The sequence below is a fragment of the Pseudarthrobacter sp. NIBRBAC000502770 genome (genome assembly GCF_006517815.1).
Lineage (GTDB): Bacteria > Actinomycetota > Actinomycetes > Actinomycetales > Micrococcaceae > Arthrobacter > Arthrobacter niigatensis.
Genome location: NZ_CP041198.1, coordinates 2676354 through 2788072, shown reverse-complemented (window position 1 = coordinate 2788072; position 111719 = coordinate 2676354). Strand labels below are relative to the sequence as shown.

Annotated in this window: 113 protein-coding genes and 1 tRNA gene (2 of these 114 cut by a window edge); 73 read left to right on the top strand and 41 right to left on the bottom strand. The window is 67.1% G+C overall.

The genetic code is table 11. The features are described from left to right. Together NIBR502770_RS13420 and NIBR502770_RS13415 are read right to left on the bottom strand one after the other, a co-directional pair. On the bottom strand, positions 1-493 hold the beginning of the coding sequence (locus NIBR502770_RS13420) for a DUF1648 domain-containing protein (RefSeq protein WP_141182233.1). Its footprint begins 590 nt before the window's first position; the window shows 493 of its 1083 coding nt (coding positions 1-493); the start codon lies at positions 491-493; its stop codon lies beyond the left edge, outside the window. Beyond that, positions 490-888, bottom strand: coding sequence for a GntR family transcriptional regulator (locus NIBR502770_RS13415; RefSeq protein WP_210418866.1), 399 nt, complete (start codon positions 886-888; stop codon positions 490-492). The genes NIBR502770_RS13420 and NIBR502770_RS13415 overlap by 4 nt, the downstream gene beginning before the upstream one ends. Positions 889-1497: 609 nt before the next feature. Between NIBR502770_RS13415 and NIBR502770_RS13410 the strand changes: the two genes are divergently transcribed. Next, complete coding sequence (locus NIBR502770_RS13410) at positions 1498-2445, top strand: glycoside hydrolase family 16 protein (protein ID WP_246857272.1); 948 nt, start codon at positions 1498-1500, stop codon at positions 2443-2445. Between the two features lie 51 nt (positions 2446-2496). On the opposite strand, the gene NIBR502770_RS13405 is transcribed toward NIBR502770_RS13410, so the two are convergent. Together NIBR502770_RS13405 and NIBR502770_RS13400 are read right to left on the bottom strand one after the other, a co-directional pair. Continuing rightward, positions 2497-3771 (bottom strand): RNA polymerase sigma factor, encoded by a 1275-nt coding sequence (locus NIBR502770_RS13405; RefSeq protein ID WP_141182232.1) that lies wholly within the window; start codon positions 3769-3771, stop codon positions 2497-2499. Next, complete coding sequence (locus NIBR502770_RS13400) at positions 3771-4133, bottom strand: YciI family protein (RefSeq protein ID WP_246857271.1); 363 nt, start codon at positions 4131-4133, stop codon at positions 3771-3773. Before NIBR502770_RS13400 ends, NIBR502770_RS13405 begins: the two co-directional genes overlap by 1 nt. A 158-nt stretch (positions 4134-4291) precedes the next feature. Between NIBR502770_RS13400 and NIBR502770_RS13395 the strand changes: the two genes are divergently transcribed. Next, entirely contained in the window at positions 4292-5743 is a 1452-nt protein-coding gene (locus tag NIBR502770_RS13395; RefSeq protein ID WP_141182231.1) for an FAD-dependent monooxygenase, read from the top strand. Between the two features lie 327 nt (positions 5744-6070). On the opposite strand, the gene NIBR502770_RS13390 is transcribed toward NIBR502770_RS13395, so the two are convergent. After that, positions 6071-6808 (bottom strand): GAF and ANTAR domain-containing protein, encoded by a 738-nt coding sequence (locus NIBR502770_RS13390; protein WP_141182230.1) that lies wholly within the window; start codon positions 6806-6808, stop codon positions 6071-6073. A 105-nt stretch (positions 6809-6913) separates the two neighbouring features. Between NIBR502770_RS13390 and NIBR502770_RS13385 the strand changes: the two genes are divergently transcribed. Next, positions 6914-8119, top strand: a complete 1206-nt coding sequence (locus NIBR502770_RS13385) for an acyltransferase (protein ID WP_246857270.1) — start codon at positions 6914-6916, stop codon at positions 8117-8119. 32 nt (positions 8120-8151) lie between these two features. Here NIBR502770_RS13385 and NIBR502770_RS13380 read toward each other — a convergent pair whose 3' ends face one another. The 3 genes from NIBR502770_RS13380 to NIBR502770_RS13370 all read right to left on the bottom strand — a co-directional run bounded on the left by NIBR502770_RS13380 (position 8152) and on the right by NIBR502770_RS13370 (position 10878). Further along, positions 8152-8859: a cation transporter gene (locus NIBR502770_RS13380; RefSeq protein WP_141183423.1), complete on the bottom strand. Its 708-nt coding sequence runs from the start codon at positions 8857-8859 to the stop codon at positions 8152-8154. 38 nt (positions 8860-8897) lie between these two features. After that, complete coding sequence (locus tag NIBR502770_RS13375) at positions 8898-9224, bottom strand: helix-turn-helix transcriptional regulator (protein ID WP_141182229.1); 327 nt, start codon at positions 9222-9224, stop codon at positions 8898-8900. 115 nt (positions 9225-9339) lie between these two features. Further along, positions 9340-10878 carry an LCP family protein gene (locus NIBR502770_RS13370; RefSeq protein ID WP_141182228.1) on the bottom strand — a complete coding sequence of 513 codons (1539 nt, stop codon included), beginning with the start codon at positions 10876-10878 and terminating at the stop codon, positions 9340-9342. Between the two features lie 200 nt (positions 10879-11078). Here NIBR502770_RS13370 and ftsW point away from each other — a divergent pair, with 200 nt between their 5' ends. Together ftsW and NIBR502770_RS13360 are read left to right on the top strand one after the other, a co-directional pair. Further along, on the top strand, positions 11079-12386 hold the full coding sequence (ftsW, locus tag NIBR502770_RS13365) for a putative lipid II flippase FtsW (protein ID WP_141182227.1): 1308 nt from the start codon (positions 11079-11081) through the stop codon (positions 12384-12386). After that, positions 12370-13656, top strand: coding sequence for an MFS transporter (locus tag NIBR502770_RS13360; RefSeq protein WP_246857269.1), 1287 nt, complete (start codon positions 12370-12372; stop codon positions 13654-13656). Before ftsW ends, NIBR502770_RS13360 begins: the two co-directional genes overlap by 17 nt. Here the strand turns inward: NIBR502770_RS13360 and NIBR502770_RS21210 are convergent. Together NIBR502770_RS21210 and NIBR502770_RS13355 are read right to left on the bottom strand one after the other, a co-directional pair. Beyond that, positions 13653-13799: a hypothetical protein gene (locus NIBR502770_RS21210; RefSeq protein WP_168223169.1), complete on the bottom strand. Its 147-nt coding sequence runs from the start codon at positions 13797-13799 to the stop codon at positions 13653-13655. The two genes, NIBR502770_RS13360 and NIBR502770_RS21210, sit on opposite strands and share 4 nt — an antisense overlap. A gap of 297 nt (positions 13800-14096) precedes the next feature. After that, on the bottom strand, positions 14097-14849 hold the full coding sequence (locus tag NIBR502770_RS13355) for an ANTAR domain-containing protein (RefSeq protein ID WP_141182226.1): 753 nt from the start codon (positions 14847-14849) through the stop codon (positions 14097-14099). Between the two features lie 223 nt (positions 14850-15072). On the opposite strand from NIBR502770_RS13355, the gene NIBR502770_RS13350 reads away from it, so the two are divergent. Both NIBR502770_RS13350 and NIBR502770_RS21540 read left to right on the top strand, forming a co-directional pair. Continuing rightward, positions 15073-15591: a MarR family winged helix-turn-helix transcriptional regulator gene (locus NIBR502770_RS13350; protein WP_141159613.1), complete on the top strand. Its 519-nt coding sequence runs from the start codon at positions 15073-15075 to the stop codon at positions 15589-15591. A gap of 63 nt (positions 15592-15654) precedes the next feature. Beyond that, positions 15655-16149 (top strand): hypothetical protein, encoded by a 495-nt coding sequence (locus NIBR502770_RS21540; protein WP_246857268.1) that lies wholly within the window; start codon positions 15655-15657, stop codon positions 16147-16149. A gap of 152 nt (positions 16150-16301) precedes the next feature. Here NIBR502770_RS21540 and NIBR502770_RS13340 read toward each other — a convergent pair whose 3' ends face one another. Beyond that, a complete protein-coding gene (locus NIBR502770_RS13340; protein ID WP_141182225.1) occupies positions 16302-16625 on the bottom strand; it encodes a hypothetical protein in 324 nt (107 codons plus the stop codon). 204 nt (positions 16626-16829) lie between these two features. Between NIBR502770_RS13340 and trxB the strand changes: the two genes are divergently transcribed. Further along, positions 16830-17807, top strand: a complete 978-nt coding sequence (trxB, locus tag NIBR502770_RS13335) for a thioredoxin-disulfide reductase (protein ID WP_141159615.1) — start codon at positions 16830-16832, stop codon at positions 17805-17807. 48 nt (positions 17808-17855) lie between these two features. On the opposite strand, the gene NIBR502770_RS13330 is transcribed toward trxB, so the two are convergent. Beyond that, entirely contained in the window at positions 17856-18197 is a 342-nt protein-coding gene (locus NIBR502770_RS13330; protein WP_141159616.1) for a hypothetical protein, read from the bottom strand. Positions 18198-18274: 77 nt separating this feature from the next. Here NIBR502770_RS13330 and NIBR502770_RS13325 point away from each other — a divergent pair, with 77 nt between their 5' ends. The 4 genes from NIBR502770_RS13325 to NIBR502770_RS13310 all read left to right on the top strand — a co-directional run bounded on the left by NIBR502770_RS13325 (position 18275) and on the right by NIBR502770_RS13310 (position 21634). Next, the gene (locus NIBR502770_RS13325; RefSeq protein ID WP_246857267.1) at positions 18275-18820 is read left to right on the top strand and encodes a PAS and ANTAR domain-containing protein; all 546 of its coding nucleotides are present in this window, start codon (positions 18275-18277) and stop codon (positions 18818-18820) included. A 244-nt stretch (positions 18821-19064) separates the two neighbouring features. Then, on the top strand, positions 19065-19496 hold the full coding sequence (locus NIBR502770_RS13320; protein ID WP_141182224.1) for a hypothetical protein: 432 nt from the start codon (positions 19065-19067) through the stop codon (positions 19494-19496). Positions 19497-19595: 99 nt separating this feature from the next. Further along, the gene (locus NIBR502770_RS13315) at positions 19596-20813 is read left to right on the top strand and encodes an MFS transporter (RefSeq protein WP_141159618.1); all 1218 of its coding nucleotides are present in this window, start codon (positions 19596-19598) and stop codon (positions 20811-20813) included. A gap of 119 nt (positions 20814-20932) precedes the next feature. Continuing rightward, positions 20933-21634: a triacylglycerol lipase gene (locus tag NIBR502770_RS13310; protein WP_141182223.1), complete on the top strand. Its 702-nt coding sequence runs from the start codon at positions 20933-20935 to the stop codon at positions 21632-21634. Here the strand turns inward: NIBR502770_RS13310 and NIBR502770_RS13305 are convergent. Beyond that, on the bottom strand, positions 21603-22733 hold the full coding sequence (locus NIBR502770_RS13305; protein WP_141182222.1) for an NAD(P)/FAD-dependent oxidoreductase: 1131 nt from the start codon (positions 22731-22733) through the stop codon (positions 21603-21605). The two genes, NIBR502770_RS13310 and NIBR502770_RS13305, sit on opposite strands and share 32 nt — an antisense overlap. 128 nt (positions 22734-22861) lie before the next feature. Between NIBR502770_RS13305 and NIBR502770_RS13300 the strand changes: the two genes are divergently transcribed. Beyond that, complete coding sequence (locus NIBR502770_RS13300; RefSeq protein ID WP_141182221.1) at positions 22862-23539, top strand: TetR/AcrR family transcriptional regulator; 678 nt, start codon at positions 22862-22864, stop codon at positions 23537-23539. Here the strand turns inward: NIBR502770_RS13300 and NIBR502770_RS13295 are convergent. Continuing rightward, positions 23536-23898, bottom strand: coding sequence for a cytoplasmic protein (locus NIBR502770_RS13295; RefSeq protein ID WP_210418865.1), 363 nt, complete (start codon positions 23896-23898; stop codon positions 23536-23538). The two genes, NIBR502770_RS13300 and NIBR502770_RS13295, sit on opposite strands and share 4 nt — an antisense overlap. Positions 23899-23966: 68 nt before the next feature. Here NIBR502770_RS13295 and NIBR502770_RS13290 point away from each other — a divergent pair, with 68 nt between their 5' ends. The 8 genes from NIBR502770_RS13290 to NIBR502770_RS13255 all read left to right on the top strand — a co-directional run bounded on the left by NIBR502770_RS13290 (position 23967) and on the right by NIBR502770_RS13255 (position 29109). Beyond that, positions 23967-24572 carry a TetR/AcrR family transcriptional regulator gene (locus NIBR502770_RS13290; protein ID WP_210418864.1) on the top strand — a complete coding sequence of 202 codons (606 nt, stop codon included), beginning with the start codon at positions 23967-23969 and terminating at the stop codon, positions 24570-24572. 193 nt (positions 24573-24765) lie between these two features. Beyond that, positions 24766-25308, top strand: coding sequence for an alternate-type signal peptide domain-containing protein (locus NIBR502770_RS13285; RefSeq protein WP_141182219.1), 543 nt, complete (start codon positions 24766-24768; stop codon positions 25306-25308). 72 nt (positions 25309-25380) lie between these two features. Next, positions 25381-25992 (top strand): hypothetical protein, encoded by a 612-nt coding sequence (locus NIBR502770_RS13280; RefSeq protein ID WP_141182218.1) that lies wholly within the window; start codon positions 25381-25383, stop codon positions 25990-25992. Then, on the top strand, positions 25982-26611 hold the full coding sequence (locus tag NIBR502770_RS13275) for a signal peptidase I (protein WP_141182217.1): 630 nt from the start codon (positions 25982-25984) through the stop codon (positions 26609-26611). The genes NIBR502770_RS13280 and NIBR502770_RS13275 overlap by 11 nt, the downstream gene beginning before the upstream one ends. Beyond that, entirely contained in the window at positions 26612-27100 is a 489-nt protein-coding gene (locus NIBR502770_RS13270; protein ID WP_141182216.1) for a hypothetical protein, read from the top strand. Positions 27101-27377: 277 nt separating this feature from the next. Continuing rightward, positions 27378-27752, top strand: a complete 375-nt coding sequence (locus NIBR502770_RS13265; RefSeq protein ID WP_141159627.1) for a VOC family protein — start codon at positions 27378-27380, stop codon at positions 27750-27752. A 310-nt stretch (positions 27753-28062) separates the two neighbouring features. Next, entirely contained in the window at positions 28063-28752 is a 690-nt protein-coding gene (locus NIBR502770_RS13260; RefSeq protein WP_141182215.1) for an acetyltransferase, read from the top strand. Between the two features lie 51 nt (positions 28753-28803). Next, positions 28804-29109 (top strand): hypothetical protein, encoded by a 306-nt coding sequence (locus NIBR502770_RS13255; RefSeq protein WP_141159629.1) that lies wholly within the window; start codon positions 28804-28806, stop codon positions 29107-29109. Between the two features lie 4 nt (positions 29110-29113). Here the strand turns inward: NIBR502770_RS13255 and NIBR502770_RS13250 are convergent, their stop codons facing one another. Both NIBR502770_RS13250 and NIBR502770_RS13245 read right to left on the bottom strand, forming a co-directional pair. Further along, positions 29114-30019: a phosphatase PAP2 family protein gene (locus tag NIBR502770_RS13250; RefSeq protein ID WP_141182214.1), complete on the bottom strand. Its 906-nt coding sequence runs from the start codon at positions 30017-30019 to the stop codon at positions 29114-29116. 36 nt (positions 30020-30055) lie between these two features. Beyond that, positions 30056-31240, bottom strand: coding sequence for an MFS transporter (locus tag NIBR502770_RS13245; RefSeq protein WP_141182213.1), 1185 nt, complete (start codon positions 31238-31240; stop codon positions 30056-30058). A gap of 53 nt (positions 31241-31293) precedes the next feature. On the opposite strand from NIBR502770_RS13245, the gene NIBR502770_RS13240 reads away from it, so the two are divergent. From NIBR502770_RS13240 to NIBR502770_RS13215, 6 genes are all read left to right on the top strand, one after another. Then, the gene (locus NIBR502770_RS13240; RefSeq protein WP_141182212.1) at positions 31294-32283 is read left to right on the top strand and encodes an ABC transporter ATP-binding protein; all 990 of its coding nucleotides are present in this window, start codon (positions 31294-31296) and stop codon (positions 32281-32283) included. Between the two features lies 1 nt (position 32284). Then, on the top strand, positions 32285-33907 hold the full coding sequence (locus tag NIBR502770_RS13235; protein ID WP_246857266.1) for an ABC transporter permease: 1623 nt from the start codon (positions 32285-32287) through the stop codon (positions 33905-33907). Beyond that, positions 33904-34431, top strand: coding sequence for a GbsR/MarR family transcriptional regulator (locus tag NIBR502770_RS13230; RefSeq protein WP_246857265.1), 528 nt, complete (start codon positions 33904-33906; stop codon positions 34429-34431). The genes NIBR502770_RS13235 and NIBR502770_RS13230 overlap by 4 nt, the downstream gene beginning before the upstream one ends. Further along, positions 34428-35444 (top strand): magnesium/cobalt transporter CorA, encoded by a 1017-nt coding sequence (gene corA, locus NIBR502770_RS13225; protein ID WP_141159633.1) that lies wholly within the window; start codon positions 34428-34430, stop codon positions 35442-35444. Before NIBR502770_RS13230 ends, corA begins: the two co-directional genes overlap by 4 nt. 31 nt (positions 35445-35475) lie before the next feature. Beyond that, positions 35476-36516: an o-succinylbenzoate synthase gene (locus NIBR502770_RS13220; protein WP_141182211.1), complete on the top strand. Its 1041-nt coding sequence runs from the start codon at positions 35476-35478 to the stop codon at positions 36514-36516. Positions 36517-36674: 158 nt separating this feature from the next. Continuing rightward, complete coding sequence (locus NIBR502770_RS13215) at positions 36675-36917, top strand: hypothetical protein (protein ID WP_018768635.1); 243 nt, start codon at positions 36675-36677, stop codon at positions 36915-36917. 34 nt (positions 36918-36951) lie between these two features. Here NIBR502770_RS13215 and NIBR502770_RS13210 read toward each other — a convergent pair whose 3' ends face one another. Beyond that, positions 36952-38124, bottom strand: a complete 1173-nt coding sequence (locus NIBR502770_RS13210) for a serine hydrolase (RefSeq protein WP_141182210.1) — start codon at positions 38122-38124, stop codon at positions 36952-36954. A gap of 304 nt (positions 38125-38428) precedes the next feature. Here NIBR502770_RS13210 and NIBR502770_RS13205 point away from each other — a divergent pair, with 304 nt between their 5' ends. The 5 genes from NIBR502770_RS13205 to NIBR502770_RS13185 all read left to right on the top strand — a co-directional run bounded on the left by NIBR502770_RS13205 (position 38429) and on the right by NIBR502770_RS13185 (position 45486). Beyond that, positions 38429-40495 carry a PhoX family phosphatase gene (locus NIBR502770_RS13205; RefSeq protein WP_141182209.1) on the top strand — a complete coding sequence of 689 codons (2067 nt, stop codon included), beginning with the start codon at positions 38429-38431 and terminating at the stop codon, positions 40493-40495. A 233-nt stretch (positions 40496-40728) separates the two neighbouring features. Beyond that, positions 40729-42150 (top strand): extracellular solute-binding protein, encoded by a 1422-nt coding sequence (locus NIBR502770_RS13200; RefSeq protein ID WP_141182208.1) that lies wholly within the window; start codon positions 40729-40731, stop codon positions 42148-42150. After that, positions 42147-43148 carry a carbohydrate ABC transporter permease gene (locus tag NIBR502770_RS13195; protein WP_141159638.1) on the top strand — a complete coding sequence of 334 codons (1002 nt, stop codon included), beginning with the start codon at positions 42147-42149 and terminating at the stop codon, positions 43146-43148. The genes NIBR502770_RS13200 and NIBR502770_RS13195 overlap by 4 nt, the downstream gene beginning before the upstream one ends. A gap of 8 nt (positions 43149-43156) precedes the next feature. Beyond that, positions 43157-44059 (top strand): carbohydrate ABC transporter permease, encoded by a 903-nt coding sequence (locus NIBR502770_RS13190; protein WP_141182207.1) that lies wholly within the window; start codon positions 43157-43159, stop codon positions 44057-44059. A 32-nt stretch (positions 44060-44091) separates the two neighbouring features. Then, the gene (locus NIBR502770_RS13185) at positions 44092-45486 is read left to right on the top strand and encodes a glycoside hydrolase family 32 protein (protein WP_141182206.1); all 1395 of its coding nucleotides are present in this window, start codon (positions 44092-44094) and stop codon (positions 45484-45486) included. A 42-nt stretch (positions 45487-45528) separates the two neighbouring features. On the opposite strand, the gene NIBR502770_RS13180 is transcribed toward NIBR502770_RS13185, so the two are convergent. After that, on the bottom strand, positions 45529-46617 hold the full coding sequence (locus NIBR502770_RS13180) for a LacI family DNA-binding transcriptional regulator (protein WP_141182205.1): 1089 nt from the start codon (positions 46615-46617) through the stop codon (positions 45529-45531). 281 nt (positions 46618-46898) lie between these two features. Between NIBR502770_RS13180 and menD the strand changes: the two genes are divergently transcribed. Further along, a complete protein-coding gene (gene menD / locus NIBR502770_RS13175; protein WP_168223231.1) occupies positions 46899-48650 on the top strand; it encodes a 2-succinyl-5-enolpyruvyl-6-hydroxy-3-cyclohexene-1-carboxylic-acid synthase in 1752 nt (583 codons plus the stop codon). A gap of 99 nt (positions 48651-48749) precedes the next feature. Here the strand turns inward: menD and NIBR502770_RS13170 are convergent, their stop codons facing one another. From NIBR502770_RS13170 to NIBR502770_RS13155, 4 genes are all read right to left on the bottom strand, one after another. Continuing rightward, positions 48750-49526, bottom strand: coding sequence for an amino acid ABC transporter ATP-binding protein (locus NIBR502770_RS13170; protein ID WP_141182203.1), 777 nt, complete (start codon positions 49524-49526; stop codon positions 48750-48752). After that, a complete protein-coding gene (locus tag NIBR502770_RS13165) occupies positions 49523-50482 on the bottom strand; it encodes an amino acid ABC transporter permease (RefSeq protein WP_141159644.1) in 960 nt (319 codons plus the stop codon). The genes NIBR502770_RS13170 and NIBR502770_RS13165 overlap by 4 nt, the downstream gene beginning before the upstream one ends. 35 nt (positions 50483-50517) lie before the next feature. Continuing rightward, on the bottom strand, positions 50518-51471 hold the full coding sequence (locus NIBR502770_RS13160; protein WP_141182202.1) for an ABC transporter substrate-binding protein: 954 nt from the start codon (positions 51469-51471) through the stop codon (positions 50518-50520). Positions 51472-51659: 188 nt separating this feature from the next. Further along, complete coding sequence (locus NIBR502770_RS13155; RefSeq protein WP_141182201.1) at positions 51660-53060, bottom strand: isochorismate synthase MenF; 1401 nt, start codon at positions 53058-53060, stop codon at positions 51660-51662. A 114-nt stretch (positions 53061-53174) separates the two neighbouring features. Between NIBR502770_RS13155 and NIBR502770_RS13150 the strand changes: the two genes are divergently transcribed. The 4 genes from NIBR502770_RS13150 (at position 53175) to NIBR502770_RS21205 (ending at position 57623) form a co-directional block, all read left to right on the top strand. Beyond that, positions 53175-53951, top strand: a complete 777-nt coding sequence (locus tag NIBR502770_RS13150; protein ID WP_246839898.1) for a demethylmenaquinone methyltransferase — start codon at positions 53175-53177, stop codon at positions 53949-53951. Positions 53952-53954: 3 nt separating this feature from the next. After that, positions 53955-55286, top strand: a complete 1332-nt coding sequence (locus NIBR502770_RS13145) for a geranylgeranyl reductase family protein (RefSeq protein ID WP_141182200.1) — start codon at positions 53955-53957, stop codon at positions 55284-55286. Further along, positions 55283-56383, top strand: a complete 1101-nt coding sequence (locus tag NIBR502770_RS13140; RefSeq protein WP_141159649.1) for a polyprenyl synthetase family protein — start codon at positions 55283-55285, stop codon at positions 56381-56383. The genes NIBR502770_RS13145 and NIBR502770_RS13140 overlap by 4 nt, the downstream gene beginning before the upstream one ends. Positions 56384-57230: 847 nt before the next feature. Continuing rightward, positions 57231-57623, top strand: a complete 393-nt coding sequence (locus tag NIBR502770_RS21205) for an endonuclease domain-containing protein (protein ID WP_168223168.1) — start codon at positions 57231-57233, stop codon at positions 57621-57623. A 120-nt stretch (positions 57624-57743) separates the two neighbouring features. On the opposite strand, the gene NIBR502770_RS13130 is transcribed toward NIBR502770_RS21205, so the two are convergent. Beyond that, the gene (locus NIBR502770_RS13130) at positions 57744-58172 is read right to left on the bottom strand and encodes a hypothetical protein (protein ID WP_141159651.1); all 429 of its coding nucleotides are present in this window, start codon (positions 58170-58172) and stop codon (positions 57744-57746) included. Between the two features lie 51 nt (positions 58173-58223). Then, positions 58224-58877, bottom strand: a complete 654-nt coding sequence (locus NIBR502770_RS13125) for a trimeric intracellular cation channel family protein (protein ID WP_141182198.1) — start codon at positions 58875-58877, stop codon at positions 58224-58226. Between the two features lie 60 nt (positions 58878-58937). On the opposite strand from NIBR502770_RS13125, the gene NIBR502770_RS13120 reads away from it, so the two are divergent. The 5 genes from NIBR502770_RS13120 to NIBR502770_RS13100 are packed head-to-tail and all read left to right on the top strand — an operon-like array spanning position 58938 to position 64682. Then, positions 58938-59795 (top strand): sirohydrochlorin chelatase, encoded by an 858-nt coding sequence (locus tag NIBR502770_RS13120; protein WP_141182197.1) that lies wholly within the window; start codon positions 58938-58940, stop codon positions 59793-59795. Between the two features lie 54 nt (positions 59796-59849). Beyond that, complete coding sequence (locus NIBR502770_RS13115) at positions 59850-61595, top strand: nitrite/sulfite reductase (protein WP_141182196.1); 1746 nt, start codon at positions 59850-59852, stop codon at positions 61593-61595. After that, on the top strand, positions 61595-62323 hold the full coding sequence (locus NIBR502770_RS13110; protein WP_141182195.1) for a phosphoadenylyl-sulfate reductase: 729 nt from the start codon (positions 61595-61597) through the stop codon (positions 62321-62323). Before NIBR502770_RS13115 ends, NIBR502770_RS13110 begins: the two co-directional genes overlap by 1 nt. Next, complete coding sequence (cysD, locus tag NIBR502770_RS13105; RefSeq protein ID WP_141182194.1) at positions 62320-63264, top strand: sulfate adenylyltransferase subunit CysD; 945 nt, start codon at positions 62320-62322, stop codon at positions 63262-63264. Before NIBR502770_RS13110 ends, cysD begins: the two co-directional genes overlap by 4 nt. After that, on the top strand, positions 63264-64682 hold the full coding sequence (locus NIBR502770_RS13100) for a sulfate adenylyltransferase subunit 1 (RefSeq protein ID WP_141182193.1): 1419 nt from the start codon (positions 63264-63266) through the stop codon (positions 64680-64682). The genes cysD and NIBR502770_RS13100 overlap by 1 nt, the downstream gene beginning before the upstream one ends. 78 nt (positions 64683-64760) lie before the next feature. On the opposite strand, the gene NIBR502770_RS13095 is transcribed toward NIBR502770_RS13100, so the two are convergent. After that, positions 64761-65210 carry an SRPBCC family protein gene (locus tag NIBR502770_RS13095; protein ID WP_141182192.1) on the bottom strand — a complete coding sequence of 150 codons (450 nt, stop codon included), beginning with the start codon at positions 65208-65210 and terminating at the stop codon, positions 64761-64763. 70 nt (positions 65211-65280) lie between these two features. On the opposite strand from NIBR502770_RS13095, the gene NIBR502770_RS13090 reads away from it, so the two are divergent. From NIBR502770_RS13090 to NIBR502770_RS13060, 7 genes are all read left to right on the top strand, one after another. After that, a complete protein-coding gene (locus NIBR502770_RS13090) occupies positions 65281-66447 on the top strand; it encodes an RtcB family protein (RefSeq protein ID WP_141182191.1) in 1167 nt (388 codons plus the stop codon). Positions 66448-66577: 130 nt separating this feature from the next. Further along, positions 66578-67705, top strand: coding sequence for an ABC transporter substrate-binding protein (locus NIBR502770_RS13085; RefSeq protein WP_141183419.1), 1128 nt, complete (start codon positions 66578-66580; stop codon positions 67703-67705). A 26-nt stretch (positions 67706-67731) separates the two neighbouring features. Further along, entirely contained in the window at positions 67732-68457 is a 726-nt protein-coding gene (locus NIBR502770_RS13080) for an ABC transporter ATP-binding protein (RefSeq protein WP_141182190.1), read from the top strand. Next, positions 68447-69403, top strand: a complete 957-nt coding sequence (locus tag NIBR502770_RS13075; RefSeq protein ID WP_141182189.1) for an ABC transporter permease — start codon at positions 68447-68449, stop codon at positions 69401-69403. The genes NIBR502770_RS13080 and NIBR502770_RS13075 overlap by 11 nt, the downstream gene beginning before the upstream one ends. A gap of 308 nt (positions 69404-69711) precedes the next feature. Further along, positions 69712-69870: a hypothetical protein gene (locus NIBR502770_RS21880; RefSeq protein ID WP_371416462.1), complete on the top strand. Its 159-nt coding sequence runs from the start codon at positions 69712-69714 to the stop codon at positions 69868-69870. Positions 69871-69928: 58 nt separating this feature from the next. After that, positions 69929-71191, top strand: coding sequence for a uroporphyrinogen-III C-methyltransferase (gene cobA / locus NIBR502770_RS13065; RefSeq protein ID WP_141182188.1), 1263 nt, complete (start codon positions 69929-69931; stop codon positions 71189-71191). Positions 71192-71278: 87 nt separating this feature from the next. After that, positions 71279-72745: an FAD-dependent oxidoreductase gene (locus NIBR502770_RS13060; RefSeq protein WP_141182187.1), complete on the top strand. Its 1467-nt coding sequence runs from the start codon at positions 71279-71281 to the stop codon at positions 72743-72745. 72 nt (positions 72746-72817) lie between these two features. On the opposite strand, the gene NIBR502770_RS21535 is transcribed toward NIBR502770_RS13060, so the two are convergent. Genes NIBR502770_RS21535 through NIBR502770_RS13040 form a run of 3 tightly spaced genes read right to left on the bottom strand, consistent with a single transcriptional unit; the run spans position 72818 to position 75188 of the window. Beyond that, positions 72818-74038 carry an SRPBCC domain-containing protein gene (locus NIBR502770_RS21535; RefSeq protein WP_246857264.1) on the bottom strand — a complete coding sequence of 407 codons (1221 nt, stop codon included), beginning with the start codon at positions 74036-74038 and terminating at the stop codon, positions 72818-72820. A 28-nt stretch (positions 74039-74066) separates the two neighbouring features. Beyond that, a complete protein-coding gene (locus NIBR502770_RS13045; RefSeq protein ID WP_141182186.1) occupies positions 74067-74894 on the bottom strand; it encodes a DUF1206 domain-containing protein in 828 nt (275 codons plus the stop codon). Positions 74895-74897: 3 nt separating this feature from the next. After that, the gene (locus tag NIBR502770_RS13040; RefSeq protein ID WP_141182185.1) at positions 74898-75188 is read right to left on the bottom strand and encodes a hypothetical protein; all 291 of its coding nucleotides are present in this window, start codon (positions 75186-75188) and stop codon (positions 74898-74900) included. A 150-nt stretch (positions 75189-75338) separates the two neighbouring features. On the opposite strand from NIBR502770_RS13040, the gene NIBR502770_RS13035 reads away from it, so the two are divergent. Then, entirely contained in the window at positions 75339-75878 is a 540-nt protein-coding gene (locus NIBR502770_RS13035; protein ID WP_141182184.1) for a hypothetical protein, read from the top strand. Positions 75879-75947: 69 nt separating this feature from the next. Here NIBR502770_RS13035 and NIBR502770_RS13030 read toward each other — a convergent pair whose 3' ends face one another. After that, positions 75948-76628: a FadR/GntR family transcriptional regulator gene (locus NIBR502770_RS13030; protein ID WP_141159666.1), complete on the bottom strand. Its 681-nt coding sequence runs from the start codon at positions 76626-76628 to the stop codon at positions 75948-75950. 4 nt (positions 76629-76632) lie between these two features. Continuing rightward, positions 76633-77901 (bottom strand): CynX/NimT family MFS transporter, encoded by a 1269-nt coding sequence (locus NIBR502770_RS13025; RefSeq protein ID WP_141159667.1) that lies wholly within the window; start codon positions 77899-77901, stop codon positions 76633-76635. Between the two features lie 135 nt (positions 77902-78036). Here NIBR502770_RS13025 and NIBR502770_RS13020 point away from each other — a divergent pair, with 135 nt between their 5' ends. Further along, complete coding sequence (locus NIBR502770_RS13020) at positions 78037-79626, top strand: CYTH and CHAD domain-containing protein (protein ID WP_141182183.1); 1590 nt, start codon at positions 78037-78039, stop codon at positions 79624-79626. A gap of 13 nt (positions 79627-79639) precedes the next feature. Here NIBR502770_RS13020 and NIBR502770_RS13015 read toward each other — a convergent pair whose 3' ends face one another. Beyond that, positions 79640-81076 (bottom strand): PucR family transcriptional regulator, encoded by a 1437-nt coding sequence (locus NIBR502770_RS13015; RefSeq protein WP_141159669.1) that lies wholly within the window; start codon positions 81074-81076, stop codon positions 79640-79642. A 168-nt stretch (positions 81077-81244) separates the two neighbouring features. Between NIBR502770_RS13015 and NIBR502770_RS13010 the strand changes: the two genes are divergently transcribed. Then, entirely contained in the window at positions 81245-82675 is a 1431-nt protein-coding gene (locus NIBR502770_RS13010) for an aminobutyraldehyde dehydrogenase (RefSeq protein ID WP_141159670.1), read from the top strand. Between the two features lie 29 nt (positions 82676-82704). Further along, positions 82705-84075, top strand: coding sequence for a 4-aminobutyrate--2-oxoglutarate transaminase (gabT, locus tag NIBR502770_RS13005; protein ID WP_141182182.1), 1371 nt, complete (start codon positions 82705-82707; stop codon positions 84073-84075). 76 nt (positions 84076-84151) lie between these two features. Here the strand turns inward: gabT and rarD are convergent, their stop codons facing one another. After that, positions 84152-85156: an EamA family transporter RarD gene (gene rarD, locus NIBR502770_RS13000; RefSeq protein WP_141182181.1), complete on the bottom strand. Its 1005-nt coding sequence runs from the start codon at positions 85154-85156 to the stop codon at positions 84152-84154. 119 nt (positions 85157-85275) lie between these two features. Between rarD and NIBR502770_RS12995 the strand changes: the two genes are divergently transcribed. The 9 genes from NIBR502770_RS12995 (at position 85276) to NIBR502770_RS12955 (ending at position 96041) form a co-directional block, all read left to right on the top strand. After that, positions 85276-86271: a DNA topoisomerase IB gene (locus tag NIBR502770_RS12995; RefSeq protein ID WP_141159673.1), complete on the top strand. Its 996-nt coding sequence runs from the start codon at positions 85276-85278 to the stop codon at positions 86269-86271. Between the two features lie 45 nt (positions 86272-86316). Continuing rightward, positions 86317-87777, top strand: coding sequence for an FAD-dependent oxidoreductase (locus tag NIBR502770_RS12990; RefSeq protein ID WP_371416461.1), 1461 nt, complete (start codon positions 86317-86319; stop codon positions 87775-87777). 40 nt (positions 87778-87817) lie between these two features. Continuing rightward, a complete protein-coding gene (locus NIBR502770_RS12985) occupies positions 87818-88429 on the top strand; it encodes a TetR/AcrR family transcriptional regulator (protein WP_141182179.1) in 612 nt (203 codons plus the stop codon). Beyond that, positions 88429-89703 carry a glycosyltransferase gene (locus NIBR502770_RS12980; RefSeq protein WP_141182178.1) on the top strand — a complete coding sequence of 425 codons (1275 nt, stop codon included), beginning with the start codon at positions 88429-88431 and terminating at the stop codon, positions 89701-89703. The genes NIBR502770_RS12985 and NIBR502770_RS12980 overlap by 1 nt, the downstream gene beginning before the upstream one ends. A gap of 81 nt (positions 89704-89784) precedes the next feature. Further along, positions 89785-91125, top strand: a complete 1341-nt coding sequence (locus tag NIBR502770_RS12975; RefSeq protein WP_141182177.1) for a GAF domain-containing protein — start codon at positions 89785-89787, stop codon at positions 91123-91125. Positions 91126-91296: 171 nt separating this feature from the next. After that, positions 91297-92820, top strand: coding sequence for an aldehyde dehydrogenase family protein (locus tag NIBR502770_RS12970; RefSeq protein ID WP_141182176.1), 1524 nt, complete (start codon positions 91297-91299; stop codon positions 92818-92820). Between the two features lie 48 nt (positions 92821-92868). After that, on the top strand, positions 92869-93891 hold the full coding sequence (adhP, locus tag NIBR502770_RS12965) for an alcohol dehydrogenase AdhP (RefSeq protein WP_210418863.1): 1023 nt from the start codon (positions 92869-92871) through the stop codon (positions 93889-93891). Continuing rightward, complete coding sequence (locus NIBR502770_RS12960) at positions 93891-94298, top strand: DUF779 domain-containing protein (RefSeq protein ID WP_141182175.1); 408 nt, start codon at positions 93891-93893, stop codon at positions 94296-94298. The genes adhP and NIBR502770_RS12960 overlap by 1 nt, the downstream gene beginning before the upstream one ends. A 174-nt stretch (positions 94299-94472) precedes the next feature. Next, the gene (locus NIBR502770_RS12955; protein WP_141182174.1) at positions 94473-96041 is read left to right on the top strand and encodes an APC family permease; all 1569 of its coding nucleotides are present in this window, start codon (positions 94473-94475) and stop codon (positions 96039-96041) included. A gap of 116 nt (positions 96042-96157) precedes the next feature. Here the strand turns inward: NIBR502770_RS12955 and NIBR502770_RS12950 are convergent, their stop codons facing one another. From NIBR502770_RS12950 to NIBR502770_RS12940, 3 genes are all read right to left on the bottom strand, one after another. After that, positions 96158-96793, bottom strand: coding sequence for a DUF2461 domain-containing protein (locus NIBR502770_RS12950; RefSeq protein WP_141182173.1), 636 nt, complete (start codon positions 96791-96793; stop codon positions 96158-96160). 134 nt (positions 96794-96927) lie between these two features. Continuing rightward, entirely contained in the window at positions 96928-98424 is a 1497-nt protein-coding gene (locus NIBR502770_RS12945; RefSeq protein WP_141182172.1) for a catalase, read from the bottom strand. Positions 98425-98431: 7 nt separating this feature from the next. Further along, positions 98432-98917: a Fur family transcriptional regulator gene (locus NIBR502770_RS12940; RefSeq protein WP_141182171.1), complete on the bottom strand. Its 486-nt coding sequence runs from the start codon at positions 98915-98917 to the stop codon at positions 98432-98434. 80 nt (positions 98918-98997) lie between these two features. Between NIBR502770_RS12940 and NIBR502770_RS12935 the strand changes: the two genes are divergently transcribed. Further along, on the top strand, positions 98998-100269 hold the full coding sequence (locus NIBR502770_RS12935; protein ID WP_141182170.1) for an MFS transporter: 1272 nt from the start codon (positions 98998-99000) through the stop codon (positions 100267-100269). Between the two features lie 28 nt (positions 100270-100297). Beyond that, positions 100298-101164, top strand: coding sequence for a zinc metalloprotease HtpX (gene htpX / locus NIBR502770_RS12930; RefSeq protein WP_141182169.1), 867 nt, complete (start codon positions 100298-100300; stop codon positions 101162-101164). 166 nt (positions 101165-101330) lie between these two features. On the opposite strand, the gene NIBR502770_RS12925 is transcribed toward htpX, so the two are convergent. After that, complete coding sequence (locus tag NIBR502770_RS12925) at positions 101331-101822, bottom strand: YajQ family cyclic di-GMP-binding protein (RefSeq protein WP_141159686.1); 492 nt, start codon at positions 101820-101822, stop codon at positions 101331-101333. 183 nt (positions 101823-102005) lie between these two features. Between NIBR502770_RS12925 and NIBR502770_RS12920 the strand changes: the two genes are divergently transcribed. The 3 genes from NIBR502770_RS12920 (at position 102006) to NIBR502770_RS12910 (ending at position 103118) form a co-directional block, all read left to right on the top strand. After that, positions 102006-102257 (top strand): hypothetical protein, encoded by a 252-nt coding sequence (locus NIBR502770_RS12920; RefSeq protein WP_141159687.1) that lies wholly within the window; start codon positions 102006-102008, stop codon positions 102255-102257. Between the two features lie 165 nt (positions 102258-102422). Beyond that, positions 102423-102504 (top strand) — tRNA-Tyr (locus tag NIBR502770_RS12915). A 188-nt stretch (positions 102505-102692) separates the two neighbouring features. Further along, the gene (locus NIBR502770_RS12910; RefSeq protein WP_141159688.1) at positions 102693-103118 is read left to right on the top strand and encodes a CBS domain-containing protein; all 426 of its coding nucleotides are present in this window, start codon (positions 102693-102695) and stop codon (positions 103116-103118) included. A gap of 74 nt (positions 103119-103192) precedes the next feature. Here the strand turns inward: NIBR502770_RS12910 and NIBR502770_RS12905 are convergent, their stop codons facing one another. Beyond that, positions 103193-104200, bottom strand: coding sequence for a LysM domain-containing protein (locus tag NIBR502770_RS12905; RefSeq protein WP_141182168.1), 1008 nt, complete (start codon positions 104198-104200; stop codon positions 103193-103195). 387 nt (positions 104201-104587) lie between these two features. Here NIBR502770_RS12905 and NIBR502770_RS12900 point away from each other — a divergent pair, with 387 nt between their 5' ends. Then, the gene (locus NIBR502770_RS12900; protein ID WP_141182167.1) at positions 104588-105142 is read left to right on the top strand and encodes an acyl-CoA thioesterase; all 555 of its coding nucleotides are present in this window, start codon (positions 104588-104590) and stop codon (positions 105140-105142) included. A gap of 93 nt (positions 105143-105235) precedes the next feature. Continuing rightward, a complete protein-coding gene (locus tag NIBR502770_RS12895) occupies positions 105236-105670 on the top strand; it encodes a co-chaperone YbbN (protein ID WP_141159691.1) in 435 nt (144 codons plus the stop codon). A 64-nt stretch (positions 105671-105734) separates the two neighbouring features. On the opposite strand, the gene NIBR502770_RS12890 is transcribed toward NIBR502770_RS12895, so the two are convergent. Continuing rightward, the gene (locus NIBR502770_RS12890; RefSeq protein ID WP_141182166.1) at positions 105735-106013 is read right to left on the bottom strand and encodes a putative quinol monooxygenase; all 279 of its coding nucleotides are present in this window, start codon (positions 106011-106013) and stop codon (positions 105735-105737) included. Between the two features lie 93 nt (positions 106014-106106). Between NIBR502770_RS12890 and NIBR502770_RS12885 the strand changes: the two genes are divergently transcribed. Next, positions 106107-107783, top strand: a complete 1677-nt coding sequence (locus NIBR502770_RS12885) for an AMP-binding protein (RefSeq protein ID WP_141182165.1) — start codon at positions 106107-106109, stop codon at positions 107781-107783. Here the strand turns inward: NIBR502770_RS12885 and NIBR502770_RS12880 are convergent. Next, positions 107780-108364, bottom strand: coding sequence for a hypothetical protein (locus tag NIBR502770_RS12880; protein ID WP_141182164.1), 585 nt, complete (start codon positions 108362-108364; stop codon positions 107780-107782). The two genes, NIBR502770_RS12885 and NIBR502770_RS12880, sit on opposite strands and share 4 nt — an antisense overlap. A 143-nt stretch (positions 108365-108507) precedes the next feature. After that, positions 108508-109494: a DNA-3-methyladenine glycosylase gene (locus NIBR502770_RS12875; protein WP_141182163.1), complete on the bottom strand. Its 987-nt coding sequence runs from the start codon at positions 109492-109494 to the stop codon at positions 108508-108510. A gap of 154 nt (positions 109495-109648) precedes the next feature. Between NIBR502770_RS12875 and NIBR502770_RS12870 the strand changes: the two genes are divergently transcribed. Both NIBR502770_RS12870 and NIBR502770_RS12865 read left to right on the top strand, forming a co-directional pair. After that, a complete protein-coding gene (locus NIBR502770_RS12870) occupies positions 109649-110044 on the top strand; it encodes a VOC family protein (RefSeq protein WP_141182162.1) in 396 nt (131 codons plus the stop codon). Between the two features lie 33 nt (positions 110045-110077). Then, positions 110078-110455 (top strand): DUF1304 family protein, encoded by a 378-nt coding sequence (locus NIBR502770_RS12865; protein WP_141182161.1) that lies wholly within the window; start codon positions 110078-110080, stop codon positions 110453-110455. A 13-nt stretch (positions 110456-110468) separates the two neighbouring features. On the opposite strand, the gene NIBR502770_RS12860 is transcribed toward NIBR502770_RS12865, so the two are convergent. After that, a complete protein-coding gene (locus tag NIBR502770_RS12860; protein WP_141183417.1) occupies positions 110469-111653 on the bottom strand; it encodes an SLC13 family permease in 1185 nt (394 codons plus the stop codon). Positions 111654-111715: 62 nt separating this feature from the next. Here NIBR502770_RS12860 and NIBR502770_RS12855 point away from each other — a divergent pair, with 62 nt between their 5' ends. Next, on the top strand, positions 111716-111719 hold the start of the coding sequence (locus NIBR502770_RS12855) for a cystathionine beta-synthase (protein WP_141159698.1). 1382 nt of this gene lie beyond the right edge of the window; only the first 4 of its 1386 coding nucleotides appear in the window; the start codon lies at positions 111716-111718; the stop codon falls past the right edge of the window.

Genomic DNA, 111719 nt, shown 5'->3' with positions numbered 1-111719 from the left:
CTGCGAGGTTCTGCGGCATGGACGGGTACATCATGATTCCGATAACCGCCGTGGCGAGGGTGACGGCCACGGCGGGCGCCAGCCAGAGCCAGGGAAACCGTGGGGGATTGGTCCGCAGCTCGGTGTCCACCGCTATGCCCTGGTGCAGGCCCTGGAACCAGCCGCCGGCAAGTTTCGCCGCGCGGATCTCCTGGTGGGCCAGGAAGAAGCAGCCATACCAGGTACCCACCAGCACCAGCACCGACAACGGCAGCAGCAACGGCTGCCCGGTCACCGCGACGCTGGCCACGCCGGCCACCGCGACGATGCCCCCGCAGAGCAGGACCCGCCGCCGGTACAGGCGCGACTGCGCCGCAACCACCGGATCGGCAGCATACTGGGCGGGGATCCGGACCCCGAAGGGAACAGTGCCGCTGGTGACCGACGGAAGTACCAGTGCCAGCAGCAGAACCAGGCCCAACAACACCAGGCCCAAAATCACGGAAATAATCATGGCGTGCCCTCCTGCTTTGTGGCGCCAAATGAATCGAGCAGTGTCCGGCAGGCCCTGAGTACCTCATCTGCGGGAAGTCCACGGGCAACGGCCTCGGCCAGGAGGGTCCTGGCCCGGGCGGTCCAGTCAGCCGGGAGCTGGTCCGTCGCCGGCGCGGTCACCACCGCACCAGTGCCGCGGCTAAGGCGGATCAAGCCTTCCTGCCGGAGGAGATCGTAGGCCTTGTTGACAGTATGGAAGTTGATGCCGAAATCGGCGGCGAGCGTGCGGGTGGGCGGCAGCGCGCTCCCGTCCGTCAAAGATCCGTGGGCGATTGCCTCCACGATCTGGTCACGGATTTGCTGGTAGATCGGGACGTCGGCACCCAAGTCCACGCTGAGGATCAATGCGCCCACCTCCAAACCTTTGTTCTATTAGTTATAGAACAAAGGTGAGATCGACGCTAGGGCCACTGGTCCGCTCTGGGCCCGCCCCCGCCGTCGGGCGTTCAAATTTTTTCCAAGTGGGGTCTTTACGCCCTGGCCGCACGTTATTAAAGTGGGTCGGGTCATAGTCCGGATGGGCGCCTGGGCGTCGGGGAAGGGGGATTGCGCATCACCGCTGACCGATACCAGAAGACAAGTGACCACTACGTTCATGGCCCCTCCTAGGAGGGGCCTTCCCTTTGCCCGCGGATTCTAACCGCGCGGCCGTCCGCCGCAGTCGATCGGGCCAAAAACAGGTACCCCTGCCGTGCGGCCCGAGCCAGTTGCCGGAAACCTGAGTACAAGGTACTCATGACCGGCCGCCGGGACCGTTCGTAGGATGGACCGGACTAGGGGACGGGGTACCACGCATGGTTATCCCCGTCATCTCGGGATCCAGGGGGAGGACAGCAATGCAGACACCCGTTGCGGAGCCGATCGCCGCCTGGATTACCCAGCGGTAGAATCCAATAACTCTGACTGGACGGAGGCAGGCCATTGGCGACTTTTGCGCATCACGCCCGCAGTCTTGTCCTTGTCATGGTCATCGCTTTGACGGCCGTTGCCTGCGGGGACCTCAACGTTCCTGCCGGCCCAGGGCCCGGGCCGGGGTCCGGCGCCTCCGACCCCGCGGATCCATCGACGACTGGTGCGCCATCGCCCTCCGCCGCTCCCGAGGTTTCCCACGACGTAGAGCCTCCGGTTGCGTCCGGCGCCCCCCGGTTCGCAGACCCTTCTGCTGCTTCAGAGGCCATGCCCACCGCCGATCTTCCCGGCTGGAAACAGGTTTTCGCGGAGGACTTCACCGATGGAGATGTTGGTCTCGGGACATTTCCCGGGCCCATCTACGCCCCACGCTGGAGTGCGAACTACGCGGACGGAACACCGGACACCGCCGCCCAGCAGCAGCCCAAGGACGCGAGGACCTCGGGGTACTTCCCGTCGAAGGTACTGAGTGTCCACGACGGCGTCCTGGACATGTTCCTCCACTCGGAAGACGGCGTGGCAATGGGTGCTGCGCCGTCACCCAAACTCGACGGCGCCAGCCAGCGGCCCTACAACAGCCTGGTGTACGGGCGGTACTCCGTTCGCTTCAAAGCCGATGTCTTGCCGGGCTTCAAGTTGGCGTGGCTGCTTTGGCCGGACAGCAAGCAGTGGCCCCAGGACGGAGAGATCGACTTCCCGGAAGGGGACCTGTCAAAGGTCATCTACGCTGCAGTTCACGGTGTGGAAGCCGGTGAACACCGAAGCGACGTCTTCCGGCCCAATCAGCCATACGGGGACTGGCACATCGCCACGACGGAGTGGCGCGCCGATGGCATCGAATTCTTCCTTGACGGAAAATCGCTGGGCGTCTCCACAAGGTTTGTCCCGACCAAGCCGATGCACTACATCCTGCAGACCGAGTCCTGCTCCCCGAACTGTCCACTGCCCGAAACCAACGGGCATGTGCTGGTGGACTGGGTGTCCATCTGGGAAAGGACGTAGCGGCGCGGGCCGCGCAGATGCGTTACAGGTAAAGCCCCTGGTGGAGGAGCTTTACCTTTGCCCTGGCAGTCCCTTGGCAAGTCCGGCAAGGCGGCTGCGAAGGAACTGCTGTTCCACCTGATTGCCGGCCAGGATCAGGGCCTCGTCAAACGCCACCTGCGCTTCCCCTGCGCGGCCAAGCCTGACCAGGAAATCGCCGCGGGCGGCCGCAAGATAGGGGTACCGGGCGAGCTGCGGTTCGGCTCCCAATGCATCCAGTTCCGCCAAACCTTCTGTCGGGCCAGCGGCGAAGCCAAGGGCGATGGCGCGGTTGAGCCGGACCACCGGGGAGGGCCACCTTTCCATCAGCAGGTCATACAGTCCCAGTATCTCGTCCCAGTCGGTGTCCGCCCAGGAGCCGCTTTCGTCGTGGACGGCGGCGATGGCGGCCATGAGCGCGAAGCGGCCCGGTGGCCGTGCAGCCAGTGCTTCCCGCAGCAGCGCCAGCCCTTCCTCGATCGCCTGCCGGTCCCACTTGGACCGGTCCTGGTTTTCGAGCAGGACAATGGCCCGGTGTCCGTCCAGCCGGGCGCCGGTGCGGGCTTCGGTGAGCAGGACCAGGGCCAGGAGGCCGGCAACATCGGTATTGCCGGGGAGCAGGACGTGCAGCATCCTGGCCAGCTCGAGCCCCCGTTCGGCGAGGTCGCGGCGCATTAAGTCCGCTCCCGACGGAGACGTGTGCCCGGTGGTGTACACCAGGTAGACCACCGCCAGCACCCCGTCCAGCCGCTCACCCAGCTCCGATGCCGCGGGCACCCGGTACGGGATGTTCGCAGCCGCGATCTTCTTCTTGACCCTTGTGATGCGGGCAGCCATGGTGGCTTCCGGGACCAGGAACGCCCGCGCCACCTCGGCAGTGGACAGCCCGCAGAGCAGCCGCAGAGTCATTGCCACCCGGGTCTCGAACGCCAGGGCCGGGTGGCAGCAGGTGAAAATCAGCCGGAGCCTGTCATCGGGAATGCCACCTTCGTCGATTCCTGTCTCCTCGGCGCCGCCGCTCTCCCCGGGGACAAGAAGCTTGGGCAGCGCCCGCTCTGCCGTGGCGGCGCGGCGGCGAAGGTCCAGGGCCCGGCGTCGGGCCGTAACCGTCAGCCATGCCCCCGGGTTCTGCGGGATTCCGTTGCCGCCCCAGGTTGCCAGCGCCTTGGCGTAGGCGTCCTGCACAGCTTCCTCGGCGGCGTCGATGTCTTCGGCAACCCGTACCGTGGCCGCCAGCACGAACGCCCACTCCCGGCGGTGCGCATCCGCAACGGCGGCAGCAACCTCTGCGCTGGCGGCCTGCGGCATCAGTTTGCCACCCGCACCGGCCAGACCTCGACCCCCACTCCGGCGGGTACCTCCCGAGCGATCTCCAGGGCCTCATCGAGGTCTGCTGCCTCGATCATGTAATAGCCGCCCAAGGTTTCCTTTGACTCAACGAACGGGCCATCAGTGACTGTAATGCCGCCTGAGCCGTCCCGCCGCAGCGACGTGGCCGTGGAGGATGGGTGCAGGGCCGCTCCGCCGAGCAGCGAGGAGCCGCGCCGCTGCTGGAACTCCTGGTAGCTGGCGCTGATGGATTCGCCGTCGGCCTGCCTGGCCACTGCCTCGTCCTGGTAGATGAGGATCAGGTATTTGGACATGTCGTGCTCCCGTTCTGTTGTGGTCAAGGGCTCCATTGGAGAAGCTCCTACCCATACGACGCACGGCGGAAGCGGAAATCGACAACAGTCTCCTTCCATTTCCAAAGTACCCCGTTATGGGGGCCTTGCCGCAAGGCCCCGGGGGTGCCGCATACTGGCGGTCGGAAACGTGGACAGGGGGCAACATGCACGAGGTAGTGATTGTGGGGTGCGGGCCCACGGGGCTGATGCTGGCGGGGGAACTGCGGCTGGCGGGGGTGGACGCAGTGGTGCTGGAGCGGCGCGCGTCCCAGGAACTGGCCGGTTCCCGCGGCGGGGGCATCCATTCGCGCACCATCGAACTGCTGGACCAGCGCGGCATTGCGGACCGGTTCCTCGCCGCGGGCAAGACGGTCCAGACTGCATCCTTCGGCAATACACAGCTGGATTTGGGCGGCCTGCCCACCCGCCACCCGTACACGCTGGCGCTGTTCCAGAACCACATTGAGCAGCTGCTGCTCGACTGGGTGCAGGGTCTGGGCGTGGAGATCCGGCGCGGCGTTGAGGTCACCGGAGTTTCGGCGGACGACGACGGCGCAGAGGTCCAGCTGGCCGGTAGTGGGCCCGTGCGGGGCCGCTACGTTGTGGGCACCGACGGCGGGCGCAGCGTGGTGCGGCGGTCCGCCGGCATTCCCATGGTGGGCCCGGACGCTACCCGGAGCAGCCTGATCGCCGAGGTGAAGGTGGCAGGGGAACCGGGCCAGCAGGGGAAGGTGGATGCGCGCGGCATCCACGGGCTGTACCCGATGGGCGGCGGCATGGTCCGGGTGGTGGTCACCGAAGCCTCCCTCGGGCCGGCCGCCGAGCCCACCCTGGCAGACCTGCGGGAGGCACTGTCAGAGGTCTTCGGCACCGATTTCGGCGTGCACAGCCCCACCTGGCTTTCACGCTTCACCGACGCCACCCGGCAGGCGGGGGCGTACCGGAAGGGCAGGGTGCTGCTGGCCGGGGATGCCGCCCATGTCCACTCACCGACGGGCGGGCTCGGCATCGGCCTGGGGCTGCAGGACGCGGTAAACCTCGGCTGGAAACTGGGGCAGGTGGTGCGCGGCGTCTCCAGCGAGGATCTGTTGGACACGTACCACGCGGAGCGGCACCCGGCGGGGGAGCGGGCCCTCAAGTACACCATGGCACAGTCCCTCTTCCAGAAGGCCGATCCCCGGCAGGAAGCCCTGCGGGACCTACTCGGCGAGGTGCTTAGCGTCGATGGCGCCGGCAGGCCCATCGCGGCGCTTATCACCGGACTCGACGTCGCCTACCACCCAGGCCCGGGCCACCCGCTCCTGGGCCGCCGCATGCCGGACCTGGACCTGGCCACCGCGGCCGGGCCCGCCACCGTGTATTCGCTGCTGCACAGTGCCCGGCCCCTGCTGCTGGAAGTCGCCGGCCCGGCGCTGGAGCCCGGCTCCTGGGCCGGGCGTGTGGTGCACACCCGCGCAACGTACGACGCCGCGTGGCAGCTTCCCGTCCTGGGGGCCGTTGCTGCGCCCACGGCAGTCCTGGTCCGGCCCGACGGCTACGTCGCGTGGGTGGGGCAGGGCTCAGCGGACGGGCTCACCGAGGCCCTGCCCAAGTGGTTCGGCCCGGCAGGCCCGTGAGGACCCAAAGTCCGTCCCGCGCCACGGATGCATTAATTGGGGGAAATTGAGCAAAATCTGCGGGAACACCCTCTATTGCCGGCAGGCACGGTTTGTTAGGCTGAGGTCCGGGTCAGGCAGGTGGCCTCAGTGTTGCCGCCTAGGGAAACCCTTTCTATCGCCGCCCGCCATTCGGTGCGGGATCGAGAAAACCATTCTTGGGCAAGCAACCGTCCGCGAAGCTGACGCGGATGTGGCCCAGGGTATCCATTTTTCGGGGGTGGGCCACATCCCGTCGTTCATTCCGGGGGCCAGCAGCGTGGCTGGCTCCCGGGCATCCTGCAACCTTCAGTCGTCGAAGTGCGCCTTGACGGACACTGGGCCGGAAAAGCCGCTGACCAGTGCTTCTGCAATCTCGTTGAGCTTCCGATTCCGGGTGCTTGACGCGCTGCGGAGAAGCTCGAAAGCCTGGTCTTTTCTGCAATTGTTTTGGGCCATGATGATTCCGCAGGCAACGTCTATGACCGTCCTCGTGTCCATCGCCGCCTTCAAATTTTCGGCGCGCTGGTCTGCCGAGGCGATCCGCACCGCGAGCCGCAGCGCCTTGCCCGCCATCTCGCCGAACCTCATGGCGTCGGCCACGGCCGGTTCATCGAAGAGCCCGCTGACGGGAGCGAAGAAGTCCAGGACCGCGCCGCCGTCGTCCTCCAGCTTCATCGGGATACCCAGGGAACTGGCGACGCCCGCGGCTGAAAGGGCCTTGCCGTATTCGGGCCACCGCTGGTCCACCGATACGTCTCCCAGCAGGACCGGAACGCCGGTGTCCAGGGCCTCGATGCAAGGCCCGTCTCCCAGTGATTGTTCAATCCGGTCCAGCACAACCGCCCGGCCGCTGCTGCCGCCGATGGTGACCGTGCGCTTGCGGCGGTGGAGCGTTACCGCGCACTCGATGGGCTGTCCCGTGCTTTTGGTCATGGTGGCTGCCGCAAACCCGGTGAGATCGTCGAGCACGGATTTGATGTCCTCCATGCCGGCGATGAGGTCCACGAGCTCTTCCAGGTCTTCTGCCTTGTCCTGTTCCACCATGTCTTCAATGTAGGAGGGGCGGCCAGCCCCCACAAGGGCCCCGCTCCCAGCTTCCGCCCAGCCGCGGGTCAGCGCAGTTATGGAAACGTTATATATGCTTGCTTAGTGGTTTTGAGGTCAAGCAGCGTAAATCTGTCAGTATCAGCCGGACCGGCAGCACCCCCCGCGGGGCTCCTGGCCGGGCGCAAGCATGCCCTGGATGGGCTCCGGATCATCGCCGTGGCCGGTGTCTTCTTCTTCCACACGGCCACCGACTCAATGCCGGGCGGATCCGTCGGCGTGGACGTGTTCTTCACCCTCAGCGGCTTTGTGATTACACTCCTGATCATGAAGGAGTGGATCGCCACCGGACGGCTGCACCTTGGCATCTTCTACGCCAAGCGCCTGGCGCGGCTTTGGCCCGCGCTCCTGGCGCTCTGCGCAGTGATTGTCACCGCGGGCCTTCTGTTCCCCGCCTCCGGCTGGGGCGGCCAGGCGGGATTCGTCCTTCCCGCCGCCGCCTATGTGATGAACCTGGCCCAGTTCGGCGTGTTCGGCGACTCCATTGCCGGCGAAACCCTGGGTCCCACCTGGACCCTCGCCGTCGAGGAACAGTTCTACCTGGTGTGGCCGCTGCTCCTGCTGGGGATGCTCCGGTTTTGGAAAGTCCGCACAGCAGCCTTCGCCACCATGGGCATGGCTGCCGCTTTCGTGCTGAACCGCTTCCTGCTGGTCAATGCCGGCCAGCCCCTGGACCGAATCTACAACGGACCGGACACCCGGGCCGACGAACTGCTGATCGGCTGCGCCCTTGCCCTGCTGTTCACCGCGGTCCGAGAGGGCTCCAGGTTGCACCGCGCCTTGGCATCGGCTGCCCGCTGGGGCGCTCCGCTGGCCGGAGCCACCTTGGTGGCGGCCCTGTTCCTGCTGAAGGAACCCGATGCCCCCGGAGCCTGGTTCAACACCTTCTGGACCGTGGGACCCACGGCGCTCGCCCTGGTTTCGGCCGTACTCATCGGCTCGCTTGTCCTCCAGCCGGCCGGGTTCCTGTCCCGCATCTTCAGCCATCCGTGGCTGGCACGTCCGGGCCGCGACCTGTCCTACGCCATGTACCTTTGGCACCTGCCGGTCTACCTGTTGCTGATGCCGCTGGTCCCGGCGCTGCCCCTCCGCATCGCACTGACGGCGGTGCTGACGGTGCTGCTGGCGTACGGATCGTTCCGCTGGGTGGAACGGCCGCTCCGGCTCTGGGCGAACCAAAAGCTGGAACCCGTCGTCGTCCGTTCCACCCGGGAACCAGCCAAGGAACCCGTGACGGCCTCAGCCGGCTAGGCCCACGCCCCCTCCGTCCACCGGTCCGGAGTTCAGCTCTTCCTGATGGGCGGCAGTCCCAGCTGCGGCCTGCCCTCTGATCCATGCTCCGGGCTGGAGGCCGAACAGTCCGTGCAACAAGCCTCCTGCCGGTCACCAGCGGCATCCGCCTGCTGCGGCACAGCGCAGCAGGCGTCCCCGCGCCAGGCGTTGATGCCCTCGCGGACGGCGATGGCGGCGATGACAAGCGCTGCTCCGGCGTCTGCCCACCACCAGCCCAGGGTGCTGTTCAGGACGAGCCCGGCCAACAGCACCGCGGAGAGGTACGTGCACAGGAGCGTCTGCTTGGAGTCAGCGACGGACGTCCTGGACCCGAGCTCCCGCCCGGCGCGGCGCTGTGCCCAGGAGAGCACGGGCATGATGGCCAGGCTCAGCGCCGCGATAATGATGCCCGGCAGGGAATGCTGCGCTTCGCCGCCCCCGGCCATGGACCGGAGGGAGTCTGCGGCGACGAACGCTGCCAGTGCGAAAAACGATATGGCGATGATCCGCAGGGTCAAGTGTTCGCGGCGTTCGGGATCCTTGGCGGAGAACTGCCACGAGAGCGCCAGCGCTGAGGCCACCTCGATTACCGAGTCCAAGCCGAAGCCGATCAGCGCGGAAGAATCCGCCGCGCCGCCGGCCCAGAGCGCCACGATGGCCTCGACCACGTTGTAGGTGATGGTGGCTGCTGCGAAGAGCCTGATCCGCCGGCTCAGCATCCGCCGGCGGTCAGTGCCGGGTTCAGTAAGTGCCCCGGTCACGCCAGGCACTCCCCGTCAGGCGCGCAGCACGCAGGGTCAACGGCCAGGACAACGTTCAGCAGGTCCTTGATGGCATGCCCGATCCGCGGGTCCGCCAGTTCGTACCGGCTCCGCCGCCCGTCCGGCACGGCAACCACCAGGCCACAGCCGCGCAGGCAGGTCAGGTGGTTGGACATGCTTTGGCGGGACACGGCCAGGCTGTCCGCCAGGTCGGACGGGTAGGACGGGGCTTCCGCAAGGGCCAGCAGCACCCGCGCACGGGTGGGGTCCGAAACGGCATAACCGAAGCGGGCCAGCACGGGAGCGTGAGTCAGAGTCTCCATGCTCTCAAAGTACAGCGGTGCCTGTATTCAGGCAAAGCTGGATTGTGCCCGGGAGATGGCAGTCCCGGCGGCAGCCGCGATTGCCGTCAACTGCCATCCCGCGAGGGGCGTGGGGCTAGTAGCCGGCCGGGTTGGCCGACTGGCAGGTCTGGTCGCTGCCGGTCTGTGCCACCACGCTGCCGGAGGAGTCTGCGGACGACGGCGGTGCGGCGGGCTTGGTGCCGGTGGCAAAGTCCGTGCCGGCGTACAGTTGCACGCCCTGGATGTTCGCCACCTGCTGGACGCTCGTGGCCGGCAGGCCGAACAGTGCCGCGACATCGGCTGCCACGTCCTCGAACCCGGCGGAGTAGTACACCATGGTCTGGCTTTGCGCCTGGGCCTGCAGCTTGGTCACCTTGGTGAAGCCGGCATCGGAGAGCAGTCCGGCAATCGCGGTGCTCCGGCCAGCCACCCCGGTGCCGTTGGCGATGGAGATCGGCTGCAGCGACTTGTCGTAGGCCGGTGCCGCGGGGGTTGCGGGCGCCTCCGTGGGCGCCGCGGGGGCGGGCTGGCTCAGGTCCGGGCTGTTGCGGAGGGCAGCGAAGAAGTTGGACGCCGCCGGTTCATCGAGGGTCAGCCGGTTGGGGTCCTGCGGGGACGGGACCGTGGGGGTGGTGATGAAGTTGATGTTGGCGGGATCGATGTTCTTCAGCCGGTTGGCGATGGTGAGCAGCGACGGGATGGAGGACAAACCCGAATCCACCGTGAGGTTCTTGGTGATCGTGTCGGCGATGGTCAGCGTCTTCTGGGGGTTGCCCAGGGTTCCCTCGGACTTGAGCTTGCGGCTCAGCGAGGCCAGGAAGGCCTGCTGTGCCTGGATGCGGCCCAGGTCCCCACCATTGGCGAAGGCGTGCCGGGTGCGCAGGAACGCCAGCGCCTGGTCGCCCTGCACCTGCGACTTGCCGGCCGGCAGGTCCAGGTGCGAATCGGGATCGTTGACGGCAGCGGTGACGCAGACCTCCACGCCGCCGACAGCGTTGGAGAGCTCCTTGACCGCGTTGAAGTCCGCCATCATGAAGTGGTCCACTTCCAGGCCCGTGAGCTTGTTCACCGTATCCACCGCGCAGCCGATGCCGGCCTGGGCCATGGCGCTGTTGATCATCGCGCTCTTCTGCTCGGGATATGCCTGGTTGGTCTTGGAATCCGTGCACGCCGGAACGTCCACCATCAGGTCGCGCGGGAAGCTGACCACGTTGACGTGCTTGTTGTCCGCCGAGATGTCCAGCAGCATCATCACATCAGACTGGCCGTAGCCGGAGGACTGGTCCGCCGTGCCGTACTGGCTGTTGTTTCCGCTCCGGGTGTCCGAGCCCAAAACCAGGATCTGCAGCCGGTCCGTGCTGTCATTGACGGCACCTTCGGTCCGCTGGCCGCCGGCGGTCAGCTCGGAGGTGCTGATATTGGACTGCAGGCGCCAGGCCCAGTAGCCGCCGAACGCCAGGACGCCCAGGAGCAGCACCGATACCACGGCGGTGACGGCTTTGACCCAGCGGGGAGCGCGGCGGAAAGGCCGACGGCGGCGCGAACTGGCGGCGTACAGCTCACCCTGGCCGGGGTAGGCGGGGGAGCTGGCGGCGTCCTGTTCCGGGCCGCGGGATTTCTTGGAACCGAACACGAAAAAATGACCTTCGGGAGGGGACAGGTTTCCGCTACGGTACACGCCGAAGCTGGCAATTCGCCCAGAACCGTGCGGTGACGGGTGTCCCGGCGCCCCGGCCGGGGTGCGGGGGCGTACTCTTTCTTCTCGGCGGGACCCGCCCCGTAGACGGGCCCGGCCGTGGGAAAGCCCGGGTGTGCAGGCTGAGGAACGGACAAATGGATACAGGACAAAAACAGCGCGGAACGGGCCGGCCCGGCCGCCGCGGGCTGGGCAAACTGGCGGTGTGGCTGGAGGACGACTCCCCGGGACGCCTCCGCCCGCTGATCCTGGCGGTGGTCCTCACGCTCTCGGCGATCGGACTCGTGGAGGTGGCATCGGCGTCGTCGGTGGAATCCGTGGCCGCAGGAAACAACCCGTACGACCTTCCGCTCAAGCAGGCCATGTGGACCGTGGCCGGCGTGGTGATCATGCTGGCGCTGGCCCGCACATCCGTGCGGCGGATCCGGTGGCTGGGCTGGCCGCTGCTGATCGGTTCCCTGTTCGCCCTGGTGCTGGTGTTCACGCCGCTGGGCATGTCCGTGAACGGCAACCGGAACTGGCTGAGCGTGGGCGGCTTCACCGCCCAGCCCTCGGAGTTCGCCAAACTGTCGCTGATTGTGTGGGGCGCCGGCATCCTGGACCGGAAGCAGGCCCTGCTGGGGCAGTGGAAACACGCGGTCATCCCGCTGGCGCCGGCCGGAGCGCTGATCATGGGCGTCGTGGCGCTGGGGCATGACCTGGGGACCACCATGATCATCATGCTGATCCTCGCCGCCACCATGTTCTATGGCGGCGTGCGGATGAAGGTGTTCTCCGTGGCCGGGCTCATCTGCGTGGCGGCGGCCCTGATACTTGCGGCCACCAGCGGCAACAGGATGGGGCGGATCTCCTCCTGGCTGGGCATGGGCTCCGACGAGGACGCCCAGGGCATGGGCTACCAGGCGCAGCACGGGGCCTACGCGCTGGCCTCCGGCAGCTGGTTCGGCGTGGGGCTGGGCCAGAGCCGGCAGAAATGGAACTGGATCCCGGAAGCCCACAACGACTTCATCTTCTCCATCCTGGGCGAGGAACTCGGTTTTGCCGGGTCGCTCCTGGTGCTGGGCCTGTTCGCCATCCTGGCCATTGCCGTGTTCAAGACCATCGCCCGCACCACGGACACGTTCTCCAGGACCGTCGCGTGCAGCATCATCACTTGGATCCTGGGCCAGGCGGTCATCAACATCGCCATGGTCAGCGGGCTGCTGCCGGTGATTGGCGTGCCGTTGCCGTTCATCTCCTACGGCGGCTCGGCCATGGTCTCCTCCCTCGCCGGAATCGGGGTGATCCTGGCCGTGACGCGCCCCGAAGGAACTGTTCCCCCTGGCCGCGTCGCAAGCCGCCGGGGCCGCGGCTTCCGCAGTGCCGGGCCGAAGGAGGCCACGCCAAGCGGTGCGTTGGCCGGCCGTACCGCGAATCAGGTCCGGGAGCATGCCCATCAGCGCTAGCGCCGCCGGGAGGGGTCCCGTGGCGCCCATGACCGCCATCCGCTTCATCCTGGCCTTCGGGATCATCAGCGCACTGATGGACATGGTGTACGAGGGCGCCCGCAGTGTCACCGGCCCGTACCTGGGCGCGCTGGGCGCGTCAGCGCTCCTGGTCAGCGTTGTCACCGGCGCCGGCGAGGCAGTCGCCCTGGTCCTCCGCCTGGTGTTCGGCCGGCTTGCGGACAATCCCGGGCTGCGGTGGGCGCTGGCGATCGGCGGATACGCCCTGACGGCCGTTTCCGTTCCGCTGCTTGGACTCACGGATGCGCTGTGGATCGCCTGCCTCCTGGTCCTGGCGGAGCGGCTGGGCAAGGCGGTTCGGAGCCCCGCCAAGGACACCATGCTGGCAGAGGCAGGATCCGCGATGGGCCAGGGGAAGGCGTTCGCGCTGCATGAGGCCCTGGACCAGGTGGGGGCATTGCTGGGGCCGCTGCTGGTGGGGGCGGCACTGGCCCTTTCGGGCAGCTACGGTCCGGGGTTCCTGTTGCTGGCTGTCCCCGGACTGGTAGCCATGATGATCCTCTTCTGGCTGCGGCGGAGGGTCCCTGACCCTGGCCTCTTCGAGCCGGCCGACGCCCGGGCCGTCGGTCCTGTTCCCGGCGAAAGCGGCCCTGTCCACGGCGATGCCGGCGCCGTGTCCGGCAAAGCCGCCGCCATGCCCCGGCAGTACTGGCTCTATGCCGCATTCAGCAGCCTGACCATGTTCGGCTACGCCACGTTCGGGCTGCTCTCATTCCATCTGGTGGCTGCCGGGCTCCTGCCGCCCGCCATGGTGCCTGTCCTCTATGCGGCAGCCATGGGAGTGGACGCCGTCGCCGCACTGGTTTCCGGCTGGCTCTTCGACCGGGTGGGGTTGAAAGTCCTCCTGGTCCTTCCCGTCCTGGCGGCTGCGGTGCCGTGGCTGGGTTTAAGCAACAACACGGCGCTGGCCGTGGCCGGCGTACTGGTGTGGGGAGCGGCCATGGGCGTCCAGGAAAGCACCATGCGGGCCGGCGTCGCCGGGCTGGCTCCGGTTGCCCGCCGGGGGAGCGCCTACGGGATGTTCACCGCGTGCTACGGCCTCGCGTGGCTGGCGGGAAGTTTCCTCATCGGGTGGCTTTACGAGTACTCAACTCTTGCCCTCGCCGTTACCGTCACGGCTGTGCAGGCTGCCGCCATGGTGATCTTCGTCGTCGTCCGTCCCCATGCCGGACGCCCTGGACCGCAGTCTCCGGGAACCGAATCCTCCTAGGCAACCGCTCCGGCGACCTCCGGGCACTCAATGCAGCGGACGTCCGCAACCAGGGAACCGGCGTCGTCCTTTTGGAAGTGGGTGACGTGATTGGTGGTCCTGCCGCAGGTGGGGCAGAAGCTCTGGCTTTGTTTAGTCCACATGCATGAATAATACGGAAAGCCGCCGCAAACGAAAGATCAAGGACCAAAAGTATGTGGATCCCCGCATTCCCCGTGACCGGATCTTGACCAAACCTGCTGGCGATTCTTCAGGGAACACTGAGTTTCGCCGCGTAGCTTGGCCCCATCACGCAGTACGGAAGGAGCGCAGGACAATGACCATCACCGATTACATCGTGGCTCTCGGCGGCATGCTGGCTTCACTCGGATGTGCAGGACTCGTAGCCGCCGGCTTCATCAAGGCACGGGCGCGGCACCAGGCGTAGCCCGGCCGGCCGGCTACGCGATCGCCGGGGGTTCGAAGCGCGTTCGGGGTGCGCCGCTGGGCATGGCCTTCAGGATGCTGTCTGCCACGCTGCGTACTTTGAGGTTGCGGTTCCTCGACGTTCCCGCCAGCCTGCTGAACGCCTCCGCGTAGGAGCACCGGTTCTGCGCCATGATCACGCCGCAGGCAACGTCGATGCTGGTGCGGCTCTCCAGGACCTGCTTCAGGTTGTCGCCGGCGCGGATCACGCCGTGGACGTCCAGGGCCAGTTTCAGGCTGCGCGATGCCACCCCGCCGAACCACGCCGCCTCACTGGTGACCCTGGGGGTGAATACGTGATTGGGCGGGCCCAGGAACACCAAGGCGGCCGAGACCCCCGGATGCAGCTCCAGGGGCAGGACCAATGCTGCGCCAAAGCCCTGCTCCAGCAAGCGCCTCCGGTAGGCCTGCCAGCGTGAGCCTGCCTGGCTGACCACCGTGGGCGCGGCCAGGGTGGAGCCCAGCGCGGCCGGGCCGTCCGAGTACTCGTCTTCGGAGGCTGCAACGGCTGCCGCCTCCGTGGTGCTTCCCGCTGTGGCGGTGCTGCCCCGCTGCCGGTACAGCACCGCAGCACACTCAACCCCGGTTCCTGCCGTGCTGCTGAGCCAGCGGGCGGAGGCGTACGCAAGCTTTTGCAGGGATGCCGCCTCGTCGTCAGCCCCGGTCATCAGGTCCAGCAGGAACCCCTGCCGATCGGGCCCCTCATTGTTCGCCGGGCCATCAGCCACCCCGCACCCCCATCTGCCATTACCCCAAGGCCGTGCTGCCGGGGATTGCACAAAAACCTATTGGTCCGGGCCGGGGCGCGGCACGAGTAGCCGGTACTCTACTTTTCCCCCGGAGCCCTCGGAGATACCTGTTCGTTTCTTTTGCGGGGAGGTGGGCGGGCGGCAAGTGGGCTACCATGGGTTTGTTAGACGGCCAAGCAAGTAGGATATCGAAGGAATTCGCATGAACCCGCATGGTGCAGGCGAAAGCTACTGGTACCCACCTGCCGGGGGTGACCGGCCCGGAGCCGTCGACGTGATCAATGCTTTGCGGGAGTTCCGGACGTCGGAGAGCGCCATGAGACGGCGCACCCGCTCCTCGGCCGCGATGGGGGAGACCGACCTCCTGGCACTTCGGTACCTGATCGATGCGGAAGCGGCGGGTGTTGGCATTCGGCCCTCGCAGCTCGCTGCCCGCCTGGGTATTACCTCCGCGTCGATGACCGGCCTCGTGGACCGCCTGGTCGCTGCCGGCCACGTGATCCGCGAACCCCACCCCTCCGACCGGCGTGCCGTCATCCTTCGGCCCACCCCGGGAGCCGACGATGAGGTGCGGCACAACCTCAACCAGCTGCACAAGCGCATGCTGGAGGCCGCCGAGTCGCTCACGCCGGAGGAAATCACTGCCGTCATGAACTTCCTGCTGCGCATGCGTGAAGCGGTGGATGCCGTGGAATCGAGCCCGGTTGCCGGACTCCGGTAGACAAGACGGTAATCCTAGTTAGACTAGCTACATTGTTTGATAACTATCGGATGGCGGGATCGCATGACTGCAGTACTTGAACCTCAGGCAGCGGAACAATCGATCCCTGTCCAGGCCCATGACGATTTCCAGCTCCAGCTGGCACCGATGGAGCCGGGGGAGCCCGCAGCCCCCGCGCTGCCGGAGGAGCCTGGCGGGCCTGTGGACCTTGATGAGCCGGCCGCGCCTTTCCACTGCGGCGTGGCCATGACCGCCGGACCCGTCCCCATCGCATCGTTGGGGTGGGCGCCCCTCGAGCTCGCCTCATCCGAATGGTCCTGCACCTGCGGCTACACCATGGACAGTGCGCCAGCCGGTGACCCGCTGGAATCCGTCCGGCTGGCATCAGCCAGGGTGGAGAGCCTTCAGTGGGAACTTGACACGGCCCAGGAGCAGTTCGAGAACGCCGTCAGGAGCGCTTCGAAGCGAGGTGCCGAAGGGGAAGCCCTGGGCAGGGCCGCCGGCCTGAGCGCGGCGGAACTCCAGGACGTCCTCGCCGGCGGCACCGGGTTGCTGTAGGTCCCGGGCAAAGTCCGGAAAGCTCCTGACAGCCCGAAGTGCAGCCATCCGTATGTTCAGATGCAGCTGCACTTCGGGCTGTTGGAAGCGGAAGAAAAGCGGTGGCGGCCTGCTCTGGCCCGAATTGTGGGCGCGGCGAGCGGCCGGGAGTTTTAGGCAGCCAGCCGTACCGGCGCGGTGCGCGGATGTCGGCGGCCAGCCAGCACGCTGATGGTGCAGGGTGCCTGGTCGGGATCGATCCTCGCGGGCAGCTGCCTCGTTTCGGACGAGGCGTGGAGCATTTCCAGCGCCTCCGCATCCACCCAGGCGCCAGAGATATCAAGCTCCAGGTCCAGGCCTCCCCTGAGGGAGTTGGCACGCTTTGCAACTACATAGAGGGCGTTGACGCTGTGGATGGTGATATGCCCCTTTGCAATCACCTGGGCCTTGCTGTGGTCCAGATCGACCCGGACCACGATGTTCAGCTTAGAGTTCAAGATGTAAAGCCTTCCCCGGCATTGGCTGCGACGCTGCAGCTTCTTGCATGACCTATTTGCTTAAGCCTCAACCAGATTAGGCAACCAATGTGATGTGCGCAACACAGTGACGTTTGTTACATCGACGCCGGCGTTGGCCCTGCCGTGCCATTCCGTGATGAGATCAAGGCACGCCTCTTCCGCACCGCCCCCGAAGGACACGCAATGAGCAAAGAACAGCTGATCATTATCGGCTCAGGCCCCTCCGGCTACACCGCCGCCATCTACGCCGCCCGCGCCGGATTGAACCCCCTGGTGCTGGCAGGATCCGTGACCGCCGGCGGCGCCCTGATGAACACCACCGAGGTGGAAAACTTCCCGGGCTTCCCCGGCGGCGTCCAGGGCCCGGAGCTGATGGACGGGCTGCAGCAGCAGGCGGAAAAGTTCGGCGCGCGCATAGAGTACGACGACGCCACGTCCGTCGACCTGAAAGGTCCGGTCAAGCGCGTGGTCACCGGAGCGGGGGAGACGTACGAGGCCCAGGCCGTCATCCTGGCCACCGGCTCCGCCTACAAGGAACTCGGCCTGCCTGAGGAGAAAAAGTTCAGCGGCCACGGCGTCTCCTGGTGCGCCACCTGCGACGGGTTCTTCTTCCGCGAGCAGGACATCATCGTGGTGGGCGGCGGCGACTCCGCCATGGAGGAAGCAACCTTCCTGACCCGCTTCGGAAAGTCTGTTACCGTCGTGGTCCGCAAGGGTGAGCTCCGCGCCTCCCGGATCATGGCCCAGCGAGCCAAGGACAATCCCAAGATCCGCTTCGCCTGGAACTCCGCCGTGACGGCCATCCACGGCGACGGCAAGGTCAGCGGCGTGACCCTGACGGACACCCGTACCGGCGAAACCCGGCACCAGGACGCCACCGGCATCTTCGTGGCCATCGGCCACCTGCCCCGCACCGACCTGGTGGCCGGTCAGGTGGACCTGGACGACGAAGGCTACATCAAGGTGGACGCGCCCACTACGTGCACCAACCTGCCCGGCGTCTTCGCCTGCGGCGATGCCGTGGACCACCGCTACCGGCAGGCCATCACCGCAGCAGGCACCGGCTGCGCGGCAGCCCTTGACGCCGAGCGCTTCCTGGCCGCCCTGGAGGACGCCGCCAGCATCGCCACAGCCCTCGTGGAGGAGCCGACACACAACTAGAGGCTGTGCAGCGCGACTTAATGCTGTGCAGCGCGATGGCTCCCCAGGTCAGACGACTTCGGGGAGCCTTCCCGTTAAGACCGAAACCGGTGCTGAGGACCAGCGCTCGCGTTCCGGCTCGTATGAGATCACCATGGACGGGTCGCTCTCGCGCGCCTCGTCGATAGCCAGCAGCAGGGCGTCTTCCATGTGCCTGGCGTATTCCAGCCGCTCGGGCAGCGAACCCTCCAGACCGCCGTCGTCGATCAGCACGTGGCCCTTGCCGTCCACGATGACTTTCAATGAATACCCGCTGTCCTCGTGAAGGGACCCCCGGGTGGATGAAATTTCCGTGACCCGGTCTGCCCGGACCAACCCGTTGCCCAGCGTGCGGATCCACACTTCACCCATGAAATGACCTCCCCTTGGCTGTGGGCGCAGATCATCGGCGCCCCATAAGGCGAACGCTACTCCTTCGCGGGCAACTTGTGACCCCCGCATTTTTACGGGGCCTGCCGCGCCAAAAGCCGGTGTTCGGCATCCACGGCCTCAAGCCAGGCGAGGTGGTGCCCACCCTGGAACTCTTCATGGCCCACAAGCATCCGCTGGACCGGGAGCCTGTCCGCGCCCTCTGGGAAAATCTGCTGGACGGCGGCGGCCAAGGCGCGCTCCGCCACCGGGTCATTGACGTGCGCGGCAAGGAGCGGCGCGTTGTTTCCGCAGTCCAGGCCATTGCCGATCCTACGGGCCACGTCGGGTACGTCCGCGGGTTCATGGTGGATGTGACCCAGAGCCTGCGGATCGAGTCCCAGCATGCGGCAGAGGAGGCCATCGAGGGGGCCTACGGACACAAGGCCCTGATCGAGCAGGCCAAGGGCGTTGTCATGGCGCTGCGGGGTGTGGACGGGCCGGCGGCGTTCCAGGTCCTGGCCACCAGGAGCCAGCACACCAATACCAAGCTGCATTTTGTTGCAGAAGAACTGGTGAACGCCGCGGCGGACGGCAAGGCCGATGAACCGCTGGCGGGCTGCTGATTCCCCGGCATCATTCTCCCGGCCCGGCTCCCGCCGGCGCCCGTGGGACCTTCGGCACTTCCCGCCGTCGCACGCCCTGCGCGACTCTGGTTGCACGTCCGCTGGCGCCCAACAGCCCCCTCCCTGCATCGATTGCTGGGTATCTGCCGTTTTGAGCGCTGTAAAAACGACCGGTACGAAGCAACCGATGCCGGATTAGGGGCGCTGCGGAGGGGTAGCCAGGCAACCGGTGAGGAGGGTGGCGATGGCAAACAGGACCAGTGCTGGCCGCAGCGGCAGCATAGGCTCCGCGATCATCAACGCCCTGCTGCTGTACGGGATCAACATCTGGCCCGGGTGGCGGGTGCTGCCGTTCCTGACGGCGGACATGGCAAGGGCCCTGGACCTGATCAATGCCTCGTTGATCGCCGGCATCGTAGTGAACCTCGTGTGCGTGCTGATCCGCTCCAGGGCGCTGCTGGCACTGGGAAACCTTGTGGTCATGGGCATCGGGGTGGCCGCCATGCTGTGCCTCTGGGACGTCTTCCCTTTCGACTTCGGCACCGCCTGGTCCGGCTGGCCCATCCTGGTGCGTGTCTTCCTGGTCCTCGGAATCGTGGGCTCGATCATCGGTGCCGTCGTGGAACTGGTAAACCTGTTCCGCGCCCTTGCCGGGCTGGAGCCGCGGGCACGCTGAAGGCCGGCCGAACCGCAGGCCCATCAGGGCGGCCCCGGAAACTCCTGGCACCCCTGCCAATGCGGGAGGTCCGGATCGGGCGGCCATAGGATAAATCTGATGACTTCCCCGGACGACCCCGAGCCCTTCAACCTGCGCAGCATTGCAGTGGCCGCCTTCGGCCCCACCTTGCTTTTCGGAATCGGGCAGGGTGCCATCCTGCCGGTGGTGGCGTTGTCCGCCCGCGACCTTGGTGCCTCGGTGGCGGTGGCAGCGCTGATCGTCACATTGATCGGGCTGGGGTCCTGGTTCTTCAACCTGCCCGCGTCCCTGGTGACCCTGCGCTTCGGTGAACGCTGGTCCATCGTGGGGGCCGCCGTCGCCGCCGGCCTGGCCCTGGCGGCCGCCGCCACGTCCTCACTGGCACCGAACGGACTGTGGCTGCTCGCCGTGGCGATGACCGTCGTCGGGATGTCCGGAGCAGTGTTTGGCCTGGCGCGGCAAAAATACCTCACCGAGGCGGTGCCCGTGGCGTTCCGTGCCCGCGCGCTGTCCACGCTGGGCGGCGTGAACCGGATCGGAGTGTTCATCGGCCCGTTTGCGGGGGCGGCGGTGATGCAGTTCTTCGGCATCGCCGGCGCCTACTGGGTGGGCGTGGTGGCCATGGCGGCCGCCGCCCTGCTGTCCCTCACCATCCCGGACCTAACGACGCCGGAGGTACGCACGGGTGCGGACGCCGGGCCCCAGCCCACGCTCCGCAGCGTTGCGGTGTCCCATGCGGGCGTGTTCCTTTCGCTGGGGGTGGGCATCCTGCTGCTCAGCGCGCTGCGGTCCTCCCGGCAGGTGGTGATCCCGCTCTGGTCCGACCATCTGGGCATGGACGCCACCTCCGCCTCCCTGATCTACGGGCTGTCCGGCGCTATCGACATGCTGGTGTTCTACCCGGCCGGAAAGCTCATGGACCGCAAGGGCCGGCAGTGGGTGGCCGTACCCTCCACGCTGCTCATGGGGACCGCCCTGCTCCTGATCCCGCTGACAGGGTCCTTCGTGGGGTTGCTGCTGGCCGCGCTGCTGATCGGGTTTGGCAACGGCATCAGCTCCGGACTGGTGATGACCCTCGGTGCCGATTTCTCGCCGGACCGCGGCCGCGGGCAGTTCCTGGGCCTCTGGCGGTTCATGGCCGACGCCGGGTCCACCGGGGGACCAGTCCTCCTCTCCGGGGTGACCGCGCTTGCCTCCCTGGGCCCGGGCATCGCCGCCACGGGTGTCCTGGGGTTCGCGGCGGCGGCCGTGTTCGCCGTCGTGATTCCCCGCCTGAAGCACCGCCGCAACTACTAGTTGCTCCATCAGATATGGTCCCTAAGCCGGGGCTTTGGCGACCAGATCTGATAGGGCAACAGGGCGTGTTGGCGCGGCCTGTTGGTGGGTAGGGCGCGCGGCGCGGCTATTCTCGACTCATGAGTGATCCCGGCGCCGCTGCCCGCATCAGTCCGCTGCAGAAGGCTGTGTGGTGGGCGCAGGACTACGTGTACGCCGCGGTCTGGCAGGTCCGCGGATTCTTCTCGCGCGTGCAGCCGGCGTCCTTCCGCAACGGGACCCGCGCACCCGTGGTGATCATTCCCGGCGTGTACGAAAACTGGCAGTTCATGATGCCGCTTATCCAGGCCATCCACGACGCCGGGCACCCGGTGCATGTGGTCACGGTGCTCCAGCGCAACAAACTGAAGGTGCCGGACGGCGCCAAGCTGGTGGCGCAGCACCTTGAGGAGGCGGGGTTGCGCGATGCCATCCTGGTGGCGCACAGCAAGGGCGGCCTGATCGGCAAGTACACCATGCTGTCCCTGGATCCCGAACACCGGATCGACCGGATGATCGCTGTGTGCTCGCCGTTTTCCGGCTCGCGCTACGCCCGTTACATGCTGCTTCCCAGCCTGCGGATCTTCTCGCCGCGGAACGCCCTGACCCTCCAGATGTCGCGCGAGCAGACCATTAACAGCCGCATCACTTCCCTGTATGGGCCGTTCGATCCACACATTCCGGAGGGGAGCGTCCTGCCCGGGGCCACCAACATTGAGCTGCCGGTGGCGGGGCATTTCCGTATCCTTGGCGACCCCGCCACCGCCCGCATCATTGTGGAGCAGCTGAACCTTCCGGCCTGACTGTGGCGGCCGCGTTGCCCAGTGCATTTGCTGGCCGCGGCGCTCTTGCGGCGATATGCCGGGCGATGAAGGCCGCATCCCTGCCCACGCCGTTCACCATCGAGGACGCCAGCGACTGCTGGAAGGTGGCGCCCAGGAAATACAGCCCCTGCGGTTTGGCTACGCCGCGGACCTGCTTCGGCTCCCCGTCCGGGCCGGTCACCGGCAGGTCAATCCACGCCAGGTCCGGCCGGAAACCGGTGCACCAAATGACGTTGGTAATTTCAAGCGTTCTGCCGTCCGCGAGCTGTGGGCGGCCGTCTTTGGCGCCTTCCGTCCTGGGGACACGTTCGACGCCGGCACGCACCAGGTCACGGTCTTTCACCCGGACCAACGGCCCGCTGTGGGCGAGGATGTGCGGCCGGGCTTTCCGTCCGGCGGGCGTGTTGAGGTTCACGATGTGTGAGAAGGCGAAGAAGACGGCGAGGGTGAGCGGGCGGGCCGCCACGGCGTCGATGGGCCAGGGGATCTGGCCCGGGTGCCGCCCCGAAAAATAAACCTTGTGGGTGGACGCGAGTTCAAGCGCGACGTCGGCTCCGGAGTTGCCTGCCCCGACCACCAGGACGGGGCCTGCTGCCAGGTCCCTTGGGCCCTTATAGGTGCCCGCCGTGAGCTGCCTGATATCCGGGCTGAGCTGGTCAGCGAAGGCCGGCACTTTTGGCTTGCGGTCCCAGCCGGGGGCGACCACCACGTTGTCTGCCGCCAGGTTTTGGCCGTCAGTTTCGATGGTGAAACTGTTTCCGTTGTGGCTGAGGCGGGTGACCCTGCGATTGTTCCTGACGGGCAGGTGGAACGTCTGCGCATAGCTGCTGAGGTAGTTGGCGAATTCTTCACGCGACGGGTAGGACCAGGGCGCGGCGGGATAGCGGCTGCCGGGAAGGGCGTCGTACCGGGCAGGGGTGAAGAGCCTGAGGGAGTCCCAGCGGGTGCGCCAGCTGTCTCCGGTCCGTGGGTTCTCATCGAGGATCACGAACGAACGCCTGGCGCGGGACAAGTGGTAGCCCATGGCCAGGCCTGCCTGGCCGCCGCCTATCACTACGGTGTCGAAGTGCTCTGACATGGTGCCCTGCCCTTCCGCCCCTGTTCCGTTGCGTTGACGCGGTGCGCTGTGTCAGTGCCCTGCGGTCCGGGGCTTCCTGCTACAATTCATCCGAACAGTATTCGGATGAAATAAGGCTAGGCCCGCCAATGAGTGAAGTCAATGCCCCCGCCCGCCGCTACCACTCGCCCCGGCGGAAGGAGCAGGCGGCCGCCACCCGCGAGGCAGTGCTGGTTGCCGCCCGCGAACTCTTCGTGGGGGAGGGGTACCGGTCCACCACCGTGGCGGGCATTGCGCGGCGGGCCGGAGTCGCCGTCGACACCATCTATGCCACCATCGGGCGGAAGCCGGACCTCATGCGTGAAGTGGTGGAAACGGCCATCTCGGGCACCGGCCAGGCTGTGCCCGCTGAACAACGGGACTATGTGATCCGCCTGCGGGAGGCGAGCGGGGCGGCCCGGAAAATTTCTATCTATGCGCACGCGCTGGCCGGCATCCAGCCCCGCCTGGCGCCGGTTTATCTGGCCCTTCGCGACGCCGCGGGCAGCGATCCCGACTGCGCAGCGCTCTGGACCGAGATCTCCGAACGGCGGGCCGCCAACATGCTTAAGTTCGTGGAGGACCTTGCCGCCACCGGCGAGCTGCGGACGGACCGCCCGGCCGCTGAACTTGCCGATGTTGTCTGGAGTATGAACGGTCCCGAGTACTGGGTGCTGCTGGTGGGCCAGCGCGGGTGGGCGCCTGGGCAGTTCGCCGAATGGCTGGCCGATGCGTGGTGCCGGCTGCTGCTGGCAGGGGACCGGCCCGGGGGGCTGTCCGGCAGCTAGGAATCAGCGGGGCCAAGGTGGGCGGCCTGGGTTGCCGGCTCATCCTGGCCGGGGCTCTCCACATGTGGCTCCTTCAGCTCGATAAAGAGGCAGTGTGTAGGCGTGGAGCCGGTATTCGTCCCGGAATGTTCCTGCGCGTCGAGCCAGCGGGCCTGCCCTGCCCGCAGCTCCACATCCGCTTCCCGGTCTCCTGAACGGAGGCGGCGGGTGAAGGAACTGAGCGTCACCATCACGCTGTCAGGGTGGGAATGGGTGCCGGTGGTGTCTCCCGGGCCGTCGCTGTACTCGAGGACGCGGACCCGGTCGTTTTCGAAGACGAGCCGGTAGTGCTGCGGATTCACTGCAATGGGATCGGCCACGGGAAACCCCTCAATGAGTATTTTATGGGACATCCGTACCATAACGGTACGTCTGTATCATAAGTCTTGTGTCCGTACGCCACAATGAAAAATATCTGGAGACCGGAAGGACCCGGCAGAAGTCGCGCACCCGTGAAGAGCTGGTGTCTTCGCTCCGGGACCTCTTGAAGGACGGGCAGGATCCGTCGGTTGCGGAAGTCGCCGCCATTGCCGGTATATCCCGGACCACTGCCTACCGCTACTTCCCGGACAAGGAGGCCCTCCTGCACGCGGCCCTCCCCGAAACCGGGCTGGGGTCGCTGCTAGGTGAGGATCCGCCGTCGGACATCCGTGCCCGCCTGGAACGCACCCTGGACGCGCACTTCGAGTTCATCCGCGCCTGGGAACCGCAGCTGCGCGCGTCCTTGCGGCTGTCCCTGACTCCCGGCGCTGCCCGGCCCACCCTGCGCGGCGGACGCGCCGTGGGCTGGTACGGCGACGCCCTGGCGCCGCTGGAATCCAACGGATCCGGAATCGACACCGTCGGCCTGGCCGTGCGGCTTAGGGCTGTTGCCGGGATTGAACCTTACGTATGGCTGAGGGATGTGGCAGGTCTGCGGCCGGACCAGGCGTTCAGTGCCATGCGTACCAACGCACTGGACATTCTTGGCGCCGAACTGGGCCGGCAACAGTAGCTGCCGCGGTGCCCCGGCAGGCGAGGCGCCGAGGGCGGCATTTGGGGTAGAAGCGCAGGTCAGGCCTCGGTTGAACTTTCAAATACCTTGAGGATTTGTTGACTCTTTACCCCCTCGCTTCCTGAGGTTGGGCGTGCAAAGTGGTCCCCAGTTAGACAAAAGGAACGAACACCACAAAGTCTGAGGGGACATCATGAAGAACAGCACTCTGGTTAAGGGAACTGCCGCTATCGCCGTCGGCGCTGCACTGCTGCTGGGCGGCGGGGGTACCCTGGCCGCGTGGAACGCGGTCGACACCGCCACGCCTGGCACGATCGCCGCCGGTGACCTGAACGTCAAGGCAGGTACGGGTGTCTGGAAGGATCGGAACAACAACCCGATCGACATCAACACCTATAAAATTGTGCCGGGCGACAAACTCACCTACTCGCAGGACCTGACGGTGACGCTGGTAGGCGACAAAATGGCAGCCAACGTAGTTCTCGCCAACGTTCCGGCCAGCACGTTCACGAGCGACAACGTCACCGTTTCACCGCTCAAGCTCTCTAACGGCGCGGGTGACGTTACGTCCACCACCGTCCTGAAGCCGGTGACAGGCAGCGCGACCCAGACTGTTACGGCCACAACTGTTTTCGAATTCAAAGGCGCCACCACCGGCCGGAGTGACGTCACTAAGGAATACAACCTCGGAAACGTTAGCTACACGCTGTCGCAGGTCCTTCCCGCAGGAGCCTAGTTTGACCAGGCGGGTGGCTGAACAGCCACCCGCTTGGTGATCAGGCAACAGGACGACAACCAGGAGGGGACCATGCGCACGAAGCGCAGGCTGCAGACGGCAGCTTTGGTCGCCTTCGCAGTGGTCCTGGGCCTGTTCACGGTGCAGGGAACCTACGCACTCTGGAATGCCGTGGCATCGGCAACTCCGGGCACCATCACGTCGGCGTCATTCGATACGACGCTGCAGGCGGTCAACACCGGCACGACGACCAACATGACGCTCGCGGACGGGAAGACCTCGGCGAACCTGACCTTGTCTCCGGCAGGGACCTTGGGGCCGGGAACCTCGGTCTACGGCGGGGTGGTGGTCACCAACAACACCAACGCCGGCGGCCAGTTCAACACCGCAAGCACCGTAGGGCCGCCGAGCGTGGCGAACCTCAACGGCGGAGTCCTTGCCACCTACATCATCGTGAGCGCGAAGACCGCCGTTTCCTCGACGGAATGCAGCTCCAGCACCGGCTACGCGCAGATCGGCACCAGCGGCCTCGTCTCGCCCACGGTGGGCAAAGGCGCGTCCACCGTCTTCTGCTTCCAGGTCAGCCTCGCCTCCGGCGCCCCGTCAACAGTGAAAGGACAAGCAGTGACGATCTCCCTTCCACTCACCGCACGTCAACTCTGCGGGGTGCCCAGTGGCTGCTGACCTGACCGAACGCCTTCTCGGCGGAGCCACCGAACCCGAATCTCCGGCAGCCGCGCCAAAGCCGGCACGCGGGCGCAAAGCCGCCTGGGCCGCCGTCGGACGCTTCCTGAGCATGGCCGCCATGCTGGTGGCACTGTTCGCCGCCCTCGTCCTGATTGTGGTGCCGGTGGCGACGGGTTCGCAGACCTACACGATCCTCACCAAGTCCATGGTCCAGAAGTACCCGCCGGGAACGTTCATGGTGATGAAGCCCGCGCCGTTTGACGAACTCAAGTACGGCGACGTCGTCACCTTCCAGCTCTATTCGGGCCGGCCGGACGTGGAAACGCACCGGGTTGTCGGCTTCGGTTCCACCCAGCAGGGCGAAAAGACCCTGATCACCAAGGGTGACAACAACGGAGCCAACGATCCAGAACCGGTCCGCGCCATCCAGGTCAAGGGCAAGCTGTTCTACGCCGTCCCGTACGTGGGTTTCGTGGCGAACTTCCTGGGGAACTCAGGCCGTGGCACATGGACGGTGATCGCAGCGGTGGCGCTGATCGGCTATGGAGCCATCACGGTGTACACGTCCCTCCGCAAGACCCGTAAGGGCGATGAGCCGGCTGCGGAGGCTGCGTAGATGGCACGGTTCCGGACCCTTCCAGGCGCGGCGCTCGCCGTCGGGGCCTTCGTGCTCACGGTGCTGCTCGGTGCCGGCGCCGCCTCGGCGTCCGCACTCTGGCAGCAAAGCGCGACCGCGACCATGACCGTCACCGCATCCGGAACCTGGTCCCCACCTGTGTTCAACACCCCCGTGTGCAGCAACGTAGACAACGCGAACAAGTACGTATCCCTGGCATACTCGGGATTCTCCGAGCCTCCAACGAAGCTCACCTTCTCGGCAGCCGGAACCAACGGGGTCTACGGGGCAAGTTCGGACCTGGCCGGCCCGTTCGGTACTTCCGGGAGCGTATCGCTCTTCGGAGACTCCACGATTTTTACCCAGGTCACCACCACCCCGGCGACGGTCAGGATTGTGGCCACATTCGCAGGCGGTGCCCAGGCCACCGCGTATGTGAAGGTGGGCCTGGAGATCGGCACGGGAAACAAGAAGATCTATTGCGCCTGAGCTTTCCTCTTGCCAGCTCGGCGGAAGAAGGTGCCGCTGCATCCCCCCATGCAGTGGCACCGTCTCCCGCCGAGCTGGTTCCCGGGATTCTGGCGACGCGCAAATGCTTCTCCGACAAACATCGTCCGCGACGCTCCTGGAATGTGGGCCGCGCAAGGGAATGCGCGAGTCGAAGAAGGAGAAGCGGGTCGAAGGTGGCTGTGGGCCGCCGCGGGGAAGAGGCGGGTCGAGGAGGAAGATCCGCGTCGTAGCACCACACGGTCCTTACACTGGCACTATGTCATGCCGCATCAGTGAACTGGTCCTGAACTGCACCAACCCGGAACTGCTCGCGCGGTTCTGGAGTGAAGTCCTTGGTTATGTGGAGCTGGACAGGGAGGACGGGGCGATTGAGATCGGGCCGGAAGCCGGGTTCGGCGGACTGCAGCCCACGATCATCCTGAGCCCCAGCAGCAACCCGCGGGTGGGGAGGCTTCCGCTGCACATCGACGTCAACCCCGTGGACCGGGACCAGGACGCCGAGCTGGAACGGCTGCTGGCCCTCGGCGCACGGCCGGCGGACGTGGGGCAGGCCGGCGACGAGCAGTGGCACGTCCTGCAGGACCCCGAAGGGAACGAATTCTGCCTCCTGCGCAGGCGGCTCGAGCCCTGATCGACGGCCGCCGCGCGCCGGAAAAGCAGGAATGCCTGGTGGCGCCCACTTCAAAACGCCGCCCAGGCACCAGCAAACTATCCATCGCCCCCATCAAGCCCGGGGACCGCAAATCCTCAAGGTTGGCTCAAGACTTCCCGGCGGTAAGCCCGGCCGTGCTACGGAGGGGGCCCTCCTGGACCTTCGCGCCCCGAGGCCTTTCCTGCCGAGCAAGTCCGGCATAGGGTTTGGGGACAGCCAAGTATCAAGCAGCTGGTGAACGGGCCGAACGACATTCCTGCAACGGAGCAGGGACTGGAAGAGGCGCACATTGAGCGAGTTGATGCTGCTGGGCATGGGCGGACTGGCCCGGGAAGTGCTGGCCGCGGTCCGGACCAGCGGGCAGTACGACGTCCTGGGGATCCTGGATGATGACCCGGAACTGCTGGGCACCACCATCGAAGGCACCGTGGTGATGGGCGCGCTCGCTGACGCGCCGGCCTTCACCAAGGCGTTTTTCAGCGTCTGCCTTCCCTCCGGGCGCGACAGGGAAGGCTTGGTGGGCCGGCTTTCCCTCCTCGGCGTGCACGAGGACCGGTACGCCACCGTGGTGGACCCGGATGTGCGGGTCCCCAGGGATTCCCGGATCGGCCCCGGCAGCATTGTGATGCGGAACGCCACCATCTCCCCGCAGGCCCGCATCGGACGGCACGTGCTCTTGAAGCCGCACGTCACCGTGGGATGCTGCGCCAGCGTGGATGACTTCGCCACTCTGCATCCCCGCGTCTCGGTAGGGGAAGGCACGCGGATTGGCCGGGCGGCGCACCTGGGCATGAACGCCGGGATTGGCGACGGGCTGGTGGTGGGGGACTACTCCCACGTCGGGATGCGCTCAGCGGTGACGCACAACGTTCCTGAGCACGAAACGTGGGCCGGTGTGCCCGCCCGCGCGGAGGCCGCAACCACCGAAAACCCGGACTATGGACCCTTACGGGGCAGGCATGGAGACGCTACATTGTAGCTACTCGCGGGGGCGTCGTCCGTTCCCTGCCACCGTTACTGAGGGAACACCGTGGAACTGTTCAGCGATAAACCGGCACTCGCCGCGGCTGCCCTGACCAGGCTCGTTGCTGCGGACATCGAAACGAAGGGCCGCCCCGCCGGCAGCCTCCGTGCGTACCTCAGCGACCTGGTGGTCCGGAACGGCCCCAGCATCGTGGAGGAGTTGGCCATTGAGCTGGCCCGGCAGCACCTGGCCACGCTCGACCGGCTGGCCAAGGCCACGGGCCGGCCTGCCGCCCGATACTTGGATGAGATTGAACTTGCCGCAGCCATGGAGGAAAGCATAGGACGGGACTTCGGGGAAACCGCGGGCTGAGCGGCTACCGCCTGTGGACGTCCCGCCGGCGTGCGGCAAACGCAAACAGCGACGTTGTGGCCACGGTGGCCAGGTAGCCCGCGATCACGATCAGCGAGATGCCGGCCCAGAAGTAGTTGGTGGTGCTGGATTCCTGCCAAGGGCTCGGTGCGATCCGGATCAGCGAATAGACCGCCACCCCGGCTGAGGCCAGTCCAATCAGCACCGGCAGCGTGAGCCAGATCCTCGCAGAACCGATATGGTCACCGAACCCGTCCCACTCGTTCCACGACCCGCGCCGGAGGATCAGCCAGCCCGCCGGAATCATGAAGGCGCCCACCAGCAGGAACGCGGCCACCACGTCGGCCGGCCGGTGCCACTGGTTGATCAGCGTGGACACCCCGGACGCGATGGCGAAGGAGCCGCCAATGAAGCCGGCCATCGGGCGCCAGCGGGGTGAGGCCATGAGGAACACCGCCGCCGCAGCGGACGCGGCCAGGGTGGTGTGGCCGGAGGGCAGCGAGTTCAGCTCCAAAGTCAGTACCCCCTTGTCCGGGCGCGGCGGCAGCAGGTCCTTGAGCACCTGGGTGGCAACGTTCGCCCCGATGCACGCTGCCACGGCAATCCCGGCTTCAACCCAGTGCCGCCGGATTACGGTGACAAACAGGACCACGACGGCGGCCATCACCAGTGAAATGGTCGGCAGCCAGTCGAGGAACTGGGTGGCGGCCTTGCCGGCAGGTCCGTGGATCTGTACCGCTTCCACCAGCGCGGACTCATCAATGAACTGGCCCGTGGTGGTCTGGACAAAGAAGTAGTAGGTGGCAAGCAGCCCGGCGACGCACCCCACAGTGGACAGCACGAACAGGAACGCCGAGCCCGGGGCAGGCCGAGCCGGAGTCCTGGTGGAGAGTTGCCGTGAAGAAGTCATCGCCATTAACCCTGACACAAAAAGCTGGAAGGCCGCTCAGTCGGAAGGCCTGACCGGGTCCAGCCGGGGAATGGCAGCGGCAGCCACCAGCAGTGCCAGCGCGCCAAGCCCGAACGGCAGGGCCGTTGCCGTGGCGATGGCCCCCACCAGCAGGGGTCCGCCGGCATCCCCGAGTTCGCGCCCCAGCTCTGCCGAGCCCATGGTCCGGCCCATCCGCTCCGGCGGCGTGGTGTCCGCCAGGTGCGCGAACCCCAGCGGGGTGGCCACGCCGATCCCGCACCCGATCAGCGCCGCCGCGAGGAAGATGGTGACCACTCCCGGGGCGGCCGCCACCAAAGCGATGCCCACGGCAACCAGGAGCAGGCCCGTCGTCGTGCCCTTGTTGTCGCTGACGGCGTGCCGGTCCCGCAGCCTTCCGATCCACGGCTGCGTCAGCACCGAGCCCAGAGCCACCACGCTCACCGCGGCCGTTCCGGCGAACGCACCAAGCCCGTGGCGGGTGGCCAGCGCGGGGAGGAAGCCGACGGCGGCACCGAGGGCCCCGGTCGACGCGGCAAGCACCAGGGTGGGGACCAGGAAACGGCGCTCGCCCACCTGCCGCGCCAGGTCCATCACCGTATACCGCTTCCGCGGCAGGGGTGCCAGATGCGGCACCGAGAGCAGCACCCACACGGCCGTGGCCGCCGCCAGCGCGGACAGGGCGCCGAAGAGCAAGGGGAAACCGCCGGCCAGGATCAGCCCGGCGCCCAGCGGCGGCCCAAGGATGTAGCCCAGGCTCTTCCAGGACCCGTACCGGCCAAAGTAGGTCCCGGCTTTTCCGCCGCGGGCCATCCTTGCCACCATGGCGGACGACGACGGGGAGAACGCCGAGGCCGCCGCGCCTTGTCCGAGCCGGGCGAGGGCAAGGATCAGCGGGTCAGCTGCGCCGAGGCCAATCAGGGACAGCGCGGCGAAGGCGAACAGCCCGCCGACAATGACGGGCTTGGCGCCAATGCGGTCGCTCAGGGCGCCGAACACGGGTTTCAGGAAGACCTCGGCCACGTCGTAGAGGGCCAGGAGGATGCCGAGGTTAAGCAGGGTCAGGCCGATGTTTTCGCTCTCCGCGCCCAAAGCCGCTGCGATGCTGTGGGCTCCGAAAGCCGTGACGAATCCCGCAGCGTAGAGTGGCGCCGTTGCCTGGCGGGTGGCCTGCGCGCCTGGCGGGGAACTGTCGGAGCTCATAGCTGGGACTTTAGTACCTTCACAAAGTTGTGAAAACTTCGAAGACTTGAACCATGAACACCGTTGTCCAGACAGTGAACCTGCACAAACACTTCGGCCAGGTCCGGGCCCTCGATGGATTGGACCTGGACGTCCAACAGGGGGAAATCCACGGCTTCCTCGGCCCGAACGGCGCCGGGAAATCCACCACGCTCCGCGTCCTCCTGGGCCTGGCCAAAGCCACCTCCGGGTCCGCCACCGTCCTGGGGCTCGAGCCGTGGACCCAGGCCGTGGAACTGCACCGCCGCCTGGCCTACGTTCCCGGCGACGTCCGGCTCTGGCCCAACCTGTCCGGCGGCGAAACCATCGACCTGCTCTCCCGGCTTCGCGGCGGCACCGCCGACGCTGCCGCCTACCACCGCCGGAAGGACCGCCTGTGCCAGGTCTTCGACTTCGACCCGGCCAAGAAAGGACGCGCGTATTCCAAGGGCAACCGGCAGAAAGTCGCGCTGATCGCCGCACTGGCGACCGAAGCCGAGCTCTACCTCCTGGACGAGCCCACCAGCGGCCTTGACCCGCTCATGGAGGAAGTGTTCCGGCGGGAGCTGCTGGCCGCCGTCGAACGTGGTGCCACCGTGCTCCTGTCCAGCCACATCCTCTCCGAGGTGGAGGTGCTTTGCCAGCGTGTGAGCATCATCCGCGCCGGCAGGATTGTCGACGGCGGCACGCTGGACTCCCTGCGGCACCTCACCAGGTCAGAGGTTTCCTTCGCCGCGGACGGCCTGGACGCTGAGGCCTTGGCCCGGCTGGGTGCGGTGCATGACCTGGCATACGACGCCGGGCGGATCAGGTTCACCGCCGATTCGGACCGGATCGCCGAGGTACTGCCCGCGCTGGGCGCCTTGGGCGTACAGGGCCTGACGATCGTTCCGCCGTCGCTCGAAGAGCTGTTCCTGCGGCACTACGGCGACGCCCCCGCGGACGAAGGCACCCACGCCGGCGCCTCCGGCGAAGACCAGCACGGTTCCCGTCGGCACCTGCTCGGCGCGAGGGGGCGGGGCTGACATGGGCGTCCTCCTGGTCCTTTGGGGCCAGCGGCTGCGCCGGGACCGCTGGCAACTGGTCAGCTGGGTGGTGGCCATCGGGGCATTCGCGCTGTTCGCGGCCGCAGCCGTCACCCAGACCTACGGCAATGCCGCCAGCCGCACCGAGATCCTGCAAGTGGCGATCGCCACGCCCGCCATCCTGATGCTGCGCGGCCTTCCCCGCGGAGCGGACCAGGGAGCCTTCACGTTCTTCCTGATCTACGCCTTCCTTGCCCTGCTGGCCGGCCTGATGAGTACCTTCCTCGCCGTGCGCCACACGCGGGCGGACGAGGAGACCGGCGCCGCCGAACTCATCGCCGCCACGCCGGCAGGCCGGCTGCTGCCCTACACCGCCACCCTGCTGCACGGCATCACGGCCAACATCCTGGTGGCCCTCGCAGTCTTTGCCGGGTTCGCCGCCCAGGGCCTGGACCCACAGGGTTCCCTGACCGCCGGAGCCGCAACGGGCGCCGTCGGCCTCGCCTTCCTGGGCCTGGGCCTGCTCGTGGCCCAGTTCATGGGGACCTCACGCGGGGCCAACGGCGCCTCGGCCGCGCTGGTGGTCCTGGCCTACGTGGTGCGCGGGATCGGCGACGCCACCGGAACGCCGGGGGCGGACGGGACCACCATGACCGAAGGCGCGGCCAGCTGGTTCTCACCCATCGGCTGGGGCCAGCAGACCTTCGCCTACTCAGGGAACCGCACCTGGCCGCTGCTGCTGGTCGTGGCACTCGGCGTGGCCTGCCTCGCCGCGGCGTGGCTGATCCTGGGCGCACGCGATGCCGGCGCGAGTGTCTGGGATACGCGGCCGGGACGGCCCGGCGCCCGGGCCGCGCTGCGGAGCCCGGCGGCGCTGGCCCTCCGCCTGCAGTCAGGATCGATCATCGGGTGGGGGCTCAGCGGCCTGGCCCTGGGGCTGCTGGCGGGGTCGCTGGGGAAGGCGATTGCCGCCGTCGACACCCCTGACACGAACATCACCGCGGTGCTGCGGGCCATGCTCCAGTCGCAGGGGACCTCGCTGACCCAGCTCATGGTCTCCGTGCTGTTCATGATGGCCGGGGTCCTTGCGGCAGCATGCGCACTGCAGGCGGTGATCAGGCTGCGGCAGGAGGAAGCAGCCGGGACCGCCGAACTGCTGCTGTCCGCTCCGGTGGGGCGGGTCCGGTGGCTTGCCGGGTACCTGCTGCTGGGCGCGGCCGCCGTGGTGCTGGTGGTAGGCCTCGCCGCGGTCGGGGCGTGGGCCACGCTCACCGGCACCGGGGACGGATCCATGCCGGCCGATGCCCTCTGGCAGACCGCCGTGGCCCAGCTGCCGGCGGCCCTGATCTACCTCGCCGTGCCCGCCCTGGTGTTTGTCCTGTGGCCTTCCGCCACCGTCGCCGCCAGTTGGGGGCTGCTGGCCCTGGGCGTGATGCTGGGTATTTTCGGCGGCATGCTGGGCATCGACCAGAGCCTCCGCGACCTGTCCCCGTTCACCCACACGCCCGTGCCGCGCGGTGACGCGACTGATTGGAGCGGAGCGTGGTGGATGCTGGCCATTGCCGCGGTGGCCGGCGCGCTGGCTGTCACGGTGATGCGGCGGCGGGAGGTGGGGTCGGCATGAGCGCCGATGCCGAGGTGGCGGCGCTGGACGAGCTGACGGGCGGCGCTGGTGCGGGTGCCCGCGGTGTGGATGCCACCGCCGCTGCGGCCGAACGGACGGCCGCCGCGTTCGCCGCGGCGGGGTTCCCCAAGATGCCCGCCCGGACGCTGTTGGCGCTGGTGTCCTCGGAACAGGGCAGCCTCACCGCGGCAGAACTGTCGGAACGGCTGGGCGCCAGTGCGGCGGCAGTCTCCGGCGCCGTGCGCTACCTGCAGACGGTGGGCTTCGTGCACCGGATCTCGCAGCCGGGCAGCCGCCGCGACCTGTACGCGCTGCATGAAGACGAGTGGTACGTGGTGTCCATGCGGAACAGCCCGGTTTACGACAAGCTTGCGGCACTGACGGATGCCACCGCCGAAACGCTCCCGGAAGGATCCCCGGCACGGGCACGCGTGGCGGACATGGCGCGGTTCTACCGGTTCCTCAACTCACGGATGCCGGCCCTGCTGGACGACTGGGAGCATGAGCGGGAGGCGGCGCCGTGACCATCATCGACAACGCGGTATATGTGAACGGGCTCCGCACCGAGGACCCCGAAGACCTCGACGAGACGTACTTCCTGCTCCGGCAGCGCGAGGGGATGGCCTGGATCGGCCTCTACCGGCCCGACCCTGAGGAACTGCAGTCCGTAGGCGAGGAATTCGACCTCAACGCCCTGGCCGTCGAGGACGCGCTCGCCGGCCACCAGCGGGCCAAGCTGGAGCACTACGGCGAGTGCTTGTTCCTGGTACTGCGGCCCGCAAGGTACCGGGACGACGTGGAGAAGGTCGACTTCGGCGAAATCCACGTCTTCGTGGGCGATGAGTACGTTGTCACCGTCCGTCACGCAGAGTCCCCGGACCTGGCCAAAGTCCGCCGCCGCATGGAGGCCATGCCGGAGTTCCTGGCCCTGGGCCCCGACGCGGTGCTCTACGGAATCCTGGACCAGGTGGTGGACGAATACGAGCCCGTGGTGGCAGGCCTGGAGAACGACATCGACGAAATCGAGGACGACCTCTTCGGGGCCGATCCCGACGTGTCACGCAGGATCTACGAGCTGTCCCGCCAGGTCATCACCTTCCAACGGGCCACCAGCCCGCTCGCCGGGATCCTGCAGGCCCTGATGGCCGGAACTCCGGACCGCGACCAGGCAACAGAACTCCGGGACCACTACCGGGATGTCCTGGACCATGTCATCCGGCTCAACGAACGCGTGGCCTCCTTCCGCGCCCTGCTGCAGAACGCCCTGGCCGTCAACGCCGCCCTGGTGGCCCAGCGCCAGAACGATGAAATGCAGCGCATGACCGAGTCCAGCTTTGAACAGAACGAACAGGTCAAACGCATCTCCTCCTGGGCTGCCATCCTGTTCGCTCCCACCCTGGTGGCATCCATTTACGGCATGAACTTCACCAACATGCCCGAACTGGCCTGGACCTACGGCTACCCCTATGCGCTGGGCCTGATGGTGGCCATGGGCCTGGTCCTCTACCTGGCGTTCAAGCACAACAAATGGATCTGAACCACGCGGCCCGCCGCGTACAGTAAGCGGCATGCCCAACCCCGGTTTTCCGCCTTCCCCCGATGGCACGCCCCAGCCAGTTCCGCCCCTCGACGAATTGCTTGCTGACGCCCACGTGGTCACCCTGCCCATGAGGGTGAAGTTCCGCGGCATCATGCAACGCGAATCCCTCCTGCTGCGCGGTCCCGTGGGCTGGGGCGAGTTCTGCCCCTTCCCGGAGTACGGCGACGCCGAGGCCTCGCGCTGGCTGGCCGCGGCCATCGAGGCGGGATGGCAGGGGTTCCCGGACCCGGTGCGGACGTCGGTGCCGGTCAACGCCACGGTGCCCGCCGTCGCCGCGGACCGGGTACCGGATGTGCTGGCACGGTTCGGCCGGGTGGACGCCGTCAAGGTCAAGGTGGCGGAGCGGGGGCAGTCACTGGACGACGACGTATCCCGGCTGCGTGCCGTGCGCGCCGCTTTGCCGGATGCGGCCATCCGCGTGGATGCCAATGGCGGGTGGGACGTTGCCGGCGCCGTGGAGGCGTTGACCCGGCTTGCGCCCGTTGGGCTGGAGTACGCCGAGCAGCCGGTGCCTTCCATCGAAGGCCTTGCCGAGGTCCGGAGGCGGTTGCAGGAGGCCGGGACGCCGGTGCTGATCGCGGCGGATGAGAGCGTCCGGAAGGAAACCGATCCCCTCCGGGTGGCACGGGCGGGCGCGGCGGACCTGATCGTGGTCAAGGTGGCGCCGCTCGGGGGAGTGCGGCGCGCCCTGGACATCGTGGCACAGGCAGGACTCCCCGCCGTCGTCAGCTCCGCCCTTGACACCTCCGTGGGCATCCGCGCCGGCCTGGCGCTGGCCGCCGCGCTGCCCGACCTGCCCTACGCCTGCGGCCTGGGCACAGTGTCGCTTTTTGAATCCGACGTCACCCTGGATCCCCTGGTGGCCGACGACGGCGCCATCCGCCTCCGCGACGTGGCCGCCGACGCCGGGCTGCTGGAAAGGTTTGCGGCTCCCGCGGACCGGCGGGACTGGTGGCTGGACAGGCTCCGCCGTGTCCACGCCCTCCTCACCCCAGCGACTGCTGAGTAAGCTGCCGTTTTCACGCCCAAAGGGCAGTTAGCCGGCATTGGATGTCGCTGCAGGGTGGCGTCCTGCGGGTGATTGCCGGAGGGTTGCGGGGCTCCTATCATGGTTCCACCGGTTCCTCCCTGCACCGAACAGGGACGTTACTTAAGGTCGCGAGTGCCATGGTGAAGATACCTTTCAGGCATCAGGCGGATGAATCGAAAAAGCGGGAAAACTCCGGGGAGCATCACCGGCTGCACCTGGCGGAATGGCTGAGGCGGGAGGACGAGGGCATCGAGCGCGCCTCCAGCAGTATCTTCCTCAGCAGCCATGACCGGCCCCTTGCCCCGCAACGGACCTGCATCCAGGGGCACGAGATCCTGCCGGGGGAGGACCACTGCTCGCACGGGCATCCCGTGGGTTGAGGAAGACGGCCACCAATCGGGGAGTGGTGTTTCCTCATTTGGCCGGCGCGCACAGCCGGTCGAGGGCCTCGTTGAGGGTTGACTCGATTTGGCCGACCAGGAGTTCGCGCATGTTCTGGGTGGACTCATCCTCCAGCTCTGTCGGAAGCGGCGGGGTGGTGACGGTCATCGAGGCCTGGTAGCGCCCGTCGCTGCTGCTGACCGCCACAGTCTGATAATCCCAGAAGAGCCCCCTGCCCGCGTACCGCGGCTGGGGCGAGCAGCCATCTGCGTGTTCCCAGAGGCCCAGCCCGTACGGCGAGAAGACGGTCTTCGCCGTCATCGCGCCCAACGACGCGGCGGAGATTGCCCGGCCCTGGAAAAGGGCCGCCATGAAGTGGTTCATGTCCTCCACTGTCGACACGGCGCCCACGGCCGGCGAACCGGCACTGAAGATGTTGTCAGTGGTATCGATCCGCTCACCCCGGAGGGTCACATAGCCGTGGAGAAGCCCGGATTCGAGCGGGTCGAGGTGGTCCAGGGTGGTGCTCTTCAAACCAAGCGGACCAAAGATCTCCTCACGCATGACGCTGGTGAAGGGCTTATGCCGCAGTTCCTGGATGAGCAGGCCGAGTGCGAGGTAGTTCGTGTTCGAGTACCTAAAGGAGCCGACGCTGGACCCATCCCACGGGAGGGTGCCGGCCAGCTGCAAACCCCGCTCCATCGTCATCGTCCGGGAAACACTTGGGCGGAAGTCGACGTCGCGCGGCAACGCATCGTTGGCCTCCGGCATGCCAGACGTGTGGCTGAGCAGCTGTCTCACGGTGATGGGGCCCGGAGGCTTGAGTGCTGTGAAGCCGGGGATGACATCGTTTACGGGGTCGTCCAGGCCGATGAGGTGGTCGTCGACGAGTTTGAGTACTGCCACGGCCGTCATCGTTTTGGTGACGCTGGCGATCTGCACACGGCCGGTGGGCTGTGCCGGGGTCCTCGTTTCAAGGTCGCGCATGCCAAAGGCCTTGGACCACTCACCTCCCGGCCATTTGACCTGCACGACGGTGGCCACCGCGCCGTCGTTCATGAACAGCTTCACCTGGTTCTCAAGGGAACCGAAGGGGTTGGGGGAGCTTGGGGAGGGGACGGGCTCGTCCGGGGTGTAGGTGCAGCCGGTCACGGCGAGGACGGCGGCGAAGACCGCCCGCCGCCACACAGGTCTGTTCGTGCTCATGCCGGGGCATCCGCTCTGGACAGGGTGACGTGTTTGGGCCGCCTGCAGCGCCGTGTCCGGCCAAACCTGTGCTGGCGCCGTCCGCCCAGCACTCCAATTTTAAGTCCGCCCACCGCCAGCGGGAAGCAGCCGTTGGATGTTCAGCCAACCCACGGAACGGGGCGGTACCACCTGCATTGACGGATGAAACGTTCCTGCAGGTCACGGGCGGTTAACCCTGGATTCATCAAATGGATGGGTTTCCTTAGGAAGCGGCTGGAAGGGTGATCGGGCACCCCAAGGACATTCCTTCGAAAGGTTCCCCATGTCTGAAACTGCCCGCAAGTTCACCCTGCTGCCCATGCTCGGCCATACCAAGGGCAAGCGCAGCCCTGTCACCTGTGCGCTCAAGTGCGACAACGCCTGCGCCGGCGACGTCTGCAACACCAGCTCCAACAGCTACTTCCGCGACATCGCCTCCGCCACCATGTCCCGCCGCGCCGCCCTGGGCCTTGGCGCCGCCGGAGCGCTCGCCGTCGCCCTCGGTTCCGCCGTAAGCTCCGCCGAGCCTGCCTCCGCCGCGGGCCTGTCCAAGGCCGCCAAGGAAGGCTTCGGCAACTCCAAGCTGCAGTTCACCGCCATCAAGCCCGTGGACAAAGCGGTTGACGCCTTCACCGTGCCGGAGGGCTTCACCTGGCAGCCGATCATCCGCTGGGGCGACCCGCTGTTCAACGATTCCCCCGAGTTCGACCTGAACAACCAGACCGCTGCCGCCCAGGCCCGCCAGTTCGGCTACAACAACGACTACACGGACATCGTGGAAATCCCGGGCAGCAAGGGCCGCCGCGCAGTGCTGTTCACCAACCACGAGTACACCAACGAAAACATCATGGTCCCGGCCGGCTACGACCCGGTGGAAACCCGAGCTATCGGCCGCGCCGCGCACGGCCTGGCCGTGGTGGAACTCGAGCGCAAGAACACCACCAAGCCGTGGAGCTACGTCAAGGGCGCCCCGCTGAACCGCCGCTACCTTTCGGACACCACCTACGAACTGACCGGCCCCGTTGCCGGCTCGTCGCTGGTGAAGACCGTGGCCGACCCGTCCGGCCGCGCCATTAAGGGCACGTTCGGCAACTGCTCCGGCGGCACCACCCCCTGGGGCACCATCCTTTCCGGCGAGGAAAACTTCAACGGCTACTTCGTCTCCGCCGGCACGTCGGCCAGCGACAAGCGCTACGGCCTCACCGCCAAGCCCACCGCCCGCAAGTGGGAACTGGACGACCCCCGCTTCGACACCCGCAATGCCGGCTACGAGAACGAGGCCAACCGCTTCGGCTGGATCGTGGAAGTCGACCCGTTCGACCCCACCTCCACCCCGAAGAAGCGCTCCGCGATGGGCCGCTTCAAGCATGAGGGCGCCAACGTGATCGTGGCCGAATCCGGCCATGTAGTTGCCTACATGGGCGACGACGAGAAGTTCGACTACCTCTACAAGTTTGTCTCCAAGGGCAAGTACGTCGAAGGCGACCGCAGGAACAACATGAACCTGCTCTCCGAAGGCGACCTCTACGTCGCCAAGTTCACCGGAAACTCGCCGGCCGCCGAAATCACGGGTACCGGTGCGGTCCCGTCCGACGGCGCATTCGACGGCACCGGCGAATGGCTGCCGCTGGTGGTCGGCGGCAAGTCCGCAGTCCCCGGCATGTCCGTCGAGGAGGTCCTGGTGTACACCCGCCTGGCCGCGGACAAGGTGGGCCCCACCAAGATGGACCGCTGCGAGGACGTCCAGCCCAGCCTGCACACCGGCAAGGTGTACGTGGTCTGCACCAACAACTCGGACCGCGGCACCGGCACCAAGGAAGGCGCCACGGAGGTCAACCCGCGCACGCAGAACCGCGACGGCCACATCGTGGAAATCACCGAGACCGGTGACCAGACCTCCACCCTGTTCAACTGGACCCTCCTGATGGTCTGCGGCGATCCGGCGCAGGGCGATGTCACCTACTTCTCCGGCTACCCGGCGGACAAAGTCTCGCCCATCTCCTGCCCGGACAACGTGGCCTTCGACTCCGTGGGCAACCTCTGGATTTCCACCGACGGCGCCCCCTCCGGCATCGGCTACAACGACGGCCTCTTCAAGGTCACCCTGGACGGCGCCGAGCGCGGCAGGGTGGAGCAGTTCCTTTCCGTTCCCCGCGACGCCGAAACCTGCGGCCCGGTCATCCACGACGACGAGCGCACCGTCTTCGTATCCGTGCAGCACCCGGGCGAGGAAGGCACCTTCGAGGCGCCGCACTCCTTCTTCCCGGACTACGTCCCGGCAGGCACGACGCCGGCCCCCGGCCAGGTGCGCGCGCCCCGTCCCTCAGTGGTCCAGGTGTTCCGCGGCTAACCGCCTGCCCACCACGGACGCGCCATCACCTTTAGGCGCATTTTCCCGGACGCCCCATCACCTTTCAGCCCGCTGCGGCAGGAGGTGATGGGGCGTTTCGGCTTTAAGGGTAGGAGGTGATGGGGCGTTCCGGCTTTAAGGGCAGGGCAGTGCGATGCCCCCTCGATGTGATGCTTGACACGTGTTAGGCCGGTCATTTACAGTTCCTAACACGTGTTAGGAAGGAAAAGGATATGACCGGAGCCATAGACGGGCAGCTGCGGGACATCACCCGCCGTACTGCCTTGGGTGCCCTCGGCGCGGGAATCATCGGAGCAACTGTGGCGTCGTGGCCGCGGCTCTCCGGAACGGACATACCGGGCCGCGGAGACAACAGCCTCAGCATCGCCATCATGGGCACCGCCGCGGACGCCGCCGCCCGCCAGCGTGCCATCGACGCATTCACCCGCCTCCACCCGGACATCCGGGTCAAGGTCCAGGCCATCCAGGCCGTGGACTGGAAAGACTTCTTCACCAAGATCCTCACCATGGTGGCCGCCGGAACCCCGCCGGACGTGGTGTACGTGGCCACCGAGGGCGCCCAGCTGTTCGCCGAAAAGCTTGCCCACCCGCTGGACGAGTACATCCGCCGCGACGCCGTGGACATGCGCGAGTTCTTCGAGGACGTCCACCCCAGCCTGGTGGAAGCCTTCATGTACAAGGGCAGCCTGTACCAGCTCCCCATGGACTGGAACGCGGCCAACATGTACTACAACACCGCCGCCTTCGCGCAGGCAGGCCTGGACCGGCCCGCGGACGACTGGACCCACATCGATTTCCGCAACAGCCTCGCCGCGATGCGGAAGGCCCGGACCTCTGACTTCACGCCCTACTACTGGACCAACCGGCTCTTCGGCGGGGTGGTGCCGTGGCTTTACGCCAACGACACCAGCTTCCTCAAGGAAACCAGGTCCGCGGGCGGCGACTGGCTGTGGGACGGCTTCTACGCCAACGATCCCTCCCGGAGCCTCCGCTCCGGCGGGTACCAGTGGCTGGAACCGAACGCCAACGACGACCGCGTGTTTGAGTCCTTCGACTACCTCCGGGGCCTGGTCAAAGACGGCCTGGGCGTCCGGCCGGAAGAAGGCGGCGGCAGTTCCCTGGTGGGCCTGTTCGCCTCCAACCGGATCGGCACCACTCCCGCCGGCGGCTACTGGGTGCAGGGACTTCACGAAGCCGGCATGGGCGCCAACGACTTCGACGTCCAGTTCTTCCCGCGCTGGAAGACCCAGCGCCACCAGTTCGGCACCGCCGGCTACGCGATCATGAAGACCGCCAGGGACAAGGACGCAGCCTGGGAATGGATCAAGTTCAGCTCCAGCCGCGAGGCCATGGAACTGATCTTCCCCAACCCGGTCACCACTCCGGCGCGCCGTTCCATGGTCAACGAGCAGCTGTACGCCGGCAAGGGTCCCGCCCACTGGAAGGTCTTCTACGACACCCTGGACCGGTTCCCCACCACGGGCCCCATCCCGGCCCCGCCCCAGCAGGCCGCCGTCGAAACGGCCCTGATGAAGAACGTTTCCCTTGCCGTCAGCGGGGACGAGCACCAGCTCAAGCAGGCCCTCGCATCCATGCAGCGCGACCTTGAACTTGCCCTGAGGAGGCAGTCATGAGCACCACCACCCCGCCCCGGGAACGGCCCAAGCGGGCGGCCGGCCGGGCAAGTACGACGACGGCCCGCACGTCCGGCACCAGCGGCACCGGCGGTGGCAGCACCACCGGCGGCCGCAGCGCAGCCAGGCACAACCAGCGCTGGCTGGCCTGGATCTTCCTGGCACCCACCATCCTGGGCATGGGCCTCTTCACTTTGATCCCCATCGTGGCCTCGGTTGTCCTGGCCTTCTTCCGCTGGGACATCATTTCGGCACCAACCTTCGTGGGCTTCGACAACTTCTCGGAAGTGGTCCAGGACCCCACCGTGCGGGTTTCCTTCCTGAATACCATCGTGTTCGTGGTGGTGGCCGTGGCACTCCAGCTGGGACTCGCCCTGGCACTGGCGGTCATGGTGCAGGAGAAGATGCCGGCATGGCTGCGGGTGTTCTTCCGGTCCGCGTTCTTCTTTCCGCTGATCCTGTCCGCCGCCTCGGTGTCCATCTTCATGCGGTACCTCTTCAACGAACAGTTCGGCGTGGTCAACTGGTTCCTGTCCCTGGTGGGCATCCCCGCCGTGCCCTGGCTGACCACCCCCGGCGGATCGGCCGCCGTCGTGATCCTGGTGTACGTCTGGCAGAACTTCGGCTTCAGCTTCCTCCTGTTCATCGGCGGACTGGCCTCCATTCCTGTCGAGACATACGAGGCAGCCGCGATTGACGGCGCCACCGGCTGGCGCAAGCACCTCCACGTGACGCTGCCGCTGCTGAGCCCCACCACCCTGGTCGCGTCGGTCATGGCCATCATCAGCGCCCTGCAGGTCTTCGACCAGCCCTACGTCCTGACCCGAGGCGGCCCCGGTGACTCCACCCGCACCGCCGTCATGGTGATTTTCGAATCAGCCTTCCAGAGGCTCGAATTCGGCCAGGCGTCCGCCATCGGCGTGCTGCTCACGCTGATCATCATGGCCATCACGGCCGCGCAATTCCGGCTCAGCAAACGATTCGTCTTCTACCAGTGAGGCCAGCCATGACAACCACAACTGACCACGGCCTGGCCGGACATTCCCCCCGGCTCTCCGAAGGCCTCCCCGTCACCACGCCCAACCGGAAGAAGTTCAATTGGAGCTTCGCCGCCCGGATCCTCCTGCTGCTGCTCGCCGCCGCGCTGACGCTCGGTCCGGTGCTCTGGACCCTGACCACGTCGCTGCGGTCGCCGTCGGAATCCTTCAAGCTGCCGCCGTCGTTCATACCCTGGAACCCGGATTTCACCTCCTACGGGGAAGTGTTCAAGCAGCTGAATATTTTCCTGCTGGTCCTCAACAGCGCCCTGGTCACCGGCGTGATCGCGGTAGGCCAGATGGTCTCCGCCGCCTTGGCCGGCTACGCGTTCGCGCACCTGAAATTCCGCGGACGCGGGGCGCTGTTCTCGATCGTGCTGGCCACAATGATGGTGCCCGTACAGGTGACGATCGTCCCCGTCTTCATGCTGATCCGCGGCATGGGCCTGTCCGATACCCTGCTCGCTCTGATCCTGCCGGCCATCCCGACGGCGTTCGGCACGTTCCTGATGCGCCAGTACTTCATGGGGCTGCCGGCCGAACTAGCCGAAGCCGCCTCGATCGACGGCGCCAGCCCGTGGCGGACATTCCGTTCCGTGTACGCGCCGCTTGCGATGCCCGGCATGGCGATCGTGGGAATCCTGGCATTCAACTTCCACTGGAATGAGTTCTTCCGCCCGCTGATCCTCACCATTTCCGAACAGAACTTCACCCTTCCGCTGGGCCTGGTCTCACTGCAGGGCAACCTGGGCACCGGAAGCATCTCGGTGGTCCTGGCAGGCGTGGTCCTGTCCATGATTCCCGCGCTGGTGGTCTTTATCTTCGGCCAACGCGCCCTGCAGGACGGCCTCACGGCCGGAACCGGCAAGTAAACCTCCCTCCCTCAAGCCCGAAAGGCCGTTCCATGACCTCCCCGGACCTCGCTGCCGTCCACCCCTGCACCGTCACCTTCGACGACGTAGCCGCCGCCCACCCCGATCCCGCTTTCCCCCGCTTCCACCCGCGCCCCGCGCAGGGCTGGATCAACGATCCCAATGGCATCAGCTTCATCAACGGCCGGTACCACGTGTTCTTCCAGTACAACCCGGACTCGGCCCGGCACCACAGGATCGCCTGGGGACACGTGAGCTCGGCGGACCTGGTCCGCTGGGAGGAGCACCCGGTGGCGCTCCGCCCGCAGGACGGCGGTCCGGACGAGTACGGCTGCTGGACAGGGGTGGTGACGGACGACGACGGTGTTCCCACCGCTGCGTACTCCGGCGTCCGCAGCGACGGGGGCCACTCCCAGGTGGTCATCGCCCGCGGCTCGGAGGACCTTGTCAGCTGGGAGCAGGCAGGCCACGTTGCGGCAACCATGCCAGCCGACGGACTGGTCATCGCGGTACGGGACCCCTTCATTTTCCGCTTCAACGGCAGGCGCTACGCGATGCAGGGCGCCGGACTGGCCAACGGGCACGCCGCGCTGCTGCTCTATACCGTGGATGCTTTGTCCGACTGGAAGTACCAGGGCATCTGGCTGACCTCCGAGAACCCGGTGGCCGGCACATTCACCCCGGCGGAGATCTGGGAATGCCCGCAGCTGGTGCAGGTGCCCGACACCGGCGCCCCTGGCGGGGGCACCTGGCTAATGATGTTCTCGCTCTGGCTCGCCGGCGACTCCCACGAACACGCCAACGGGGTGGGCCACCTGATCGGATCGCTGTCCGAAGACCCTGCCACAGGGCTGCCCGCGTTCACGCCGCGGACCGGCGGAAAGTCCGACCTGGGCCGCGACTTCTACGCCCCGCAAGTGGTGTCGCTGGAGAACCGGGCCCTGTTGTGGGGCTGGGCCAACGAAGGTCCGGGTCGGGACGGGCGCCGCGGCCGCAGCCAGGAAGAGATCGACGCCGCCGGGTGGGCGGGGGTCCTGACCTTCCCGCGCGAGCTTTCGATAGTGGACGGTTCCCTTGCGGTCAGCCCCGCCCCGGAAGTGGATGCCTACCGCGGAGAGCTGCGCACCGGCCGGACATCCGGGACGGTGTCGTTGCCAGCCTTCGCCGAGGCTGTGGTGAGGGCAGGCGCAAAGGGCCTGGTGGAACTGCTCCTGGTGGGGAACGGAAGCCGGCAGGTGGTCTTCAGCGGCAGCGTCGACGCAGGGGAGGAACTGCGGGTGTTCGTGGACGCCTCCCTGGTGGAGGTGTACCGTACAGGCTCGGTGGCAACCACACTGCGTGCCTACCCGGCAGCGGGGGAGGAGTGGCAACTGAGCCTTCCCGCTGGGGCAACTGCGGACGTGTGGAGCCTGGCCAGGCCCGCGTAGCCCGCTCCGAACCCGTCCGGTGGGTCCCGGCCGGCGGCGCGGTCAGCGTCCGGCCGGGACCGGGCCGGTGGACTCCCTGACCACCAGCCGGCAAGGGACCAACGTCTCCCGCGCGGCGCCGGAGACGGCCGCCGCAGCCGGGCCGCCGTCGTCGGACGTTCCTTCGGGCGCCGACCCCACCTCGGCGAGCAGCGACGCCATGGCTGCCGCCCCCATTTCCCGGAGCGGCAGGGCCATGGTGCTCAGCGCCGGAACCATGGCCTTGGCGATGCGGAATTCGTCGTCGTATCCCATCACGGACACGTCCTGCGGGACGCTCAGGCCCAGGCGGTAGCAGGCCAGCACCACTCCGATGGCCAGGCGGTCGTTGGCGCACAGGATGGCGGTGGGCCGGGCGGCCGGTTCCACCCCTTCGAGGAGCTTCATGGCGCCATGGAAGCCGGCGTCGATGTCCCAGCCCACCTGGATGACGCGGTCCTGGGTGACAGGCATCCCCGCGCCCCTGAAGGCGTCGCGGAAACCCTCGATCCGGCGGGGCGCCGCGGGGGTCAGGGAATCTCCGGCGAGGAACGCAATGTCCCGGTGGCCCAAGGACATTACGTGCTCCGCGGCTTCCCGTCCGCCGCGCACTTCGTCAGGAATCACGGCCGGAAGCCCTGCCTCCGGCCGGTCATCGAAGCAGTTGGCAAGGATCGACGGGACACGTGCCATGTTTGCGGGCACGTGCAGCGGCCGCAGGCCCACAGTCACGTACATGAGGCCGTCCACCTGGCGGTCCAGCAGGGTTTCCACGGCGCTCTCATCGCGGGACTCGTCCAGTTCGGTATCCATGACCACCGTCACGAAGCCATGTTCCCGGGCCACCGCATCCGCGCCGGCAATGATGTTGCCGTCGAACGGGCTGGTGACCACCTGGTCGGACACGATTCCGATGATGCGCGACTGCTGGTTGCGCAGGCTCAGGGCGATTTTGTTGGGGGAGTAGTTGAGCGCCGCTGCTGCCTCCCGGATCCGCTGCTGGCTTTCGAGCGCCACGTTTCCGTCGCCGCGGCCGTTCAGCACCAGCGACACGGCACTGCGCGAAACGCCTGCCAGCTTGGCGACGTCGAGGGCGGTGGCCTTGCGCTTCATTGGCGTCCTTCGGGTGCTGGGGTCTGTTGCTTGGGTGCAGTTTACCTAACTCGTGTGAGCTTCCGCTCGCTCCCGACGCCCCATCACCTTTAGCCCCCTTTTCGGCAACGCCCCATCACCTCCCGCCCCTTTTTGGGAACGCCCCATCACCTTTCGGGCCTATGAAGGCAGGAGGTGATGGGGCGTGTGGTGGATTGGGGCAGGAGGTGATGGGGCGTGTGGGGGATTGGGGCAGGAGGTGATGGGGCGTTGGAGGGTGGCAGACTGGTTTGGTGACTTCGTTGAACGAACCAGCCCCGGACACCCCTGGGCTGGGCAGCCCTGACGCCCCCGACGCTGAGCTAAGCGCGCTCGCTGCGGCGAGGATCGCCGTCGACGTCCTGCTCGACGGCGGTGTGCGGCACGTGGTGGTATCGCCGGGTTCGCGGTCGGCCCCCATGGCATACGCCCTCGCCGAAGCCTCTGCCGCGGGCCGGGTGGACCTGCTGGTCCGGATCGATGAGCGCTCGGCAGGCTTCACCGCACTTGGCCTGGCCCTGTCCAGCGGCTCACCCGCGGCCGTCCTCACCACGTCCGGGACCGCCGTCGGAAACCTGATGCCCGCCGTGATGGAAGCCAACCACGCCGCCGTCCCGCTGATTGTCCTGTCGGCAGACCGGCCGGATGAGCTCCGCGGAACCGGAGCCAACCAGACCACCGTGCAGCCGGACCTCTTTGGCGAGCACGTCCGGTTCGCCGCCGACGTTCCGGCCGGCAGCAACCCCAAGCGGGCCATCCAGACCGGACTCTCAGCGGCAACCGGCGCATTCCCGGACTTTCCGCCGGGCCCGGTCCAGCTCAACCTCGCGTTCCGCGACCCGCTGGTTCCCGCCCCGGACGAGGGGCTCCCCGGGGCCGTTGAGCGGCAGCGCTACCGGGTAGGATCCGAGCCGCTGGTCATGAACCTGCCGCCGGCCCCGGACACCCTGCCGGAGCGGCGAACGGTGGTGCTCGCAGGGCACGACGCCGGTCCGGTTGCCGAAGCATTCGCCCGTGCCCACAACCTGCCGCTGCTCGCCGAGCCCTCCTCAAACTCCCGCTTCGGTCCCAACGCCGTAGGCCCGTACCGGCTGCTGCTGGAACATTTCCGGGCCGGTTCCGCGCAGCCTATCGAGCGCGTGGTGCTGTTCGGCCGGCCCACGCTGTCCCGTCCCGTGGCGGCGCTGCTGGCCAGTGCCGACGTCGAATCCGCCCTGTACCAGCCCGTCCCGGTGGCCTGGTACGAGCCGGGACGGCGCACCGAGCTCCCACTGGAGAACCTCGCTGACCTCGCCGGGTTCGCCGGCCGAGGTGCCTCCGATTGGCTGGACACGTGGCTCCTGGCTGGATCGGCCGCGCAGCACGCGCTGGACCGGGTGCTGTCCGCGGAGGCCGCCGCTACCGGGCCGTCCGTGGCCGCGCTGGTCTGGAAACACTCACGCGGCCAGCTGCTGTTCGGTTCCTCCAACGGCATCCGCGACGTTGACCTCGCCGGACTTCCCGGCGCGGATCCGGCCGCCACCGTGTACGCCAACCGGGGCCTAGCAGGCATCGACGGCACCATTTCCACCGCCACCGGCATCGCCCTCGGCGGACGGCAGCAGACCACCGTCCTGCTGGGCGACGTGACCTTCCTGCACGACGTGGGCGGGCTCCTCCTCGGCGCCGGTGAAGAACAGCCGGACCTGCGGATCGTGGTCCTGAACGATTCCGGCGGCGCCATCTTCAGCCTGCTCGAGCACGGGGGCGTGGAGGAGGCCGGCCGCTATGGAGACGCCGTAGAGCGCCTCTTCGGCACCCCGCACTCCGTGGACATCGCGGCACTCGCCGCAGCGTACGGCGTCGGGCATTCCCTGGTGAGTACGACGGCGGGACTCGCCGAGGCGCTGGACCGGCCAGTGCAAGGGCGCAGCATCGTGGAGGTCCGCACGGACCGCCGGGCGCTGCGGGAGCTCCACGCCCGGATCAAGGAAGCAGTCTCCGCCGCCGTTGAGGCTGTGCTGGCGGGGCAGTAGCTTTCGACGCGCACAATCCGCTGTGGCACGGAAATGCCCTGCCGCTGCCGGAATACCGGTAGCGACAGGGCATTTGCGCGTCGGAAGTGTGGAACGGGGTCATAGCACGCGGCCCAGGAACTCCTTGGTGCGCGCGTGCTGCGGGTTGGCGATGATCTCGCGGGGATCGCCCGATTCCACCACCACACCGCCGTCCATGAAGGTCAGCGTGTCGCCCACCTCGCGGGCGAAGCCGATCTCGTGGGTCACCACGATCATGGTCATGCCGGACTTGGCCAGGTCCTTCATCACGTTCAGGACATCGCCCACCAGCTCCGGGTCCAGCGCCGAGGTGGGCTCGTCGAACAACATGAGTTCCGGGTCCATGGCCAGGGCCCGGGCGATGGCAACGCGCTGCTGCTGGCCGCCCGAGAGCTGCGACGGGTAGTGGCCTGAGCGGTCCGCCAGCCCCACCCGGTCCAGCAGCTCAAGCGCACGCTTCTGGGCGGCAGCCTTGGACTGGCCCTTGACATGCACCGGCGCTTCCATGACGTTCTGCAGCGCGGTCTTGTGCGGGAACAGGTTGAACCGTTGGAACACCATGCCGATTTCGCGGCGCTGGGCGGCGATTTCCTTGGTCTTGAGGTCGTGGAGCTTGCCGTTGACCTCACGGTAGCCAATCAGCTGGCCACCTACGGAAATCCGCCCGGCGCTGATGCTCTCAAGGAGGTTCACGCAGCGCAGCATGGTGGACTTGCCGGAGCCCGAGGGCCCGATCACCACCGATACTTCGCCCTGGTTGACGGTCATGTCGATGCCCCGAAGGACATGGTGGTGCCCGTAGTACTTGTGGAGGCCCTCGATCTTGACCAGCGGCTTCTCTGCTGTGACGGTCATCGTGCACTCTCCTCGGGGAAGTCCGTTTCCATCGACCGTCCGCCGTCCTGGCTCAGGGCCACGCGGGCCGACTTGGCCACCGGCTTGCCCGCCGGCGCGAGATTGTCGACGCCCTTGCCGTAGTACGCCTCAATGTAGTGCTGGCCCACCATCAGGATGCTGGTGATCACCAGGTACCAAATGGCGGCCACGATCAGCAACGGAACCGGAAGGTAGGTCCGGTTGGCCAGGGCGTTGGTGGCGAAGGTGAGGTCCAGGGTGAACGGCACGGCCAGGACCAGCGAGGTGGTCTTCAGCATGCCGATGGTTTCGTTGCCCGTGGGCGGAACAATGACGCGCATGGCCTGCGGCAGGATGATCCGCCACATGATCTTTGTCTTGCCCATGCCCAATGCCTCGGCCGCCTCCATTTGCCCGCGGTCAACGGACTTCAGGCCGGCGCGGAAGATTTCCGCGAGGTAGGCCGATTCGTTCAGGCCAAGGCCCAGGATGGCTGCCACGGTGGCGTTGATGACTGCCGCGGTGTCCAGGCTGAAGAGCTCGGGTCCGAATGGCACGCCCGCGCTGATCTTGGGGTACAGAACCGAAATCAGGCCCCACAGCACCAGCTGGGTGTATACGGGTGTTCCACGGAAGAACCACACCCACACCCAGCTGGACCAGCGGAATACAGGATTGTCGGACTGGCGCATGAACGCCAGCAGGATGGCCAGGACGATGGCTAGGACCATGGAAGTGACCGTCAGCAGAAGCGTCCAGCCCACGCCCTGGACCACCTTGACGTCCAGGATGTAGGTGCCCACCACATCCCAGCGGAAGTTGGGGTTGGTAAACAGGCTCTGCAGGAACAGAACGACCAGCGCCAGGATGATGAAAGCGCTGATCCAGCGGCCCGGGTGCCGCACCGGCACCGCTTTGTTCAGTACCGGTGCGTCGTCCTTATGCTGGCCGTCCATGTGCACACCTGACTTGTCGTCGGTAACGCGAAAACTCAAGACTTAACCGCCGGGTTGACCTCGGACTTGGTGATCGCACCTTCGGAGTTGCCCCAGCCGTCCAGGATCTTCTTGTAGGAGCCGTCCTGCATCAGCTTGGTGACGGTCTTCTGGATGACCTCTGCCCAGGCGGTATCGGCCTTGGCCACGGCGATGCCCTGCGGAGCGGAATCGTAGACGTCGCCCAGCTTCTCCAGCTGGCCGTTGGTCTGGGTCAGCGCGTAGCCGATGATGGGGGAGTCCGCAGCCATGGCATCGATGCTGCCGTTCACCAGGCGGGTGGTGACATCGGTCTGGTTCTTCAGGGTGACGATGTCAATGGGCTTCTTGCCGTCAGCAACGCATTTCTTGTTGCGGTCGGAGAGGTCCGGGTCCTCCTGGACGGTGCCGGTCTGCACGCCGATGGACTTGCCGCACACATCGTCCAGGGAGAACTTGCTGGGGTTGCCCTTCTTCACGGCCCAGGCGGTCCCTGCGTTGAAGTAGCTGACCATGTTCACTGCGCCCAGGCGCTCCGGGGTGATGGTGAACGATGAGATGCCCAGATCGTACTTGGGGCCGAGGGCCGGAAGGATGCCGGTGAACTCCGCGGTCTGGACCTGGACCTTGAGGCCGAGGGTGGCGCCGATGGCCTTGGCGATGTCCACGTCGTAGCCGACAGGTGTCTGGCCGTCCGAACCGAGGAATTCGGCCGGGGCGTAGCTGGTGTCGGAGCCAACCGTGATGGTGCCCTTGGACTTGATGGCGTCCGGGACCATGGCGGCCAGGGCGTCGTCCTTCTTGACGGTGGCGGGATCAAAGCTGGCGCTGGCGCTGCCCGAGGAGGTGGCCGCGCTGGAGGGACCCGTTTCCGAGGCGTTGGTGCATGCTGAGAGGGCCAGGGCGCTGATGGCGATCATAGTGGCGGCGGTCAGCTTGGAGGTGCCCAGGAGGGTACGGGGAGTCTGCATTTCTTACCTTTTGTTGCAGGGGCTATGAGGTACTAACGCGGCTTATAGTGTAACGCTCAACAAGAGAGGTACGTCACACGCAACTAAGTTTCACTATTGGATAACTGTAGCGGTGACAAAATCAAGCCTTCCAGGGCAGGAGTCGTCTGTCATCCCAGACTCCCTGTCCGCTCGGGGGCGGAAGAACGTCAGCTGCCGATGCCCAGGGACTCCAGCATCGGCCGGAACTTGGCCCACGTCTCGGCCAGTTCGGCCTCCGGCTGCGAGCCATCTACGATCCCGCAGCCGGCATACAGCCGCACGGTTTCGGGGGATTCGATGACCGCGCCGCGCAGGGCGATGCCCCACTCGCCGTTGCCGGCCGCATCCAGCCAGCCCACCGGACCGGCGTAAGGCCCGCGGTCCAGGTGCTCCAGCTTGCGGATCAGTTCCCCGGCAACCAGCGTGGGGGTCCCGCAGACAGCAGCGGTGGGGTGCAGCGCATTGATCAGGGCCAGGCAGGTGGGCACATGGCCTTCCACCTCGGTGAGTTCGGCCTTCACGTCGGAGGCCAGGTGCCAGACGTTGGGCAGCTCCAGGATGAAGGGTTCGTCGTGGGCGTTCATCGCCTCGGAGAATGGCGCCAGCTGCCTGGTCAGCGACTGGATGGCGATCTCATGCTCATGCCGTTGCTTTTCGGAACCAGCCAGGACGCGTGTGGCGTAGTCCATCGGCGGGCCGTCCTCGCCGTGCGCGTCGCGGCGGTCCAGGGTGCCCGCCAGCACGCGGGCCTGGGCAGTGCGTCCCTCCACCTGGATCAGCATCTCGGGTGTGGCCCCCACCAGGCCGTCCACGCCATAGGTCCAGCATTCGCGGTACCTGGCGGCGAGCTCGCGCAGTACATCGGCGGCATGTACGCCGGAAGGAATAGTTGCCACGACGTCCCGGGCCAGCACCAGCTTTTCCAGGGCGCCTGTGCGGATTTCGGCAACACCGGCGGCCACGGCCTCCATCCAGGCTTCCTCGCTAAGGGAACCCGTGTGCAGCGTTGCGCCGGCCGCCAGCGGGAGCGGGCGCACGACGGCGCCGCCCACCTGGCCGGGCACGCCACCAATCGAAGCGTCCCCGGCTGAGTCTCCTGCCGGCGTCGTGCCTTCCGTCGCCGGCGCAGCGGGCGGACCGCCGCCCAGCCAGCGGTCCAGCGCGGCGAGGGCTGTCTCTTCGGTGAGCGGGCCGCCGTCGAACGTCAACTGGGTAAGCCATGCCTGGTTGTCCCGCACGCCCACCACGATCTCCGGCACGATCAGCCGGGACTCGTGGGCCGAGGTCTTGGAGAAAGCGAAAGAGCCGAAAGCGACGGGTCCCGTGCCTGGCAACTCGACGGCGTCCGACACCTCGGCCTCCAGGACCAGGTGCCGCCACCAGATGTCCGCTTCAAGGAACCGGTCCGGCCCGGTGGCAGTGAAGCGCGCAGTCTCGCCGAAGCCTGCCAGCCCGGCTTCCCGGCGGGTCCAGCACAGGACATCGTCCCTGACCAGAAACGACGGCAGTCCCCCGGGGAATGCTTTGCCATCCAGGGGGACTGTCAGGGTGCGGAACGTGCTCGTCATGATGAGACAACACTACTCCCGCGTAAGCCGCGGCCTTTCCGGCGCCGGGACACCCTCCGGAGGAGCGCGGCGGGGCTGGTCAGCACCGTCAGGAACATTTGAGACAATGTCATGGTGAACCGAGCATCCTTGGATAAGCGTCCGGACGAAGTAGCCACGATGTTTGACGACGTCGCCCCGAAGTACGACGTCGTCAACGATGTCCTCTCCATGGGACAGACCCGCCGCTGGCGGAAGATCGTGGTGGACGCGATGGAAGTCTCCAAGGGCCAGCGGGTCCTGGACCTCGCGGCCGGAACCGGTACCTCCAGCGAACCGTATGCCGACGCCGGAATAGACGTAGTGGCCTGCGATTTCTCCCTGGGCATGCTCAAGGTGGGCAAGCGCCGCCGCCCGGACATCGACTTCATTGCCGGTGACGCCACCAACCTGCCGTTCGCCGACAACACCTTCGACGCCACCACCATCTCCTTCGGGCTGCGGAACGTGAACGAACCGAAGAAGGCGCTGGCCGAGATGCTGCGCGTCACCAAGCCCGGCGGCCGCCTGGTCATCGCCGAGTTCTCCCAGCCGGTGGTTCCGCTGTGGCGCACCATGTACACCGAATACCTGATGCGCGCCCTGCCGGCCATCGCCGTCAAGGTCGCCTCCAACCCGGACGCCTACGTCTACCTTGCCGAATCCATCCGCGCCTGGCCGGACCAGGACCATCTGGCCGCATGGCTGCAGGAATGCGGCTGGGAAAAGGTCACCTACCGCAACCTCACCGGCGGCATCGTGGCGGTGCACCGCGCGTTCAAGCCGGCCAATTCCTCGCCCGACGGCGCTGCTGCCGCCATCGCCGCGCACAAGGGCCCGGTGGCCAAGCTGCGCCGCAACACCGTCCGCTGACCTGTGAAGGTACTGATTGTCGGCGCGGGTCCGGCCGGATCCACCGCCGCGTACTACCTTGCCAAGGCCGGCCTTGACGTCACGGTCCTGGAAAAGACGGCGTTTCCGCGGGAGAAGGTTTGTGGTGACGGGCTGACGCCCCGCGCCGTCCGCGAGATCCAGAAGCTCGGCCTGCCGCACCCGGAGAACGACGGTTGGCGCCGGAACAAGGGGCTGCGCCTGATCGCCGGCGGCCGTACCATCGAGCTGCCCTGGCCCGAGGTGTCCGACTTCCCGCAGTACGGCCTGATCCGGACCCGGCTTGGCTTTGACGAGGAACTGGCCCGGCATGCAGAGTCCGTGGGGGCAAGGCTGCTGGAGCGGCACAGCGTCACCGAGGCACTGCGCTCCGAGGACGGCCGCGTGACCGGTGTCCGCGCAGCGCTCCTGGACGAGTCCGGGCGCAAGACGGGGGAGACGCGCGAGTTCACTGCCGACGTCGTCCTCGCCGCCGACGGAAACTCCACCCGCACCGCCGTCTCCCTGGGCATCCAAAAGCGCGACGACCGCCCGCTGGGCGTTGCCGTGCGCACCTATTTCACCTCCCCGCGTACCGATGATGACTGGATGGAGGGCTGGCTGGAACTCCCCGGCCGCGACGGAAAACTGCTCCCCGGCTACGGCTGGGTATTCGGCGTCGGCGACGGCACCTCCAATGTTGGCCTGGGCATCCTGAACTCCTCCAAGGAATTCGGCAAGCTCGACTACAAGCAGGTCCTGCGCGAATGGACCGCCGGGATGCCTGCAGACTGGGGCTTCACCCCGGAGAACCAGGTGGGCGAAATCCGCGGCGCGGCCCTGCCCATGGGCTTCAACCGCACCCCGCACTACTCGCCGGGACTCCTGCTCCTGGGCGACGCCGGCGGCATGGTGTCCCCGTTCAACGGCGAGGGCATTTCCTACGCCATGGAGTCCGCCCGGTTCGCCGCCGAGTTCATCATCGACGCCTCTTCACGCACGGCTGCTTCGGGCGGAACGTACGACGCCGATGCGCACCTTTCGCGGTACGCGGACTACGTGCGCGGCCAGTGGGGCTCGCACTTCACCCTCGGCAGGGCCTTCGCCGCGCTGATCGGAAAGCCCGCCGTCATGAAGCTCGCCCTCCGGACCGGCATGCCTGTTCCGGTGCTGATGCGGTTCGTGGTCCGGCTGCTTGCCAACCTCACGGACCCCTCCGCGAAGGGCTTCGAGGACCGGGTGATCCGCGTCCTGGAATCACTGGTTCCGGCCACATCCAATACCCCGTCAGCTCCGAACCAGCGGTATCCGCAACAAAAAGTTAGGGTTAACCCGTGACCAACTCCGCAGACCACAGCTGGACGCACGCCGGGCACGGCCTGCCGGACTCAGAACCCAGCCTCAACACCACCGCCATCGCCACGGGCCTCCAGCTGCCTGCAGGCTTTGCGGCCATCGCGGGGGACGCCGAGCTGGGCCCGGCCATCACCAACAACCTCGCCAAGGTGGAGAAGAAGCTCCGCGAAGCCATCGCCAACTCAGACCCGCTGGCCGACGCGACGTCGCGGCACCTGGTGGAAGCCGGCGGCAAGCGGATCCGGCCCCTGCTGACCCTGCTCTGTGCCCACCTCGGCGACGCATCGCTGCCCGCCGTGGTCCAGGCCGCCGTCGTGGTTGAGCTGACGCACCTGGCCACCCTGTACCACGACGACGTCATGGATTCCGCCCCCTTCCGCCGCGGCGCGCCCACGGCGCACGAGGTGTGGGGCAACTCGGTGGCGGTCCTCACCGGCGACCTGATCTTCGCGCGGGCATCCATCCTGGTGTCCGAGCTCGGAGGCCGCGCGCTGGGCATCCAGGCCCGCACGTTCGAGCGGCTGTGCCTGGGCCAGCTGCACGAGACCGTGGGCCCCCGGCCCGACGAGGATCCGGTGGAGCATTACCTGTCCGTTATCGCGGACAAGACCGGCTCGCTGGTGGCTGCGTCCGGCCAGTTCGGTGCCATTTTCTCCGGCGCCGACGAGGCATACGAGGACGTGCTGGTGGAGTACGGCGAGAAGGTGGGCGTTGCCTTCCAGCTCGCGGATGACGTCATTGACGTGACGGGCGTCAAGGTCAAGTCCGGCAAGTCTCCGGGAACCGACCTGCGCGAAGGGGTACCCACCCTGCCGGTGCTGCTCCTCCGCAAGGCTGCCACTGATGGTGACCAGTCCGCCGTCGACCTTCTGAAGCTGATTGACGGCGACCTGTCCTCGGACGAGGCCCTTGCCGCCGCCGTGGCAGGGCTGCGGGAGCACCCTGTTACCGCGGAGTCCTGGGTGGTGGCACGGCAGTGGGCCAAGGAAGCCATCGAAGCCCTTGCTCCGCTGCCCGAGGGCGTGGTCAAGGAGTCGCTGTCCAACTTCGCGCTGGCCGTGGTGGACCGCGCCAGCTGATTACTGTTCGTTAGGAGCCCGGTACCTCTGGATGATCCAGCCGCGAGGTGCCGGGCTTCTTCGTGTGCCGGCCCGGCCGTGGCAGCAGGGCTTAACGGGATAGCCCCGGTCCGCAACAACCGAAGCTGCTGTGAACCGGGGCTATCTCTCCGTTCGCATCAGACCCGCCGGAGGCGTTTAGCGGATCCGTGAATAGCTTATGACAGGTTTGTCACAATACGCAAGTCCTGTGTAACTGCATCTGTCAAAAAGTTTTGCCGCTGAGTTTGCCCGCGTTTCAGCGGCGGAGGTAGACCGGCATCGGCATGTTGCGGCGGCGCGCCCCGTGGGTTCCTCGAACCCGGGGAATCCCGGCCGCGGTCGTTATGCACATGGCCCGCCTCGTGCCTTCTGGCGGAAGCGACAATCCGCTGTGCTGGCTGCATGGACCTGCGCCGATTTTTGGAGAATGCCGGCTCTGTGGCCCGCACGGATCCTGAGAGCTGGATTTTCAGACCGGGAGATCCGCAATGCGGCCGCTTCAGGTGAAGTTTGCCGTCTTCGGCATGGAGTGTTGGCCCTGCCGGGCGCACCCTCCGACCTTGTAACTGCAGTCTTTGGTAATGGACTGCTGACCTGCGCGTCGGGCGCTACCCGCCATGGGCTCTGGTTGCTGCACCAGCCGGATCAAGTCCACCTGTTATGCCGGCACGGCGGACCACAAAACACTGTGGTGCACCGCGAATCGCTGGTTCCGCACAGAACCGCGGAGCCCGTCGCAAGCATCACGGACATACTCATTCACGGGTTGCGCTGCCTGCCGGAGGTCGAAGCGGCGGTAATGGTGGAGAGTGCGGTGCGGCAGGGCGTGACTACGTTGCCCTACTTGCGCCAGCGCCTGCCCGGAAACCGGAACGGAGCTGCCCGGAAGGTGCTGGATCTGGTTGACGGCACGGCTGACTCGGCTATCGAGGTTGTGGCCCGCCTCCTCTTTCGTGCTGCAGGAATTTACACCCAGACCCAGGTCGACTTGCCAGGGATCGGCTTCGTGGATTTCCTCCTCGAGGGATTCCTGATCGTGGAGATCGACGGCCGCAGCCACCTGGAGCCGCGACAGGTCAAGAAGGACCGCTTGCGGAATAACGCCAGTATCCTCACTGGCTATGCCGTCCTGCGGTACGGATACGCCGACGTCGTCTACAACCCCGAAAAAGTGGTTACCGAGGTTTGGCAGGTGCTTAGGGGCAGGGTAATCCGCTGAAATTCCCCGGCTTTCAATCGCAAAGCCGGGGACTCGCGGGCAGAACCGGGGAACACGCCGTCGACACCCTGCAAAGGTGGGGAAATTCAGCGAGGGCGCCCAGCCCAGGGGCGGGGAGGTTTACTCTTCCTCTTCGTCCTCGAACGCCCACTCGAACATGTCGAAGACGAACTCGGAGAAGGTGCCTTCCTCGGACTTCCACTGGCCGCGGGCGTTATTGCGGCGGTACACGATGGGGTCCGGGATGCTGAGGTCGCCTACGCGGAAGCCCCAGGTGAACGCTTCCTCTTCGTCCTCGAGGAACATGAGGAAGCCTTCGTCGTCGACCTCGAGCTCTTCGGGGTCCCAGAAGTAGTGGTAGGCCTCCATCAGGTCCTCACAGCCGCCAAGGGCCAGGTAGAACTCCCGCAGGACCAGGGGGATCTCAAACTGGTGGTCGGCCAGGGCCTTGTCCAGCTCCTCGGGAGTCAGGCCGTCGGCTTCCTGCCATTCATCCTCGAGGTACTTCGGAACAAGCGCACGGAACTTCTCGAGGAACATGTCAGTCATGCTCATATCCTAGCCAATCCAAGGGCTCCCAAAATGACATGGAAACCAACGTCACAGCCCCGAATCGGTTGGCCGGCGGTGCCACCCGCGAACCGCCAGCGGCGCCTGCCAGGAGCGCCGCCAGGCCAGGACGCGGAACGTGAAAACCAATGCCGCGATGCCGGCGGCGGTCAGGACGTTGAACACGCCCAGCACCCACAGCCCGGCAGTGAACGAGGCACCCACAAATGCAGGCAACGCGTAGATGTCCTTGGGGTTGAAAAGCTCCGGAACCTCATTGGCGGTGATGTCGCGGAGCAAACCGCCGCCCACGGCCGTCGTCACCCCGAGCAGAACCGAAGCTACCGGGTTGAGGCCGGTGGCGAGGGCCTTGACCGTCCCTGTCATGCAGAAGAGTGCCAGGCCGGCAGCGTCGAACAGCGTCAGCAGCGACGTGTAGCGCTGGACGCTGGAGAACAGGAAATACACCAATGCCATGGCCAGCAGCGGCGGCGCGAGGTACGCCGGGTTGGTGAACGCAGCCGGAACAATACCCAGGACGATGTCGCGGATCACGCCGCCGCCCAGGCCCACCAGGGAGGCCAGCAGCAGTGACCCCACGATGTCGATCTGCTTCCGTGCCGCCAGCAGTGAGCCCGAAACGGCAAAGAAGAACACGCCCAGCAGATCCAGCCATACCGGGGAGTTGTCAAAGGCGAATGTCATGCGGCGTCCTGCTGTTTCAAAGAGGGCGGACAGGGCGGCTCCAACGTTACGCTAGCCCGTATGAACAGCCCCATCATGATCGCGTGTGCCCATGGGACGTCCAACACACAGGGGGCCGCAGAGGTCAACGCCCTGCGTGCCGCCATCGCGGAGCTTCGGCCAGGCCTTGATGTCCGTGAGGCTTATGTCGATGTCCAGCAGCCCGACTTGGTGGACGTGGTGGCGGGGCTGCCCGAGGGCAAAGCTGCGGTGGTGGTGCCGCTGTTGCTGAGCGTCGGGTACCACGTAAAAGTCGACATTGCGCGTGCGGTCAAGAGCCGCCCCGGCAGTGCCGCAGCGGCCCCGCTGGGGCCGGACCCGCGCCTCGCCGCCCTGCTGGACCAGCGGCTGCGCGAGGCCGGCACCACCGACAATGACGTCGTGGTCCTGGCTGCCGCGGGCTCGTCGAATCCCAATGCCGCGGTCAGCGTCGAGGAACTGCTGGGCCAGCTGCGGCAGCTCCGGTCCAACCGGATGGTGGCCGCCTATGGTGCCTCGGCCCAGCCTTCAGTGCCCGACGCCGTTGCGATGCTCCGCGAGGAACTCGCCGGGGGTGCCGGCGCGGGGGATTCCGCGGGGGCTGTCGACGTCGGCGGCCGGGTGGTGATTGCCTCCTACCTGCTGGCGCCGGGCTTCTTCCATGACCAGCTTGCGAAGGCGGGCGCCGACGTCGTCACCGAACCCCTGCTGCCGTCCGCGACGCTCGCGGAGATCGCGCTGGACAGGTACGACGCCGCCGTCGCCACCATGGGCGAAACGCCCGGGGAGGCACCCGCAGCGGCCGCGGGTGAAGAGCCAAATGAGGCTTCCCCCGATGCACAGCGAAGTGGGTTCTTCAAGGTCCTCCGGCGTTTCGTGACGAAATATTTCCCTAGGTGACTTAGCGTTTCCGGGCCTTTGTGACGCTATTCGGGGGCGCCCTACAGTCGTTGCATGACTGATACAGCTCTAGCCGGAGCGTCCGCGGACTCCGCTGCCACCAAGCGCACCGCCCGCCCGTCCCGACCCGCTGCGAAGCCGCACGGGCAGTGGAAAGTGGACGGCAAGACGCCCCTGAATGCCAACGAAACCTGGAAGCAGGAAGACGACGGCCTGAACGTCCGCGAGCGTATTGAGTCCATCTATGCCAAGGAAGGCTTCGACGCCATCCCCAGCCAGGACCTTCACGGCCGCTTCCGCTGGTGGGGCCTGTATACCCAGCGCAAGCAGGGGATCGATGGCGGCAAGACCGCAACCTTGGAGCCGCACGAGCTCGAAGACAAATACTTCATGCTCCGCGTAAGGATCGACGGCGGTGCGCTCACCACCGAGCAGCTGCGCGTCATCGGCCAGATCTCCGTGGACTTCGCCCGGGACTCCGCCGACCTCACCGACCGCCAGAACATCCAGCTGCACTGGATCCGGGTGGAGGACATCCCGGAGATCTGGAACCGCCTGGAAGGTGTTGGCCTGTCCACCACGGAGGCCTGCGGCGACGTGCCCCGCGTCATCCTGGGCTCGCCCGTGGCCGGCATCGCCAAGGACGAGATCATCGACCCCACCCCGCTCATCGCCGAGCTGGGGGAGCGGTTCATCGGCAACCCGCTGCTGTCCAACCTGCCGCGCAAGTACAAGACCGCCATCACCGGCCACCCCAGCCAGGACGTGGTCCATGAGATCAACGACTGCGCGTTCGTGGGTATTGAACACCCGGAACTCGGCGCCGGTTACGACCTCTGGGTGGGCGGCGCGCTGTCCACCAACCCGATGCTGGGCAAGCGGCTGGGTGCCTTCGTCCAGCCGGACCAGGCCGCGGACGTCTGGCTGGGCGTCACCAGCATCTTCCGTGACTACGGTTACCGGCGCATGCGCACCAAGGCGCGCCTGAAGTTCCTGCTGGCCGACTGGGGTCCGGAGAAGTTCCGCCAGATCCTTGAGGACGAATACCTCGGCTACAAGCTGGCCGACGGCCCCGCCGCTCCCAAGCCATCCACCCCGGGCGACCACGTGGGCGTGCACGAGCAGAAGGACGGCAAGTTCTTCATCGGCGCCACGCCACTGGCGGGCCGGCTGTCAGGCTCGGCGCTGGTCAAGCTCGCCGATACCCTTGAGGCCCGCGGCTCCTACCGGCTGCGCACCACCCCGCACCAGAAGCTCGTGGTCCTGGACGTCGACAAGGACCAGGTGGAGCCGCTCATCGCCGAGTTGGACGCCCTGGGCCTGTCCGCCCGACCGTCCGTGTTCCGCCGCGGCACCATCGCCTGCACCGGTATCGAGTACTGCAAGCTGGCCATCGTCGAGACCAAGTACACGGCCGCCACTGCCGTCGCCGAACTCGAGCGCCGCCTGGCCGACCTCGCCGGCTCGGGCCAGCTGCCCGCCGCGTTGTCGCTGCACATCAACGGCTGCCCCAACTCCTGCGCCCGCATCCAGACCGCGGACATCGGCCTCAAGGGCATGATGCTGCCAACGCCCGACGGCGACCCCTCCCCGGGTTTCCAGGTCCACCTGGGCGGCGGGCTGGCCAACAACGACCGCGAGGAAGCCGGCCTGGGCCGCACTGTCCGCGGACTGAAGGTGTACGTGGACGACCTGCCCGATTACGTGGAGCGGGTGGTCCGCCGGTTCGTGGCCGACCGCGCCGAAGGCCAGACCTTCGCCGAATGGGCCCACGCAGCAGACGAGGAGGCACTGCAGTAATGGCAAAACACCAGGCACCCGCCCCTTCCAAGCGTCCCGTGGAGGAGCTCAAGGCCCTTGCTGAAGCCGGCGCGGCTGAGCTCGGCTGGGACGCACCCGCCCGCGACGTGATCGCCTGGGTGGAGCGCAACTTCGACCTGCCCGCGGTCGCCGTCGCCTGTTCCATGGCCGACGCCGTCCTGCCGGCACTCGTCGCGGACCAGATGCCCGGCGTCGACGTCCTGTTCCTGGAGACCGGCTACCACTTCCCGGAAACCTACGCCACGCGCGACGAAGTGGCAGCGAACCTCCGCGTCAACGTGGTGGACGTCCTCCCCGAGAACACCGTGGAACAGCAGGACCGGCTCCTGGGCAAGGACCTCTTTGCCCGTGACGCCGCCCAGTGCTGCGCCCTCCGCAAAGTGGCTCCGCTGCAGCGCACCCTGGCCGGCTACGAACTCTGGTTCACCGGTGTCCGCCGCGACGAAGCTCCCACCCGCACCAACACGCCGCTGGTCACCTGGGACGAGAAGAACGGCCTGGTCAAGGTCAACCCCATGGCTGCCTGGACGTTCGACCAGCTGGTCCAGTACTCGGACGACAACCTTTTGCCCGTCAACCCGCTCCTTTCCCAGGGTTACCCCTCCATTGGCTGCCAGCCCTGCACCCGCAAGGTAGCGCCCGGCGAAGACCCCCGCGCCGGCCGCTGGGCAGGTTCCGACAAGACAGAATGCGGACTTCACGTATGAGCACTTCACTAACCGAGGAGACCCAGGTGACTGACGCCGCCGTATCCACGCGCCTGTCCAGCCTGGACACCCTCGAGTCCGAGGCCATCCACATCATCCGCGAGGTTGTTGCCGAGTTCGAGAAGCCCGCGCTGCTGTTCTCCGGCGGCAAGGACTCCGTGGTGATGCTGCACCTGGCCACCAAGGCCTTCTGGCCGGGCAAGGTACCCTTCCCCGTGCTGCACGTGGACACCGGCCACAACTTCCCCGAGGTCATCGACTTCCGCGACCGCACGGTTGAGCGCCTCGGCCTGAAGCTCGTGGTCGGTTCCGTCCAGGAGTTCATCGACCGCGGCGAGCTGGCAGAGCGCGCCGACGGCACCCGCAACCCGCTGCAGACCGTCCCGCTGCTGGACGCCATCCAGCAGAACAAGTTCGACGCCGTCTTCGGCGGCGGCCGCCGCGACGAGGACAAGGCCCGCGCCAAGGAGCGCATCCTGAGCCTCCGCGACGAGTTCGGCCAGTGGGATCCGCGCAACCAGCGCCCCGAACTGTGGAACCTCTACAACGGCCGGCACACCGTGGGCCAGCACGTCCGTGCGTTCCCCATCAGCAACTGGACCGAGCTGGACATCTGGCGCTACATCGAGCGCGAAAACATCGAACTGCCCGGCCTGTACTACGCCCACGAGCGCGAGGTCTTCGCCCGCGACGGCATGTGGCGCGCAGTGGGAGAAGTGTCCCAGCCGCGCCCCGATGAGGCCGTCATCACCAAGACCGTCCGCTACCGCACCGTGGGGGACATGTCCTGCACCGGCGCCGTGGAGTCGAACGCGTTCACCGTGTCCGACGTGGTGGTTGAAGTTGCCGCTTCCACCCTGACCGAACGTGGCGCCACCCGCGCAGATGACCGCATCTCCGAGGCCGCCATGGAAGACCGCAAGAAGGATGGGTACTTCTAATGACCACGATTTCGACAGGCTCAATCGCCGAGGCCGGCTCGATCAACGAGGCCCTGCCCACCACGCTCTTCCGCTTCGCCACGGCAGGATCGGTCGACGACGGCAAGTCCACCTTGGTGGGCCGCCTCCTCCACGACTCCAAGGCGATCCTCGCTGACCAGCTCGACGCCGTTGCCCGCACCTCAGCCGATCGCGGCTTCGGCGGCGACAAGGGCGGCATCGACCTTGCCCTGCTGACGGACGGCCTCCGCGCCGAGCGTGAGCAGGGCATCACCATCGACGTGGCCTACCGCTACTTCGCCACCGACCAGCGCAGCTTCATCCTTGCCGATTGCCCCGGGCACGTGCAGTACACCAAGAACACGGTGACGGGCGCGTCCACTGCGGATGCCGTCGTCGTCCTCATTGACGCCCGCAAGGGCGTGCTGGAGCAGACCCGCCGGCACCTGTCCGTGCTGCAGCTGCTCCGTGTGGCGCACGTGATCGTGGCCGTGAACAAGATCGACCTGGTGGACTTCAGCGAATCCGTCTTCCGTGGGATCGAAGCCGATGTGCAGCAGGTGGGCCGCGAACTGGGCCTGGGCTCGGACGGCATCAGCGACCTGCTGGTGATCCCCGTGTCCGCGCTGGACGGCGACAATGTGGTGGACCGCTCGGAGCGGACCCCCTGGTACACCGGCCCCGCGCTGCTGGAGGTCCTGGAGACCCTGCCCGCCGCCGATGAACTCGAAAGCCACCTGGAAAGCTTCCGCTTCCCTGTCCAACTGGTCGTCAGGCCGCAGGGCGCGCTGGCTCCCGACGCCGTGGCCGCCGGCCTGGACGTGGAGGCCTACCGCGACTACCGCGCGTACGCCGGCCAGATCACCGAAGGCTCTGTGAAGGTGGGGGACCAGGTTTCCGTGCTGACCCCCGGCCAATCCCCGCGGACCACCACCGTGGTGGGCATCGACTTCGCCGGCAAGTCCCTGGAGGAAGCTGCCGCGCCGCAGTCCGTGGCCATCCGGCTGGCGGACGAGTTCGACGTCGCCCGCGGTGACACCATCGCCGCCGCAGGCACCGTCCGGGAGGCCTCGGCCGACCTGTACGCTGCCCTGTGCTGGCTGTCCCCGAAGCCGCTCCGCGAGGGCCAGAAGGTCCTGGTCAAGCACGGCACCCGCACGGTCCAGGCACTGGTCCGGAGCGTGTCCGGCAAACTGGATTTGGCCACCTTCAACCTTGAAGGTGCCTCCAGCCTTGAGCTCAACGACATCGGGCACGCGCAGCTCCGGCTTGCCGCCCCGCTGCCGCTGGAGAACTACCTGCACCACCGCCGCACCGGCGCGTTCCTGGTGATCGACCCGCTGGACGGCAACACGCTGGCCGCCGGCCTGGTTAAGGACCACCCTGGCGACCACGAGGACGAGCGCTACAGCATCTAGTCCTTCTTCGATTCGCCGGAAACCTGCTGGCTCGCCGTTCCTAAACGGCGAACCCGCAGGTTTCCGGCGAATTGGTGGTTAAAGGCGGATCTGACCGCGACCCTCCAGGATCGACTTGAGCTTCTGCAGGTCCTTCCGGTTTTCCCGCCGGATCATTGGCTCCATGACCAGCCCCGCCAGCCGGGAGAAACCCGAGGGGCTCCCGCTGTTGCGCAGCGACATCCGCGTGCCGCCGTCGTCGTCCGTCCAGGTGTAGGTGGTCTGCATGGGAAAGGGGCCCTGGGCTGTCCGCATCACCAGCTTTTCGCCGGGGACGTATTCAACGAACTCGTAGGTGTACTTGAGCTCCCGGCCCAGGAATTTCGCGGTGAAGGCGACCATGGATCCCGTGTCCAGCGGTCCTGGACTGAGCCGCTGCGAGCTGTGGATGTTCACGTACCACTTCGGCGCGTTGTCCGGGTTGGCTGCATACTCCGCCACTTCTGCGCGCGGCCTGTTGATGACAATCTCGGTCAGGACGTTCACCATGGTTGCGTCTCCTCTGTAGAGTGCGGGAATAGCCTGCAACCACGTTAGCGGCGGCGCCTGGGAGGCGGACATGGAGACCATCAGCCCAAAGCTGCTCAACTGGGCATCCATCCTGGACGACAAGACCCGCGAGCAGGCAGTCATGACCGCAAGCCTGCCTTTCATCTACCCGCACCTGGCGCTGATGCCGGACGCGCACCTGGGCAAGGGCGCCACCGTGGGCTCCGTCATCCCCACGCTGCGAACCATCATCCCGGCAGCAGTGGGCGTTGACATCGGCTGCGGGATGATTGCTGTGCGCACCCAGTACTCCGTGCGGGAGCTGCCGAAGGACCGGAAGAGCCTCCGCGAGGCCATTGAGCGGGTCATACCGCTCTCCGCCGGGCATAACAACAAGCAGGTGCTGCCCACGGCTGAGCCCCGGATTGCTGACCTGAAGCAGCGGGCCACGAAGGCAGGCTTCAACCCGGCCCAGTATGTTGCCAGGTGGGAGCTGCAGCTGGGGTCCCTCGGCTCCGGGAACCATTTCATCGAAATCTCCGCGGATGAGGACGACGGCGTGTGGCTGTTCCTGCATTCGGGCTCGCGCGGCGTCGGCAACAGGATCGCCCAGCACCACATCCAGGTGGCCCGACAGATCAGCCGCAAGCACCAGGTGCACCTGCCGGACCCCGACCTGGCCTACCTGGACGAGGGAACCCCGCAGTTCGAACGGTACATCGCCGAACTGCGCTGGGCCCAGCACTTCGCCCTGCTGAACCGGGAGGAAATGATGGACCGCGTGGCCGCGGAGTTCAGCCGTTGGGTGGGCGGGCCGGTCCAGGAACGCGAACGGATCAACTGCCACCACAACTTCACCGAGCAGGAGACGCACTACGGCAAGTCCGTGTGGGTGTCCCGCAAGGGCGCCATCAAAGCCGCCCTCGGCGATCCCGGGCTGATCCCCGGATCCATGGGAACGGCGTCGTATGTCGTGGAAGGCCGGGGCAACCCGGCGTCGTTGAACTCCTCACCACACGGGGCGGGGCGTGAGTACTCCCGGAACGCAGCCCGGAAGGCCTTCACGCTGGAGGAGCTGAAGCGGGCCATGAAGGGCATTGAGTTCCGCGCCTCGGAGGCCTTCATTGACGAAATCCCAGCCGCGTACAAGCCGATCGACCAGGTCATGCAGGACGCAGCGGACCTGGCGACAGTGCGGCACACGCTGCGGCAGTTGGTCAACGTCAAGGGCAACTGATTTTGCGAAACCGGGCAGCAGTGCGGCGGAATATGACGCTGGATGAACGTGCGTGACCCCCCGTTTCCGCTTCGTTGAACGGGTCTGGGCCACTCCCTATGGTGAAACAATGACTAGTTCCAAGCCCGGGATGACCCGCATCGTGGCAGGCGAAAGCGCGGTCCCAACGCGCAGGCGCGCCGTCGAGGCTGCCCTGGCCATAGGGCTGGTCCTGCTGATCGCTGTCGGGGCCATTGTTGCCTCCAACATCTCCCGCAACACTGGGGCGCAGGCCGCCGAGCCCGCCCCGGCAGCAGAGCTGAAGCTGGGTTACTTCGGCAACGTCACGCACGCACCCGCCCTGGTGGGCGTCAAGAAGGGATTCCTCGCGGATGCCCTGGGCGGCACCAAGCTCAGCACCGAGACCTTCAACGCCGGACCGGCTGCCATCGAAGCCCTCAACGCCGGTGCCATCGACGCCGCCTACATCGGCCCAAACCCCGCCATCAACTCCTTCGCCAAGAGCCAGGGCCAGTCCGTGCGCGTGATCGCAGGAGCCGCGGCGGGCGGCGCACAATTGGTGGTCAAGCCCGGCATCACCTCCGCGGCTGACCTTCGGGGCAAGACCCTGGCGACGCCGCAGCTGGGCGGGACCCAGGACGTGGCCCTGCGCGCCTGGCTCGCCAAGCAGGGGTATAAGACCAACGTGGACGGGAGTGGCGACGTCGCCATCAACCCCACGGACAACGCCCAGACCCTGAAGCTGTTCCAGGACGGAAAGCTCGACGGCGCGTGGCTGCCTGAGCCGTGGGCCTCGCGTTTGGTGCTCCAGGCCGGAGCCAAGGTGCTGGTGGACGAAAAGGACCTGTGGGACGGCTCTGCCACCGGAAAGCCGGGGGAGTTCCCCACGACCGTCCTGATCGTGAACCAGAAGTTCGCCGCCGACCACCCGGACACCGTCAGGGCGCTGCTGGCCGGGCACGCCAAGTCGGTCGCGTGGCTGAATGCGGCGCCGGCCGACGAGAAGGCCGCGCTGATCAATGAGGCCCTGCAGGAATCCGCCGGGGCGGCTCTGCCGGCTGATGTGCTGAACCGCTCCCTCGCCAACATCACCTTCACCCTCGACCCGCTGGCCGGCAGCTACCCCAAGCTGCTGCAGGACGGCATCGACGCCGGCACCACCAAGAAGGCTGACATCAACGGCCTGTTCGACCTCAGCGCGCTGAACCAGGTCACCGGCGGCGGCAAGATTTCCGCGGCCGGCCTCGGCCAGGACTGACCCACCCACTACCAAAGGACGCCACCATGCCAGTCGTACTGGAACACCTGGGCAAGCGCTTCGGCGACGGCGCCCCGGTACTGGACGACGTCAACGCCAACATCAAGCAGGGCGAGTTCGTCGCCCTCCTTGGTGCCTCCGGCTGCGGCAAATCCACCCTCCTGAACATCATCGCGGGACTGGAAGCGCCGACGTCGGGCGCCCTGGAAGTGCCCAGCGACGGCGCCGCCTTCATGTTCCAGGACGCCGCACTGTTTCCCTGGCTGACCGCGCGGGAGAACATCGAACTGGCCCTGAAGCTGCGTGGCGTGGGCAAGGCCGAACGCCGCACCAAGGCCCAGGAGCTCCTCGAACTGGTGCACCTGGGCGCCGCCGGGGACAAGCGCCCGCACGAGCTCTCCGGCGGCATGCGCCAGCGCGTGTCCCTGGCCCGCTCCCTGGCCCAGGACCGGCAGCTGCTGCTCATGGACGAGCCGTTCGCCGCGCTCGACGCCATCACCCGCGACCTGCTGCACGATGAGCTGGAACGGATTTGGAAGGAAACCGGGCGCACCATCGTCTTCGTCACCCACAACGTCCGCGAGGCCGTCCGGCTGGGCCAGCGCGTCCTGCTGCTGTCCTCCCGCCCCGGCCGCGTGGTCCAGGAATGGGCCGTCACCGAGGAACACCGAACCGACGCCGGGCTCGCCGGCCAGCTGACCGGGGTCATCACCGCCCGGCTGCGGGAGGAGATTCGCCGCCATGCCAAGTAAGTTCCTACCCGGCTCCGCGCCGGTGGTTGAGCCTGACGAAACCAAAACCCGCGAGCACGTACATGCCGCCTTGACGCGCACCTCCACCGGCAAAGAGGACCTCCGGGAGCTGGAGTCCGGCCTTGATTCCCTGCAGTCCGACGCCGACCGGACGCACCGGATCGACTGGAGCCGCGTCCTCCTGCCCGTGGCTGCCCTGGTGGTCCTGGTGCTGGCCTGGCAGTTCTACGTCTCGCTGGGCGTCAAGCGCCGCGACCTGGTGCCCGGGCCGCTGGATGTCCTCGGTCAGCTGGGCGTTCTCTGGGGCGACGGCAAGCTGCAGGAGTCCGTCTGGACGTCACTGCAGCGCGGCGTGATCGGGTTCCTGATCTCGGTTGCCATTGCCACTCCCGTCGGTTTGCTGCTGGCCCAGGTGGCGCCGCTGCGGCGCGCTTTCGGCCCCCTCATCTCCGGACTGCAGGTGCTGCCCTCCGTGGCGTGGGTTCCCGCAGCCATCATCTGGTTCGGCCTCACCGACGCCACCGTGTATTTCGTGGTGTTCATGGGCGCCATCCCGTCCATCATCAACGGCCTCATCTCCGGCGTGGACCAAATCCCGCCGCAATACCGGCGCGTGGGGACCGTGCTCGGAGCCTCCCGGCTGCAGATGGCACTGCAGATTGTCCTTCCGGCCGCACTGCCGGGCTACCTCGGCGGCCTGAAGCAGGGCTGGGCCTTCTCCTGGCGCTCCCTTATGGCCGCAGAAATCATCGCGGTGGGCGGCACCATCGGCTTTGGCCTGGGCTCGCTGCTGGACCAGGGCCGGACCCTGTCCGACATGGGCGTGGTCATGGCCGCCATCCTGCTGATCCTCGCGGTCGGCATCCTGATTGAGCTGCTGGTATTCGGGCCCATCGAGAAGCGGCTCCTGCGCCGCCGGGGCCTGCTGGCCGGCAGCACCCGCTGACCCAACCCCCTCCCAACGCACCCTCAGAGCCCGACGGCGACCTCCCGCCGTCGGGCTCTGCCGTTCCCCGGCGCATGTCCTGGCGGAACCGGGGCACTTTGACACGGACACGCCGGGTTTCAGGGCCAGTTCGACGCCGAAGCCCGCCAAAGTGCCCCGCGGCGGGGCCCATCAGGACGGGCGAGCGGTGGGAGGGGTGACAACCGGGCTTACCGTACCCCCGCAGCTTCACCGACGAACAGGTCAAGGGGCCGTTCACGTCATTTCTGCACGTCCATGAGTTCGCGCCCACGGCCGGAGGCAGCAACATGACGGACAGGGTGGAGTTCACCGCCCCGCTGGGAGTCCTGGGCCGCGTCGCCGAGCGCCTCATCCTGGCCCGCTACTTGGAACGGCTGATCCGGGACCGCGGCCGATTCCTCGCCGGCCGCACCTGGAAAATCCTTTGTGACGCAGCGTTACCTTAAGTGAACTGGTGTTGCTGACCCTTTGTGGGCCACTGTGACGCCGCCCTACCGTTGATCCATGGCAATTCAGGACATTTACCCCACGGCGCTGCGGCTGCTCGGCCGCTCCGTGCTGGTGGTGGGCGGCGGGCCCGTCGCTGCCCGCCGCGCCAAGGGCCTGCTCGACGCCGGTGCCCTGGTCACCGTCGTGGCCCCGGTTGCCTCGCCCGCGCTGCTGGAGATGGCCGACGCCGGCCTGGTCACCTGGGAAGCGCGGCCCTACCGCTCCAGCGACGTGGACGGCGTCTGGTTCATCCAGACGGCCACGGGCGCACCCGAAGTGGACGCCCAGGTATCGGCCGACGCCGAGGCACAGCGGGTTTGGTGCGTCAACGCCTCCAACCACGAAGCTTCCGCCGCCTGGACCCCCGCCGTCGCCGTGGTGGACGACGTCAAAATCGCCGTCAACGCCGGGGGAGACCCGCGCCGTGCCATGGCGGTACGGGACGCCGTCGCCACCGCCCTCGAAACCGGGGACCTGCCGCTGCGCCGCCGCCGAGCGCACCGCGGTTCCGTCGCCCTCGTCGGTGGCGGCCCCGGCGATACCGGCCTCATCACCGTCCGTGGCCGCCGGCTCCTGGGCCAGGCCGACGTCGTCGTCGCCGACCGCCTGGGCCCCCGCGAACTCCTGAAGGAACTCGCCCCGGACGTCCGCGTCATCGAGGTGGGCAAGACCCCCGGCCACCACCCCGTGCCGCAGGCGGAAATCAACCGGATCCTCGTGGAGGAAGCACTCAAGGGCCATCGGGTGGTGCGGCTCAAGGGCGGCGACCCGTACGTGCTGGGACGCGGCGGCGAGGAAGCCGAGTACTGCAGGCAGCGCGGCGTCGAGGTCGAGGTGGTCTCCGGCGTTACGTCCGCGATCTCCGTTCCCGCAGCCGCAGGCATTCCCGTCACCCACCGGGGCCTGGCCAAGGGCTTCAGCGTGGTCACCGGCCACGAGGAACTCTCCGAGGTTCCGGCCCGCGCAGACCACACCATTGTCCTGCTGATGGGCGTGGGCCAACTGCGGGAATCGGCGTCCGCGCTGGGCGAAGCCGGCCTGCCGCAGGACACCCCGGTTGGTATCGTGGAAAACGGCTATTTGCCGGACCAGCGCGTCACTATCGGCACGCTCGGTTCCATCGCCGACCAGGCCCAGGCGGCCGGCGTCGCAAATCCTGCCGTGATTGTCATCGGTGACGTGGTGCGCGTGAGCCCGTTCGCGCCGTCGCACTTCAAAACCGCTGACTACAGCACCACCACCCCGAACAGCCCCCGCAAGACCGTCCTCACCACCTGAAACCCATCGATTGTTCCGTACTTGCCGTTATGAGCCTTCAAGACGGTAAGTACGGAGCAATCGATGCAGAAGAAAAGGAACACAGCCGTGTCATCCAGCACTACCGTAGGATCTGCTGCGCGTCCGCTGCGCGTCGCCGTCGTGGGCTCCGGCCCGGCCGGTGTCTACGCCGCCGACATCCTCACCAAGAGCGAAGCCGTCAAGAGCGGCGAGCTGACCGTCAGCATCGACCTCTTTGACCGCTACCCGGCACCCTACGGCCTGATCCGCTACGGCGTGGCCCCGGACCACCCCCGCATCAAGGGCATCGTCAACGCCCTGCACAAGGTGCTGGACCGCGGCGACATCCGCTTCTTCGGCAACGTGGACTACGGGACGGACCTCACCATTGAGGACCTCCGCAAGCACTACGACGCCGTCATCTTCGCCACCGGCGCCATCAAGGACGCGGACCTGAACATTCCCGGCGTCGAACTGGAAGGCTCCTTCGGCGGCGCCGACTTCGTCTCCTGGTACGACGGCCACCCGGACGTCCCGCGCGAATGGCCGCTGGACGCCAAGGAAATCGCCGTGATTGGCAACGGCAACGTGGCCCTGGACGTGGCCCGCGTCCTGTCCAAGCACGCCGATGACCTGCTGGTCACCGAAATCCCCGACAACGTCTACGCCGGACTGAAGGCATCACCCGTCACGGACGTGCATGTCTTCGGCCGCCGTGGCCCGGCCCAGGTCAAGTTCACCCCGCTGGAGCTGCGCGAGCTGTCCCACTCCAAGGACGTGGACATCATCCTGTACGCGGAGGACTTCGAGTTCGACGAGGAATCCGACCGCCAGATCCAGACCAACAACCAGACCAAGACCATGGTGGGCACGCTCACCAACTGGATCGCCGAGCAGCCCGAGGACCTCTCCGAGCTCAAGGCTTCCCGCCGCCTGCACCTGCACTTCCTGCACAGCCCGGTGGAGATCTATGACGACGCCGAGACTCCCGGCAAGGTGGCAGGCATCAAGTTCGAGCGGACCGAGCTGGACGGCACGGGCAACGCCCGCGGCACCGGCGAGTACGTGGACTACCCGGTCCAGGCCGTGTACCGCGCCATCGGCTACTTCGGTTCCGCGCTGCCGGACGTTGAGTTCGACCACAAGAAGGGCGTCGTCACGAACGACGGCGGCCGCGTCCTGGATGCGTCCGGCCAGCATGTGCCGGGTCTCTACGCCACCGGCTGGATCAAGCGCGGACCGGTAGGCCTGATCGGCCACACCAAGGGTGACGCCCTGGAGACGGTTACGTACCTGCTGGAAGACCGCGACAACCTTCCTGTTGCAGCGGCACCCGCAGAGGACGCCGTCACCGAACTCCTCGACGCCCGCGGCGTGAAGTTCACCAGCTGGGAAGGCTGGCTGGCACTGGACGCCCACGAGCTGGCCCTCGGCGCTGCGGCGACCGAGGCCGGGGGATCGCACGGCGTGGAGGTTAAGCGTGAGCGCGTCAAGGTGGTGCCGCGCGAGGATATGGTTTCCATTTCCCGTGACGGTGTCGCCGCGCAGGTCTAGGACCCAGCTGACGGAACCGCGGGGCCAAGGGCCGCGCGGTTCCGGCGTTTAACGTCGCTTAACCCGGCCGGGCTATTTCCCGGCGCCCCCGATGGCCATGAGCTCCAGCCGGCGCAGGCTTTCCCGGTTCCGGGCCGAAATGATGGGATCGCGCAGAACCTTGGGCATGAGCTTGCCGGGCCCGTGGATGGCATCTTCGGCAATGGTCACCAGGCATTGGGCGCCCCTGTCCTCCAGCGTGATTTCCACTTTGGCCTCGCCCATGGGCCAGCCCCGCGCCACGAGTTCCAGCGAGCGGCCGGGCTCGACGGCGGTCACGCGGGAGCTGTCGTCGATCACCAGCGGCCAGGCGCCCACCGAGTGGTGGAGGTTGGCTCCAACCCGGGGCCATTCGGCGTCCACATCCCTGATCCGGGAGGCACCCACCACCCAGCCCGAGTACAGCCAGCCGTCGGCGATGACGCGCCAGACGTCGGCAGAGGGGGACTTGAACAGCTGCGAGACGGTGGACATGGGGTTCCTTCCGGTTGCGGTGGTGCTTCCCTGGCCCCCTGCGGAGGGGTCCGCGGGATGTCCAGGCTCGGTGGGGCGACCGACGGCGGGAGGTGCGGCCCGGCGGGCGGCCCGATAGGACGGCTTCCGCAGGCGCCGGGTCCATGCGTAGGCCTGCGCGCCGGGCGGCTGGTGCTCCAGGGGATCGAAACGCAGCGGGATATCCGTGGGGCTGGCACCGGCCTGCAGCCGCACCTCACCGCATTCCTGCCACCGGCCGCCCGGAGTGGTCCAGTGCAGCCCCAGCACCCATTCCCCGGACGCAAGCGAACCCGGCGGAAGGCCCCGCGTCCGCAGGCCCAGCAGGACGGGGCCCCGGCCTCCCCGGTACGGCATCAGCGTGGTCAGGGCGGCTCCTGCCACATCAAGCCGCGGCATCAGGATGTACCGGCCAGGCAGACCCCAGCCGGTGGAGGCAAACAGGACATCAGCAGGGCCGGCAGCAGCATCGCCGGACGGGGAAACCCGGAGGGCCAGGCCCAAAATGTCCGGCAGGCGCTGCGGCAGCCCCACGGACCGGGAAAAGCGGGCCACCACCTGGTCGGTACCCGGCGAGTCCAGCCAGGCGATGCCGCTGGGGCCGCCCGGGTTTCCGGTCCTGGCCACAGTTCCGGACAGCCCCAGTCCTGCGGGATGGATGGGCCGGTCAGGCCTGGCCAGCTTCAGGAGCCGGAAGAGGGCAGCGAAAGCCTGGCCGGCATTTTCGGTGACGGCGGAGAGAACGCGCAGCTGCTGGGTCATACTTCCTTCCTACCCATAAACCCCGGAACTACATGCGCCCAAAGCGCGCGCGGATCAGCGCGAAAATCCCATATGCGATAAATCCTGCACCAATGGCCACGAGCAGCGTGGGCCCGAACGGGTGGTCCTGCAGCGCCTTCAGGCTGCCGTCCAGCCCGGTGGACTCCTCGGGCCGGTGCTTTGCGGCGGCGATGATGAACAGCAGCCCGGTGAGGTCCAGCGCCACCCCCTTGGCCACGTGGCCGGTGACGCCCAGGCTGTCGATCAGCCTGCCGCGCCTGGTGCCCTCGAAGTGGAACAGCTCCTCCTTGAAGCCGCGCCGGAACCCTTTGACCATGAAGTAGATGCCGATGCCCAGGATGGTCAGGCCCAGCGCCACAAGGAGCCACGGCCCTGCAGGGGTGTCCATCAGGCTGGCACTGAAGTCGCGCGTGTTGTCGCCCGAGTCGCTGCGCTGCCCCAGGGCAAAGCCGGCGAAGGTCAAACCCACGCTGCCGTAGGCGATGGCCAGGAATCCCGATGACACAAGCTTGGCCAGCCGTTGCTTGCGGGGCAGGCTCCTGGCCCGCAGGGTTGCCTCGCTGGCCTGCCATAACGCAAGGCCCAGGCAGGCCGCCACGCAGACCCACATGACCAGTGGCCCCCAGGGGTTGTCCGCAAGCCGGGCGATGGCGCCGGTGGGTTCGGCATCACCCGGATGGCCGAACGCGATGGCGATGGCAATGGCGCCGAGGATGACATGAAGCAAAGCCATGACGGCAAACCCGGTGCGGGCCAGGACATCCAGGACCCTGTGGTTGGACGCTTCCTCGACAGCGTCCGCTGCCTGGCTGAGGGTGGATTCGCCGTCGGACATGCCTTAGCCGTTCATGGGCCCTTCGGCCCGCAGCTTCTCTGCTCCCGGCCCTTCGACGTGCACGGTGCAGCGGACCACCAGCTGGCCGGGTGCATTGTCAAGCTCCACCAGGGAATCGTCCGCGCTGAGGACGGTGAACACCTCCGAACCCGCTACGACGCCGACACCCTTGGCCTTCGCCGTTTCGCGGGCATTCCCCAACGCCTCCCGCTGCAGCCCGTCCACATAGCCGCCGTCTCTCTCACGGGCGGGGTCCCCGAAGGCCCAGCCGAACAATGTCCCAGTGTTTCCCATGGCGACGATATTACGCGGTCGGCACTGTCCGGGACGGGCTTTCGTAATATTAGTAAGTGTGCTTACCATGAGCGGACCATACCTCGATGGAACAGGCACGTGAAGTCCGCAGCGCAGCTGCATCAGTCCACAACGTTAGGAATGCACATCATGGCAGGAAATCTCATTGCCCGTTCAGTTCACGACCTGACGGCGGCAGCATGGTTTGGTGGCTCCCTGATGGGTGCCATCGGGCTCAACGGGGCGGCAGCCCAGGCCAAGGACCCGGCCGAGCGCACCCGGCTCTCCAGCGCCGGCTGGATGAAGTGGGCGCCGTTCCAGACCGCGGCCTTCGCCTCCCACCTGGTGGCCGATCTCGCCATTGCGTGGGAAAACAAGGGCCGCATCGCAAAGCAGGAGGGTGTGGCCCGGGACACCGTGATCAAGACGGCGGTGACGGTGGTGGGTGCCGCGGTGACCCTCTACTCGGGCGTCCTGGGCAAGAAGGTGGAGAAGCTGGCCGGTGAGGGTGCCGAAGGCGCCACCGAGCCGCACGGTGCCGCCTCGGACGAGCTGAAGTCGGCCCAGCAGCAGCTCAAGGCCCTGCAGTGGGCCATCCCCGGCTTCGCTGCCCTGGTGATCATCCTGGGTGCCAAGCACGGCGAGATGCAGCGCCCCAAGAATGTCCTTGCGGGCCTGCGCCGCGACTAGCACCACCGGTCAGCACACAGCGGACGACGGCGGCCCGGCACCTCAGTGCCGGGCCGCACCCATGTCCGGCTACTCCGCCAGCCACTCCGCGCACGAGTTAAGGTTCCGGTTCACGCTGGCCACGGCAGCGTCCCCGTCCCGCTGGGCGATGGCGTCCAGCAGCGTTTCGTGGCCGTCGCGGGGGAGCCCGTTAAAGCCCGGCCGGGCCTGCTGCTTCAGCAGGTCCTGGTGGAACACGGCGCCGAAGCTCGCATAAAGCTCGTGCAGCAGGGGATTGCCCGAGGCCCTGGCGACGCCCTCATGGAAGCTCCAGTCAGCGTCTGCCCAGGCTTCGAAGTCCCCGGAGGTCCAGGCCTGGTCCCTGATGGCGAGGAGGGCACGGAGGGAGGCAACGTCGTCGTCCGTTGCATTCCGGGCGGCCAGCCGGGCGGCCTGGGTGTCCAGGCCCAGCCGGACCTCCAGGATGTGCTGTTCGGTGTGGTCCTGGTACATGCGGCGCGCGGCCCCGGACATCTCGCTCGTGGCGCGCACGTAGGTGCCGTCGCCGCGGCGTACTTCCAGCATTCCGCTGTGGGCCAGGGCCTTGATGGCTTCGCGGAGCGTGCCGCGGGAAACGCCCAGCCGGGCCATGAGCTCGGGCTCGGGCGGGATGCGCTGGTTCAGCGGCCACTCGCCGGTGTGGACCATCCCGCGCAGTTTGGCCGTGACCTCGGCGGCGAGCGGCGGACGGACCGAAGGGCTCAATGTCATGGGATTATTTCCCTTCCGCGTTCCTGGACATCGCGGGTCCCGTGATGAGGTGGGACACCACGATCTGGGCCAAGGCCAGGACCAGCAGCAGCACCAGCGGCAGGGACCAGCCCCCGGTGGCGCTGTGCAGGAGGCCCATGCCAAACGGGCCGGCGGTGGCCAGCAAGTAGCCGGAAGACTGTGCCAAGGTGGACAGGGCGGTGGTTTCGGCGGTGCTGGTTCCGCTCCGGCTGATCATCACCATGACGAGCGGGAAGATGCCCAGCCCAAAACCGATCAGGACCGCCGGGACGGCCGCTAATGCCACGGGGAGGGACAGCAGCGCCGCGATCCCGGCGGCCATGATGATGCTCGCCAGGTAGAACGCCGGACGCAGCATCCGCGGCCTGGCTCCGATGGCAATCAGCACCATGCCCGCCGGGACGGAGACCAGCTGCATGAGGCCGAACATCAGCCCGCTGTCCGATGCGCTCAGGCCCATCGTGGTGAGCATGTAGGGGAACCAGCTCAGGAGGGCGTAGGCCAGCAGGGCCTGCAGGGTGAAGATGGCAGTGAGGAGCTGGCCCTTCCGGGTGCGGAGCAGCGGCCAGGGGGACACATGGCCGGCGGTGGTCCGGACGGTGCTGCGGTGGGCGTGCAGTGCCACCGGCAGGAAGCCCACGAAGGCAGCGACGGCAGCGATGCCCACGGCGCCCACGGCGGCGGACGGCGACCCCAGCGCATGGGCCAGCGGGACCACCGCCACCGATGTCAGGGTGCCGCCGGTGGTCATGGTCACCGTGTAGACGGCGGTCATCAACGACGTACGGGACGCGAAGTGCTCCCGGATGAAGGACGGCATGGCCACGTTGCAGATGGCCAGGCCCGACATCCCCACCACGCTCCCTGCCACCAGCATGCCCGTGGCAGGGATCCCGCGCAGCATGAGGCCGCCGGCCAGCAGTGCCAGGGACAGCAGGATGGCCTTCTCCACGCCAAGCTTGCCGGTCAGCCAGGAGGTGGCGGCGCCGGCCAGGGCGAAACACAGGGTGGGGATCGAGGGAATGATGGACGCCACCAGCGCCCCATAGCCAAGCACCGCCTGGAGATCATGCAGGAGCGCGGAGGCCCCGGTGATGCCGGCGCGAAGGTTCAGGCCGATCAGGACCAGCGCAATGACACCGAAGACGACGGCGGAACGCGGCTTGGCAGGGGCGCTGCCGGTGGCCGGGGCGGCCGGCACCGTGCCGGCCCGGGCTGCTGCGGGTGGGGACGCGGGGGGAATTCCTGGCATGCCTTCCAGCCTAAAGGTTAGACGTTTGATGTTTGTCCTTTTGTGGCCGACCTCTCCGTCATGCCCCGGCTGGAATAGACTTCCAACGGATGGTCGGAGGGCCTGGCGCGGGCCGGGCAGTGCGGAAGGACGGCAGTGGAAGCTTCCCGGGGACTCGAGATTGAGAAGAAGTACGACGTCGATGCCGGCGCCGTGGTGCCGGACCTGGGGCAGGCCGCCGGGGTGGCCCGGACCGGCGCGCCGCACACCGACCTGCTGGAGGCTGTCTACTTCGACACCCCCAACCATGCCTTGGCCGCACGCAGGATCACCCTCCGCCGCCGCACCGGCGGGAAGGATGCCGGGTGGCACCTGAAGCTGCCGCCGCGCGGAGACCAGGCAGCGGGCGAGGGGCCCCAGCAGCGGACGGAGCTGCACGCACCCCTGGGCCGGCCCGACGCCGTCCCCGACGCCCTGCTGACCCACCTTCTTGCGTATCTCAGGGGCGCCGTTCCGGTGCCGGTGGTGAGGCTGGACACCCGGCGCACCACTTACCCCCTGTATGGGGACGACGGCGTCCACCTCGCCGACCTCGCCGACGACCACGTCACTGCTGAACGGCTGGCGGGCCGCGGCAACGACACGCGGCAGGAATGGCGCGAGTGGGAGCTGGAACTGGTCCACGGGAAGCCTGGCCTTTTCGGACCCGTTGAGGAACTGCTCTTGGCTGCCGGAGCGAAGCCGGCCGGACATGCTTCGAAGCTGGCGCGAGCCCTGGGCCCCGGTACCAAGGCGGGAAAGCGTGCCGCCGGGGACGCTGCCGCCGATACCCCGGGCACCACCGCCCCCGCCCTGCTGGCCGGGAAGCGGGCCCCGGCGGCCGCCGTCGTCACCGTCTACGTGGCGCAGCAGGTCGATGCGATCCTTGCGGGCGACAGTGCCGTCCGGCTGGAGGAACCGGAGGCGGTCCACAACATGCGCTCCGCCACCCGGCGCATCCGCTCGGTCCTGGCAGCCTATGCGAAGCTCTACCGGGCTGCGCCGGTGCGCAAGCTGCGGACCGAACTGAAGTGGCTGGGCCAGCTCCTGGGCCAGCCACGCGACGCCGAGGTCCTGCGGGCGCAGCTCCGCGGGCAGCTGGGTGCACTGCAGTCCGCGGACGGCGTGGAAACGGCCACGGCAAAGGTGGAACAGCGCACGGACGCGGACTACGACGCCGCGTACCGCCTCCTGCAGGAAGCCCTCGGAACGGAGCGCTACTTCCGGCTCCTGGACACGCTTGAGGAGTTCCGTGACAACCCGCCCGTGCGCGCCGATTCGGTGGCGCCGGGACGGCGGGCGGCCGCGAAGGCGGTGGACAAGGCCGCCAAGCGGCTGCAGCGCTCCCGCAAAGCGGCCAAGCGTGCACGGCGCGGAAGGGAGCAGGAACTGGCGCTCCACCGCGTGCGCAAGGATGCCAAGCGGCTGCGCCACGTGGCTGAATCAGCAGTACTGGTGCACGGCAAGCGTGCGGGCAAGGTGGCCAAGGCCGCCCACCGGCAGCAGAAGGTCCTGGGACAACACCAGGACGCCGTGGTGGCCCGCGACCTGCTGGCCGCCATCGCGGCGGAGTACGGCGAGCCCGCCACGGCAGGCATCTATGCGGAGCTGCTCAGCCTGCAGGAGGAACGGATGGCGGCGGCGCAGGCCGCGTACCGGAAGGCCTGGAAGAAATCGCGCGATCTGTTCAGCCGCGGCGTACTCTAAGGCCGGCCCGGCCCTATTTGCCCTGCCGGGCCGACAGCCGGGCCACCGCCAGGGCCAGCCAGAGCTGCACCCGGTCCGCGGTGACCGCGGGGTCGTAGCCGGTCAGCTCCGTGATCTGCGCCAGCCTGTACCTGACGGTGTTGCGGTGCAAGGTGAGTTCCTCCGCCACCGCAGCCACCGAGCCGTTGTTGTTCAGGTAGCTTTCCAGCGTGGCCATCAGCTCAGACCCGTGTGCGGCGTCGAACGAACGCAGGGGATTCAGGGATTCATGCGCCATGTCCGCCAGCGGCACATCCTCGCTGGCGAGCAGCAGCGACGTCAGGCTCAGCCGCTCCGGCTCGTTGACCGGCAATCCATGGCTGGCGGCATCCCGGGCTTCGAAGTAGCTCCAGCGCAGGCCGTTCGGCTTGGTGTACGCCCCGCCGATGCCGATCGTGGCATGGATGCCGGCTTCGGCGAGGTGGTCGCTGAGCCTCCGTGCCAGCGACGGTGCCGTCCCGCCGTCGTCATTGACCACCAGCACCAGGTCCTTGCCCACGACGGCGGCGACCGCCTTCTCCAGCTCCTGCGGCACCGAGGTGCTCCCCAAGGCCTTCCCGTGGGCGGCCGACACGGCCAGCAGCACCACGTTCTTGCGGGTGCTGTTCACGCCCACGCCCGCCAGGCGGCGCTGCGCCTCGCTGGTCTCCAGTGCGCCATGGATCACGTCCTCCAGCACCTGGCCGCAGAGCGCCCGCTGGGCCTGGCGCTGCTTGACCATGTTGTTCAGCTCCACGCTGATCAGGTTCTGCGCGTAGCCAATGATGCCCGTGTCCTCGAACGGCTGGCGCACCCACAGCGTGCAGGCGTCCCGCCGTCCCGTGGGCACGGGATAGCTGGCCCAGGTGTCGGCCGACGGGTGGGCAGCGCTGCTGTTGTACAGCTGGGCCGTGAACTGGGTCAACGCAATGTCGGTGCGCAGCATGCCGCCGAGGTTCTTCAACAGTTCCGCCAGCCCTCCGCCGGTCAGCAGCGCCCGGGCCAGCACCTGGTGCCCCGCGATCAGCCGTTCCAGCTTGGCGTAGTGGTCCGCCGACTGGGCATCCGCCACCAGCTTGGTGATGGCGATGAACGGCGTCTCATACGGCACCTCCACCACGGGCAGGCCCCAGCGGTTGGCCTCGGCCAGGAGTGCCGGCGGCACCGTCTCATGCGACAACCCAACGCCGAACCCGATGCCCACCGCGCCCGCCCGCTGCACCTGCCGCACAAAGCGGCGCTGCTCGGGAGCGGAACGGAGGCGCAGCCCGGTGGTGAGCACCAGCTCGCCGCCGTTGAGGAACCGTTGCGGATCCTCCAGTTCCGTGACGGCAACCCAGTTAATGTCCTGGTTCCAGGTTGTCTCCGCCACTCCGGCTTTGGCCAGCTTCAGGGAGGACACGCCCACCAGGGCAGCGAGGGAAATGGCCATGAAGCAAGGATAAACGTGAGCTGGGCAACCGCACTAAACCCTCCAAACAAGGGTGTGCAGGTGGCTATTCACCCCGCTGGGGCGCTGGCATAGGCTCGAGGCAGTTCCATCCATCCGTCCCGGGTTCCGTCCGGCCGCCGATGGCCCTTACGAAAGAGGTTGCACACCGTGGTCCAAACCTTGCAGAACTTCATCAACGGGAAGTTCGTCACCCCTGCCGGCACCGACCTGCTGGACGTGGTCAACCCCACCAACGGCGAAGTGGTGGCCCAAGCCCCCGTTTCGGTGCAGGCCGACGTTGACGCGGCCATGGCCGCTGCCAAGGACGCCTTCCGGACCTGGAAGCACGTGACCCCGGGACAGCGGCAGCTGATGCTGCTCAAGCTCGCCGACGCCATCGAGGCCAACAGCGGCGAACTCGTCGAGGCCCAGCACCGCAACACCGGCCAGGTCCGGTCGCTCATCGCCTCCGAGGAAGTGGCAGCCGGCGCCGACCAGCTGCGCTTCTTCGCCGGTGCCGCCAGGATCCTGGAAGGCAAGTCCGCCGGCGAGTACTTCGAGGGGCACACATCCTATGTCCGCCGTGAACCGATCGGCGTGGTGGCCCAGGTGGCCCCGTGGAACTACCCCTTCCTGATGGCCATCTGGAAGATCGGTCCCGCGCTCGCGGCCGGCAACACCGTGGTCCTCAAGCCTTCCGACACCACCCCCGAATCCACGCTGGTCCTGGCGCGCCTGGCGGGTGAGATCCTGCCCGCGGGTGTCCTGAACGTGGTGCTGGGCACCGGCGAAACCGGCGCCATGATGGTGGAGCACAAGGTCCCGGGCCTGGTGTCCATTACGGGCTCTGTGCGCGCGGGAATCGCGGTGGCCTCGGGTGCCGCCAAGGGCCTCAAGCGTGCCCACCTGGAGCTTGGCGGCAAGGCCCCGGCCATCGTGTTCGCCGACGCCGACATCAAGAAGAGCGCCGCGGCCATCGCCGAGTTCGCGTTCTTCAACGCCGGCCAGGACTGCACGGCCATTACCCGCGTCCTGGTGCAGGACTCAGTGCACGACGACGTCGTGGCCGCCATGGTGGAGCACACCAGGACCCTGCACACCGGCTCGCAGAACGACGAAGAGAACTACTTCGGCCCGTTGAACAACGTGAACCACTTCAACGCCGTGACCTCCGTGGTGGAGAACCTGCCGGCCAACTGCCGGATCGAAACCGGCGGCCACCGCGCGGGGGAGAAGGGCTACTTCTTCGAACCCACCATCATCACCGGTGCCAAGCAGACGGACGACGTGGTGCAGAAGGAAACCTTCGGCCCCGTCATTACCGTCCAGAAGTTCAGCACCGAAGAAGAGGCAGTAGCCATGGCCAACGACGTGGACTACGCCCTGGCGTCCAGTGTCTGGACCACCAACCACGGCACTGCCATGCGGCTGAGCCGTGACCTGGACTTCGGTGCCGTGTGGATCAACACCCACATCCTGCTCACCGCCGAAATGCCGCACGGCGGCTTCAAGCAGTCCGGCTACGGCAAGGACCTCTCCATGTACGGCGTGGAGGACTACACGCGCATCAAGCACGTGATGTCCGCCCTCGACTCCTAATTCCGCTCCCACCTGTAAGAAAGAACATCATGACCACCACCGCATCAGACATCACCTTCCGCCTGGAGCAGAAGCGCAACGTCCAGGCCGACTTCCCGGGCCCCAAGTCCGTGGCACTGACTGAGCGCCGCAAGTCCGTGGTGGCTGCCGGCGTCGCCTCCAGCGTCCCGGTCTACGTTGCCGACGCCGACGGCGGCATCATCCACGACGTCGACGGCAACTCCTTCATCGACCTGGGCTCCGGCATCGCGGTGACCAGCGTGGGCGCGTCCGATCCCGCCGTCGTCGGTGCCGTCAAGGAAGCCGTGGAGCACTTCACCCACACCTGCTTCATGGTCACCCCGTACGAAGGCTACGTGGCTGTGGCCGAGCAGCTGAACCGGCTCACCCCGGGCGACCACGAAAAGCGCACCGTCCTCTTCAACTCCGGCGCCGAGGCCGTGGAAAACGCCATCAAGGTGGCCCGCCTGGCCACCGGCCGGGACGCCGTTGTCGCCTTCGACCACGCCTACCACGGCCGCACCAACCTGACCATGGCGCTGACCGCGAAGGCCATGCCGTACAAGACCAACTTCGGCCCGTTCGCGCCCGAGGTCTACCGGATGCCCATGAGCTACCCGTACCGCGAGGAAAACCCCGCCATCACCGGTGCGGAGGCAGCCAAGCGCGCCATCACCATGATCGAGAAGCAGATCGGCGGAGACCAGGTTGCCGCGATCATCATCGAACCCATCCAGGGCGAGGGCGGCTTTATCGTCCCGGCCGAGGGCTTCCTGCCGGCGCTGGCCGCCTGGGCCAAGGAGAAGGGCATCGTCTTCATCGCCGACGAGGTCCAGTCCGGCTTCTGCCGCACGGGTGAATGGTTCGCCGTCAACCACGAAGGCATTGTCCCGGACATCATGACCATGGCCAAGGGCATCGCCGGCGGCATGCCGCTGTCCGCCATCACCGGCCGCGCCGACCTGCTGGATGCCGTGCACCCCGGTGGCCTGGGCGGCACCTACGGCGGCAACCCGGTGGCCTGCGCGGCTGCGTTGGCGTCCATCGGCTCCATGGAGGAGTACAACCTGAACGGCCGCGCCCGCCACATCGAATCCGTTGCCACGGCGCGCCTCCAGGAACTGCAGTCCGAGCTTGCCGCTGCCGGGACCGGCGTGATCGGCGATGTCCGCGGCCGTGGCGCCATGCTCGCCGTCGAACTTGTCCAGGCCGGTTCCAAGGAGCCGAACCCGGAGCTGACCAAGGCTGTTGCCGCCGCCTGCCTGAAGGAAGGCGTCATCATCCTCACCTGCGGCACCTACGGCAACGTCATCCGCCTGCTGCCCCCGCTGGTCATCACCGATGAACTGCTGGCAGACGGCCTGGAAGTCCTCGCCGCCGCCATCAAGGCCCACGCCTAGCCGGCACGGCTTTACCCGAAAACCCAGGAGGGTGGACCCGCAACCGCGGGCCCACCCTCCTTGGCTTAAGTGTTGGTCAGGCGGCCTGCCGGAGCGCTGCCTTGCGGGCCAGGGAATTCCTGCGCGTGGTCCGCAGCATGTCCACGGTCAGCAGAAGCAGGGCCAGCCATACCACCCCGAAGCCGATCCAGCGTTCAGCAGTCATGGCCTCCCGGAACATCAGCAGCGCCACCAGGAACTGCAGGACGGGAGCGAAATACTGCAGCAGTCCGATGGTGGTCATAGGCAACCGCCGCGCCGAGGCGCCGAAGAAGAGCAGCGGGACGGCGGTGATCACGCCGGATGCGAGCAGCAGCCAGAAGTGCCCCGCCCCCTGGGACGTGAGCGTGGAGCTGCCGCTTGCGGCCAGGACAACCATGGCGACGGCGGCCAGCGGGGCGAGCACCATGGTCTCCACGCTGAGGCTGGTGATGGCGTCCACCCTCGATCCCACCCGGTTCTTGACGAAGCCGTACAGGCCAAAGCTGAACGCCAGGGTCAGCGCTATCCACGGCAGTTTCCCGTAGGAGTAGGTGAGTACGCCCACCGCCACGAAGCCGACGCCGACGGCTGTCCACTGCAGCGGCCGCAGCCTTTCCTTCAGGACCAGCACCCCCAGCAACACGGAAACCAGCGGGTTGATGAAATACCCCAGCGACGTTTCCACCGCCTGACCCGTTGTGACCCCATAGGTGTAGGTCAGCCAGTTGATGGCGATCAGGAACGCCGCCAGCGCCAGGGAACCAAAGACCCGCCGGTCCCGTAGCGCCACCGCGAGCACACCCCACGACCTGGTCACCGTGATCAGCAGGGCGCAGAACAGCAAGGACCACACCACGCGGTTGGCCACGATCTCGACGGCGCCCGCCGGCATCAGGATGTAGAAGTACAGCGGGAGCATCCCCCACAAAACGTATGCGCCGATGCCGAACAGCAGGCCCGCCGTGGATTCCTTGGCGACTGCCTTGGGGCCCGCGGGCACCGCATCACCTGCCGTGGAGCGTGACGTGGGGGAGGTGGCTACGGGGGTTCCTTCTGGCATGGGCACGCTGTCCATAACAGCAGCCCGCGGGCAGGTATTCCAGCAGGTGGGCGTGTATTCCGGAAAATAGTCAGTAGGCTTGCTTTCATGACACGTGTCCGTTTCCGGGAGCCCGCGCCGTGAGGCTCCGCCGCAGCAACGCCTCGGGCCGCGGCTACCGCAGGGTTGCCGCCGGCAAGGGCTTCAGTTACCGGGACCTGGATGGCTCCACCCTTCCACCGGGTCCCGTCCGGGACCGCCTGGAAAGCATCGGCATCCCGCCGGCCTGGACCGACGTCTGGATCGCCCCTTTTGACAACGGCCACATCCAGGCGACCGGAGTGGACGCCGTGGGGCGGCGCCAGTACATCTATCATCCCGAGTGGCGCGAGCGTAAGGACCGGGTGAAATTTGACCGGTCCCTCCAGTTGGCCGAATCGCTGCCCGCAGCCCGGCGGCTGGTCACCATGGACCTGCGTGGTGAAGGCTTCTCCCGTGAGCGCGTCCTGGCAGGGGCGTTCCGGATGCTGGACAGCGGATCCCTGCGGGTGGGCTCGGAACGCTACACGAACGAGAACGGCAGCAGGGGCCTGGCCACCCTCCTGTGCGCCCACGTCCAGGTGCGGAAGGACCGGATCCTGCTGCGTTTCCCGGCCAAGAGCGGCAAGGACTGGGAATCGGAAATCCGCGACGCCGACCTCGCCGCCCTGCTGCGCCTGCTCAAACGGCGGGGACCGAACGCCCGGCTCCTGGCCTACAAAGAGGGCAGGACCTGGCGCCCGGTCACCAGCGCGGACATCAATGCCTACGTGAAGGAGCGGACCGGCTCGGACTTCACCGCCAAGGACTTCCGGACCCTTCGCGGAACGGTGGCCGCTGCGTCCAGCCTGGCACGGACCGGGGTCCAGCGGACTGCCGCCAAACGGAAAAGGGCCATCAGCCGTGCGATGTTCGAGGCCGCCGAAACACTGGGCAACACCCCCTCCATCGCGCGCAAAAGCTACGTGGACCCGCGGGTGGTGGACCACTACCACGACGGCGAAACCATCGATCCGAAGCGCCTGGACTCGGCGGAATCAGAACTCAGGGCCCTCCTGTACCGCGAAGGCAAGGTGGTGGCCCTTGCCGCCAACTAGAATGGGGGACTGTGCGCTGCACTATGCGGCGCACCCTCATGAAACATGAGCAGGACCAGTTCAGAAGGGTTCCCGGTGTCCAATCACAGCGAAACCGCCGCCAACCGTCCCCTCCGCGTCGCCATCGTCGGCGCGGGACCGGCAGGAGTCTATGCTGCGGACATCCTCACCAAGTCCAGCGGGGTCAAGGACGGCGACTTCCAGGTCAGCATCGACCTCTTCGAGGCCTACCCGGCGCCCTACGGATTGATCAGGTACGGCGTGGCACCGGACCATCCCCGGATCAAGGGCATCGTGAACGCCCTGCACAAGGTCCTGGACCGCGGCGACATCCGGTTCCTGGGCAACGTGACCTACGGCCGGGACCTCACCCTGCACGATTTCCGGGCCTTCTATGACGCCGTGATTTTCTCCACCGGCGCCATCAAGGACGCGGACCTGGACATCCCCGGCATCGATCTGCGCGGCTCTTTCGGCGGCGCCGATTTCGTTTCCTGGTACGACGGCCACCCGGACGTGCCGCGGGAGTGGCCCCTGGAGGCGAAGGAAATCGCGGTGATCGGCAACGGCAACGTGGCCCTGGACGTGGCCCGCATGCTGGTCAAGCACCCTGAGGAACTGCTCACCACGGAGATCCCGGACAACGTCTACCAGGGCCTGAAGGGGTCCCCCGTCACGGACGTGCACGTCTTTGGCCGCCGCGGCCCCGCCCAGGTCAAGTTCACCCCGCTGGAGCTGCGGGAACTGAGCCACATGGACGATGTGGACATTGTCCTCTACCCCGAGGATTTCGAATTCGACGATGCGTCGGACGAGGCCATCCGCACCAACAACCAGGTCAAGACCATGGTGAACACCCTCACCAACTGGCTGGTGGAGGAGCACGCGGAGTCGGACAACCCTTCCTCCCGCAGGCTGCACCTGCACTTCCTGCACAGCCCCGTTGAAGTGCTCGACGACGGCACGGGCAAAGTGGGCGGCATCAAGTTCGAGCGCATGCAGCTGGACGGGACCGGCAACGCCAAGGGCACGGGGGAGTACGTGGAGTACCCCGTCGAGGCCGTCTACCGGGCCATCGGCTACCACGGCTCCGCCCTGGACGAACTGGAGTACGACGCCAAGCGGGGCGTCATCCCCAACGAAGGCGGCCGGGTCCTCGATGCCGAAGGCAACCCCGTTCCGGGCATCTACACCACAGGCTGGATCAAGCGCGGCCCCGTGGGCCTGATCGGCCACACCAAGGGCGACGCACTGGAGACCATCGGCTTCCTGCTGGAGGACCGGTTGAACCTCCCGGCGGCCAAGAACCCGGACCCCCAGGCCATCATCGACCTGCTTGAGGAACGCGGCATCGAATACACCACCTGGGAAGGGTGGAACAAGCTCGACGCCCATGAGGCGGGACTGGGTGCCGCCTGGACCGGACCCGACGGCCTGGGCCATGTAGTCCGCGAGCGCATCAAGGTGGTGCCGCGCGAGGAGATGATCCGCATCTCCCGCGGCTGACCCCTACCCCTGGCGGGGCATTCGAGTTAATCTGATTAACATGAATACGGCCGGGGCGGGAACCCGTCCCTACAGCTCCCCCAAGCGTGCCACCTCCGCGCAGGAAACCGGGCGCCGGATCCTGCAGGCAACGCTGGGCCTCTTCATGGAGGGGCCCATCGCCGACGTGACGCTGAACGCCGTTGCGGCCCGCGCAGGGGTGACCGTCCAGACCGTTATCCGCCGCTACGGCGACCGCCTGGGCCTGATCCACGCCACCGCGGAATTCGCTTCAGCGGAGGTTGCCGGCCAGCGGGGTGCCGCTCCTCCCGGCGACGTACCCGCCGCCGTCGACAATCTCCTGGAGCACTACGAAACCACCGGCGCCCTGGCCCTGAAGATGCTGGCCGAGGAGGAAACTTCCCCCGTGCTCGCCGAGATCACCGAAGGCGGGCGGCAGTTCCACCGGGAGTGGTGCGAACGCGTCTTCGCGCCCTTCCTGACGGATGACTTCCTGCCGGACGGGGTGGAGCGGAAGCGCCGCTTTGCCCAGTTCGTCGCCCTCTGCGACGTCTACACCTGGAAACTGCTGCGCCTCGATGCCGGGCTCAGCCGCGACCAGGTGGCCCATTGCCTGCTCGAAATGCTGGAACCCTTCATCCGGAGGCCCTGATGTCCACCGTCCTTGCCTACACCTCTCCCGCCATCGGCCACCTTTTCCCGATGGTCCCGCTGCTCCAGGAGCTGAAGGCCCGCGGCCATGATGTCCACGTCCGTACCCTGCGCCGGCAGGTCCCGCTGCTGCTGGAGGCGGGGTTCCATGCCGGACCGGTAGATGACCGGATACTCGCGGTCGAGGCCGCTGACTACCGCGCCAACAACGCGAAGGCGGCCTTGGCTTCCAGCGTGGAGACCTTCACGGCCCGTGCCAGGTTCGACGCCCCGGACTTGCAGCAGGCCATTGCTGACGTTCGCCCCGACCTGCTGCTCATCGACATCAACGCCTGGGGAGCCCGCATCCAGGCCGAATCCTCGGGGCTGCCGTGGGCCACCTTCAGCCCTTACACCCCGCCGCTGCAGTCGAGGGGAACCCCGCCGTTCGGACCCGGGCTTGCGCCCATGTCCGGCCCGCTGGGGAGGGCCCGTGATGCACTGGCCCGCCGCCTGGTGATCGGCGCCGTGGAAAAGCTGATGCTGCCGCGCATCAACTCGCTGCGGACGGAGCTGTCCGCCGGCCATCTTCCACCTGTCAGCGGTGCGGACGAGATGTTCCGCACCGCGCCGCTGATGCTCGTGGCCACGTCGCAGCCGTTCGAGTACCCGCATCCGGACTGGGGCCCGGATGTGCGGATGATCGGCGCCCTCGCCTGGGAACCGCCGGCCGACCCTCCGGCCTGGCTCCGGGACGGCCAAGGCTCCGTGGTCCTGGTGACCACGTCCTCCGAGTACCAGGCGGACGAAGCCATTGTGCGGACCGCCCTGGCCGGACTTGCCGGGGAGCCCTTCACCGTCGTCGCCACCCTCCCGGCAGCCCGGACCGGCTCGGCAGGTGCCGCCAAAGCCGCCGGCACGGACCATTTCGGGCCTTTGCCGGCCAATGCGCGGCTGGAGTATTTCGTCCCGCATGGACGTGTCCTCGAGCGGGCAGCGGTGGCCATCACCCACGGCGGGATGGGCGCCACGCAGAAAGCGCTGGCACAGGGAGTGCCCGTGGTGGTGGTCCCGTTTGGCCGCGATCAGCACGAGGTGGCAGCGCGGGTGGCAGCAGCCGACGCCGGGGTGCGGCTGAGCCGGAAACACCTTACTCCGGAGCGGCTCCGGGCAGCCGTCCACCAGGCCCTGGGCAAGGCGCCTGGCGCGCGGCGCGTCGCCGCCGGCTACGCTGCCGCGGGCGGAGCAGTTGCAGGGGTGGATGCGCTGGAGGAACTGGTCCGGGTGCGCCGGTGACACAGGGGTGTTGTCCGGCTATGCTGGCTGGGCCACCTTCCAGCCGTGCCTCGCCGGACAAGACTCCGGAACGGGAGTTCGATGACGAACCTGCTCCACCCTGAACCGCGCCAGCGTGCCGCCCTGGCCGGCCATGAGCGCCTTGGATCGGACCCCGGCGCCGCAACCCCCGAGATCCCGGGGCTGCGCAACCTCATCAGGGAGTCCTGGCAGCGCTCGGCGGGCTTCAAGGCCAACCCTGACAATGCGGCCGCGCCGCTGGCCCTCGACTGGGACGAGCTGGAGGACTACCGCCGGCAGCACCCCCTGGCCGCGATCATGCCGGTCATCAACAAATTGCTGGTCCAGCCCAGCCATGACAGCGGGCTCCTGGTTGCGGTGGGCGACGAGGTGGGCAGGCTCCTGTGGGTGGACGGCGACCCCACGCTCCAGCGCCGCGCCGAAGGCATGATGTTCGTCCCCGGTGCAGACTGGTCCGAGGCCAGTGTTGGCACCAGTGCCCCGGGAACGGCCCTGGCCCTGGGCAAGGGCATCCAGATCGCCGGCGCTGAGCATTATCAGCGGACAGTCCATCCCTGGAGCTGCACTGCCGTCCCCTTCCACGACCCCGATTCCGGCGCCGTGCTGGGCGTGGTGGACATTACCGGAACGGCCACCGCGGTGGCGCCGCATACGTTGTCGCTCGTGGAGGCCACGGTGGCGGCCGCCCAGGCGCAGCTGCGGGTGGAGCGCCTGCAGCACGCGGCGGAGCTGGCCAGGAAGCCCGTGCGACGGCGGTCCGCGGCTGCCGCCGGACGCGGCGGCGGTGCCACGGAAGGCAGCCTCTACCGCAACAGCCTGCAGCTGCTGGGGCGCGACCAGGCCCTCCTCAGCCTTGGCGGCAGGACCGTTTCCCTGTCCGCGCGGCACAGCGAGATCCTGGCCCTGCTGAGCGCCCATCCGAAAGGACTCAGCGCCGAGGAACTCTCTTCGCTGCTCTACCCGGGGGATGGCTCCACCATCACGCTGCGGGCAGAGATGGTCCGGCTGCGCAAGGTCGTCCAGCAGCTGAGCCCCGACGCTGTTCCAGGCTCACGCCCTTACCGGCTCCCCCTGGACCTCGTGCCGGACACCGGCCAGGTGCTCAGCTGCCTGCAGCGCGGTGCGCACCGGATTGCCCTGGAGATCTACCGCGGCGAGGTGCTGCCGCGCTCGGAGGCGCCCGGCATTCTCGACCTTCGGACCAGGGTGTCGTCCCTGCTCCGGGAGGCGGTCCTCACGGACGGCAGTGCCGAGTCCCTGCTTAAGTACGCTGCGCTCCCGGAGGCCAGGGACGACGTCGTCATCCGCCGCGCCGCGCTCCGCCTCCTGCCGCCGCGCTCACCCAAGCGGGCCGCCGTGGTGGCCGACCTGGAACGGCTGGAAGCCGAACTGCACGCCTGAACGGCGGCCGGTGTGGTGGAACTTGTCGAAACCGGGTCCGGACAAGTCCACCCACGGTTGTGACCTGCGTCGCATCGTTGCAACCTGGCTGCAACCTCCCCGCTCCTACGCTGGCATCATCGGCGAGCGCCCCTATGGGCCAGCCTTCTGCACAGCAAAGGAGCTAAGCACATGACCGTTTACGCACAGCCGGGAACCGACGGTTCGAAGGTCACCTTCAAGGACCGCTACGAGAACTGGATTGGCGGCGAATGGGTGGCCCCGGTGAAGGGCCAGTACTTCGAAAACATCACCCCGGTGACGGGCAAGGCGTTCTGCCAGGTGGCCCGCGGCACCGCCGAGGACATCGAGCTCGCCCTGGATGCGGCACACAAGGCCGCACCCTCCTGGGGCAAGACGTCCGTGGCGGAACGGGCCGCCATCCTGAACAAGATCGCCGACCGCATCGACGAGAACCTCGAGATGCTCGCCGTCGCCGAAACCTGGGACAACGGCAAGCCCGTCCGGGAAACCCTCAACGCCGATCTGCCCCTTGCCGCGGACCACTTCCGCTACTTCGCCTCAGCAGTCCGGGCCCAGGAGGGCAGCCTCTCCCAGCTCGATGACAACACCACCGCCTACCACTTCCACGAACCCCTGGGTGTGGTGGGCCAGATCATCCCCTGGAACTTCCCCATCCTGATGGCCGTCTGGAAGCTTGCGCCCGCGCTCGCCGCAGGCAACACCGTGGTGCTCAAGCCCGCGGAGCAGACGCCGTCGTCCATCCTGGTGCTGATGGAACTGATCGGGGACCTGCTGCCCGCCGGCGTGGTGAACGTGGTCAACGGTTTCGGCGTGGAGGCCGGCAAGCCGCTGGCATCCAGTTCCCGGATCCGGAAGATCGCCTTCACCGGTGAAACCACCACCGGGCGGCTGATCAGCCAATACGCCAGCCAGAACCTGATTCCCGTCACCTTGGAATTGGGCGGCAAGAGCCCCAACATCTTCTTCAACGATGTTGCCCAGGAAAACGACGCCTTCTACGACAAGGCCCAGGAGGGCTTTGCGCTGTTCGCCTTCAACCAGGGCGAAGTCTGCACCTGCCCCTCGCGGGCGCTGATCCAGGAAGACATCTACGACTCCTTCATGGCCGATGCCGTGGCACGGGTGGAAAAGATGATCCAGGGCAACCCGCTGGACACCGACACGCAGGTGGGCGCCCAGGCTTCCAACGACCAGCTGGAGAAGATCCTGTCCTACATCGACATCGGAAAGCAGGAAGGCGCCAAGGTGCTCACCGGCGGCGCGCGGGCCGAACTCCCCGGCGACCTCGCGGGTGGATTCTACGTCCAGCCCACTGTGTTCGAAGGCCACAACCGGATGCGGATCTTCCAGGAGGAGATCTTCGGCCCCGTGGTGGCCGTAACCCGGTTCAGCGACTACAACGACGCCATGGGCATCGCCAACGACACCTTGTACGGACTGGGCGCCGGCGTCTGGTCCCGCAGCGGCAACGTTGCCTACCGCGCCGGCCGCGAAATCCAGGCCGGCCGCGTCTGGGTCAACAACTACCACGCCTACCCGGCAGGTGCCGCCTTCGGCGGCTACAAGTCCTCGGGCATCGGGCGCGAGAACCACGCCATGATGCTGGACCACTACCAGCAGACCAAGAACCTGCTGGTGAGCTACGACGAAAACAAGCTGGGCTTCTTCTAGGCCCGCTCCGTACCACTGAACCACTACAACGAAGCAGGGATTTCGCCAATGACGACGACAATGCAAGCAGCAGTAGTAACCGAATTCGGCGCCGACCTCAAGGTCAAGGACATCGCCATCCCCGAGCCGGGGCCAGGACAGGCGCTGGTCAAGGTCCTGACCACCGGCGTCTGCCACACCGACCTCCACGCCGCGGAAGGCGACTGGCCGGTCAAACCATCCCCTCCATTCGTTCCCGGCCATGAGGGCGTGGGCGAAGTGGTGGCCCTGGGCGAGGGGGTCTCAGACCTCGCGGTTGGTGACCTGGTGGGCAACGCCTGGCTGTGGTCAGCCTGTGGGGACTGCCAGTACTGCCGCACCGGGTGGGAAACGCTCTGCGAGGCGCAGCAGAACGGCGGATACAGCGTGGACGGTTCCTTCGGCGAATACATGCTGGTGGACTCCCGGTTCGCGGCCCGCATACCGGCGGGATCCGACCCCGTCGAGGTGGCGCCGGTGCTGTGCGCCGGCGTCACCGTCTACAAGGGCCTGAAGATGACCGAGACCCGGCCGGGGCAGTGGGTCACCATCTCGGGCATCGGTGGCCTGGGGCATATTGCCGTGCAGTACGCCGTGGCCATGGGGCTTCGTGTCGCCGCCGTGGACATCGCCGACGACAAACTGGCCCTTGCCAAGGCCCACGGCGCCGAACTTACGGTCAACGCGCTGCAGGAGGACCCGGCCGAAGTGATCCAGCGGGAAACAGGAGGCTGCCATGGAGTGCTGGTTACGGCGGTGCACCCGTCGGCGTTCGGCCAGGCCATTGGCATGGCCCGGCGCGGCGGCACCATCGTGTTCAACGGATTGCCCCCGGGGGACTTTCCGGCTCCGATCTTCGAGATTGTGCTCAAGGGACTGACCGTCCGCGGTTCCATCGTCGGGACCCGGCAGGACCTTGAGGAGGCCCTGGACTTCTATGCCCGGGGAAAAATCCATCCCACGGTCTCCGTCCGGGGGTTGTCCGAGGTCAACGCGGTGTTCGATGAGATGAAGCACGCCAAGATCGACGGCCGCGTGGTGCTGAGGTTCTGATGCCCGCTGAAGGGTTGGCTGCCGCCGTGACGCTGCCCGGGGAAGACTTCTCCCGGGTGGCGCTCACGCCGGCTGCCGTGGACCTGCTCCGGATGCTGTGGGAAAGGCATGGACCGCTCATGTTCCACCAGTCCGGCGGCTGCTGCGACGGGTCCTCGCCCATGTGCTATCCGGCCGGGGATTTCATCACGGGTGACTCGGACGTGCTCCTGGGGCTGTTCGACCTGGCGGATGGGCTGCAGCCCCGGCCGCTGGAATTCTGGATGTCCCGGGAGCAGTTCAACTACTGGAGCCACACCCACCTCACCGTCGACGTCGTACCGGGCCGGGGCAGCGGCTTTTCCGTTGAAGCGCCTGAGGGTAAACGCTTCCTCATCCGGTCAACGTTGATGGACTGGCCGTCCTAGGAAGTTCGATCAAGAACGCTCGGGGCTCTCCAACCGGAGGGCCCCGAGCCCGTTCACAGAAGAATGTTCGGCCTTAAGGGTGTCTCACTATTCGGGACGATTGGGACCGTCCAGTGGATGGACAGTACCGTTGATAGGTCTGTTTCCCTCACAAACCAGGATTGTGACCCCCTAATGAACCTTCTGCGGACAAAATCCATCGAGCAGTCGATCGCCGACGCCGATGAGCCCGGACGCAAGCTCAAGCGTTCCCTCAGCACCTGGGACCTCATGATCATGGGCGTCGCCGTTGCTGTCGGCGCCGGTATCTTCTCGGTCGGCGCCAAAGCCGCTGCCAACTTTGCAGGTCCCGCCGTGACGCTCTCCTTCGCGATCGCCGCGGTCACCTGCGCGCTGGCCATCATGTGCTACGCCGAGTTCGCCACCGCCATCCCCGTGGCCGGCTCCGCGTACGTCTTTACCTACGCCACCATGGGTGAACTCCTTGCCTGGATCATCGGCTGGAACCTGATCCTCGAGTTGTTCACGGCCGCCGCCGTGATCGCCAAATACTGGGGCATCTACCTCAGCAAGGTCTTCGCGCTCACTGGCCTGGACGTCCCGCCGGCCATCTCGCTGGGAGGCGTGGACCTCTACTGGGGCGCTTTCCTGATCGTGGCCATCTTCACGGTGCTGCTGGTGCTGGGCACCAAGCTTTCCGCCCGCGTGGGCAACATCTTCACCCTGATCAAGATCGCCGTGGTGCTGTTCGTGATCGTGGTGGGCTTCACCTACGTGAAGTTCGAGAACTACACGCCGTTCGTTCCTGCAGCTGAGCCCACGGCCGGCAATGGCGCTGCGGACGTCCTGAAGCAGTCCTTCTTCGGCTTCCTGACCGGCGCCGCTCCCGCCCAGTACGGCACCATGGGCATCTTCGCCGGTGCCGCCCTGGTGTTCTTCGCCTTCATCGGCTTCGACGTGGTGGCCACCTCTGCCGAGGAGGTGAAGAACCCGCAGAAGACCCTGCCCCGCGGCATCTTCGGCGGACTGGCCCTGGTCACGCTGCTCTACATCCTCGTATCCCTGGCCCTGACCGGCATGGTGTCCTACACCCAGCTCGCTGAAGCCAAGAGCCCCACCCTCACCACCGCCTTCGAAGCCGTGGGCGACACCTCGGCCGCCAAGGTCATCGCCTTCGGCTCCCTCGTGGGCCTGACAACCGTGATCATGGTGCTCCTCATGGGCCTGTCCCGCGTGGTGCTGGCCATGAGCCGCGACGGACTGCTGCCCCGGGCCCTCTCCAAGACCAGTGACAAGCGTTCCACGCCGGCCCGCCTCCAGATCATCTGCGGCGCAGCGGTTGCGCTGGTGGCGGGCCTGACCAACGTTGACCTGCTCGAGGAAATGATCAACATCGGCACCCTGTCGGCGTTCGTCGTGGTCAGCCTGGGCATCCTGGTGCTCCGCAAGAAGCGCCCGGACCTGAAGCCCGCGTTCCGCGTCCCGTTCGGCAAGGTGGTCCCCATCGTGTCTGCCGTGCTGTGCCTGTACCTGATGACCAACCTCGCCGTGGAGACTTGGATCTTCTTCGGTTTCTGGCTGGTGCTGGGCCTGGCCATCTACTTCGCGTACGGCCAGCGCCACTCACGGCTCAACGAGCGCTTCGCCGAGGCGAACGCGTCGGTCAACGGCACCCCATTGGCTACCGGAACACCCGGTTCCTCGGTGGAGCCGGCGGACGAAGATGAGCTGAGCCGGACCTGACGGCCGGCCTCACCGGCTGATGCTGAACTGCCCGCCCGGCCTGCGCCGGGCGGGCAGTTGCGTTTCCGGCGCTTCCTGGTTTCCTGCCGGCCCGTACCCCTGTTGCAGCGTTCCGGTCACGGCGCCGCGTACCGGCCAACCCATTCCACGAGCGGCCGCAGCTCCCGCCACCGTTCCGCGATCCGGTCCCTCGCGGCCGGTGTTGACACCCATTCCGGCTGGCCCACCTCGACACCCGCGGACAGCGATTTGTGCTTGAGCAGTTCGGCGCGGGGATGGTCCTTGTCGAAACCGCGCGGGACGGTTTTCAGCTTCTCACCCTCGATGGCAAAGCCGGCCCCTGCCACGGCATCCACAATGCCCTGCAGGGCGGCGCCGCTGGCGGAGGCGTCGGCGGCGGCGCGGAACCGTGCCAGTTGGGCGGGCGTGTGGGAGTGGTAGCCGCCGCCTATCAACAGTCCATCTGCGTTGATCTGGAGGTAGAAACCCACGCCTTCCTGGCGTGCGGCAAATGCTCCCTGGGCAGTCTTGTACGGCGACTTGTCCAACGAGAAACGGATGTCCCGGTTGGGTCGGAAGAGCTTGGCAGGTCCGAACTCGGGCTCCAGCTCGGAGAGCAGGAGGGCGAGCGGCTCCTTGACCGAGGCGTCATACGTTGCCTTGTGTTCCAGCCACCAGTCGCGGTTGTTGTTGTCCTCCAGCTGCGCGTAGAAGCGGAAGGCTTCCGGGGGAATACCTGCGAAAGTGTTCATTTACGGAGCCTACGGCTGCCGGCCGCCAGCGGCCAGATCCCCGGTGCCGTATGTGCACAACCGGGACCGGACAGCAGAACACCCCGCCACGGATGACCGTGGCGGGGTGTTTTTCAGTTCAGCCGGCAGGCAGGTCAGCCGATCTTGTTGGCGGACTCTGCATCCGAGGTGGGCGCCGACGGGGCAGCCACGGTGCCGAGGTTGGCGCGCAGCTTGGCACCGAGCTCTGCGTCAACGTTGGTCCAGTACTGGATGGCGCGTTCCTTGATGCCGGGGCTCTGCACGCCGCCCACGGCTCCACTGATGGTCTCCAGGAAGCGGGCCTTGGCGGCCTCGTCGTAGACCTCGCGGTACAGCGTTCCGGCCTGGACAAAGTCGCCGTCCTCGGCGTGCAGGGTGTGCGCGGAGAGGGTGAGCTCGCCGTCGTTCTCCCAGCCGCCGGCCGGGTTCTGCGGCTCCACGGCAGCCGGGCCGCCCACGGAGTTCGGCGCGTAGACCGGAACCGAGGGGGCGTTGAACAGGAAGCGGCCCTGCCCGTCCTGGCTGTAGTTGTTGACCTGGTTCTTGGGCTGGTTCACCGGGATCTGGGCGTGGTTGGTGCCCACGCGGTAGCGGTGTGCGTCCGCGTAGGAGAAGATGCGGGCCTGCAGCATCTTGTCCGGGGAGGCGGCGATGCCGGGCACGAAGTTCGACGGCGCAAAGGTGGCCTGCTCGATCTGCGCGAAGTAGTTCTCCGGGTTCTTGTTCAGCTCCATGGTGCCCACCTTGATCAGCGGGTAGTCCGCGTGCGGCCACACCTTGGTGAGGTCGAACGGGTTGAAGCGGTAGGTCTTGGCGTCCTCGTACGGCATCACCTGCACGTGCAGGTCCCAGGACGGGAAGTTGCCCGCGGCGATGTTCTCGGACAGGTCACGGATGTAGAAGTCGGCGTCCGAGCCGGCGAGCTGTTCGGCCTGCTCGGAGCTCATGGAGTTCACGCCCTGGTTGGACTTGAAGTGGTACTTGACCCAGAAGCGCTCGCCCTCGGCGTTGATCCACTGGTACGTGTGCGAGCCGTAGCCCTGCATCTCGCGCCAGGAGGCGGGCAGGCCGCGGTCACCCATGAGCCAGGTGACCTGGTGGGCGGACTCGGGGGACAGGGTCCAGAAGTCCCACTGCATGTCGGCGTCACGCAGGTGGGTGCCCGGGAGGCGCTTCTGGGAGTGGATGAAGTCCGGGAACTTGATGCCGTCGCGGATGAAGAAGACGGGGGTGTTGTTGCCCACGAGGTCGTAGTTGCCCTCGGTGGTGTAGAACTTTACGGCGAAACCGCGGGGGTCGCGCCAGGTGTCCGGGGAACCGTTCTCGCCCGCGACGGAGGAGAAGCGGATCAGCATCTCGGTCTCGACGCCGGGCTGCAGGAACGCGGCCTTGGTGTACTTGGAGATGTCCTCGGTGGTCTTGAACGTGCCGAATGCGCCGCCGCCCTTGGCGTGCACTACGCGCTCCGGAACCCGCTCGCGGTTGAACTGGGCGAGCTTTTCAACGAGGTAGTGGTCGGTCAGGATGATGGCACCATCGGCACCAACTGACTTCGAGTGAGCGTCGGACGTAACCGGCGCACCTGACTGGGTTGTGGAAACGGCAGTCATTGTTCTCCTATTTCTCTTTTTCTTGCGAGGGACTGTGGGGAGGAAGCTGTTGGGCCTGCTGGCATTCCTGGCAGATGCCCTGGTACATGACGTCCGCGATCTGGATGGTCATCGGCTTGGCGTCCGGGTTCCAGTGCGGCGTCAGGCAGGGGGCATGGCCGACGGCGCAGTCCACATCCTCCACGCGGCCGCAGCTGATGCAGATGGCGTGGTGGTGGTTGTCGCCCACGCGCGTCTCATACAGGGCGGGGGAGTGCGGCGGCTCGAACCGGCGCAGCATGTGCAGGTCCGTCAGGTCGCCGAGGACCACGTAGACGGACTGGGCCGTGAGTTCCGGCAGCTCGGTCCGGGCGGCGGCAAGGATGCTTTCGGCAGGGGAATGGGGGTGGCGTTCGACGGCGGCGAGTACAGCCAGCCGCTGCTTGGTCACCCTGCGTCCGTGGGCGCGCAGGGCTGCAGCCCACGCGTCCTGGCCGTCAAAGTGCTCCGTCATGGCTCCATTGAAACACTTATTTTGAGCAACTCACAATAAGGTGCGGCTAACCTGGCCGTGTCGGCCATTACTGTTACGGAGTGGGGAAATTACTTGCCGATGTCACGCCGCTCAGGGAAAGCCCCGCATTCCGCCGGCTGTGGCTGGGATCGGCAGTGTCCGCCGTCGGCAGCCAACTCACCCTGGTGGCCGTAAGCCTGGAGGTATACCGCCTGACGCAGGACAGCTTCTATGTGGGCCTCCTCGGCATGTTCGCGCTGGTTCCCCTGGTTTTCGGTGGACTCATGGGCGGCTCCATTGCCGACGCCCACGACCGCAGGCGCATTGCCCTGCTGGCCACCACCGTGCTCTGGCTGACCACCGGCCTGATCGCGCTGCAGGCCTGGGTGCAGCTGGGCAACGTGTGGGTCCTGTACCTGCTGGTGGCGCTGCAAAGCGGGGCCCAGGCCATCAACCAGCCGGCGCGGAGCGCCATCATCCCCATGCTCATCCGCAAGGAACTCCTGCCGGCCGCCAACGCCCTGAGCATGCTGTCGCTTGGCCTTGCCATGACCGCCGGGCCGCTGCTGGCCGGTGTCCTGGTGGCGTGGCTGGGGTTCGGCTGGACCTACACCATCGACTTCGCCAGCTTCGCGTTCGTCCTGTGGGCTGTCTACCGGCTGCCGCCGATGCCGCCGGCAGGTACCCGCAGCAAAGTAGGAATCCGTTCCGTGATTGAAGGATTCCGCTTCCTGGGAACGCGGCCCAACCTCCGGATGACCTTCATCATCGACCTCGTGGCCATGATCCTTGCCCAGCCGCGGGCCCTCCTGCCCGCCGTTGCCGCCCTTATGATCGGCGGCGGCGAGGCCACCGTGGGCATCCTGCTGGCCTGCACCGCCGTCGGGGCCTTCCTGGCGGGCCTGTTCTCCGGCCCGCTGGGCAGCGTGCGCCGCCAGGGGACCGCCGTCGTCATCTCCGTGATGGGGTGGGGCGCGTCCATCGGCGCGTTCGGGCTGGTGGTGCTCCTCGCGGGGCCGGCGCCGGACGGTGCGGTGACCCTGTGGCTGCTGCCCGCGGCCGCCTGCTGCGCCCTGGCCGGGATCGCCGACTCCATCAGCAGCGTCTTCCGCAACACCATCCTCCAGGCCGCGGCGCCCGACCACCTGCGCGGACGCCTTCAGGGCGTGTTCATTGTGGTGGTGGCCGGCGGGCCGCGGATCGGGGACCTGCTGGCCGGCGGCGCGACTAAGCTTTTGAATGAGGGCTGGGTCCTGCTGGTTGGCGGTGTGCTGTGCATCGCGGGGGCGTGGCTGGCGGCAAAACTGCAGCCCGGCTTCCGGAAGTACGATGCCCGGAACCCGGTGCCCTAGCAAGCCGTTCCTTAAGCAAGGAGGAAACGTGCACAACCATCACAATGGCCTGAAGACCGCGGCACTGTTCGGCGTGCTGTGGGCGGTGCTGTTGGGCCTGGGCGGACTGATCGGTGTAGGGACCCGCAGTTCGGCGCCCATCTGGATCATGGCCCTGGTCGGCGTCGGCACCACGTTCTACGGGTACTGGAACAGCGACAAGATCGCCATCCGCTCCATGCAGGCCTTCCCGGTGACCGAAGCCCAGGCGCCGCAGCTGTACCAGATTGTCCGCGAGCTCTCCACGCGTGCCAACCAGCCCATGCCGCGGATCTACGTCTCGCCCACCATGAACCCCAACGCCTTCGCCACCGGACGCAACCCGCAGAATGCCGCCGTTTGCTGCACCGAGGGCATCCTTCAGCTCCTCAATGCCCGCGAACTCCGCGGCGTCCTGGGCCACGAGCTGATGCACGCGTATAACCGCGACATCCTCACCTCGTCCGTGGCCGCAGCCGTCGCCGGCGTCATCACGTCGGTGGGGCAGATGCTCCTGTTCTTCGGCGGCGGTGACCGGCGCAACGCCAACCCGCTGGCCATGATCGCCATGGCACTGCTGGCGCCCTTTGCTGCCTCGCTGATCCAGATGGCCATCTCGCGAACCAGGGAGTACGACGCCGACGAGGACGGTTCACAGCTCACGGGGGATCCGCTGGCGCTCGCCTCAGCCCTGGCCAAGATTGAGCGCGGCGTCGGCATTGCCCCGCTGCCGCAGGACCAGCGGCTGGTCAACGCCTCGCACCTGATGATCGCCAACCCCTTCCGCGGCGGCGCCATGAACAAGCTGTTCGCCACCCACCCGCCCATGCGGGACCGGATTGCCCGGCTGGAGCGGATGGCGGGCCGCCAGCTGTAGCCGGGAACCCGCCTTCGGACCCCGCGTGGCGACGCGCACCTGCTCTGCCGACGCGCATGGTCACCTGTGACGCGCAAAAAAGGCTGGTGCGCCCCGAATCCGGGGTGCGCCAGCCTTTTTGCGTGTCGTCCAACGGGTTGCGCGTCGGGAACGACGGCGGGAAGGGCTAGCTGCGGAAGTTCACAAACTGCAGGTCGGCTTCCTCGAAGTCCTTCAGCAGGGCCATGGTGGCCTGCAGGTCGTCGCGGGACTTGGAGGACACGCGCAGTTCGTCGCCCTGGATCTGCGACTTGACCGACTTGGGCCCTTCGTCGCGGATGAGCTTGTTGATCTTCTTGGCCAGGTCCTGGGCAATACCTTCCTTGATGGAGGCCTCCAGGCGGTACTCCTTGCCCGAGGCGTAGGGTTCCCCCTCGTCCAGGGACTTCAGTGAGATGCCGCGCTTGATCAGCTTGGACTGGAAGACGTCCAGGACGGCCTTCACGCGCTCTTCCGAGTTGGCCTTCATCAGGATCTTCTCGCCGCTGAAGTCGATCTCGGCGCCAACGCCCTTGAAGTCATAGCGCTGGGCGATTTCCTTCTGGGACTGGTTGAGCGCGTTGGCCACTTCCTGCTTGTCCACTTTGCTTACGACGTCGAACGTTGACTCGCCTGCCATGACTCTCCTTTGTTGATGGGAGCCCCGCGGATACAGGGCCTGGATCACTGGCATCCAGCCTAATACGGATGCCCGGGCCGGTGGGGGCGGCCCATTCACAGTTCCCTCTCAGCGGACGCACCGGGGGAACGAAGGCGGGCTGGCGAGAGTTGGAGCAGATGGACCGCAGTTGAAGGGAACACCATGCACCGCAAAGCCGCCCGATACGTTACCCGCACTACGACAGCAGCAGGGGCGGTGGCAGCGGCGGCGTCTTCGGTGGCGGCCGCTGCCGTGGCGGCTTCAATTGTCTTCAGCCCCGTGGCCGACGCCTCGTCGCGGATGGATGGCGTGCGGGCAGACCTGCAGCGGGCCGTGCAGCTGAACCAGATCACTGAGGAGCAGGCCCTGAGCTTCGAAGCCAAGCTGGCAGGACGGATCCTGGGGGAGGGCTGACGGCTGGAATTCCGCGCCGTTTTGCCGGTTTTGCGGCGGTGGCGCCCCCGATTCGATTCTTCGCCGGAAGTTCTGTAAAGTTGTCTTGCCCGCGGTTACTGAAGCGGAAAGGGCCGGAAACGTTCCTTCCGAACACTGCATCGGCGGGTACTTCTTTTGAAGTTCGGCAGATTACCCGAGCGGCCAAAGGGGGCTGACTGTAAATCAGCTGGCAACGCCTACGGGGGTTCGAATCCCTCATCTGCCACCCAAGGAAAAGCCTCCGGAACCATCAGGTTCCGGAGGCTTTTTCGTTGCCCTGGATCCACCGCGCAGCCTTCCGGCAGGGCGTCGCTGCGCCGTCGACACCATGGTGGTGCGGGCGTAATCTGGCAGCATCGGCGCATGTGCCCCGATGCCCTGCGTCGATATTTCCCATCGATGAAGGAGGATTCAGTGAGTGCCGTACGTGAATTCATGACCACTGATGCGCGATGTATCAGGGAAAACGAGTCCCTTGTGGACGCGGCCCGCATGATGAAGGACCTCGACTGCGGGGCGCTTCCCATCTGCGGTGACGACGGCAAGTTGAAGGGCATGATCACCGACCGCGACATTGTGCTCAAATGCGTTGCCGCCGGCCGCGACCCCGGACAGATGATGGCCCGCGACCTGGCCTCCGGCAAGCCGTACTGCGTTGATGCCGATGCCAACATCGATGAAGCCATCGGCATGATGGAGGAGCACCGGATCCGCAGGCTCCCGGTGATCTCGGACCACAAACTGGTGGGCATCATCAGCCAGGGCGATATTGCCCGCAACTACTCCGAACAGCGCGTGGGTGAACTGGTGGAGCACATCTCAGAACGCCACACCGTGTAGCGCATCATGCCCTTGTCCGCGAATCCGGGCCTTCAAGGTTCGGATCCGCGGACAAGCTCATGAATTCCGGAGCTTCAGTTCAGCGCGATCAGGAGCATCGTGCTGGTTCCCGGAATGCAGGTCTGCAGGATGGCCCTGGGGAAGCCGCCGAAGACCGCGATGACGTCGTTGGTGGTTCCGGGATTCGGGACCGTGCCTCGCCCGGTCACCGTGTACGTTCCATAACCCGGGATGCTTACCGCCTCACCCACGCCGATGCCCGAGAACCGGGCCCACCCGCCGCAGAAATCGTGCTCGGTGATGAACAGCGAGAATCCATCATTGGGGGTGTAGTGGATCGGCCCGATGCACGCGTCCACCATGGACTGGCCACCCGAACCTGCCACGTAGATGGTCCGGACGGCAGGAGCAGCCGGCACGACGACGGGAGCCGGGGCGGGTGCCGGTGCAGCCGCCGGTGCTGCTGCGGCGGCGGGGGCGGCCGCGGGAGCCGGAGCAGGTGCGGGCTCGGCGACGGCGATAGGCGGCCCCGTCAACAGAAGCGTCTGGCCCGGGAAGATGATGCTGAAGGCACCCAATCCGTTGGCGGCCAGCATGGCATTCATGTCCACGCCATGGGCGGCCGCGATCGCGCCCACGGTGTCTCCCGGGATCACCGTGTACAGGTTGGGGTCACCCGCAGGTTCGGGTGCGGGGGCCGGCTCAGGCGCCGGGGCCGGAGCGGCAACAGGTTCCACTGGCGGGGCAGGGGGCGCCTCTGCCGCGGGTGCTTCCGGCTGTGCCGCGGCTGCGGGCACTGCTGCGGCACCGGGCCCGGCCGCGTCACTTGGTTCGGACGCGGCGCTGGGCGGTGGTGGGGCGGCCTCCGCCACCTGGGCCGCCGCCGTCGTGCTCCCGTCAAGGGACACCGGTGGTGCTGCAAGTGCGCCGACGCCCACTGCGGCCACCACCGCCGCGGTGGCCATGCCGGCCCATAGCTTGTTGCTGATGGCCGGGCGGCCGGTGGTGAGGTCGGTACGCGGTTCGTCGGTGGCGAAGCTTCTGCTCGCGTTGTCGGGGGAGGGGATTGTTGGCTGTTTCATGGGTTGCCCATCAGGTTTCGGTCCAAGCCGTGGCGATGCGGTGCGCGCCAAGACATTGGACGGATCGAGATGCCAGTGCACCGCCGGCTCCGGCGGCTGCCGGAGCCAATGGCGGCGCAGTATGGAGTCATCCGCACACCCAGAAGATGCGGAGCTCCGCGTGAAGGCAGGAACGGCCGGAAGCCACCCGGCGGACCTGCCAGTGCATGTTTGGTCCTAGGAATCCCGAGTCTAGGAAGCATGCCAACGGCCGGGCACCAGTAGGGATTACCCGACTTTCAAGGCCCGCTACTCGCCCGGACCGGGACTGCTACTCGACGCCGGGAGCCTGGATACTTGCTGGCGGGGGCCCTGCCGGAAAATGTTACCCGCGGGTAACATGGGGGCATGCACCTGCTCCTGAGAACCCTCCTCCTGCTCTTCCGCTCCGGCCGCCGTCCGCAGTTAGCGGTGTGGGACCCGGCGTCCCTGCCCCTGCGCGTCCTGCCGACGGACATCGACATCGCCATGCACGTCAACAACGGCATGTACCTGTCCCTGATGGACCTGGGCCGGTTCGACCTCATGGTGCGCAGCGGCGTCTGGAAGCGGATGCGCCGCCGCGGCTGGAGCCCTGTGGTGTCCGCGGAAACCATCTCCTTCCGCAAGTCGCTGCAGCTGTGGCAGGAGTACGCCATCGAGACCCGCATCATCGGGCTGGACACCAAGGCGATCTTCTTCGAGCAGAGGATGGTGGCCGACGGCGAGATTTACGCCCGTGCCTATATCGCCACCCGGCTGGTCACCAAGGGCGGTCCGGTCAGCCAGGACGACATCCTCGCGGAGTTCGGCACCCCGCCGGAGGACCTGGTCCTCCCCGAATGGATCCACGAATGGCGCGCCTCCATCGCCCTCCCCGGCAGCCGCACCCCCGCCCCGCACCTGTGGGATGCCACCGCCTGACCCGGCCGGCCGGCGTCGTCCGCCCGGTATTCCCGATGACGCGGGGAGCGAACATCCGCGACACGGGCAGTCCCGGGCGCGTAGCGTAGACACATGGCTACCCTTGACATCACAGGTGAACAGTTCGCATCGACGATCGAAGGAAACGACATTGTCCTGGTCGATTTCTGGGCAGAGTGGTGCGGTCCCTGCAAGCAGTTCGGGCCCACGTACTCCACCGTTTCCGAGAAGCACCCGGACGTCCTCTTCACCAAGGTGGACACCGAAGCGGAGCAGCAGCTCGCGGCGGAGGCAGGCATTACCTCCATCCCCACACTGATGGCCTTCCGCGAAAAGGTGCTGGTGTTCTCCCAGCCGGGCGCGCTGAACGCCCAGCAGCTGGAACAGGTGGTTGACGCCGTGAAGGCGCTGGACATGGAAGAAGTCCACGCCCATGTGGCCAAGCAGCGCGAGGAAGCGGCAGCCGCGGCGGGCAAGCCTGCCGGCCAGGGCGGACCGCAGGACGGCACCCAGATCCCCGACTTCTAAGACCCGGTTAAACGCAGAATGCGGGACCTCCGGAGGTCCCGCATTCTGCGTTTAACCGGTTGCGCTAGACGCGTTCCACCTTGACCGGTTCGGCCAGCAGGGCGCTCAGCGATTCGTTCAGGTCCTGCACCGCGATGCCCTTGGAGTGCCTGTCCAGGTCCTCCTGGGAGGCCCACTGCTCGGTCAGGACAAGCTTCTCCTCGGTGGCTTCGGTCAGTTCGTACTGGATGCAGCCTGGCTCCTTCACCACCTCGTCGATGGCGATTTCCAGGGCCAGCTTGACGCGGTGGAACTCGCCGTCGTTGGGGATGAACGTTGCTATCAGGTCAATGGGTGCACTCATGGATTTCACAATAGCGGGCGCCCGGGAACGAACCGGCAGTGTTGCGGTGCCGGCCTGCTTCTCCTGCCGGGATCCTGTTGGTAGCGTGCCATCATGCGTGCTTACACAGCCGGGGACACTGACGTCCCGCTCCTGGAGGAAACCATTGGCGCGAACTTTGAGCGCGTCGCCGCGCAGTTTCCCCTCCACGACGCCCTGATCGAGGCCGCGCCGGTGCCGGGCGGCGATGCCCGCCGCTGGAGCTATACCAAGATGAACGACGACGTCGACCGGCTGGCCCGCGCGCTCCTCGCCCTGGGCGTCGCCAAGGGGGAGAGGGTGGGCATCTGGAGCCCCAACTGCGCCGAATGGACGCTGCTGCAGTACGCCACCGCCAAGATCGGCGCCATCCTGGTCAACGTCAACCCGGCCTACCGCAGCCATGAACTCGAATTCGTGGTCAAGCAGAACGGCATGCGCATGCTGGTCACGGCGCCGTCGGACACCAACAGCGATTACGTGGCCATGGGCCGCCAGGCCCTCCTCACCTGCCCGGACCTGCAGGAGCTCGTCTTCCTTCCGGACCACGGCCTGGATGCGCTGAACGCCGGCAGCCCGGAAGGCGATGCGGAGCTGACCTACGGCGAGCTGCTCAAGCGTGCCGACGCCGTCGGGCACTCGCGCCTGTTGGCCCGCATGGCCGAACTCAGCCCGCACGATCCCATCAACCTGCAGTACACCTCCGGCACCACAGGCTTCCCCAAGGGCGCCACGCTGACCCACCACAACATCCTGAACAACGGCTTCGCGATCGGTGAACTGCTGGGCTATACGGAGCGTGACCGCGTGGTCATCCCGGTGCCCTTCTACCACTGCTTCGGGATGGTGATCGGCAACCTGAATGCGCTCAGCCACGGTGCCGCGACCATCATTCCGGGCCGTGGCTTCTCGCCCGCCGCCGCGCTCGAGGCCGTCCAGGACTTCGAGGGGACCTCCCTGTACGGCGTGCCCACCATGTTCATCGCCGAGCTCGCGCTGCCCGATTTCGGTTCGTACGATCTCTCCACGCTGCGCACCGGGGTCATGGCGGGCTCACTGTGTCCCATCGAGGTAATGAACCGGGTTATCGCGGAGATGAACATGGTGGACGTGGCCATCTGCTACGGCATGACGGAGACCTCGCCGGTGTCCACCATGACGCGCAAGGGCGACACGCTGCAGCAGCGCACCGAGACCGTGGGCCGCACCATGCCGCAACTGGAGAGCAAGATCGTGGATCCTGCCACCGGGGAAGACCTGGAACGCGGGCAGATCGGCGAACTCTGCACCCGCGGCTACGCCGTCATGGCTGGATACTGGGACCAGCCGGACAAGACCGCCGAGGCCATCGACGCGGAGGGCTGGATGCACACCGGGGACCTGGCCCGCATGGACGACGACGGCTATGTGGTGGTGGAAGGCCGGATCAAGGACATGGTGATCCGGGGCGGCGAGAACATCTACCCCCGCGAGATCGAGGAATTCCTCTACACCCACCCGGACATCCAGGACGTCCAGGTCATCGGGGTCCCGGACACCCGGTACGGTGAGGAGCTGATGGCCTGCATCATCCTCAAACCGGGTGCCGGGCCCCTTGACGCCGCCTCCCTGGCAGAGTTTTGCCGGGGGCGTCTGGCGCACTACAAGATACCCCGGTACGTGGAGGTCCGGGAGAGCTTCCCCATGACGGTCTCCGGGAAGATCCGCAAAGTCCAGATGCGCGAGGAAGCGGTGGCCCGGCTGGGGCTCTAGGCATCCCTGCGGCGGCGGCCGGTGCCTGCCCGGATAGCCGCGACTGCAGCGACGGCCACCGCTGCCAGCGCCGCCACGGCCAGGACCGCCCTGCCCTCCCACCCCGCCGGGGAGAGCTTGCGGGTGCTGGCCGCGCCGGTGACCTCGTTGGCCGGGATATTCCACTCCTCCTGGGAGGGAAAGATTCCGGGTGGGAGCTGCACCTCGCGCAGTTCCCGCCGGGCGGCGAGCCGCTCGCGGACCTCCGGGTTCGGGGCCGGTTCCAGGTTGTCCGCGGCAATAGCCGTGGGGTAGTCGATGATGTAGGGCTCACCGTAAAACGCCGACGACGCCACGGACTCCACCCAGGTGCCGGGAGGCGGGGCGACGCCGCGCGCGGCAAAGGCTGAAAGCAGCATGTCCCGGATCTCTTCCAGGCTCCTGCCTTCGGCGTCCCGCGACACGTCGAAGATGGCCAGCTGCAGCCTGAGCTTCTCCTCGGCGCCCGGATCCTGGGCGTCCGGATCCAGGACGGCGGGATCCTGGGACGTTCCGGGCACAGCCTCGGAGTTGGGATAAGTGCTGCCTGGTTCGGAGCTCATGGGATCCTTTCGGTCGACGGTGTTTGCCAGCCTGGTGCCGTCCAACCGGACGGGGATGGCACCCGGCGGGGCGCCCCATACTGGCTCCGTACCCTCTGGCGCGGAGATCAAGCGGTTTCAACCGGCCGGAAGCACCGCGTTATTCAGTGCCCCCGGTGGTCCTGGATGGTCATCCGCGGGCCAAAGGTGGGCTTGCGGAACCCGGTGCTCTGGATCATCCGGACCACGCGCTGCCGGTGTCCCCGCCAAGGCTCCAGCAGCTTGAGCATCCCGGCGTCATCGGTCCTGCGTCCGGTCAGTGCCGCCCCCACATACGCCGCGAGATGGTAGTCACCCACCGAAATGGAGTCCGGGCAGCCGTGGGTGCGCTGGACCACCTCGGCGGCCGTCCAGGCTCCGATGCCCGGAATGACCTGCATCTTTTCCCCCGCCACCAGCGCAGGCAGCACGGCCAGGCGTTCAAGCGCGACGGCGGAGCGCAGCGCACGCATGACAGTGGCCGAACGCTGGGGACCCACCCCTGCCTTGTGCCACTCCCAGCTGGGAACCTGCAGCCACTGCGCCGCCGTCGGCGCCACCACCAGCCCGGCCGGCGTGGACATCCCGGCCCGCGGCGCCGGAGTCCCGTAGCGGTGCACCAGGTAGCGGTAGCCGCGCCGCGCCTCGATGACCGTTACCTTTTGTTCGAGGATGATCGGCACCAGCTGGTCCACCATCCGCCCGCTTGCCGGCAGCCGGACCGCCAGGGCGCGGCGGCGGGCCTCCTGCACCATGCGTGGCAGTGTCGAATGGAAGGCCGGTTCGTCGAAACCCTGCCAGTCGTCGTCGGCACCCAGCAGCCGGGGTGCCGCCTTCACGGCTGCTGCGGCGCCGGGCCCCCACGCCTGGATGTCCACCAGCGGGGTGCCTGCGGCGCCGCCGCCCGCGGAGGCGAGCCGCATGGTCGCCGGGCCGTCCGGCGTCGTAAACGCATTCCAGATAACGTCACCCTGGACGCAGAAGGAGGGATCGCTGTTGCCGCGCAGGAGCGGCCCCAGGGTCCGGGAAAGACTGTAGGGACCATCCGGATACCACCGCAGGGACACGTCCGCCGCGGCTGCCAGCCGGGGAGGTGCCTCTGCGATCGTCATGTCTTCCATCGTCCCACGGACCGCCGACAGTGGCGGGACCATCGGCCCTTCTGCGCTTCCTGGCCCCGGATTAGGATCACCGCGGGTGGCACCCAGGCGTCGGGCGCACCAGGCACCCAATCGACAGAGAACCAGAAGGACACGGAGGGCAACGATGGGCGGAGTAGTGCATTTCGAGATTCCCGCGGACGACCAGATGCGGGCAAGGAAGTTCTACCAGGAGGCCTTGGGCTGGCGGATCGAACCGGTGCCGGGCATGGATTACAGCATGGTCATCACCACGGACATGGACGACGCCGGCCAGTCAACAACGCCAGGGGCCATCAACGGCGGGATGATGGCCCGCGAAGGACAGATCACCAGCCCGGTCATCACCATCGATGTGCCGGATATCGACTCAACACTGAAGTCCGTCGAGGAATCCGGCGGTTCGGTCCTGATACCCAAGAACGAAGTTCCCGGCATGGGCTGCACGGCCTACTTCAAGGATCCCGAGGGCAACGTGTTGGGTCTCTGGGAGAACCTCCCCGGAAACGAGGGCGGCGCATAGCATGCGCCGGCGCCGGGGCAGCAGGACGCGCCCTTGAGTACGGTCATCCAGGTGCTTGCAGTCATCACCGGGATAACCCTTATCACTGTGGGCCTGCTGGAAGCTTTCCGGTACACGGACCAGCGCCTCCATCCCATCTTCCTGATCAGGCCGGAAGATACTTCCGCTGTGCGCCTTTGGACCATCAACGTGGGGTTCTACAACATCGTCTGGGGTTTGTTCGGGATATCCGGGGTGGTCCTCGCCAATGCCGGTCAGGTCACGGTGGGCCGGACCATCGTGGCCATGATGTCCGTTGCCCACGCCATCCTCGGCGTCGTGCTGATCATCAGTGAACCCCGGCTGTGGATCAGCGGCATCGGCCAGGCGTTCCTCCCTGCCGTAATCCTCTGGCTGATGTTCGTGGGATAAGCCGTGCCGTTGCTCAGGGCATCCCGGACACGGCCCACAGTGCCAGCACCGCGAGCGGCACAGTCAGGACCACCGCCACCAGTCCCGCCGCTGCGAACCCGCCCCACCTGATGGGCACGTTCAATACCCGGAGCCGCTCATGCCACAGCAGGGTGGCCAGCGACGCCCACGGCGTCACCAGCGGTCCCAGGTTGACCCCGATCAGCAGTGCAGCGAGCCTGGCGGGCGACCCCGCCACCGGTTCCAGGGCCAGGTAGGCGGGAAGGTTGTTGGCCGCGTTCGCCGCGCCGGCGCCCAGGCCGGCCAGCTGCAGGAGGGCAGGCAGGCTGTCCCCGGTCCCGGCCACACCCGCCAGCAGGGTGGTGAGGCCGTGCGCGTGCAGGGCCTCCATCAGCATGAACAGCCCAACCGTCAGCATCAGCGGCCGCCAGGGCACCATGGACCACCGCAGGGCCGAGGGCCGGCGCCGGAGGAAGACCGCCACCAGGACGGCGGCGGCGGCCAGTGCCGGGTACTGGACCGGCAGTCCGGACACCAGCGCGGGCAGCAGGACCACCAGCGTGATCCCCGCGGCTTTCAGCAGGGTCCGGTCGCGGACAGGACGGGCAGGCTGGGGACCGTAGGTTCCGCGCAGGTCCCGCCGGAACGCCAGCCACAGCAGGGCAAGGGGGACCAGCAGGCCAACCAGTGCCGGAGCCCACACCAGCCCGGCGAAGCGCCAAGGGCTCAGGCCCAGCCGGTCCTGCGCCAGGAGGTTGGTCAGATTGGACACGGGCAGCAGCAGGGAGGCGGTATTGGCCAGCCAGATGCTGGTCAACGCGAACGGCAGCGGCGGGATCCGGGCATGGACGGCCAGCAGGACCACCACGGGTGTGACCAGCACCGCGGTGGTGTCCAGGGACAGGAACACGGTGGCCACCGTGGCCACTGCCACCACCAGCAGCCACAGGGTGAAAACGCGGCCCCTGCCCAGGGCGGCCAAGCGGTCCGTCACCACTCGGAAAAGTCCTGCCTCATCCACCAGTTCGGTCACCATGGACATGGCCAGCACGAAGGCCAGGATGGGAATGGTGCGTCCGGCCAGTTCGCCGAAGGCCGTGAGGGGGAGGGCACCGACGGCGAGGGTGGCCAGGCCTGCCGCCAGGGTTGCGCCGGGCAGCAGGTAGCTGCGGGTGGCTTTCAGCCATGCGAACTGCATCACCGGGCTATCCTCGCATCCCGAGCGGGGAACGGCCTGCAGGAAGCGGTAGCTTTGTATCTATGA

Bases quoted from the DNA above. Each gene is read 5' to 3' on its own strand.
- NIBR502770_RS13380 (WP_141183423.1), bottom strand. From the start codon at position 8,859: ATGCTGAGCCGGCGGATCAGGCTCTTCGCAGCAGCCACCATCACCTAC.
- NIBR502770_RS13125 (WP_141182198.1), bottom strand. From the start codon at position 58,877: ATGACATTCGCCTTTGACAACTCCCCGGTATGGCTGGATCTGCTGGGC.
- NIBR502770_RS13330 (WP_141159616.1), bottom strand. From the start codon at position 18,197: ATGGGTGAAGTGTGGATCCGCACGCTGGGCAACGGGTTGGTCCGGGCA.
- NIBR502770_RS13170 (WP_141182203.1), bottom strand. From the start codon at position 49,526: ATGACCGTCACAGCAGAGAAGCCGCTGGTCAAGATCGAGGGCCTCCAC.
- NIBR502770_RS13215 (WP_018768635.1), top strand. From the start codon at position 36,675: ATGGTGAAGATACCTTTCAGGCATCAGGCGGATGAATCGAAAAAGCGG.
- NIBR502770_RS12925 (WP_141159686.1), bottom strand. From the start codon at position 101,822: ATGGCAGGCGAGTCAACGTTCGACGTCGTAAGCAAAGTGGACAAGCAG.
- NIBR502770_RS13205 (WP_141182209.1), top strand. From the start codon at position 38,429: ATGTCTGAAACTGCCCGCAAGTTCACCCTGCTGCCCATGCTCGGCCAT.
- NIBR502770_RS13090 (WP_141182191.1), top strand. From the start codon at position 65,281: ATGGAGACCATCAGCCCAAAGCTGCTCAACTGGGCATCCATCCTGGAC.
- NIBR502770_RS13160 (WP_141182202.1), bottom strand. From the start codon at position 51,471: ATGCAGACTCCCCGTACCCTCCTGGGCACCTCCAAGCTGACCGCCGCC.
- NIBR502770_RS13110 (WP_141182195.1), top strand. From the start codon at position 61,595: ATGGCAAAACACCAGGCACCCGCCCCTTCCAAGCGTCCCGTGGAGGAG.
- NIBR502770_RS13025 (WP_141159667.1), bottom strand. From the start codon at position 77,901: ATGCCAGGAATTCCCCCCGCGTCCCCACCCGCAGCAGCCCGGGCCGGC.
- NIBR502770_RS13190 (WP_141182207.1), top strand. From the start codon at position 43,157: ATGACAACCACAACTGACCACGGCCTGGCCGGACATTCCCCCCGGCTC.
- NIBR502770_RS12960 (WP_141182175.1), top strand. From the start codon at position 93,891: ATGCCCGCTGAAGGGTTGGCTGCCGCCGTGACGCTGCCCGGGGAAGAC.
- NIBR502770_RS12880 (WP_141182164.1), bottom strand. From the start codon at position 108,364: ATGAGCTCCGAACCAGGCAGCACTTATCCCAACTCCGAGGCTGTGCCC.
- NIBR502770_RS13165 (WP_141159644.1), bottom strand. From the start codon at position 50,482: ATGGACGGCCAGCATAAGGACGACGCACCGGTACTGAACAAAGCGGTG.
- NIBR502770_RS12920 (WP_141159687.1), top strand. From the start codon at position 102,006: ATGCACCGCAAAGCCGCCCGATACGTTACCCGCACTACGACAGCAGCA.
- NIBR502770_RS13115 (WP_141182196.1), top strand. From the start codon at position 59,850: ATGACTGATACAGCTCTAGCCGGAGCGTCCGCGGACTCCGCTGCCACC.
- NIBR502770_RS13220 (WP_141182211.1), top strand. From the start codon at position 35,476: ATGCCCAACCCCGGTTTTCCGCCTTCCCCCGATGGCACGCCCCAGCCA.
- NIBR502770_RS13030 (WP_141159666.1), bottom strand. From the start codon at position 76,628: ATGACATTGAGCCCTTCGGTCCGTCCGCCGCTCGCCGCCGAGGTCACG.
- NIBR502770_RS12950 (WP_141182173.1), bottom strand. From the start codon at position 96,793: ATGAACACTTTCGCAGGTATTCCCCCGGAAGCCTTCCGCTTCTACGCG.
- NIBR502770_RS12875 (WP_141182163.1), bottom strand. From the start codon at position 109,494: ATGACGATCGCAGAGGCACCTCCCCGGCTGGCAGCCGCGGCGGACGTG.
- NIBR502770_RS13405 (WP_141182232.1), bottom strand. From the start codon at position 3,771: ATGCCGCAGGCCGCCAGCGCAGAGGTTGCTGCCGCCGTTGCGGATGCG.
- NIBR502770_RS13250 (WP_141182214.1), bottom strand. From the start codon at position 30,019: ATGACTTCTTCACGGCAACTCTCCACCAGGACTCCGGCTCGGCCTGCC.
- NIBR502770_RS13265 (WP_141159627.1), top strand. From the start codon at position 27,378: ATGTCATGCCGCATCAGTGAACTGGTCCTGAACTGCACCAACCCGGAA.
- NIBR502770_RS12955 (WP_141182174.1), top strand. From the start codon at position 94,473: ATGAACCTTCTGCGGACAAAATCCATCGAGCAGTCGATCGCCGACGCC.
- NIBR502770_RS13035 (WP_141182184.1), top strand. From the start codon at position 75,339: ATGGCAGGAAATCTCATTGCCCGTTCAGTTCACGACCTGACGGCGGCA.
- NIBR502770_RS13280 (WP_141182218.1), top strand. From the start codon at position 25,381: ATGCGCACGAAGCGCAGGCTGCAGACGGCAGCTTTGGTCGCCTTCGCA.
- NIBR502770_RS13270 (WP_141182216.1), top strand. From the start codon at position 26,612: ATGGCACGGTTCCGGACCCTTCCAGGCGCGGCGCTCGCCGTCGGGGCC.
- NIBR502770_RS13395 (WP_141182231.1), top strand. From the start codon at position 4,292: ATGCACGAGGTAGTGATTGTGGGGTGCGGGCCCACGGGGCTGATGCTG.
- NIBR502770_RS13210 (WP_141182210.1), bottom strand. From the start codon at position 38,124: ATGAGCACGAACAGACCTGTGTGGCGGCGGGCGGTCTTCGCCGCCGTC.
- NIBR502770_RS12870 (WP_141182162.1), top strand. From the start codon at position 109,649: ATGGGCGGAGTAGTGCATTTCGAGATTCCCGCGGACGACCAGATGCGG.
- NIBR502770_RS13235 (WP_246857266.1), top strand. From the start codon at position 32,285: ATGGGCGTCCTCCTGGTCCTTTGGGGCCAGCGGCTGCGCCGGGACCGC.
- NIBR502770_RS12990 (WP_371416461.1), top strand. From the start codon at position 86,317: ATGAGCAGGACCAGTTCAGAAGGGTTCCCGGTGTCCAATCACAGCGAA.
- NIBR502770_RS13100 (WP_141182193.1), top strand. From the start codon at position 63,264: ATGACCACGATTTCGACAGGCTCAATCGCCGAGGCCGGCTCGATCAAC.
- NIBR502770_RS12895 (WP_141159691.1), top strand. From the start codon at position 105,236: ATGGCTACCCTTGACATCACAGGTGAACAGTTCGCATCGACGATCGAA.
- NIBR502770_RS13200 (WP_141182208.1), top strand. From the start codon at position 40,729: ATGACCGGAGCCATAGACGGGCAGCTGCGGGACATCACCCGCCGTACT.
- NIBR502770_RS13350 (WP_141159613.1), top strand. From the start codon at position 15,073: ATGAACCCGCATGGTGCAGGCGAAAGCTACTGGTACCCACCTGCCGGG.
- NIBR502770_RS12860 (WP_141183417.1), bottom strand. From the start codon at position 111,653: ATGCAGTTCGCATGGCTGAAAGCCACCCGCAGCTACCTGCTGCCCGGC.
- NIBR502770_RS13310 (WP_141182223.1), top strand. From the start codon at position 20,933: ATGAGTGATCCCGGCGCCGCTGCCCGCATCAGTCCGCTGCAGAAGGCT.
- NIBR502770_RS13285 (WP_141182219.1), top strand. From the start codon at position 24,766: ATGAAGAACAGCACTCTGGTTAAGGGAACTGCCGCTATCGCCGTCGGC.
- NIBR502770_RS13185 (WP_141182206.1), top strand. From the start codon at position 44,092: ATGACCTCCCCGGACCTCGCTGCCGTCCACCCCTGCACCGTCACCTTC.
- NIBR502770_RS13085 (WP_141183419.1), top strand. From the start codon at position 66,578: ATGACCCGCATCGTGGCAGGCGAAAGCGCGGTCCCAACGCGCAGGCGC.
- NIBR502770_RS13120 (WP_141182197.1), top strand. From the start codon at position 58,938: ATGAACAGCCCCATCATGATCGCGTGTGCCCATGGGACGTCCAACACA.
- NIBR502770_RS12985 (WP_141182179.1), top strand. From the start codon at position 87,818: ATGAATACGGCCGGGGCGGGAACCCGTCCCTACAGCTCCCCCAAGCGT.
- rarD (WP_141182181.1), bottom strand. From the start codon at position 85,156: ATGCCAGAAGGAACCCCCGTAGCCACCTCCCCCACGTCACGCTCCACG.
- NIBR502770_RS13375 (WP_141182229.1), bottom strand. From the start codon at position 9,224: ATGGAGACTCTGACTCACGCTCCCGTGCTGGCCCGCTTCGGTTATGCC.
- NIBR502770_RS13155 (WP_141182201.1), bottom strand. From the start codon at position 53,060: ATGACGAGCACGTTCCGCACCCTGACAGTCCCCCTGGATGGCAAAGCA.
- NIBR502770_RS13195 (WP_141159638.1), top strand. From the start codon at position 42,147: ATGAGCACCACCACCCCGCCCCGGGAACGGCCCAAGCGGGCGGCCGGC.
- NIBR502770_RS13040 (WP_141182185.1), bottom strand. From the start codon at position 75,188: ATGGGAAACACTGGGACATTGTTCGGCTGGGCCTTCGGGGACCCCGCC.
- NIBR502770_RS13360 (WP_246857269.1), top strand. From the start codon at position 12,370: ATGCCCATCAGCGCTAGCGCCGCCGGGAGGGGTCCCGTGGCGCCCATG.
- NIBR502770_RS13130 (WP_141159651.1), bottom strand. From the start codon at position 58,172: ATGACTGACATGTTCCTCGAGAAGTTCCGTGCGCTTGTTCCGAAGTAC.
- NIBR502770_RS12890 (WP_141182166.1), bottom strand. From the start codon at position 106,013: ATGAGTGCACCCATTGACCTGATAGCAACGTTCATCCCCAACGACGGC.
- cysD (WP_141182194.1), top strand. From the start codon at position 62,320: ATGAGCACTTCACTAACCGAGGAGACCCAGGTGACTGACGCCGCCGTA.
- gabT (WP_141182182.1), top strand. From the start codon at position 82,705: ATGACCACCACCGCATCAGACATCACCTTCCGCCTGGAGCAGAAGCGC.
- NIBR502770_RS12980 (WP_141182178.1), top strand. From the start codon at position 88,429: ATGTCCACCGTCCTTGCCTACACCTCTCCCGCCATCGGCCACCTTTTC.
- NIBR502770_RS13180 (WP_141182205.1), bottom strand. From the start codon at position 46,617: ATGAAGCGCAAGGCCACCGCCCTCGACGTCGCCAAGCTGGCAGGCGTT.
- NIBR502770_RS13390 (WP_141182230.1), bottom strand. From the start codon at position 6,808: ATGGTGGAACAGGACAAGGCAGAAGACCTGGAAGAGCTCGTGGACCTC.
- NIBR502770_RS13410 (WP_246857272.1), top strand. From the start codon at position 1,498: ATGGTCATCGCTTTGACGGCCGTTGCCTGCGGGGACCTCAACGTTCCT.
- NIBR502770_RS12970 (WP_141182176.1), top strand. From the start codon at position 91,297: ATGACCGTTTACGCACAGCCGGGAACCGACGGTTCGAAGGTCACCTTC.
- NIBR502770_RS12885 (WP_141182165.1), top strand. From the start codon at position 106,107: ATGCGTGCTTACACAGCCGGGGACACTGACGTCCCGCTCCTGGAGGAA.
- NIBR502770_RS13300 (WP_141182221.1), top strand. From the start codon at position 22,862: ATGAGTGAAGTCAATGCCCCCGCCCGCCGCTACCACTCGCCCCGGCGG.
- NIBR502770_RS13075 (WP_141182189.1), top strand. From the start codon at position 68,447: ATGCCAAGTAAGTTCCTACCCGGCTCCGCGCCGGTGGTTGAGCCTGAC.
- NIBR502770_RS13320 (WP_141182224.1), top strand. From the start codon at position 19,065: ATGGCAAACAGGACCAGTGCTGGCCGCAGCGGCAGCATAGGCTCCGCG.
- NIBR502770_RS13080 (WP_141182190.1), top strand. From the start codon at position 67,732: ATGCCAGTCGTACTGGAACACCTGGGCAAGCGCTTCGGCGACGGCGCC.
- NIBR502770_RS21880 (WP_371416462.1), top strand. From the start codon at position 69,712: ATGACGGACAGGGTGGAGTTCACCGCCCCGCTGGGAGTCCTGGGCCGC.
- NIBR502770_RS12905 (WP_141182168.1), bottom strand. From the start codon at position 104,200: ATGAAACAGCCAACAATCCCCTCCCCCGACAACGCGAGCAGAAGCTTC.
- NIBR502770_RS21535 (WP_246857264.1), bottom strand. From the start codon at position 74,038: ATGACCCAGCAGCTGCGCGTTCTCTCCGCCGTCACCGAAAATGCCGGC.
- NIBR502770_RS12940 (WP_141182171.1), bottom strand. From the start codon at position 98,917: ATGACGGAGCACTTTGACGGCCAGGACGCGTGGGCTGCAGCCCTGCGC.
- NIBR502770_RS13095 (WP_141182192.1), bottom strand. From the start codon at position 65,210: ATGGTGAACGTCCTGACCGAGATTGTCATCAACAGGCCGCGCGCAGAA.
- NIBR502770_RS13245 (WP_141182213.1), bottom strand. From the start codon at position 31,240: ATGAGCTCCGACAGTTCCCCGCCAGGCGCGCAGGCCACCCGCCAGGCA.
- NIBR502770_RS12945 (WP_141182172.1), bottom strand. From the start codon at position 98,424: ATGACTGCCGTTTCCACAACCCAGTCAGGTGCGCCGGTTACGTCCGAC.
- NIBR502770_RS13240 (WP_141182212.1), top strand. From the start codon at position 31,294: ATGAACACCGTTGTCCAGACAGTGAACCTGCACAAACACTTCGGCCAG.
- NIBR502770_RS21210 (WP_168223169.1), bottom strand. From the start codon at position 13,799: ATGTGGACTAAACAAAGCCAGAGCTTCTGCCCCACCTGCGGCAGGACC.
- NIBR502770_RS21540 (WP_246857268.1), top strand. From the start codon at position 15,655: ATGACTGCAGTACTTGAACCTCAGGCAGCGGAACAATCGATCCCTGTC.
- NIBR502770_RS13015 (WP_141159669.1), bottom strand. From the start codon at position 81,076: ATGGCCATTTCCCTCGCTGCCCTGGTGGGCGTGTCCTCCCTGAAGCTG.
- adhP (WP_210418863.1), top strand. From the start codon at position 92,869: ATGACGACGACAATGCAAGCAGCAGTAGTAACCGAATTCGGCGCCGAC.
- cobA (WP_141182188.1), top strand. From the start codon at position 69,929: ATGGCAATTCAGGACATTTACCCCACGGCGCTGCGGCTGCTCGGCCGC.
- ftsW (WP_141182227.1), top strand. From the start codon at position 11,079: ATGGATACAGGACAAAAACAGCGCGGAACGGGCCGGCCCGGCCGCCGC.
- NIBR502770_RS13230 (WP_246857265.1), top strand. From the start codon at position 33,904: ATGAGCGCCGATGCCGAGGTGGCGGCGCTGGACGAGCTGACGGGCGGC.
- NIBR502770_RS13305 (WP_141182222.1), bottom strand. From the start codon at position 22,733: ATGTCAGAGCACTTCGACACCGTAGTGATAGGCGGCGGCCAGGCAGGC.
- NIBR502770_RS12975 (WP_141182177.1), top strand. From the start codon at position 89,785: ATGACGAACCTGCTCCACCCTGAACCGCGCCAGCGTGCCGCCCTGGCC.
- NIBR502770_RS13315 (WP_141159618.1), top strand. From the start codon at position 19,596: ATGACTTCCCCGGACGACCCCGAGCCCTTCAACCTGCGCAGCATTGCA.
- trxB (WP_141159615.1), top strand. From the start codon at position 16,830: ATGAGCAAAGAACAGCTGATCATTATCGGCTCAGGCCCCTCCGGCTAC.
- NIBR502770_RS12900 (WP_141182167.1), top strand. From the start codon at position 104,588: ATGCACCTGCTCCTGAGAACCCTCCTCCTGCTCTTCCGCTCCGGCCGC.
- NIBR502770_RS13045 (WP_141182186.1), bottom strand. From the start codon at position 74,894: ATGTCCGACGGCGAATCCACCCTCAGCCAGGCAGCGGACGCTGTCGAG.